Genomic DNA, 107,368 nt, shown 5'->3' on the forward strand with positions numbered 1-107,368 from the left:
GACTTGTGGTGCCCGACGTCAGGTGAAATACGGCTTTCACACCCCACCACAACTCCATGATCGACGCGGCCGGGGCGGGCGGGGAAGGGCTACGCGGGGAGAGGGCTGGGCGGGGAGGGGTCAGGTCGTTGGGGACTTGGCTAGTAGTTCGGCTAGGCGGTCTAGCTGCGCCGGGTCGGACAGGGCTGAGCCGACGGCCACCACGCGTACGCCTGCTCTTAGGAACGCTCCCGCGTTGCCCGCGTCCAGGCCGCCGGTCGCGACGAAGCGCAACTGCGGCAGCGGGCCGGCCACGGCCTTGAACCAGGCTGGTCCGAGGGAGATCGCGGGGAACGCCTTGAGCCAGGTGAGGCCGTGCCGCAGCGCCTGCTGGGCCTCGGTGGGGGTGGCCACACCGGGCAGGTGCGGCAGGCCACGCGCGGCGGCGGCGTCGGCGACCGCGAGGTCCAGGCCAGGCGCGACGGTGAACCGGGCGCCCGCGTCGGCCGCCGCGGCGACCTGCTCGACGTCGAGCACGGTGCCGGCACCGACTATCCGGTCGCGCTCGGCCCCCGCCTCAACGGCGGCCTTCAGCGATGGCACCGCGTCGGCGGTGGCCACCGGGACCTCCACCACGTCGATGCCGAGATCCCAGGCACGCCCGGCGAGCCGAACGGTCTCGGCGACCGGCAGGCCGCGCAGGATCGCCATCACCCGCGCGCCGCCGAAGATGTGGTCGAAGTCCAGTGTGGTCATGGTGCACTCCATCCGAGGTCACGGTGAAACTGTTGCCGCTGACCGGGTCGAAGCCCGATAGCTCGACTCAGGTAGTCGCCCGTAGCTCGCTCAGGTCGAGCGGCGACCAGGCCTCGGCGGGGGCGTCGATCAGCTTCTCGAACCAGGCCCACGCCGGCACCGGGGCGTTGTCGCCGCTGCTGGTCAACGCCTGCGCCGCGACGAGATGACCGAGGCGCAGCCGCCGCACGGGGTCGAGGCCGCGCAGCAGCCCGGCCAGGTAGCCGGCGGCGAAGGCGTCTCCGGCGCCGACCGGCTCCACCACCGGCACCCGGGGAGCGGGCACGAAGACCGGTTCGGCGTCGCGCAGCAGCGCGGTGGCACCCACCGCGCCGTCCTTGACCACCACCGTCTCCGGCCCGGGCAACACCCGGCGTACGGCCGTCGGGTCGGTGCAGCCCCACAGGGTTTGCGCCTCGTCCTGCCCGACGAAGACGAGGTCACAGCGGTTGGCGAGGTCGCGCAGCACCGGCGCGGCCTGCTCGGCCGACCACAGCCGGGCCCGGTGGTTGACGTCGAAGCTGACCAGCGCCTCCGCCAGCGGCCGGTCGGTCACCGCGTGCTCGACAAGCGCCCGGCAGGAGGCGGAGAGCGCCGGTGTGATCCCGGACAGGTGCAGCACGCGGGCACCGACCAGGCCCGGGTCGGCAAGCGTGGCGGGGTCCATCCGGGCGGCCGCCGACCCAGCCCGGTAGTAGTGCACGGCCGTCCCCTGCGGGGCCGGGTCCTTGACGTACAGGCCGGTGGGGGCGGTCGGGTCCACGCACACCTGGTCCACGCGGACGCCGGCGGCGGCGACGTGCCGGACGACGGCCCGGCCGAAGGGGTCGTCGCCGACCCGGCTCACCCAGGTCACCCGGTGCCCCAGGCGAGCCAGGTAGCCAGCCACGTTGGACTCCGCGCCGCCGACCGAGATGGCGACCCGTTCGGCATGCTCCAACGACTCACCTGGCACGGGGCAGAGCACCACCATCGTCTCCCCCACCGCGGCCACCTCGACCGGCCGGAAGCCGGCCGGGGCACTCGCCTGGTCAGGACGGAGATCGGTCGGCATCGGGCACACGTCCTCGCGGCGGGGGTCCTGGGCGACGCCGAGCCTAGGTGTCCCGCGCGGGAGCGGGCAACCCGTCGTACGTCACATGTTGGCGCTCAGGGCAACGTCAGCCCGTACGCGGCCAGCACCTCCGCGATCGGCTGGTAGTAGGTGGTGCCGCCGGCGGTGCAGTTGCCGGTGCCGCCGGAGAGGATGCCGAGGATGGTGCCGGTGGACGCCACGTAGAGCGGTCCGCCACTGTCTCCCGGCTCGGCGCAGATGTTGGTGCGGATCAGGCCGTAGATCACGCCGGTGGAGTAGTTGACGGTCTGGTTGAGGCCGGTGACGGTGCCGCAGCGCACCCCGGTGGTGGTGCCGCTGCGGCACACCGCCTGACCGATGTACGCGTTGCCGGGCCCGTTGATGGTCAGCAGGCCGGGGTAGGTGTAGACCGCGCTCGGATGGGCGATCCGGCCGGTGTAGCGGATCAGCCCGTAGTCGTTGGTGGGGTAACTGGTGGCGGTGCGGGTGCCGAGCACGGTGCTCTGGGCGCTGTCGGCGTACCAGGTGGCGGCGGCGATGGTGCAGTGCCCGGCGGTGACCACGTAGTAGGTGCTGCCGCTGCGCACGTTCGCGCCGAGCGAGCAGCGCGCGCCGCCGCCGTAGATGCCCTGCCCGCCCGCGATCAGGGGGCGCAGCGTGCCGGGCTCGTGCCGTAGCAGCACCCTGGCCCGGTCGGCCACCGCCCGCAGCGCCGTGAGTTCGGCGGGGGCCACGGTGTCGTCGACGGTGAGGGTCATCCGGCCGGTGGCGGGGTCGAGACCCCAGGCGGTGCCCGCGGTGCGTACCCCGGCCAGCACGGCCGCCGGGTCGGCGGAGGCCCGGTCGGGGACGGCGGCCTGCGCCGCGCCAGGCGCGACGAGCAGGAGAGCGGTCAGGACGAGGGCGATCAGCGGGAAGCGACGCATCCGAACCTCCGAAGAGATCGAGATTGATGGATGCGGTCAAGCATCGCCCGGTGTCCGGCGCGGTGGCAACCTCCAGCCGCCCTCTTCCCCACCCGGCGGGAATCACCGATCCGGGGACGGCCCGCGCCGACACCGCCGATAATTCCTCGGGAGACGCGGCGGGAGGCCGGGCATGACCACCAAAGGGAATGCGGCGCTGGTACGCCGGCTGGACGGGTCGACCCGGGCAACACTGCTGGAGTTGCTCTTCGACGTAGTCTTCGTGGCCGCCCTCGCACTGACATCGAAACTGTTGTCCGAAGAGCTCTCCTGGTCCGGCGGTGCCAAGCTGCTGCTGATGCTGACCGCCGTCTGGTGGACGTGGTCGGTCACCACGACCACGACCGAGTTCTACGATCCGCAGCAACGCCCGATCCAGGCCATCCTGATGATCGCCATGGTCGGGTCGGTGGGGATGGCGGCATCGCTACCGATGGTCAGCATCGGGCACCTGCTGCTCTTCGTGATCTCGTACGTCGGCACGCACGTGATTCGCTGCATCATCCTGGTGACCGCCTTGCACCGGCAGGGGCACCGGACGGCCAGGGAGCGGGCCACCCGGTTTCTCTTCTGGTTCACGGTGTCCGGCGTCTTCTGGGTCCTCGGTGCGCTGTCAGAGACTCCGAACTGGGGGCTCTGGACGATCGCCATAACGATCGACCTGGTCGCCGGGGCAGCCCGCTACCCCACACCCTGGCTGGGCCGGGTGCCGCTCGTGCAGTACGGACGGACCACCGAGCACCTGGGCGAGCGGTACCAACAGTTCATTATCCTGGCCCTCGGCGACATCATCCTGTTGCCGACGCTGCAGGTCAGCCGGGGCCATCTCGACCACCTCCGGCTCGCCTCCCTGCTCTGCGCCTTTGCCACCATGCTGCTGCTCTGGCAGATCTACGTCTTCCGCGCCGGCGAGTTGTTGGTGGCGGCCGGGTCCCACGGGAGCCGGGCAACGCGACTGGCCCCGTTCACCCATCTGGTCATGCTGGCCGGCGTGGCCAGTACTGCCGCCACCTTCGACCTGGTCGTCAGCAGGCCGACCGGAACGACGCCGGTGCCGTGGCTCGTCCTGATCATCACCGGCCCGACGCTGTTCGTGGTCGGCCGCGTCCTCTTCACCCTGGCGGTGTCGTGGGTCATGCCGTGGCGGCGAATTGCCTGGCAGCTCCTGCCGCTGCTGGTGCTGCCGTGGGCCGGCGGCTGGCCGCCGGTGCTGGTAGCCACGATCGTGGCGCTCGGGTTGGCCGGTCACATCTTGTTTCCCGGAGCGGCCCGGGAGACCACGCCGGGCCTGCGGCTGCGGCAACCCGACGACTGACCTGGCACGCTCAGCCGACGTGTCGACCGACCCACTCGGCGAGGTCCCGCGCGCACGCGTCCACCGACTCCTGCCAGGTCCGGGCCGCACCCTCCCCGGCCTCGTCGCTGACCTGCTTGACCAGCCGGCACGGCACGCCGGCCTGCGCGGCGGCCCAGGCCACCGCGTACCCCTCCATGTCGACCAGGTCGGCGCGCTGCGCCAACCGGTCACGCGCGGCGTCGTCGGCCACGAAGGTGTCACCGGTGGCCAGCACCGCACCCTCGGTGGCCAGCGACAGCGGCGCCCCGTAGGTCTCGCCGGTGAGCGTCCGCAGCAGGTCGGTGTCCAGGTCGTGCTGGAGCACGGTGGCGACCTCGTGGATGCCGGTCCACCCGGGGCGCAACGCGCCGGCCGTACCCAGATTGAGCAGCAGGGAGGGTCGCGGCCCGGCGGCCAGCACGGCGGCCACCGCGCTGGCGGCGTTCACCTTGCCCATGCCGGTGAGCAGGACCGGCAGGTCGGGCGGCAGGTAGCACGCCTCCTCCCCGACGGCGAGCACCACCAGCGGACGATCGGCGCGGACCGTACCCCGAAGAATCACCGGAGCATCGTACGAGTCGGCCCGTCGGCCGCTGACATCAGTCGTCGGTGAAGCGGTACAGCACGAAGTCCTTCTCCGCGCCACAGGCGATCACCTGGGTGTTCCACGAGCAGGATGAGCTGCGAACATCCTTCAACTCGCCCAACTCGTCGACCTCCCCGGACTCGGCCCACACGCCGGCCAGCACGCGGTTGTCCGCGACCACGCTGGGCGCCTTGGCGAAGACCAGCAGGTTGCCCTCGTCCAGGCGGACCCCCACCCCGTCCCGGTCCCGTAGCACCGGCTTGCCGGCGGCGTCGTACAGGGTGACGGACGGCTGCGGGGACTCCCGCTGGGCAAGCACCTGCTCACCAAACGGGACGAGGCCGGTCACGCCCGGCGTCGACCACTGGATCGAGCGCTCACCCTCGGTGGCCGCCACCACCTCGGTGCGCTCGGCGTCACTGTTTGGCACCTGCAACAGGCACGCCCGCCGCGCACCGCACGCCACCAGCTCCTTCGGGCGGTACTCGTCGTTCCCGGAGCGGTGCAGCACCACCGGCTCGGCGTCGGAACCCAGGTCGTACGCCAGCAGTTGGTAACCACCCTCGTTGGCGGCCACGTACAGGCGGTCCTCGTGCGCGACCACCAGGTCGTCGAGGTCCGCGACGCTGCCCCACTGCCGCAACACCGCACCGGATGCCATGTCGAGCAGCCGCACCGACCGGTCCGCACCGACCTGGACGAGTCGCCGCCCCTTGCCCGCCCACGGGTTGCGAGGCGTTCCGTCGAGGAAGGCTGGCCCGCCCGCCGCCTTCTCGGTGCCCACCGGTCGGACCACGGTACGGGCACCGGCGTACTGGTCGCGGGGGTTGGGCTGGGTCCACTTCGCCGAGCCGTCGGTCAGGCGCAAGCCGACCAGTTGGTCCGTGGCCCGGTCCACCAGCACCGCGGTGTCGTCGGCGAAGAAGACGTCGTCGTCGCCACGGACCGTGCGCTGCCAGCGCTGCTCGCCGGACCGACCGTCGAGGACGGCCAGCGGACGGGGAGTGCTGTCGCCCGACGCGTCGGCGAGGACCGCGACCGCTCCGGGGACGGCGATGATCGCATCCCAGTCGTCGGCCCGCACGTCGGTCTGCTTACGCCACAGCTCGCGACCGTTGACCGCGTCGACGGCCACCACCTCCAGCCGGTCGTCCGGCAGCGGAAACGCGAGGTAGGCGCGGTCGTCGAGCACCGCCGTCCACATGCCGGTCGGCCGCTCGGCGCCGGCCGACGGCCGGGACAGCTCGCGTAACGTCCCGAACTCCAGATCGGGGTAGCGGTCCCGGGTCAGGTAGAGCGTGGTCGCGGTGGCCACCCCGACCAGGGCCAGCACCGCGCCGAGCACCACCCAGCGCGCTCGCCGCCACCGCGGCACACCGGCCGCCGAGGGCGGAGTGACGGGGCTCGGCGCAGGCGGACTCACCGGACTCACCGCGCTCGGTGCGGGTAGCGGTTTGCGCAGCGGGAGGTCGGTCAGGGCGCCCTCGGCGACAGGTAACTCCGGCTGGTCCAGCACCGTCGGCGCGATCCCCAGCTCGGCGTGCAGCATGCGAGCCACCAGCGGGATCCGTGACGACCCGCCCACCAGGAACAGCCCGGCGAGCTGATCGGGGCGAAGGCCAGCGGCGGCAATCACCTCCCGGGCCCGCTGCACCGCCCGGTGCAGCAGCGGCGTAGCCACCCGCTCGACGTCCGCCCTGGTGAGTTGGACCGTCTCGGCCACTCCCGGCACCGCGACCGGCGCGACCGCAGACCGGGACAGGGTCTCCTTCGCACCTCGTACCTCGTCGGCGAGCCGCACCTGGTCGCGGCGCTGCGCCGGATCCGCCGGTCGGGTGAGCCGGGCCCACTGGGCGGCGTGCCGCGCACCGACCAACTCGCCGACCCGCTCCACAAGCGCGGCGTCGAGGTCCAGCCCGCCCAGGTCGGGCAGGCCGCCGTCGGCGACCACGCTGAAGCCGGAGTCACCCCAGGGGTCCGCACCCTCGTTGCGCAGCACCGCGACGTCGAGGGTGCCGCCACCGAAGTCGAACACCGCAATCGCGCCGCCGACCGGCACCGGACGGTGCAGCACTTGCGTGTAGTACCGGGCGGCGGCCACCGGCTCCCGTAGCAGCCGAGTGCCCAGCGGCGTCGGCCCGGACAGGGTGTGCTCCGCCGCCTGCGGCCAGCCCGCCCGCAGCAGCGCGTCGGCGAGGACCTGCCGGCGCGTCGCGTCCCAGGCGGCCGGGCAGGTGAGCACGGCCGGGGGCAGGAAGCCCACAGCGTCTACCGCGGCCCGCGCGACCGAAGCCAGCACCGCGGCGAGCAGATCCGCCGGCGGGTACGCGTGCTCGCCGAGCCGTACGGTCGGCTCGTCCACCCGACGCTTCGGGTTCGCCTCGAACCGGGCCGGGTCCGCCTGCGCCAACCGTCGGGCGTCCCAGCCGGTGTGCAGGGTGCCGTCCGGGTCGGCATAGACGGCGGAGGGACTGAGCGGTTGACCGTCCATCAGCAGCGGACGGGTCCGCCCGTCCGGCCAGCGCAGCACCGCGACCGTGTTGGAGGTGCCGAGGTCGACGCCGAGAGCGAAACCCTCGTGCTGGCCTGCCATTGCCCGATACCTCCGCCGCGACGAGGGGAACTCGACTGCGCATCGTACGCACGCCGCACCGCACCGCTGATCACACGGTCCGGGGTGGTCGGTGACGTCCGGTCAGTGAGTGGAGTGGGCGCCAACGACCTCGTCCGCGCTGGTCTCACCGGTCAGTTGGAAGCCGAGTGTCAGGTAGAACTGCTCCGGGCCGTCCGGCCCCGGCTTCCACGTCGTGTAGACGCGGTCGTGCCCACGTCGGCGGGCCTCGTCGCGGACGGCCTGCACCGCGAAGCGGCCGTACCCCCGGCCCTGGTGGTCGGCAGCGATGTTCAGCCGCCACAGGCCCGAGCGCAGATCGTCGGGCTGGGCCGGGTCCCACACGATGTCGAAGAAGCCCATCAGGAAGCCGACGATCTCGTCATCCTCGACGACCAGACGCGGCCACGCGATCTCGGGCTGCGCGTACGCCTCGGCGAGGGACCAGGCGACCGGAGTGCAGTAATTCTCCTGGTCGGGTCGCACGGCCAGCCGGCACGCGGCCTCAACGTTGTCCTGAGTGATCTTCACCAGTCGCGGCACGCCCGTCACCTTAGCTCCGTAACAGGCGTGCGGCCCGACATCGTCATGAGCGACCGTCACCGGTGAGCAGCTCTACCCGTCGATTCTCGGCGCGGTTGGCCGCGGAGGTGTCGGGGACCTTGAGCCGCGTCTCCCCGTACCCGGTGGCGGTGAGCCGGTCGGCGGCGACGCCGTGCGCGGCCAGGAAGTCCCGCACCGCCTCGGCCCGCGCGCGGCTGAGAACGAGGTTCGACTCGGCCGAACCGGTGGCGTCGGTGTGACCCTCGATCCGCAGCCGGGTGCTCGGATTGGCCTTGAGGAGCCAGCTCACCGTGACCAGGCTCGCCTTGGAGGTAGTGGTGAGTGAATCACCGCCGGAGGCGAAGGTGAGCTGCGGCAGGTCGCGCAGTTGCTGCGCAACGTCCGGAATCGCGAGCTGGTCGACGACCGGAGCGCCGGTTGCCCGAGCCGCCGTCAGCACCGTGTTCTTGTGCGCCTCGGAGGAGACCGTGCCACTCACGGTCAACGTGCCGCCGTCGAGCCGCACCGTCGCACCGGTGGCGCGGTGGCCGATCGCGCGCAGCACGTCCGCCAAGCCGGGTAGCGCGGCATCGGTCACGCCGGCGTCGACCGTGAGGCGGTCCTCGACACTCTCGGCACCGAGGGTGGCGGCTGCGCCGACCAGCGCGGTTCGCGCGCTCTCGCTGGGCACGGTGCCACTGACCGATGCCGTGCCGTGGCCCATCACCACAAGCGCCGACGGTGGTACGAGCACCGGCTTCGCTGGCGCGGGAGGCACCTGCGCTTCGGCGGCCCGTACGCCTTCCAGCGGCCGGACGATGTCGAGCGCCTGTTCCGCTTCGGCGGGCGAGCCCGCCGTGAGCCGTCCATCGCGGCCGGTGAAGGTGACCCGCACGTCGGAGAGGCCGGCCGAGTGCAACGCCTGCGTCGAGCGCTGGGTCAGATCGGCCTCCATCCGGTGCCGGTTCGGTAGCTGCTGCGCGGTCATCAGCACACCCAGACCGAGCACGGCCACGATCAGGCCGACCAGGGGCCGGAAGCGGCGCTTGTTGTTCGACTTGTTCAGCTTCCAGTTCTGCAGCATCAGGCCCGCCCGGTGTCGCGGCCGGCCACCAGCAGCTCGGTGAGCTCCAGGAAGCCCTCTTCGTCGCCGTCGGCGAGCAACTGCGCCTGGCGGCCCCAGGTCACCAGGCTGGGGGCGAAGGACAGGCCTGCCCGTTCGATGGCCGCGCGGCGGGTGGTGTCGTCGGCCTCGGCGAGCTGACGGAAGGTGCGGATACCGGCGGCACGCAGCGCGTTCGCCATCTTCGGGCCGATGCCTTCGATGCGCTCCAACTCTTCGCGGGGAGGCTCGACGGGCTCGGTTCGTGGGGGTTCGACGGGCTCGGCGAGCACGATCTCAGGGTCGGACCTACGCGGTTCGGCGTGCGGGGTTGGCGTCATCGCAGCGCTCGGGGCCGCCTTCCTGGTGGGCTGCGGCGCGGACGTCGTACCGGACGAGGGTGGTGCGGTCTTCCGGTTTCCCCAGACGAGCCAACCGACGAGCAATCCCAGCAGAAAAGCCGCCAGGATAATGAACAGCGACTGGTTGACGAACCAGGCCACGTGAAGCCTCCAGAATGGATGTGCAAAGAATGCGCGCGCTCAAACGTCCGCGCGCAGATACTTGATCATCCTAAGTGGAGGGTTGCGATTTAGGAAGCCGACAGCATCGCGAGATGATCACAATTGAATGAACGTCAGTGGGGCGAGGTTTGAACGGTTGCGAGCCCTCCACAGCCGAGGCTGAATTCGCATTCCGTAACACCCGGGCTACCCAATGAAGTGGCAGCTCAAGGTGTGCCCCCAGTCACGCTGCCGCCGCCAGAAATCAGCCGCAGTTGACCCCGAATCCCGTTCCAACAATGGGCTACTATCCCTCAACCGCAGGCGTGTTTCGGCCTGCCGGGCATGGCCGGGATAAGCGTGATGCCTGTGGGTCATCAAGATGACTCACAGGCATCACGCTCAACGGAGTAGCTGGCCCCAGACGCAATACCGCCGAGGCATCTGGGGAGCCCGGCCAGCGCCACCAAGCCGGTGGCGTCAGGCCTCGCCGAAACGGTCGGAGAGGGCATAGCGCAAGAGGACCACGTCGCCGATCTGCCGGGCCTCGGCGAGCCGGGCCCGGTGGCCGGGGTGCCAGGGGAAACGGCCCTCCCCCACGAACCGGGGCGCACGGCCGTCACCGACGAAGAACGGCGCGACCACCAGGTGCAGTTCGTCCGCGAAACCGGCGGTGAGGAACTGGGCGTGCACCGTCCCGCCGCCCTCCACCATCAACCGCCGTACGCCCCGCGCGGCGAGGTCGGTCAGCAGCCACCCCGGGTCGACGGGCTCGCCCGCGTCGATCACGGTGGCCACTCGACCAACACGTTCCTCGGCCTTCTCCAGCGCGCCGGTGGCGCAGTAGACGAGCCGGACGCCGTTGCCGGCGGTGAAGAACCGGGCGGTCGGGTCCAGGTCACCCTTTGCGGTCATGGTGACCTTGGCGGGCGAGTCGGGTCGACCACTCGCCACCCGCTCGGCGCGGCGACTCGAGGAGCGCACCAGCAGCCGAGGGTCGTCGCGGCGGACCGTGCCGGCGCCGACCAGGATCGCGTCGCAGCTTGCCCGGACCGCGTCGACCCGGTCCAGGTCGTCCTCGTTGGACAGCAGCAACCGCTGGTCGGAGGCGTCGTCGATGTACCCGTCGATCGAGGTTGCGCAGCTCAGCAGCACGTACGGCCGGGGCCGCTCCGGCAAGCAGCTCATCGGGAGACGGGCCGGTCGAGAGTACGGCCCGCAGGCGGATCGGTCGCCTCGATCTCGGCCGCCTTGGCTGCCTTGGCCGCCAGGTAGTCGGCGTTGGCCGGCGAGAGAAAGACGCTGGTGAGCACCCGTTCGGCGACGTCCACGCCCAGCCGGGTCAACTGCTCGGCCTTGTCCGGGTTGCTGCTCAGCAGTCGGACCCGCGGCACGCCCAACGTGGCCAGCATCTGCGCGGCCGCGGTGTAGTCCCGCTCGTCCTCGCCCCGGCCCAGCGCGACGTTGGCCTGGTAGGTGTCCAGCCCGGCGTCCTGCAACGCGTACGCGTCGAGCTTGGCGTACAGGCCGATGCCACGGCCCTCCTGGCGCAGGTAGAGCAGGAAACCACCGGTCTCGGCGATCCGCTGCACCGCCTCGCGCAGTTGCGGCCCACAGTCGCAGCGTTGGCTGCCGAACACGTCGCCGGTTAGGCACTCGCTGTGCGGACGGACCAGCGGGGCTTCTCCCCCGGCGGCGAGCCGATCCAGTGCGCCCGCCCAGTCGCCGAGGCCGAGGGCCAGGTGCTCCCGGCCGTCCACCAGGCCCTTGAACGTGAACACACGCACGGTCGTGGTGTAGCCGTCCGGAAACGCCAGCGGCACCGTGACCTGCGTACGGATCGTGGCAACCGGCAATGCTTCGGGCATGGGACTCCTCTGTCCAGCGCCACCGCCCTCCGGCGACGCGTACGGTCTCACAACCGACTCAACAGCCGCCGGCGGGGGCGGCTTCCCGGGCGGCGGCCGGGATCCGACGCCGGCGGGCCAGCAGCACGGCGGCGCCGGGCAGGCTGGCCACCAGCACCAGCGCACCGTAGACGGTGGCGGTGGCGACGCCCTCGGCCGCGCTGAGGCCAGCCGCGCCGAACACCCACGCCGCCACCCCCTCGCGGGGCCCGAAGCCGGCGACGTTCAGCGGCAGACCCATGGCCAGCAGGGCGAGCAACGTCAACGGCAGCAGTCGGGACAGGGAGGCGTCCGATCCGGCGGTGCGCGCCGCGACCAGGAAGGTGGCCAGGTGACCGGCGACCATCACGGTCGAGGCGACCAGCACACCACACCAGGTACGCCGGGCCAGCAGCCCTGAGCGCACGTCCGCCACGGCGGTGCGCAGTGCCGTCGCCCAGCGCGACCCGCCGGCGTTCGGGACGACCCTGGCCAGCAGCACGACGACCAGCCCGGCGGCGATGACCAGCGCGGCGGCTACCGGCAGGTACGGCCGCACCGGGGACGGGAACGCCGCGAGCACGACCAGCGCGACTCCGACCAGGACCACCTGACCGGCGGTACGCTCCCAGACCACCGCGCGGATGCCCCGGCTGACGTCACCGGCGTCGCGGCCGTGGCGTACTGCCCGGTGCACGTCGCCGAGCACCCCGCCGGGCAGGGTGGCGTTGAGGAACACGGCCCGGTAGCAGTGCGCCACCGCCGTCCCCAGGGGCAGGCGCACGCCCAGCCCGCCGGCGACCAGGCTCCACCGCCACGCCGCGCAGACCGTGGTGAGCACCCCGATGACCAGCGCCGCGGCCAACGCAGGCGCGTCGATCAGTCGTACTCCGGCGAGGAACGGGCCGCTGCCCACCTGCCACAGCAGGACGGCGAGCAGACCCACCCCGCCGACCACTCGTGCCCAGGCCCAGAACATCGGCGCCGGCCCTCCCCTTGAAGATCGTCCACTTGCCCTAGTGCACGTACCCAGGGCGTGAACGGTTCACCCACCGGCGAGAAGGTCGGTGTGTTCGACAAGCACGGTGAGTCGACCGGCCGCCGCGTCGGCCAGCCGGCGCCGGGCGTACGCCTCGGCGGGGCCGGCCAGGTCGGGACACTGCTCGCAGGCCGCCCCCAGCCAGCCCCGGAACCACTCGGCGACCAGGTCGGCCTGGTTCGGGCCGAGGCGCCACGGGCTGGGCCGTTCCCGCACGTCGACGCCGCGCCGGGCGAACGCGGCGGCGGTGGCGGCGACGGCATCCGGGCCGAGCAGCCGCCGGCCGTCGACGGTACGCCGCTGGTGGTCGTTGAACGCGGCTTCGACCGCCTCGTCCAGCGGGTCGGCCGGGCTGAGCCGGACCCGCCCGGTGACCGAGATCGCGAAGAGGGTGGGCAGGCCGACGCAGGCGTCCACCACCCGTTCGACCTCCTCGGCGGTGAGCATGTCCAGCAGCGCGGAGGCGGTGACCAGGGCACCGTCGGCGAGGTCGTCGGCGGTCAGCCGGGTGAGGTCGCCGCACCGGGTGTGGACGCTGACCGGTGCGCCGTCGGCGGCGGTCACCCCGGTCATGCCCTCGGCGGCGCGGGCCAGCAGGTCGGCGTCCCGGTCGTGCAGGACCCAGTGCTGCGGGCCGGGCAGCCGAGCCGCCAGCCAACGGCTCATCGAGCCGGTGCCGCTGCCCAGGTCATGGATCACCGTGGGGCCGGCACCGGTCAGCCGGGGGCGGACGGCGTCCAGCAGGTCCTCGGCGCGCGCCGTCGCGTCGGCCGGCTCGCGCAACCGTAACCAGTCCGCGAACGGCAGGGTCTCCTCGACGGTCATTCCGCCACCTCCTTCAGCACGCCGGCCAGCAGCGCGGTGGTCACCGGCCAGTCGGTCAGGGTGTCGCGCCGGGCCAGAGCGGCACGCCGCAGTCGGGCCCGCAGCTCGTCGTCGCCCCACCACCAGCTCAGCGCGCCGGCCAGGGCGGCCGGGTCGTCCGGTGGAACCAGCAACCCCGGCAGGTCACCATCCGGGGTGCGGCCGAGCGCCTCCGGCACACCGCCCACGGCGGTGGCCAGCACCGGCAGGCCGCGAGCCAGCGCTTCGGTGACGACCATGCCGTACGTCTCGCCTCTGGACGGCAGCACGAGCAGGTCAGCGGCGGCGTACGCGGCGTCGAGCGCCGCACCGGTCAGCGGGCCGGCCAGCCGGACCCGGTCGGCGAGGCCCGCGCTGGCTAACCGGTCGCGCAGCTGGCGCACGAGGTCGGGCTCTCGGGCCAGCGTGCCGGCGCAGACCAACGTCCACGGCGCCTCGGCCACCACGGGCAGGGCGTCGACAAGCACGTCGTGGCCCTTGTGGCGGGTGACCGCGGCCACGCAGAGCAGCCGGCCGCCGTCGGCCGAGCCGGGGGGCACCGGCGGCGCGGGCGTCACCCCCGGCGGCGCGACCCGGACCCGGTCGGCGGGCAGCGGATAGCGGGCCAGCAGACGGCGGCGGGTCCACTCGCTGGTGGTGACGACGGCCCGCGCGGTGGCCAGCGCGCGGGCCTCCGCCTCGTCGTCGCGCGGCAGGTGCACCAGGACCACCAGGCGCAACCGGCGGGCGTGCGGGGCGAGCAGGTCCGGCACGGTCGAGGCGATCAGGCCGTCGAGCAGCACCACGGCGTCGGCCGGCGTGGCGGCCAGCAGCGCGGCCAACCGTGCCCGGTCGACTGGGTCGGCGTGCGGCCACGCGCCAGGCACCGCGTGCTCGTGCACCGCCCAGCCGCGCTCGCCGAGCCCCGCGCAGATCCGCCGATCGTAGGAGTTGCCCCCGCTGGGCGTGGCGGGGTCGTCGATGTCACCGGGCAGCACGACGTGCACCGTGCGGCCCGCATCGATCACAGCGACCGCTCGTAGCTCGCCCAGGCGATGTGCGACTCGTGCAGGGTGACCGTGATGCCAGTCAGGTCGCGTGCCCCCGCGCCCAGCTCACCGGCGTGCACCCGCTCGACCAGCCGGTCCGCGACCGTACGGGCCAGCACCTCGGTGGTGGTGTTCACCCCGGCGAAGGCCTGCTCGTCGTCGAGGTTGCGGTAGGTCAGCTCGCCCAGCACGACCCGCAGCTGCTCGGTGGCCAACCCGATGTCCACCACGATCCCGTCGGCGTCCAGGTCGGGCCTGCGGAACGTCGCGTCCACCACAAACGTCGCGCCGTGCAGGCGTTGGGCGGGGCCGAACACGTCGCCTCGGAAACTGTGGGCGATCATCATGTGATCCCGAACGGTCACGCTGAACACGGTCACTCCCCGTCGTCGTAGGTGATGAGGTGGCAGAGGGCGGGCAGGTCACCCGAGCTCAGTTTGGCCAGTACGTCGGGCAGCTCCGCGAACCTCGACGCGCCGGTGATCAGCGCGTCGAAGGCCGGGTCGTCGAGCAGGTCCAGGGCGAGCGCCAGCCGGTCGGTGTAGCTGCGCCGCCCGCGCCGGGCCGGTGCGACCATGCCAACCTGACTGCTGCGTACGGTCAGCCGGCCGGAGTGGAACGCCCCGCCGAGCGACACCTGCACCGGGCGGTCGCCGTACCAGCTGAGCTCGATGACCGTGCCCTCCGGCGCGAGCAGGTCCAGCGACTGCTGCAGGCCGGCGGCGGTGGCGCTGGCGTGCACCACCAGGTCCCGGTCACCGCGGGCGTCGGCTGGGCTCGCGAAGTCGACGCCGAGCGCCCCGGCCACGCCGGCCCGCCGCGCGTCGGTGTCGACCAGCTCGACCTGCACGCCGGGGAACCGAGCGAGCAGCGCCGCGACGCAGGAGCCGACCATGCCCGCACCGATCACGGTGACCCGGTCGCCGACCAGCGGCGCCGCGTCCCACAGCGCGTTGACGGCGGTCTCCACCGTGCCGGCGAGCACCGCGCGGGCGGCCGGCACCCCCTCCGGCACCGGCACCACGGCGGTGGCGGGCACGACGTACGCGCTCTGGTGCGGGTGCAGGCAGAACACCGTCCGCCCGAGCAGGTCCGGTGGGCCCTGCTCGACCACGCCGACGCTGAGGTAGCCGTACTTCACCGGGCCGGGGAAGTCGCCCTCCTGATACGGCGCGCGCATCGCGGCGTGCTGGTCGGCGGGCACCCGGCCGGCGAAGACCAGCGTCTCGGTGCCCCGGCTGACCCCCGAGTAACGGGCCCTCACCAGCACCTCGTCGGGCCCTGGGGTGGGTAACGACACCGGCCGGATCTCGGCCGCGCCGGGCTCACGCACCCAGCAGGCGTACGCCTCGCGGATCACCGTCGCGCACCTCACCTCTTGCTCCGGGCCGAACCGAACGGCCGAGTGTCCCGTGTCCCCGGTCAGGGTCGTCGATCATAAACACGGAGCAGCGGTGCCCACAGTTCGACGTGGACACCGCTGAGGCAAACTCCCGAGCGTCAGCTATAGATCTTGAGGGCGTCGACCATGCCGAACTTGGCCGTACCCCGGTTGACGATTTTGATCGTGTGCTGGCCCGCGGCGAGCCCGGTCTTCTTGAAGACGACCTGCTGGGTCTGCCGTGGCTTGGACTCGTCCAAGGTCAGGGTGACATGGGCCTGGAGCGCGCCGTCGATGTACACGTCCACGTTTCCGATGTCCGAGTTCCGTTCGGACACGTATGCGACTCCGGTGCCGGTGAACGTGTACTGCGCGCTGGCCCCCGCCTCGAAAGTGATCCGCACGTCCCGCTGGTAGTCGTCGACGGTGCGCGTGGCGAAGTAGGTCCAGTCACCCGTGTAGGTCAGCGCGGTGTCGTTGACCCAGGTCTCGGTGACGGTTCGGCCGCTGCTCTGCGTCGGCTTCACCGAGGGGGTCGTGCTGGTCTGCACACTCGGCGTCACGTCGACGTTCGCGCTCTTCGCCGGGCGGAACCCGCTGCTGATGCGCTGCCACACCGCCTCGCTGTCCGCCCAGGCAGCCTCGGGCGTGGACCAGTCGATCGTGTAGCCCAACTGCTTCGTGACGACGACCGTACGGCGACGCGTGTGCATCGCCTCGTTCGCGGCGGTGGTGTGGGTGAACTCCCAGTCGGCGCCGCTCAGGTAGAGGTCCACGGGGGCGAGCCCCACCCGCTGGTAGCCCCGGTACTGCTTGTCGGTCGACCGAGCCTCCTCCTGTGCGTCCAGATCGTCGAGCGCATTGGCCTTGGGAGAGTCGCTCTGACTGATCACGAGCACGCGGTCACCGCCGGGCTCCCGGAACTCGACCTTGCCGTTTCGCCGGCTGACCTTCCACCCCTGCGGTACGGGCAGGGTGAACCCGCTCGGGTCACGGTGCGTGGTCCAGGTGAGCGAGGTGCGTGGCTCCGACGTCGCACCCGGACCGGCCGGCTGCTCGGCACCGGGAGAGAGACTCCCCGGGGCGGTCGGCACCGCGCCGCCCGCATCGGCCGAATCGCGGGTCGCCAACGGAATGCCCACCGCGAGACCAATCACCACGACGGCGGCGACACCGCCGAAGAGCCATTCTCGCCGGATGCCACCGATCGTCTTGGCGGCGGGCTTGGCGGCGGGCTTGGCGGCGGGTGCCGAGTCGGTGGTGGGCACCGTGTCGGCGGAGTCCGCAATTGATTCGCTGGGCGCCCCGAGCATCGTCAGGATCGGCAGCGAGTCGCCCGGTCGTGACTCACCATCCTCTGCCTCCACCCGACCGGCCTGTGGCTGACCGGCCTGCGAGAGGCCGTGGGTCGACTCGCGGATCACCTGGTGGAGCATCTGCTCGGCGGTGCTGGCATCGATTCGTTCGTCCGGATCCTTGCGGAGCAGCCCTTCCAGCACCGGGGCGAGCGGGCCGGCGTTCTTCGGCACCGGCGGAGGCTCGGTGGCGAGCGCGGCGATGCTCATCGCACTGGTCGGGCGGGCGTACGGCGACCAGCCCTCCACCGCCGTGAAGAGGGTGACGCCGAGCGACCAGAGGTCACCCTCGGGGCCTACCACGCCCAGCGTGGCCCGCTCCGGGGAGACGTAGGCGGGCGAACCGAGGACGATGCCCACCAGGGTCAGCTGCGGGTCGTCGGCGGCGGTGGCCAGACCGAAGTCGGTGAGCACGGTCCGGCCGTCGTCGGCGAGGAGCACGTTGGCCGGCTTGACGTCGCGGTGCATGATCCCGGCACGGTGGGCCGCCTGAAGAGCGGCGAGCACTCCCAACCCGATCTCGGCCGTCCGGGCCGGCGAAATCGGCCCGTCGTCGGCGATCACCTGTTGCAGTGAGCGCGACGGGACGTACTCCATGATGATCCAGATGTCACCGGCGTCGCCAGCCAGCGCGTCGAAGAGGCGCACGGCGTTCACGTTGTCGAGCTTGGCGATCGCCCGCGCCTCGCGCAGCGCGCGTACCCGTAGCTCGTCGCGAGCCTCGTCGGTCAGGCCCGGTGGGATCACCATCTCCTTGATGGCCACCTCGCGGTCGAGCATCTTGTCACGGGCTTTCCAGACTCGTCCCATTCCGCCCTGGCCGATGACCTCCACAAAGTCATATCGGCTCGTGACGACGAGTGATCGCGATTCCTGCACGGCGTAGAGTACCCGCACTTCACGTTCGGCGACCTGACCGGTTGGCGGGCTGTGATCCAGGTCGGACGCTCCGGGGTACACCCCGTCGACTCCGCTAAACGGACAAAAGCGCCATAAGCCTCTTTTCCCCCGATAAGCTCCCCTGGCACATTCGAACCAACGGGGGCGTGATGAGGATTTCGTGGTGGGGTAGCCGCAGGTCACGGGCGGCGGCGATGACCGCCGTCGCGGGCGTGCTGGCGGTCAACGGTCTGCTGGTGCCGGCACCCGCCGCGCCCACCCGGATCAACCCGGCGCTGGCCGCCGTCGACGAGGCCATCGGCCCGATCGACCCGGTTGCCGCGGCGCTGAGCTTCGGCGTGATGACCGAAGGCGACGCCACGGTCAACAACGACGAGAACGAGGGAACCCTCGCCGTCGGCGGCGATCTCACCTTTGGCACCTACCAGTTGGCCGGAGCGACCGCCGGGTCGTTCGTGGTACCCGGCGACGCCAACCCGAGCGCCCTGGTCGTGGGTGGACGCGTGAACTTCGCCGGCAGCGTCGGCGGCAGCCGCCTGCAGGTGCTCTCCAACGGCTACGCAAAGGTCGGCGACCTCACCGGCACCTTCGTTCGCGACACCGACAACAACGGCGCACAGGTCAACACCCGGATCCTGCCGGCGAACGACTACGACGCCTCGCCCCGGGTGGAGCTGGTCACCCGGCAGCCGGTCCCCAGCGTCGGACCCGCCTCGCCGATCAACTTCGCCGAGGCCTTCGCCTCCTTCCGGGACACCACGGCCGGGCTGGCCACCTGCGACAACACGGTGGTGCTCCGGACGCCGAACGGCGACGTGCTGCCCCGACCGATCCCGCCGGGCAGCAACGCCGTCGTCACGTTGACCCCGGGCGTGACAAACGTGCTCAACCTGAGCGCCACCGACCTGGCCAACATCGCGATCCTGACCTTCGCCAGCCAGCCGACCGCCGACACCCCGTTGCTGGTCAACGTGGACACCAGCGGGGTCGGCAACACGTTCGCCTGGACCGCCCCGAACTTCGCCGGGATCGGCGGACCGCAGGCGCGCTACATCCTGTTCAACTTCCCGACCGCCACCGCGCTCACCCTCACCCCGAACGCCGCCACCGTCGAGGGCACCATCTACGCCCCCAACGCCAGCCTTACCGACCTCTCCTCCAGCAACACCGAAGGCAGCGTCATCACCCGTACGCTGGACCACCGCGGCGGCGAGATCCACTACTTCCCGTTCAGCACCACGCTCGCCTGCGAGGGCGCCACCCCTGCCGACATCGCCCTGATCAAGTCGTCGACCACCACGCTGATCAGCAGCGTCGGTCAGCAGGTGCCGTACTCGTTCCACGTGGTCAACACCGGTGGCGTCCCGCTGACCAACATCTCCGTCACCGACGTGCAGACACCGCCGTCGTCGAACGCCAACCTCGGCCCGATCACCTGCGCCGCCACCACCCTCGCCCCCGGCGCGCAGACCGCCTGTACGGCCACCTACACCGTCACCCAGGCCGACCTGGACAACGGCGGCGTCACAGACGTCGCCACCGCGCAGGGCAGCCCACCCACCGGTCCACCGGTCGTCTCCGATCCGGAAACCCTGACCATCCCGGCGCAGGGCCTCACCGCCGCCATCACGGTGTTGAAGTCGTCCACCACCACGTCGATCACGTCGGTCGGGCAGCAGGTGCCGTACCGGTTCCTAGTCGCCAACACCGGCGGCCTGACCCTGAGCAACGTGGCCGTCACCGATGTGCAGACACCGCCGTCGTCGAACGCCAACCTCGGCCCGATCACCTGCCCCGTCACCACCCTCGCCCCCGGCGCGAGCACCACCTGCACGGCCACGTACACCGTCACCCAGGCCGACCTGGACAACAACGGCGTCACAAACGTCGCCACCGCGCAGGGCACCCCGCCCGGCGGCGGTACGCCGGTCACCTCACCGCCCTCCACACTGACCATCCCCGAGGCCGGCCTGATCGCGTCGATCGCGATCATCAAGACCTCGACCACCCCGTCGATCACCACAGTCGGCCAACAGGTGCCGTACTCGTTCCACGTGCTGAACACCGGCGGGTTCACCCTGACCGGCGTGAACGTGACCGACGTGCAGACACCGCCGTCGTCGAACGCCAACCTCGGCCCGATCACCTGCGCCGCCACCACCCTCGCCCCCGGCGCGCAGACCGCGTGCACCGCCACCTACACCGTCACCCAGGCCGACCTGGACAACGACGGGGTCACAAACGTCGCCACCGCGCACGGCACCCCGCCGGGCGGGGGTACGCCGGTCGACTCGACGCCCGCGACGCTGACCATTCCGGAGACCGGCCTGGTCGCCTCCATCGCGATCCTGAAGACCTCCACCACCACGTCGATCACCACGGTCGGGCAGCAGGTGCCGTACCAGTTCAACGTCGTCAACACCGGCGGGTTCACCCTGATCGGCGTGACCGTGACCGACGTACAGACACCGCCCTCGTCCAACACCAACCTCGGCCCGATCACCTGCGCCGCCACCACCCTCGCACCGGGCGCGAGCACCACCTGCACGGCCACCTACACCGTCACCCAGGCTGACCTGGACTTCGGCTCGCTCCGGGACAGCGCGACCGCGCAGGGCACGCCGCCCGGCGGCCGGCCGCCCGTTCAGTCGCCGCCGGCGACGCTGACGATTCCGAGTGACGTGGTCATCCCCGGCATCTCACTTGTGAAGTCGTCAACCACCACGTCCATCACGTCGGTCGGGCAGCAGGTGCCGTACCAGTTCCTGGTGGCCAACACCGGCGGCGTGACGCTCAACAACGTGAACGTCACCGACGTGCAGACACCACCCTCGTCGAACGCCGACCTCGGCCCGATCACCTGCGCCGCCACCACCCTCGCCCCCGGCGCGAACACCACCTGCACCGCCACCTACACCGTCACCCAGGCCGACCTCGACAACGACGAGGTCGCCGACACCGCCACCGCACACGGCACACCGGCAGGCGGTGACAACCCGATCGACTCGGCACCCTCGGCGCTGATCATTCCGGCGGCCGATCTGATCCGGTCGATCTCGCTGCTGAAGTCGTCCACCACCACGTCGATCAACACGGTCGGGCAGCAGGTGCCCTACCGGTTCCTGGTGGCTAACACCGGAACCGTGACACTGTCCTCGGTGAACGTCACCGACGTGCAGACGCCGCCGTCGTCCAACGCCAACCTCGGTCCGATCACCTGCGCCGCCACCACCGTCGCCCCGGGGGCGACCACCATCTGCACCGCCACGTACACCGTCACCCAGGCCGACCTCGACAACAACGGGGTCACCGACGTCGCCACCGCACACGGCACACCCGCCGGCAGTGACACGCCGATCGACTCGCCGCCGGCGACGCTCACCATTCCGGACGCGGGGATCGTCGCCGCCATCCAGATCGTGAAGACCTCCACGACGGTGGCGATCACGATGGTCGGACAGCAGGTTCCGTACCGGTTCCACGTGGTCAACAGCGGCGGGCTCACGCTGACCAACGTCAACGTCACCGACGTGCAGACCCCGCCCTCGTCGAACGCCAACCTCGGCCCGATCACCTGCGCCGCCACCACCCTCGCCCCCGGCGCGAGCACCACCTGCACCGCCACCTACACCGTCACCCAGGCCGACCTCGACAATGGCGGCGTCACCAACGTCGCCACCGCGCACGGCACACCGCCGGGCGGGGGTACGCCGGTCGATTCGCCGCCGTCGACCCTGACCATCCCGGAGACGGGGCTCGTCGCCGACATCGAGGTGATCAAGTCGTCGACCACCGTGGCGATCACCGCGCCGGGACAGCAGGTGCCGTACACCTTCCTGGTGGTCAACACCGGCGGCTTCACCCTCACCAACGTGACCGTCAACGACACCGTGCTGCCGCCGTCCCTGCGTGGTGTGCTCGGGCCAATCACCTGCGGTCCGCAGAACATCCCGAACGGTGCGGTCACGCTCTCGCCGGGCGCCTCCATCCAGTGCCGGACGATCTACACGGTGACTGCGGAGGACTTCGCCGGCTCGTCGCTGCGCAACGTCGCCACCGCCACCGGTACGCCGCCGTTCGGGCCACCGCCGGTCTCACCGCCGTCGCCACTGGACATCCCGATCCCGCACCCGTCGATCGCCATCACCAAGTCGGTCACGCCGACCGTGGTGTCCGCCGCCGGTGACGTGGTCACCTACCGATTCGTGGTGAGCAACACCGGCACCACCCCGCTCAGCGCGGTGACGGTCGACGAGACCGACTTCTCCGGCACCGGCACACCCGGGGCGATCACCTGCGGCACGCCGCCGGTGGCCAACGGCGCGGTCACCCTGCCCGCCGGGGGGAGCACCACCTGCACGTCGACCTACGCGGTCACCGCGGCGGACATCGAGGCCGGGCGGATCACCAACACGGCGGTCGCCGCCGGTACGCCGCCGACCATCCCCGGGCAGGACCCACCCGCGCCGGTACGCTCCGCGCCGGCCTCCGCCGAGGTCACGGCCACCCGGGGCGCAGCGATCACGGTGGTGAAGTCGAGCAGCACCGACAAGATCAGCAAGCCGGGGCAGCACGTGCCGTTCCAGTTCGTGGTCACCAACACCGGTCAGGTACCGCTGACCGGGGTAACGATCACCGACGCCCTGACCGCGCCGGCCTCGGCGGCCAACCTCGGCCCGATCACCTGCGGTCCGGAACGGGCCCCGAACGGCTCGGTCACCCTCGCGGCCGGCGCCGCCGTGACCTGCACGGCGACGTACACGGTCAGCAAGGCCGACTACCACCACGGGTCGCTGCGCAACACCGCGACGGCGACCGGCACCCCGCCGGACGGCCCCGCGCCGGTCTCGCCCGAGTCCACCATCACCATCCCGGTGAAGGGCAAGCTCCCGGTGACCGGAACGTCGTTCCCGGCCGGGCTCTGGATGGGCGCCGGAGTGCTAGCGGTGCTCCTCGGCGCGGCACTGCTGCTGGTCGTCCGGCAGCGCAGGCTCCGCGCCTAGCGCGGACCTGAACGCGAGGGTCGGACCGGAGGGGAACCGGTCCGGCCCTCGCGGCACGTCACCCCCACGGCTACGACGGTCGACGTCCCGCGTCGCCATGAGGTTTGACTCTGACCGTCGCGGTGCCATCGCGCGTGCCGTCCCTGGCGATCGGGTAGCCGATCGCGGCAATGTCCGCAGCCAGATCGGCGACGGTGAGCTGGGGATTCAAGGCCCTTGTCACGGTGTCGGTGAGCGGTCGATGGGCGACGATGTGCTCGACCGCCGCCCGATCCACCGCCATCTCGTAGTAGTCGACGGCGAACTCGACGAAGTGATCGACGATGTCGTCGAACAGGATGTCGAGCATGCCGGACCCGTCCGGGCCATTGTGGTCGTACGGCCCGAGCAGTGGTGGGAAGGTGATGCCGTCACCGGCGTGCCAGCGGTCATCCTCCACCAGCCGCCACAGCACGGTCGTCGCGACGAGTTGCCCGTTCTCGTCGCAAAAGGCGGGTTCCGTCAACTGCGGACGTAGGACCGCCGGTACACCGTCGACCAGGCCCGGCCACAGCTCGTGGTCTGGATGACCGTACGGCGACATCGCCGACTCATGATCGAAGAGTCGGATGAAGGCACCGTCAGCGCTGAACACGACGGTCCACTCGTCGCCGCTGCCATTGCTCATCGACGCCGCCTCGTCGGGCCCCAGTTCGAGGTGTAGGCGTAGTAGGGGTCCCCGCCGTCGATGATGCGCTCGATCACCGCCAAGGCCTTGCAGCGCTGCCGCAGCAGGTCGATGTCAGGAAGTTTGGCGGCGACGTCATGTGCGTTCACCGGGTCACCCTAGTCAGGATCCAGCCGGGCTAGATCACTGCTTGTCGGACGCCGCCGGGCGAGCGCGCACGTGCAGCCGCTCCCCCTGCGGCCCGAAGTTGTATGCCGTTCAGTGCGGTTAGGCGCTGTCAATGCAGTTCAGTGCTTCCGTCTGCTCCCCAAATATCGACACGACACCGCCGGCAGCCGTCAGCGAACACGGTCAAATTGATCAGCGCCTGACACCCTTGGGCCGGGCCGACCTCCCGCTTCGAGGTGCCATCGCGACGCCGCGCAGGCTGAGGTGAGCGCGTCGGCCTCGTCTCGGGCGGCGTCCTGGTTCGGCAAAGCAGCTCGGAGGACCTCTTCCTTGATCTCACCGGCCGCGCCCCCTAACGACTGACGCGCGAGACGCGACCCGTTTGTCCGGCACGGCAATGGGTACCCGCCGGTCCGGCCGACAGGACGATTGGAGAGGTAGGGCGTGACCATGGCGGGAGACGAGCAGTACGAGCGGGGTCTTGAGGCGCTACGACAGGCCGACGGCGGCGCCGCGCAGAGACTCCTGGAATCCCTCGCCGACGTCTCACCCGAGCTCAGCCGTCGCTCCGTCGCCTGGTCCTACGGGGATCTCTACGTCCGGCCCCAGCTCGCGCGCCGGGACCGGGAGCTGCTCACCCTCGGCATTCTGACCGGCCTCGGTGATGCCGGGGCCCAACTAGAGGTGCACGTCAACGGGGCACTCAACGCGGGCCTGACGCCGTCGGAGATAGTCGAGGCGCTGCTGCAGGCGGTGGTCTACTGCGGCGTGCCGCGGGCCGTCAACGCCACGCTCGTCGCCAAGAAGGTCTTCGCAGAGCGCAACCTGCTCCCTGTCCCGGCAAGCCCCACCCCGGCCGGCTGACCTCGCCGTCGTCGCGCTGCCGGACACACCTGCCGTCATCTCCACCCTCTGGGTCCGTCCCCGACGGCGCAATGAACGAAGGCCATGTTCTGCCAGTGCTCGAGCGCCATGACGAAGTTGCGCACCGTGTTCTGAACGTCCATACGACGCCCTGTCTAGTCTGCGAGAAGCCCTTACTGCCGGCGGGCCGAACAGGCGTTGGTGCCGGTGGTGGCGACGACGTATCTGCTCGGGGTGTCGAACCGCCGGGTGGAGAAGTTGGTCGAGCAACACGCCGCTGTCGGGATCTGCTCAGCGGCATAAGCAGGTGTCGCCCGACCGACATCCGGAAACATCATGGCTGACACCTTCGGATCCGCCGAAGAGGCCTCCAGCCTGAAGGGCCTGCTCAAGACGTTGCCCGTGGAATCGGTGTCTCAGATGACGGAACTGCGGCGGACTTCACTCCGCCCACCCGCAACGCTCTACATCGATCTTCAGCACACCTGCAGGCGCGGCGTTAGGCGACCCGAGACGCCCGGCCGGCGCCAGCCACCCTGGGAACAGCGCCACCTGACCACTTCGCCCTTCAACAGGACGCCGCACCGACTCTGACCTGCGGAGATGAGAAACCGCAGGCAGGGGTGGGTGCAGTTGCGGGCCGTCGGGTGCAGTTCGGTGCAGTTGAAGGCCGTTCAGTGCACCCTGTTGCTCCCCACCTGCTCCCCCGATCCCCGGCTCGTGACCATGCTGCGGCCGCCGACCGGCCGGCGGTGGATGGACCCCCAGGTCGTTCCTTGCCAGATCGCGGTCGCTGGCACGAGGTACGGTCATCGGACCAGCACCTCCTCGTAGCTTCGGCTATGGATGACGGCGGCGCCCCACCGGTATGGGGAGCAAACAGCCGGCGAGGTATACGAACTCCCCTACCAGGGGCTTGGACGCACTAACGTCGTAGACCGGCCTGCCCAGCGTGCGGCACCGGTACCGCACGTCACTGGCCCAGGGATGGCAGCACCGTTCGAGCCGGGCCAGGCTCCGGGGAGCCCGCTCATCGTGGACGAGCTCCCGAACGGCTCAACCGAGGTCCAACAGTTCAGCCGCAGTCGCGCGGATCGCGGCATGAGAGTGAGTTGATTTGACGCCAGGATGTGCATCCTCGCGGACAACCAGATATTGCTGGTCAGGACGTTGGTGACGGCGCATAGTGGTGGGCAAGGTTGGTGGCGAGGGCGCGGAGGTGAGCCCTGGCTTCGGTGGGGCCGTGCACAGTGATGGCGTTCCCGAACGGCAGCAATGCTCGTACGTCCTCAAGATGCATGAGGCGTATTGTCACCTTGTGGCCGGCGGCGGATTCCTCATGGTCCCGGACGAGTCGTAGACCAAAAATCCGTTGCGCTCGCTTGATCTGGGTCTGGTCGATGGTGGCGCTGACCTCTACCGCGTGGTTGTGTTCCCACTGATCAATGAGCGCTGCAGCGACGGTGGCCAGGGTCTGGTTCTCGCGGATCCGTCGCGGCTGGTCGACTTCTTTCCACGTCGTGATCCGTTCGAGTCGGTACATCCGTGGCACTCGGGAATAGTCGGCGACGAGATACCAGATGCCGGCCTTGGCGAACAGCCCGTAGGGATCCACGACCACGTCGCGTGGGCATGACTCGCGTGGGCTGTCGTACACAATCTGTAGCCTGCGACCTCGTCGCACCGATCCGATCAGCGAAGCCGGAGTCGTGCCGGAAGCTCGTGACTGGTGCCAGGGACGGCTGTCCACGTGCACTACGTCGGTGAGAGGCAGGAGCTCATGAACTCGACGTGGCTGTGTAGCGGCGATCTTGGACAGCGCGCGCTGGCTTTCGACCGATGCGTTGAGCTCCGCGCGTTGTTTTTCATCCAGCCCGATGAGCGAGAGATGATCACGCTCGCCCGGTGTGAGTCGCGTGAGGTCGAGTCCGGATCCGGGCAGCATGGTCACGCCACCGAGGCGGCCCCTGTGTGCGGTCACGGGCAGTCCAGCGTCGCGGAGCCAGTTCAGGTCCCGGGTGATGGTTCGGAGGGAAACCCCGAGCGCTGAAGCAAGTTCCTGTGTGGTCGCGCCATCCCTCGATTCGAGGAGCAGCATCAGGGCGAAGAAGCGGTCTGGGGTCACACACCAAGTTTTTCAGGAATTGCGACATGATGCGGCGCATATTCCGGCCAGGCTGGTGGATGCGTACCTACGAGCGGTGAGAAGGAACAACCATGACCACGTCCGTCGTGTCCATCGTCTATGTGAACGACGCTCCCGCCGCAGCTCGTTTCTACGGCGACCTCCTCGGCATGAGCCCTTCGTTCGAGACTCCGGGATACATCACCTTCGACCTCGGGCCAGGCGCTGACCTCGCTCTGTGGTCCGGCCAGTTCGAGGATCTGTCGCCGGACGTCCCGCGTACCAGTGAGGTTTGCCTGGCCATCGACGGTGGACGACCCGACGAGGTCAACGCGATCTTCGAGCAGTGGCAGTCCAAGGGCGTCACGATCCTGCACGAGCCTCATGACGTGGGGTTTGGGCTGACCTTCCTCGCAGCCGATCCTGACGGGAACCGTATCCGGGTCGCACCGCGGGGCTGAAAGGCCACAATGCGGCAGGCGCGCACGTCAGGTGTCGCGCCTGCCGTTGTCTGCCTTCGAGAGGACGACGATTGCCCGACGTCGATGGTGCACTTCTCGGAGGTGTACACCTGCGGGCTACCGCGATCTTCTCGGAGGTCATCTTGCTGGGCCAGCCACCGCGGCGCGCAACCGACATCCGGTGAGTGACTTCCGCGCTGCCAGTCAGGCGAGAAGTCTCAGCTCAACCTGCTCCAGTAACACTCGTAGGGGAACAGCAGCCCACGCGCTCACATCGAACGTGCGGACGTCGCCCTACTGCCTCCGCGGGGATGCCAACGCTGACGCCTTCGAATCCTCCGAAGAGGTCACCGTTCTGGAACCCCTGCTCAGAGGTTCGCCAGTGGGATCCGAGTCTCAGCTCGCGGGATCCGTACCGACGCAACCGCGACGACAGCCAGAGCCACGCATCGATGCGGGCTGGCCTCGTGATTGGAACCGGCAGGCCTCAGTTCAACAGCCAGCACCAGCCAGTCGGGAAGTTGGAGGCTTGACCTCTTCGCTCTTCACTGGGAGGTCACGCCGCACCGCTCGATTTCGCCAAGAGCGTCGTAGGATATTGGCGTCTTGACGGAGCGCGATCGGCCAAGGGTGCCGAATGCGACTCGCGGTCAATGAGCTCTTTTCATCGTGACGGGGCTGGTCAGGGCGGTGGGGTGGGGGCAGGGATCGACGTAGGGCGAGGCTCCCGGTCAGGCAGCAGTCGAGCAAGATCCGATGCCCCAACCGGAAGCCTCGCTGTTGTCCTACCCTGCCGCGATTCCCCTGTCCGACCGCACCCTCATTTGCCTCGCTGACCTGATCCGCAACCGCCGAACGCAGGTGGAGAATCGCGCAGCGCTTGGCTGGCGGTTCAACAAGTTTGGCCCGAGTACCAGGCGTTGGATACGGCGTTGGCGCCGCCGATGTCCCACGTTCCCGGGCCGATGCACCAGGTCCAGTCGTCGCGGGGCCACGTCGCGTCGACGTAGATGAGCACATGGGTGCTCCCGCAGTGGTTGTACCAGGCCGTCACCGCGTCTTCGTAGTAGCCGCAAACCTGCGCGGCGACGTCCTCGCTGCCGGGCTTGGCCTGCTCCGAAACCGCGGTGGTTTCGGGTTGGGACAGGCGGGAGGCGGCGCCCGGACTTGCCTGTGCCACGGTCCCGGACAGGGTGAGTGCGCCGAGGATCGCGGTCACTGCCGAGATCCGAAACGCCGATCTGTACCACATTTTCACAATGGTCTCCTGTCAGCCGCCGCTGCGGCCTAGATGATGCTGCTGGCTGCATGAAATGATCGATGTACTTCCTCGCGCTCCTTCCATCGCGAAAACACGGACCGATGTAACACGCTCAAGTGAACCTTTCTCCGTAAGCCGGAATCAGATTCAACCCTGACTGAGCGGACTTCCTAAGATAAGAGTGCAGGCCACAGCCGGGTCTGTCGTTACTGGTAAGCGCACAAGTCTTTAGTCTGCGCGTACTCTCGCGCACTGCTCGCGGAACTGGCGTGGCGAAAGGCCGTAGGCGCTGCGGAACGCCTGGCTGAAGTGTGCCGGGCTGGTGAACCCCCACTGGGCGGCGATCGTGTGGATCGGGCGGGCGCCTAGTTGGGGGTTGGCGAGGTCGCGTCGGCACTGCTCCAGGCGACGCTCGCGGACCCAGCCGGCGACCGTGCGCCCTTCCTCGTGGAACAGCTTGTGCAGGTATCGCAACGAGATGTGATGCGCTGCGGCGATCGCGTCCGGTGTCAGGCGCGGATCACCCAGATTCTCTCGGACGAAGGCGTGGATCTGAGCCATCATCGCTCGCCGTTGGGTGTGGGAGGGCACCGCGCTTTGGACGTCCAGCGCGTTGGCCAGTGCCGCTGTCAACACGTCAATGGTGAGGGTGGACAGCCGGGCGGCGTCCAACGGACTGAGTTCGTCCATGTGCCGGGCAAGGCGCAGCAGGAATTGTGAAGACAACGCGCCGATGCCTTGGGCTCCAGGGATGCGAACTGCGCTCAGGCGCCGCAACTCCCGAGGGGGCAACGGCAGTAACGAGCGCGGGAAGCGCAGGAGCAGCAGCTGACTAACTGGCGCATCCGGGGTGAATTCGGCCACGTAGGGCCGGGAGGTGTCATACAGTATCAGGTCCCCCACGCCGAAATCTGTGCGCTGGCCGTCTTGCGTGATCATGCCGCCACCGCGCACAAGGCAACCCAGCTTGAACACCTCGGGATCGGCCTGCCGAATGAGCTTGGGAGTACGGTGGACCGAGTGCGGCATCGTGGTCATTAATGTCGCCTGCACGGGACCGAACTCGCTGATTCCGACCTGAGCCCGAAATCCGGGCTCCGACTGCGATTCACAGCGTAAATCGTAGGGCACCCAGAGCTTCGAGTTTACCTCGCGCCAGAAGGCGAACCCGTCTTCAACCGGGACCTCGGTGGTACTGACTACGTCCATGACTCACCTTCGCGCTGTCGCTGCAGGGGTCAGACCACGATAGCTTGGCGTCGATATAGCGGCGTTGCGATGTTATGGTGCGGGTCAGGCATTGAGCGCTCTTCATCGTGATGGGCCTGGTCGCGATGGGTGGCAGGCAGCGTGTGTCGACATAGGACGAGGCTCCCGGTAAGACAGCCGTCGACCAAGACCCGATGCCCCAAAGGGAAGAGTCGGAGGGACTGGCATGGGCAACGCGACGTGGGGCGCCGGCCACCACACGGGCGTCGGAGAGGGGCTCGCCATCGGCGAGGAGATCGGCCGAGCGATCGGCGAAGCTGCCGGCGTTAAGAAGGACGTGGCGATCGGCATCGCTGCGAGCGCCGTCGTCGTGGCAGCTGGCGTCGGGCTCTGGCGGCGCGACCCATGGAAGCTTGTTTCGAAGCACCTCTTGGGCCGTGAGCAGGACCCTGCCGCCGTGGACTTGAACCCGGTCGCCGAGCAAAGCGTCGACGACAATCAGGACGCCCGCGAAGGCGCTCCGAGCGAATAGGTTGGCACCTCTGCCACTTCGGGACCTCCGGGTGCCTTCGCGGATGGCTATACCTGATGCGCTCTCTGATCAGCCTTGTGCGGACGCAGCTCTACCGCCTCTCCCAAGGGCCAGCGCTGACGCCTTCAGATCCGCCGAAGAGGCCATCAGCCTGAAGGGGCTGGTCAGGGCATCGCCCGTGGGATCGGTGTCCCAGATGCCGGAACCGCCACGGACTCCCGCAAGCGCACTCGCAACGCCTCACATCGATCTGCAGCACATCCCCGGACATGGCCTTAGGCGAACCAGGACACGAGCCGGCGCCAGCTATCCAGGGTGTCGCAACGACTGACCACTTCGACCTCCACTGGGAGGTCACGCCGCACCGCTCGGCCTCCATCACCGCAGGTCAAGGCCCCTCGTCTCTGTCCGCCGTTGGTGAGCACTTCGGGCGCGGACACTTCTTCGCCAACCTGCACCCAATCTGCTCCCAGTCGCAAGGCCCGCGCAACCAATGACTCCTCACCGCCTTGACCTGCGCACACTCCCTCGCCTTCTCGGATGCCGCGTCTTATCAGGTCATGGCAGGCTGTTCGGCATGGGCTCTGCCGACGATCGTCTCCGTCTGAGGCTAAGGATCAACAACGGCCTGCTCCTCGTGCGAGATGATGTCGGCACTTGGCTAATCCATGGCGCCGCCGACGGGTTGGTCTACCCGGCCGGGGACCGGCTGGTGTGGCTGTTGCCACTGCTGGAGCGCACCCCGAGCGACGTCAGTGCGGAACTGTCTGATGTGCCTGTCACCGACACACCGCTTCCCGCCCTCGTGCGGTTCGCGCTCACCGCCTGGGGAAGCTACTGGCCGACACTGGCACTCGATTGGTTGGACGCCGGCTGGCCTACCCGGGATCTGCGCGACGTACTGGCCGACATGAAGGACTCGCGCGAATTCTCCCAGCCGATTCGGGACCGAGCACTTCGCCTCTGGCACGCCTCGGCACCCGCCTGACGGCCTGACAAGCCCGAGTCTCGGAGCCTCCTCGACCAACGCCGGACCTACACCGCGCTGCATTGGCGCTGCGCACCATGGCTGGGGTCAGACCCCCTGGTCGAGTTGCGGTGACTTTGCGGTCAACCGCGCGGCGCCCGGTCCGTAGGAGCGTCGAGACGCCGAGCTGCACGGCTCGGCGGCGCGGGGATGGTGCCGTCAGCACGAGTCGTGGCCGCCGCAGCCGCAGCCTTGGATGTGCGGCGGTGGAGCGTGAGAGTCATGACCAGCACGACCAGCGCTCCGACGATCAGCCCGAGGATCGCGCTGGCCACCGTGTTGACAAGCCAGCCGACGAGCCCGCCGAGAACACCCGTGGCATCGTGGGCGGCGACCTCCACGTGGTGCACGGCCTCGTACAGGAAGTGCAGGTTCAGCTCGTTCGTGCCTAGCAGCAGGATGTGCCCGCCCACCCACAGCATCGCAGCGGTGCCGACTACCGTCAGCACGGTGAGAACCACCGGCATCGCCCTCACCAGACCGCGGCCGAACGTGGCGACGGCGCCGGAACGTTGCGACAGGCGCAGCCCAGCGTCGTCCATCTTTACGATCAGGGCCACCACGCCGTACACCAGGACGGTTATGACGACGGCGACGACAGCCAGGATCGCCAGGCGGGACCAGAACGCCTCATCGATCACCTCGTTAAGGCTGATGACCATGATCTCCGCCGAGAGGATCAGGTCGGTTCGTACCGCCCCAGACACCAGTCTCGTCTCATCCTGCACCTTCTCCTCGCCCGCGCCGGAGGCACCGTGATGGGCGATCTTGGCCCACACCTTCTCCGCGCCTTCATAACAGAGGTAGGCGCCGCCTAGCATGAGGATCGGAGTGAGCAGCCAAGGCACGAACTGACTGAGCAGCAGCACCGCCGGCAGGATGATGAAGAACTTGTTGCGCAGCGACCCCACGGCAATGCGCTTGATAATCGGCAACTCGCGCTCGGCCGCCAGGCTCCGCACGTACTGCGGCGTGACGGCAGCATCGTCGACGACGACACCCGCAGCCTTGGCGCCGGCCTTCGCGGCGGCCGCCCCGATGTCATCGATCGACGCTGCAGCGGCCCGGGCCAGCACCGCCACGTCATCCAGCAGGGCTACGAGTCCACCGGCCAAGGGAGGGTCCTTCCAGGGTTGCGCAGAATTCGAACTGGACCATTCTCGCTCAGGTCCCTGCGCGCGGCATGCCACCGCCCGGTCGCATATCGGGCGAGAGCCCGAGGTGAGCGACTATCACGCTCGGCCGGCGACCCGCCACCACCTAGCAGGCGCGCACGGTCGGCGGCAGAAGCGGACGTGGGCGGGCACGCGTCGCCGTAAGCGTTCTCCGGCATCATGATTGCCGCCGACGTATCCACCCGACCCATAGACGACAGTCATCCCTGAGCGGATGCGGCGATGCTACGGAGTGCTCTCCCTTCGCATGGGTTCCACGCCGGCGGCCGGCACCGTCGCGATCACGTAATCCTCGGCCAGGTCCGGCTGCACGTCGACCATCGCATTCCTACCGACGTAGCGGACGACGAACGTGGTCTCGCGCAGCCACATCTCATCGTAGTCGGCAAGACTCCCTGGCACCTCACCCACGAGTCGCACTTCGTCACCCGGCTTGAGCGGGGCATCTGCCGGAGCCTCATCGCGTTGGATGGCCGTGATCGCGTGGATGAGAGTCTTCAGCGGCTCGGTGTCCGCGCCGTAGTGAACCAGATGGCCAGCCTGGCCGAAGATGACATCGGCCTGGGACCTGCTCAAGTCGGCGAGCGCCTCGGCCGCACCGGCCGCTAACGCCGGACTCCCCGACGTGTCGAGTTGCGCCGCCATCGCCAGGAGCAGGCGATCGATGACAAGTTCCCTAGTCTCCTCGTCCGTCACCCGGCGAGCCTATGACCCCGCCGAGGGCACCGTTGTCGGCCAGCGCGTGCAGGGTCGACTCCGGTGTCATGCAGACAGCGAGTCCGTCGGCATCCGCACATCGGCATGAGCGGACGCCGCCCTACCGCCTCTGCGGGGACGCCAACGCTGAGGCCTTTGGATCCGCCGAAGAGGTCATCGTCGAGGAAGACCTGCACACAGATTTGCCGGTGGGATTTAAGTCGTCGCCGAGGTGCCCGGCTGGCGACCCTGACGCTGTCGAGCGGATCAGCCCTACACATCGGGACGGTACGTGGTGCTGGGTTGCGCTCGGATGTGGATGGGCGTGCGCCCGTACGACTGCGACCGATCGTCGGGGTCCCGCCCGACCCGCCGGTCAGCCGGCCGGCTGACCGCAGTCACCCGCCGCAAGCGTCCTGCAGGTTCACCTGGTACCAGCGGTCGGCCGTGATGAGGTGGAGCACCGACCCGCGGCCGACGGCCGTCACTCGAGGTGGCAGCGGGGCGCCGTCGGGCAGGACGAGCTGGTACTCGCCGATGACGCGCATCGCTTCGCCGTCCAGTGCACCCACCACGAACCGGTGACGCTCGTGCCCGTACCCGCCGAGGAGCCCGATACGGTCGCCGCTGATCGTCAGCGCTGTGGCGCCGTCGATCGGGTTGCGCCATCCGGTGACCTCGTCGCCGCTGACACGCACGATGGGAAAGTCCGTGTAATAGCAGGTCCAGACCGTGTCGTCGGTGACGTTGAGGGCGTAGCAGTCGCTGATCGCGCCCCAGCCGTTGTCAACGTGGGATGGGAATTTCCACCCTGGCTTCAGCTCGGGTGTGAAGCGGATCAGGCCTGTGGCGCCGATCGGTGGCGGGGTATCGCTGTCGCCCCAGCCGTAGTTGCCGTACACGCCTTCGTCGAAGTACCCGACCCACACCTCACCTGAGGTGGTGGTGAACATGTGCTCGATGCCGTCGCCGAGGGTTGCTTCCGCCTCGACGTTTCCGTCGCTGTCGTAGATCACGGCGTTGTGGTCCGGACCGTCGGGGCGCCACCGGCACCGCGCACCCACCACCAGCACCCGGCCCTGGGGTAGGGGCTGCAACGAGGGATGGGCGAGCGTCAGCCCAGGCAACGGGGTGATGTCGATCCTCTCCCCGGTCTGTCGGCTCGATCGCGCTACGACGGGGCGCTCGGTAGTCGGGTTAGGAAACGTCGCCCAGCCAGGTTGGGTGGTGACTGATCGCAGAGCCGCCTCATCGCCAGGGTTGGACCACAGCGCGACAAGGTCACCGTCGGGCCCGATCGACGCCGACACCAGCACGTCGCCCTCGTCCGGCTTTCGCAGCGGCACACCCGGGTTGAGCTTCCACGCCGACCCCGCCCCACCGGCCTTCCGTCGCGAGCGGCCGTTCCATCCCTTCACCCAGGTACCTAATCATCCCGCCATGCCCAGCCGCCAACCGATTCCACCGCCGGCGCCGTCGGACGACTCGTAAACCCCCTACCAGAGGACCGGCACTGGTTCGCTGCGTTCCTTGTCGTCGCCCGCGTCCGGTGGCGGCGACACCTTACTGAGCGGCCCTCGCTGCTGCCCGGGCTGCAAGTAGGCACCTCACGGAGGTTTCCAGCCACCCCAACGGGGCGTGTCCGCCACTGCCGTCTCCGCTAGAGCCGCACGTCGATGCAGGATCGTCCCGGCGACTGGCGTCGGCGGGCCCAGGGCGACAAGTCGGCACCAGGCAGGCGGGGAGCAGCCAACGATGACCACTTCGGTCTTCTCTGGGAGCTCACGCCGGACCGCTCGCCCACATCACCGCAGGTCCAACACCCGCCGCCCTGTCCAGCAGAGGCGGGCACTTCGGGCGCGCTGACCACTTCGCCAACCTGCACCCAATCTGCTCCCAACTGCAAGGCCAGGCCACCCAGCAGCTCCTTACCGCCGTGACCTGCGCGCACTCCCCCGTCAGGAAACATGGAGAACTGTCGACTGCTGCCCGAAACCGCCGAGCACTCCGCGGTGAAACAGGACGCCGCACCGACTCTGACCTGCCGCAACGTGGAGCCGCAGGCAGGGGTGGGTGCAGTTGAGCACCGTTCGGCGCCGTTGGACGCTTCAAGGCCGTTCAGGGCACCCTGTTGCTCCCAGTCTGCTCCCCCTGGTCCGGTCCCGGCACCCCCTTGTAAGTCACAGGCAGCACCAGCAATACAGATCTTCGCCCGCGTCTCGCGCGCGCTGAGCAAGGGCGGCCATCTTCTCGATGACAGGCAGCATCTCGTCGTCAGACCGTGGCCCACTCCACGCCAGTTCCTCGGTCCGCCCCCATTGCGCCGACAACTCCAGCACCTGGTCGTTACTGATGGAGGCGAGGGTGTCCCGCGCGGCCCGGTCCAGCGACATCAGCCACGGTCCGTCCAGCTCGTCCCCGCTCCACAACAACTCAAGGTCGATCAGACTCACACCCCAGTCGACCTGTCAAACGAAGCTCACCAGCTTGCCGAGGGACACGGTCGCCTCGATGCCCTTCAGACCAACCGCATCCACAGCCATGCCGCTGCGGCTGACAGCCAACGGCCGCCCTCGAAATCCTCCATCAACCTGACAGCCGCAGCGTCGCCGTTGGCCCGGAAGTAGTCGTACAGCACACCCATGGCACGCGCTCCACTACAGGGATACGACAGCGGATGCCCCCACATCCGGGAGTCCGTCAGGATGCAGGTCATGAGTTCCGCAATCCGGCTGCTGCGATACCGTTCGGCCCCCGTGACGTGCGGATACTGCCGTTTGTGACGCTAGCTCGCATCCTGGTGCGTTCTCTGACACACGGGGCGGGGCCGATCTGCAGGCTGCCGGCCCACTCTTGCCAGACCCGTCCGCCGCCGCATGCGTACCCACCATCCTGCCACCACATCGTGAGGGTACGAGGCAATCGCCGCGTCGATTGCGAGCCAGTGGCTGTGACCGACTTCGATAAAGTCCCTAGTCGGGACGCCCCTTGCCGCGATACACCTCTCCGTTGGTGAACTCGAAATGCAGCCGAGAGAACGGATTGCGCCACGACGGCTCTTCCCCCGGTTTGCGACCCCAGTAGTCGGCAGTCGCGGCCCGGGCCCAGAACCAGGTGGTGACGAGTACGAGCCAGCCGGTCTCCAGGAGCGCCCGCGGTCGATCGGCCGGATCCATCACCCACAAACCCAGGCCGAAAATGGTGGGTATGGCGACAGCGGCGCCCCAGGCGCCCCAGAACGACCGAACGATCGCCCCGATGATCAGCGGGAAAAAGAAAATCTTGACGAGTTCGCCGAGCAGAACCGGCTGAGGGTTGACCGTGACACCCGCTGTGGTCTGCATGGCGCCCAACGACCTGATCGTCACCAACGGGATGTCGGGGTGGAAGGTGAAGTAGAGGACCACCACGGAGATGAGCACCTTGACTTGGAGGAGCCGTCGGCGCCGCCGAGCACTCGGCGGCATCGGGCCGGTCTCGGGAGGCAGCCGGAGCAGGTCCAGCACGCGGCCCAACCGGCCCGGATGCACGCGCGGTGGTGGCATCGGGCCGACCAGGCCGAGGCGTCGGGCCCGGAGCACGTCGACCGACTGGAGGGTCAGCAGGAAGAGCTGGGCGTAGACGAACACCATGACGGTGATGACCGTGCTGACGATGAGCGATCGCGACGGGTTGGCGGGGGCAACTGTCGCGCCCACTACCAGCGGGGTGACGCCGCACGGCCAGACCGGCCACGGAACCCGGTCAATACCCCACACCGCCACCGTGCCCAGCAGGAGCAGCGGCAAGATGCCGAAGAACATGAAGTTCCGGACGAAGCCGTCGTAGATGTCGATGGTCAGGGCAAAGTAGGTGATGACGACGAGCGCCCAGCCGCCCGCCCCGGCAACGGTGAACTGCAGGGGCCAGCGGTGCCGGAGCCGGTCCATGGCCCGCTCCAAGGCATCCATCGCCGTATTCACCGCACCATCAAAGCAGACCCGAGTGACGGCCGAGGCTCAACTCTCATCCACAATGGATGAAGGTCGCTGATGGTCGCTGATGTCCACCGGCAAGACCCACCTGCCGGCGGCTCCGCCGTGCAGCAGACGCGGCGATGCTGCGGAATCAGATGCTGTCGCGTCGGGGAGCTGCGCGAGCACCTCTGGCGGTGCCGGTTCGATGGGCAGCGGCCGGGACTCGGTGTGTTTGTCGGGGCCGCACCTGCGGCCCGTATTCGGCGGCGAGCGCGGCGAGCTGGGGGTCGAGGTGGTCGCGCCACCAGAGGCTCATGCCGGTCTTGGGTCGCTGACCCGCAGCGTCTCCCAGGCCCGCCAGAGCGCGTACAGACGGGAGATCGCTTCGGGGTGCGCCCACCACCGCAGGCACCAGTTGTTCTCGCTGGTCGGCCCGAAGGCGAGGCGCCGCTCAACGACGTGGGCGAGGTAGTCGCCGACGAACGCCTCCACGTTGCGATAGACCGGTTCCGCGTCGGCCGGCTCGGCCGCCGAGGGCTCGACGGCCGGCGGGGTTGCGCCCGGGTCGCCGGCGAGTTGGCCCGAGTAGCGCGCTGAGGTCGGCGACGGCGTCGGCGGCCGTCCCGGCGGTGGAACGGTTACACGACAACGGAATCCTGCCCTCGATGGGCTCCGTCGGCGACAATCTGGCAGCCCGCGGTTTCGACGCTCTGGCACCGCTCTACACCTCGAAGACTGTGATCAACATCGCTTGACGTGGATGGCTGTACAGCCTGTGCTGCCGTCACCTACAGTGCGATTCCGCCAGGACCATGACCGACGAAGAGGGCTGATCGCGTGTCGGCTTACGGTCGTCATGATGACGAGTGGGACGTGCTGGTGCGCGCGGGCAGGCAGTTCCTGCGCGAGCGGGCGTTGATGGAGCGCGACACGTCCTACACCGAGATGAGTGTGACGCTGGCGCGGCGTACGGGCTACCCGGCGTTCGACTTCTCGGAGCAGGCCGACCGTGCTGCAATGGGCTTTCTGCTGGGCCGGATCGTCCGGGAGACGTATCCGGTTGTAGGGGCGATGATCTCGGCGCTGGTGATCTACCTTGATGCGAACGACGCCGGCCCAGGCTTCTATCAGCTCGCGCAGGACATGGGTTTACTCCAGAAGGGTGCTTCGAAACAGGCCCGCGAGGCTTTCTGGATCCAGCAGGTACGAGGGACATTTGACCATTTCCGTGCAGGTGGCCGGCTTTGAGTTTGAGCCTGACCGTGCCGGCTCTTGCCTGGAGCGGTTGGCTTCCGCTCGGCGAATGCGCCGCTCGCCTGCAAGTGCCACGAGGCCCGGGGCTGTACCAGGTGAGGCGGATCGGTGACAGCGCCCTCGCCTACGTGGGGCAGACCGGTGGGCTGCGACGCCGACTCGGTCAGCTATGCGTCCTTTTTCGAGAGGAGATGCCGTACAACGACCCCCATACGGCCGCTCCCTGTCTCTGGGTCATGCGCACCGCCGAAAGCGCCAGTTTTGAGTTCTCCATCGCGGAGTTCGCCGGGGACGTCAGGGATCGCAAGATGGCCGAGTGTGTGGTGCTTTCCCAGCACCGAGCGCGATTCGGCCGCTCGCCGACGGCGAACTTTGGACGCATGCCGGACGGGTGGGTCAAGTCCACGGGTAACAACGCGGCGCTTGTCAAGGCAGGCCGCCGGGCACGTGGTTACCAGGACGCTCGCGCTTCCCGGCCTGCCGACCAGGGCTCAGTCCTTGACCTTGGTCGGGCTCCGACGGCGTGTGACTGGGCCCAGCTTCCCTGGAGCTCCAGGAGTTCAGGGCCGGCGGTGGGTGTCTACCGAATCCGTCGCCCCGGTCAGGCGCGCCTCGCGTACATCGGCCAAGGGCTGGTCCAGGCCCGACTGGCCGCTCATGCCGCCAAGAGCCGACTTGAAGGCCACCGGCAACGCGCCGCGTTCAGCCAACCCCTCGAAAGTTCCTGGGCAGGCTTACCAGGCTGCTCCCTGACACAACTGCTTGAGATCGAGTGCGACCTGATCGCCAGTCACGCCCTGACAACAGGAATCGCGCCCGAGGCTCAATTTCTGGGGTGACGGAGGGTCGCCTCCAGATCAACCGTCGATGCAGCGACCTCTTCGGACCCGCCGAAGATGTCACCGCAGAGGATGCGCTGGCCACCGCGTCGCGGATGGGATCGGTGTCTCAGCTGACGGGACAAACTCCTGGCCCGGCAGGGTGGAACTGCACGACCGCCATCGATGTAAGGCAGGTCTGGCCCCGTAGTGACCGACGACCCGTGACCCCAGGGACAGAAGCTAAGCCGGGGAGCAGCGAGCCCCGACCCCTTCGGAATCCACCACGACGCCGCACCGACTCTGACCTCCGGGAACACGAAGCCGCAGGCAGGGTGGGTGCAGTAGAGCGCCGTTCGGTGCCGTTGGACGCAGTTCAGGGCCCTTCAGGGCCCTTCAGGGCACCCCACTGCTCCCAGCCTGCTCCCCTAAACCTGGCTCGCACCGGGCCGCCGACCGTCGACCGTCGACCGATCGTGAGCTACCGGCCCAGTACTTTGGTTGGCATCAGCGCTGGCTACCGCAGCCGCATCGGTCGATCGGGAAGCACGCTCAGGATTGCCCCGCCTATGTCAGCGGCATGAGCGTGCACGAGCTGCGCTGGCCGCCGTTCCTGCCGAAGCGTTTCCGTCCGCGGACGCTCGCCTGCTGCATTCGGTGCAGTCAGCCAGGAACCGAGAGTGCTCACGTCGGCGTGGTCGAGATGTCGATCGGGGTGAGGTGGCATTGGCCGATGGCGTGTACCAGGGATCGACCGTCGGGAAGTGGCCGGTCGATGCGTGCTGGCAGTCACACGCAAGCAGCGATCTCCCTTACCGACGCGGGCGCCACGGGATTCCAGTGCGTACCCGCCACCGGATCCCGTCGATGATCAGCGCAGCAGGACGGCGTACTCCGGGGCGAACCGGAGGACGCCGTCCTGACGGCCGACGAGTCAAGCGGGATCGGACACGCTTCCCGTGTCGAGGAAAGGGCGGGCCCGCGTTTCGGTCAGCGAGCTGCGACCGGCCGTTGTGGTGTTCGTCTGCTGCTGGTTAGCCCAGAGCGCAAGCAAGCGCAGGTTGTCATGCGACGGGCTGCCCGGGTCGGTGGTGTAGATGAACAGCGTCTGGTCCGGGTCGCCGGACAGCGCCAGTGCCTCGTATCGGATGGTGATCGGTCCGACGGCGGGGTGCGTCATACGCTTGGTGCCGTTCGTACGCTCGTGCACCTGGTGCCCGTTCCACCACATACGGAATTCTGGGCTCTTGATGGTCAGCTCCCCGACCAGTTCGCTGAGCTGGGGATCGTCGGGAAACCGCCCGGCATAGAGGCGTAAGGTGCCCACCACCTCGGCTGCGACTGTCGGCCAGTCGAGCAAGGCATCGCGGGCGGCCGGATCGAGGAAGACCCACCGCGTGTAGTTGCGATGGCGGGGTGGCAGGCGGGTCCAGTCGGTGAGCAGGGCGCGCGCCAGTGTGTTCGACGCGAGGATGTCCGTGCGGTTACCGACGATGAAGGCTGGGTGGTCGCCCAACGAGGCGATCATCTGGTGCATTGCCGGGCGGACCCGCTGGACGGGCGCCTGCCTGGCGCGGCGCCGGACCGGCCGGGCCAGGTCGGCGAGGTGGGCGCGGGCGGCGGCGTCTAGCTGGAAGACCCGCCCGAGGGCGTCGAGGACAGGCTCCGACGGGCTGGTGTGCCGGCCCTGCTCCAGCCGGGTGTAGTAGTCGACGCTCATCCCGGCGAGCTGGGCCACCTCCTCCCGGCGCAGACCGCGCACCCGCCGCACGGTCTGACCAACATTTCCAGGAAGGCCGGCTTCCGCCGGCGTCATGCCCGCCCGGCGCTTCCTCAAGAAGTCACCCAGATCTGCCCGTCCTGCCATGACTCCATGATTGCCCTGGTGGAGGCATGGTGGCCAGCGGTTGGGTGGGCATGACGTTCCCAGGTAGGGCTGGGCTGGGCTGACGGTGTCCGGAGCCGGGTGTCGGGCCGCAGCATGAAATGGCGTTCCCCGGCCCGGGGGACACAACCGACTGGTAAGCCGTCAAGGAGACTCCCCGTGCCGTATCCCACCACCGGACCCGCTACCTGGTTCGTCACCGGCGCCTCCCGCGGGCTCGGTCTCGAGCTGGTCAACCAGCTGCTGCAACGCGGTAACAACGTCGTCGCGACCACCCGATCGCCCGAACGGCTGATCGCAGCTGTCGGTCCCGTCGACACGTCACGCCTGTTGGCCCTGCAGGTCAACCTCGTCGATGAGAAGGCCGTCGCCACCGCCGTCAAAGCGGCCGTCGACCGATTCGGTCCCATCGACGTCGTGGTCAACAACGCCGGCTACGGCCTGCTCGCCGCCGTCGAAGAAGTCAGCGACATCGAGGCCCGGGACCTGTTCGACGTGCAGATCTTCGGGGCATGGAACGTGCTACGTGCCGCCCTGCCCGCCATGCGCGCCCGCCGAAGCGGTCACATCATCAACATCTCCTCGATCCTCGGGCTCACCGCCTTCCCCGGCTGGGGTGCGTACTGCGCCGCCAAGTACGCCCTGGAAGGCCTCACCGGATCCCTGGCCGGCGAAGTCGCCGACCTCGGTATCCGCGTCAACCTGGTCGAGCCCGGCTACCTGCGCACCGACTTCCTACGAACCCACAGCCTGCGCCTGCCCGCGCAGATCACCGACGGCTACGACGGCATCCGCGAGATGACCGCCAACCACCTCGCCATGCCCGGCACCCAGCTCGGCGACCCCGCGAAAGCCGCCACCGCGATCATCACCATCGCCGAAACCGGCACCGCTCCCCTGCACCAGATCCTCGGATCCGACTCCTACGCCCTGGCCAGGGCCCGCATCGAGGCGCTCACCAACAACATCGAGACCGGTCACACCCTCGCCAGCACCACCGACATCCCCCAAATTGCCTGAAGAGACCAGAGAGCCCTGCTTCAACGGGGTCGGCAAGTTGACCTGCCCAGCATCAGCCCGGAGCCGGCCTGATGCTGGGCACGATGACACAAGGTGATGCAGGGCGTGAGGTGGCGACACCGACGCGTGGCCGCGCGGATCGCTGTCTCAATCTCGCGATCGGGCAGGAAGCACTTACTGCGCGATTGCGGTCGCCTCCAGTTCGACGAGCACGTCGGGCTCGAAGAGGTAGTCCACCCCGATCAGCGACGCCGGCGGAAGGGGCCAGGGCAGAACGAGCTCCTCGACGACCGATTCGATCCCGGCCATGAACGGCCCGATCTTCTCGGGTGTCCAGTCGGTCACGTAGAAGGTCAACCGGACCACGTCCTCAAATGATGCGTCGGCTCCGGCGAGGGCCCGGCCGGTGTTGCGGAGCGCCTGCGCGACCTGCCCAGTCAGGTCGCCCGGCGCAACCGGTGTGCCGTCGCCCAGGCGTGCGATCTGACCGCTGACGTGGATGTGACGTGACCCGGTTGCCACCGCCACATGATCGTAGGGCGTGTGCGGCTGGAGGCCGTCAGGGCTGAAGCGGGTGACGGGCATCGTCTCTCCTCTACTGGAACCAACTCGGTATATCATTGATACCTAGTTGACGGAGGACACTTCAAGGAGACCTGGTGTCATGCGCGATACCACCACCGCCCGTGCCAAGGAACTGCAGATCGACGCGCCGCACCGCGAGTTGCTCGACCAGGTGTTGGACAAGTGGTCGCTCAGCGTTCTCAACGAACTGTGTGACCAGCCGTGCCGGTTCAACGAGCTGCGCCGGGCGGTCCCGGCGGTGACGCAGAAGTCGCTCACGGCGACGCTGCGACGACTCGAGCGCAACGGGATCGTCGAACGCCATGTCGTGGCGACCCGCCCAGTCGCGGTGGAGTACCGAATCACCCGGTTGGGAAAAACCCTGCGTGCCCCGGTCGACGCCCTCCTGGAGTGGGCCGATACCTACATGCCGCAGATCGAACACGCCCGCAAGGCGTTTGACGCGGAGATCGAGTAACGAATGCGGGCCACGGCATCTTCGCTCCGCCTCTCGGCCTGCTGTCGTATCCGGAAATCGCGAAGTTCGTAGCCGGTAGGCAAACGGACCATGGCGAACACAGCGATCCTGACCGAGGCCATGCTGGACGGGGCCGCCGTCACCTACACACGCGGCGCTGCACGACACCGGCTACCGGCTCGACATGGAATTCTGGGGTGACGAGGCTGAGCCTGCTGTCCGCTTGCCGCCACCGAACTGGGCCGACTGACCAACCTCACCTCTCGCTGACCCGGCAGCCCACAGTCAGCGATCCGCTGGCGAGACCGTTGTGGACGTTCCCGCGAGGCTGTCCGCCCGGGCCTGGGTGTTCGCCGCCGGTCAGGGCCGCAAGACCGGCCCGGTCGACGACCGCAGCATCGCTGTGGTCACCCCGCGCACCGACGGTCTGCGGCTGCCATTGGTGCGGCACGGGTGTCGGGCACACTGATCGCATGGACCTCCCGCACCCGTGTGTCTGTTGCGGCTACCGCACGTTGGGGGATCCGCCGGGCTCACACGAAATCTGCCAGGTGTGCCGCTGGCAGGACGATGTTTACCAGCTACGTTGGCCCTACCGGGCAGACGGTGCGAACAAATCCTCATTGATTGACGCGCAACGCAACTTCGGCAGGTACGGCGCCTGTGACGAGGACAGCCTCGTCGAGAACCGAGCCGACCCGGCCGACTACGACCGAGAACCGCACTGGCGGACGATCGACCTTCAAGGAAACCGCGTCGAGCCACGCGGTGGCGCCCTGGCGGCTTGGCCGGATGATCGGACCGTCCTGTATTGGTGGCGCCGACGCACGGGCCGGACTTGGTGGGACGACATGCAGACCATCGGTCTCCCCGAGCCGCCAGTGGACGACGCCGATCCGACCGGCTTCGCCGAGGCAGTCCGCGCAGTCGTGTCTGTGGCAACCCCGGCCGATCCAGTCTCAGGCATGTCGAGAACCGTTGAAGTCCGTCCAATGGCGTTGATTACTCTGGTGTGAAACAGGACGCCGCACCAACTCTGGCCTGGGAGAACGTGGAGTTGCAGGCAGGGGTGGCCGTGTTGGATCGAGACTGTCAGTCGTCGCTCCTATGATCACGGGCATGTCGACCGCGTTCACCGCCTTGTGGACCCATGACGTCTGCCGGGAGCTACGCCGGCACCGAGTCGGCGAGCGGCCCTCGGTGGCGTTCAGCGGGGTGCACCAATCTCTTCCCAGTTGGACCAGCGTCGGTGTCGGCGACGATGTCTTCGCGCTGCATGTCAACCGATGCGTGGTCTACCTGGTAAGCCGCCTGCGCGTCGTCGACAAGCAGCGGCGAGATTGTTGCGGCGCCGCTCCAACAACATGGCGTGACCCGTCCTATCCGGGTCACTACGCCTGGGCGATGCTCGGCGCCAACGGATGTGGGGCGAGCCCGGTGCACGTCGAAGCGACACCGATCCGCTTCGACGTCGCAGTCCCTGGCGACCTGCTCAGCGCGCTAACCTGGCGCAACCGACGCGGAGAACAGCGCACCTTGAAGTACGTCGTCAACGGCCGTCTCGAACGCTCCGTCAGCCTCCAGGGCGTCTATCGTCTGACCGACGAATCCGCCGCTCAATTGGGTGCCCTGCTCGATGGGTCGCCACCCCCGAGCCCGAGGGCAGAGGCCGATCACGCGCATCATGGTCGGCAGCCATCTGTGACGGTCGACCTGCGTTGACGGCGGCAGAAGCGTGCGACGACCATCGCTACGTCACTGCCAGCTGAGGCTGACACACTTTGCGCGGCCGGCGCCGCACTGCAAGAATCGGACCATGATAATCGACCGAAAGGGTCATGCCGCGTAAGCGGCCGGGCGCGATCCGCGCTACACAACAAGCCGCCGGTCGTACCGTCCGCCAGTGGACCTGCGAAGCCGGTGGCCCTATCGACCGGCTGTCTCCTGCTGCAACCGCCGTCGTCCGAGCAGTCGAACACGGTGGTTCCTTCGATAGGTACCTACATCGCGGGGAGTGCTACGACCCCGACCCGTTCAATGAACACATTCGGCCCGGACTGACTGCTCATCTCCTTCGGGAGTATCGAAAATTCCTACGCCAACCCGGACGGAAGCTTCGTCTTGAAGCCTCGCCCTGTCCCTCCTGTCCCGGCTGCAAATACGAAGACCTGGCGCTCGTGCGAGACGCGTTGGAAGCCGTGACCCGCCCCCTGCCGTCAACGACACGCGCTGAGATGCGCCGACTACTGAGCCGCCTCGACAGAGAATTTCGACTCCGTACTCTTCCCGACTCCAGCCCCAGAGCAAGCTGGAACGGTGAACCGTTGCCATGGTGGCATCGACGTATCTACAAGAACTGACTCCCCTCCGCACGGCAGAAGAGTGAGTGTCTGCGGTGAATCGGCTGCATGCTCCCTGTAATCACACCGGCCGGATCCGGCGCGGCCGTGGTGCGACCCCTTCGGCCTGGACGAACCCGCCGGCCACCGGATCCCTTGCGGACAAGTCGAGTTCGGCGACCCGACATGGCGCCAGGTTCGCCGTCCAGGGTCGAGCACGGCTTCGGCGCCACAGTCGGTTATGATCTCGACACCCCGGCGGCGGAATGAGGGTGCGCCTGCAGGTGGAGATACGGCCAAGGACCCTACCTGACTTGGCTTCGCGGAGCGGTGTCGTAGCCCACGCCACCCAACGTTGGTGCATCATTTTTGCCATGTTCGTGGACCAGCAGCAGTTCCCCTTCCTGGCCGACCTTCGGGCACGGTGGGATGCCATTCGAGACGAATGTCTTGCTCTCCCGCTAGAGACCTACCAGCCGTGGGTCCAACGCGAGATGTACGGCCAGGGCTGGAGTGTCTATGGACTTGTCGCCTTCGGAGAGCGGATCGAAGAGGCGCTCAAGGCATGCCCGAACACTGCCTCCGCGTTGACGAAGGTCCCTCACCTGACGACCGCTGGGTTTTCTCGGATGGCTCCTGGCACCCACATCAAGCCACATCAGGGATGGGTTACCACCGTTTACCGCGCCCATCTCGGACTCGTCGTGCCGCAGGACTGCGCGCTGCGAGTAGGCGACGAGACTCGACAGTGGTGTGAGGGTGAAACCTCCGTCTTCGACGACACCGTCACGCATGAGGCGTGGAACTACGGCACCAGTGACCGCGTTGTGCTCCTGTTCGACTTCGTCCGTCCCGGCTGCGAGGACAGGCCGCAGGATGAACTACCGGCCTCGGTGGCCGGCTTCGTACGACGCGGCGGATGAGCCAGACACATTAGGGCACTCCACGGCCCCGTCGCATCCTCCCGGCCCGAGAACCCCGCCCGACCGCCGGGCGTGCGCCGCAGCACCCCCTTGGCATCACGCTCGATGCAGAGCGGTACGCGGTAGAAGAGTGCATCTGATCATGGCCGAAGTGCGACCAGGGACGAAGTCGAAGCCGGGCACGGGTCGGCAGGGGATTCTCTGCAGTCGCTAGGGTCGTCATCGTGAGCGATCATCACGGCGGCACGTGGACGCTGCACCGGCGCGGCGACGGCCGGGTACTTGCTGGTCTCGTGGTGACCGGTGGTGACTTCCCCTGGCATCAGAGTCGGGCTGCGCCCTCGATGGTGGTGCTTTCCTGCGGACGGAGTGCAGTCAAAAGGCCGTCGAGTTGACCCCAAGCCCGCGCGCTGGCGACGTGGTCAATGTAGTCCCGGGACTCGATGATGAGCCCGTTGCGGATACGCATCACGAAGACGCATGGCACCGTGAATGCCTCGCCTGTCTCGAGGACCTGCCCCTCATAGGCAAACTCGGCGACAATCACCTCCGGGTCCGCGGTTTCATGAATCGTCACGTCGACCGGCTTACGGTTCAGCGTCCGGGCGGCCGGAGGCGGCGCGGTGAAGTGCTCGTGCAGTTCGCTGCGGCTACGCAGCGGCGGCGGGCTGAGCGGGTGAAACGGATGAGTGACATGGGTTTGTTCGGCGTACAGGTCGGCCAAGTCTTCGTACGGACCGTCGCAGACACCGTTCACCAGTCGCAGGAAAGTTTCGCGTGGGCTACTCATCCGGGCATCCTTCGAGTCGGCAGATGTCACTTGGGGCATACCGAGACTACGAGATTTCAGCAAGAAGCCCTGACCCGAAGGTTTCTGGTGGAATTTGAGTCTCAGCTCCCGGGATCCACACCGACAGCGGCTCGTTTCGCCGCCCGGGAGGGCCCTGGCATCGAGATGGGCTCTACGAGTGGGCGTCAGACCGGTTCGGCGAGTCGGGCGATGACGCGACGTAGCTGCTCGGCGTAGGCGTGGAGGAACTCCGGTGGGTAGGCGGCGAGACCGGTCATCGACGGGCAACCTGGGGCAGCACCGTCGGCGCCAGTGTCGCCGCGAAGAGCAGCACCTGGACACACGCGGAGTCCACATCGACGGCGAGCTCACCGGCCTGCTGCCGGCGGCGCATGGCGGGTATGCGTTGGTGCTGGATTCGCTAGTCGGGTAAGAGAACGTACTGGTCGTGTCCTACGGACAAGCTCCGGGTGGCCGAAGGCCCTCGGCTCACCAGGGAGATACCGGTGCCCGTAGACCGGCACTATTTTCGGGACCTGCGCCAGTATGCGCATCGCTGTCGCCAATGCCGATGCGGTGCCGCTTGGGCATGAGCCCCAGCCTTCGTACCAGAAGCCGTTGTTCTCGACGTCGCACAGCACACCTTCGCTGGGCCAGTCCAGCAGACCGCGCCAACGTACTCCCGGCCATCTCGGAGTCGTTGCGCCCCCGCGAGAGGCGCGGCAACCGCAACCCAGCGGCGATACCGGCTCAGGCCATTAAGCGGTCAGGACCCGGCTGAAGAACGCCAGGCTGTCGCGGATCAGCGGCACCAGCGGCACTCCGGCGAAGCAGTGATCGGCGCCCGGCACCACCAACAGCTCGACCTCGGCACCCGCTGCGGTCAATGCTGCGGCAAGCTCCTCGCTCTGCCCCACCGGTACGACCACGTCCTGGTCGCCGTGGATCAGCAGCATGGGCGGGGCCTGGTCGGTGACGTAGGTGATCGGACTCGCCACCCGGCCCAGCTCCGGGTTCTCGGCCAACGGGGCGCCGATCAGAAGTGACTCGGGCGAGTCCGCCGCGTCGTGGTCGATCGTTCCGGACGGGTGTGCCTGCGACTGCATGGTCAACAGGTTCGATGGCGCGTACCAGCAGACCGCCGCCCGGACGCCACTGTCGTCCTGGTCGTTGCCCGTCAGCGCGACCATCGAGGCCAGGTGTCCACCGGCCGACTCGCCCCACACCCCGATCCGCTCGCGGTCCACGCCTACCTTGTCGCCGTGTCGGCGCAGCCAGCGGACCGCCGCCTTGACGTCGTCGAGTTGAGCGGGGAAGCGCGCCTCGGCGCAGAGCCGGTACTGCGCGGAGGCGACCGCGAATCCGGCACGGATGGCGGCGGTGAACGGATCCGCCTCCATGAGCCAGTCCGCCGGTTGCTTGGGCGAGCCGAACAGCCACGCACCGCCGTGGATCCACACCAGAACCGGGACGGGTTGGGGTGCCTCCACCGGCACGACCAGATCCAACGTCAGTGGGCGGAAGCCCGGCACCTCGTTGACGATGATGTCACGGTGCTCGATCCGGTCGCTCCAGCGCTGGGGTGCCGCATCGGTCATCGGGCCATCCTCGCATCGACGTCGACCGCGCGGACCGGACGCGGACGGGCCTATTTGATCACCCCTGGTCCGGCACTGCGGCGGGGCGGGCCCGGACGTGCAGCCGCTCCCCCTGCGGCCCGAAGAGACTGAGGGCCTCCGCGGTGCCGGGGCCGGGGTTGAAGAAGCGGCGGACCGTCCCTGGGATGCTCCGGGCGGGCATCCGTCGGATAGCTACCTCATTGATACCTTGGGTCACGAAGGGCGGGCCGCTGCGGCTGCCCGTCGATGAGCTTCGGCTTGCGCCGTGCCGGCGTCCGGAGGGTCGCTCCCCCGGTGACCGGCTTCGTTGACCGGCCGGTCAGGGGTGTCCGAGCTGGTGTGAGCCTTGACGTCGTCGGCCACGGAATTCGGGGGCCAGGACCGGGCCGAGATGAGAAGGATGGAGCAGTACATGATCGTTCCGCAGGGGTTCCGCGCAGTGGTCACGAACGCCGGGCTCAAGGAGGACGAGGACGACTTTACCGCCCTGGTCTCCGAGGTTCCTGCGGTCAGCGCCGCGGTGTTCACCCGCTCTCGGTTCGCCGGCCCCAGCGTCGTGCTCAGCCGTTCGGCGGCGTCGACATCGTCCGCCCGCGGCGTCGTGGTGCTCTCCCGCAACGCGAACGTGGCCACCGGCAAGGAGGGGCTGGAGAACGCCCGCGAGGTGCGGTCCACCGTGGCTCGCGCCGCCGGGCTGGACGACGACGAACTGCTCATCGCGTCCACCGGGGTGATCGGGAAGCAGTATCCGATGCCGAAGGTGCGACAGTGCCTGGCCGAGCTTCGGTGGCCCTTTCCGCCTGCCGATTTCGACCGGGTCGCCCGGGCGATCATGACCACCGATACCACGCCCAAGGTAGTGCGGGTCAGCTGCGGAGCGGCGAGCATCGTCGGTGTCGCAAAGGGCGTCGGCATGATCGAACCGAACATGGCGACCCTGTTGACGTTCTTCTGTACAGACGCCCGCATCGAGCCGGTCGACCTGGACCGAGTGTTCCGGTCGGTTATTGCTCGCACCTTCAACGCGGTCAGCATTGACACCGACACCTCCACCAGCGACACCGCGGCCGTCTTCGCCAACGGCCTCGCCGGGCCGGTCGCTCTGGACGAGTTCGAGCAGGCGTTGTACACCGTCGCACTGGACCTGGTGCGGATGGTCGCCCGCGACGGCGAGGGTGCCAGCAAGCTCATCGAGGTCCGGGTCAGCGGTGCCCGGGACGGCGAGCAGGCCAAGCGGGTGGGCAAGGCCATCGTCAACTCGCCGCTGGTGAAGACAGCCGTGCACGGCGCGGACCCGAACTGGGGCCGGGTAGCCATGGCGGTCGGCAAGTGCGAGGACGACGAAGACATCCACCAGCAACGGGTACGGATCGGCTTCGGCGGTATCGAGGTCTATCCGACACAGGCCACTGAGGAGACCCTGGTTCGGCTGCGGCGCCACCTCGAAGGCGACGACGTGGTGATCGAGGTCGACCTGGGGATCGGCGCCGGTGCCTTCACCGTGTACGGGTGCGACCTCACCGACGGATACATCCGGATCAACGCTGACTACACCACGTGAGCGACGATACGTACGGGTGGTCGACGAGCTTCTGCACACCCCGGCCGGAAAGCTCGACAAGCCCGCGATCCTGCGCAGGTGGGGGCTGAGCGGTGACTGGCACCCCCTCGGTCGAAGATTCCGGGTGAATCACCGCTTCTCGTCGGGCGCGGCGGCGGGGCGGGCCCGGACGTGCAGCCGCTCCCCCTGCGGCCCGAAGAGACTGAGGGCCTCGGCGGTGCCCGGGCCGGGGTTGAAGAAGAGGTGCGGGATGCGGGTGTCGAACTCGGCCACCTCGCCCGGGGTCAGCGTGAGATCACTGTCGCCGAGCAGCAGACGTATTCGGCCGGAGAGCACGTAGAGCCACTCGTACCCCTCGTGGGCCTGCGGGATCCGGCCCCCGGCGGACGGATCCGGCGGGAAGATCTGCTTGAACGCCTGCACACCGCCCGGTCGGCGGGTCAGCGGCAGGTACGTCACGCCGTGGATGACTATCGGTTTGGGGCGTACCCGGGGGTCGCCGGTGGCGGGGGCGTCGACCAGTTCGTCCAGCGCGACCTGGTAGGCCCTCGCCAGCGGGAGCAGCAGCTCCAGGGTGGGCCGGCGGGTGCCGGATTCCAGCCGGGACAGGGTGCTCACCGAGATGCCGGTCAGGTCGGCGAGCTGGGTCAGCGTGGTCCCGCGTTGGTGACGCAGGGCACGCAGCCGGGGGCCGACGGCCGCCAGCGCGGCGCTGTCCTCGTTTGCCATAACGGCAAGGATAGTTGCCACCTTGTCGGTAGCGACGGATGGTGGGAGCAGCCGACAGCGCAAGAGGGAGATACCGGTGAACGAGACATATGACGTGGTGGTGGTGGGTGGCGGTGCCGCAGGGCTCAGCGGAGCCCTGGCGCTGAGCCGGGCCCGCCGGTCGGTGCTGGTGATCGACTCCGGTGAGCCGCGCAACGCGCCGGCCGACCAGGTGCACAACTACCTGGGCCGGGAGGGGACGCCCCCGGGCGAGCTGCTCGCGGTCGGGCGGGCCGAGGTGTCCGAGTACGGCGGGCAGTTCCACACCGGGCGGGTGGAGGCCGCCACCCGGGACGACGACGGGTTCCGGCTGAGCCTCGACGGCGGCGAGTCGGTGCGGGCTCGGCGGCTGCTGGTGACCACCGGGCTGACCGACGAGCTGCCCGACGTTCCCGGCCTGGCCCAGCGGTGGGGTCGCGACGTGCTGCACTGCCCGTACTGCCATGGCTGGGAGGTTCGGGACCGGCGGATCGGCGTCCTGGCGACCGGGCCGCTGGCCGTGCACCAGGCCGAGATGTGGCGACAGTGGAGCCCCGACGTCCTACTCCTGCTGCACGACGCCCCAGCGCCGGACGCGGAGACCGCCGAGCGGCTCGCCGCCCGGGGCATCGCGGTGGTGCCGGGCCCGGTCGCGGAGGTGGAGGTGACCGACGACACGCTGACCGGCGTACGGCTCGCCGACGGCCGGGTGGTGGCGCTCGACGCGATCGTGGTGGCGACGCGGCTGACCCCCCGCGCCGGTCTGCTGGTGGGGCTGGGTCTGGCCCCGGAGGAGGTGACGATGGGTGAGCACGTCATCGGTGCGCAGATCCCGGCCGACGCCACCGGCGCGACCACCGTCGAGGGTGTCTGGGTGGCGGGCAACCTGGCCGACCTGCGCGCTCAGGTGATCACGTCCGCCGGGGCCGGTTTGAACGCCGCGGCGGCGATCAACGCGGATCTCATCGCCGCGGACACCCGCGACGCGGTGGCCGCGTACCGGCAGTTGGTGGCCACGACGTTCGAGGAGCCGGCCTGGGAGGAGCGTTACCAGGCCCGACCCTCGGTGTGGAGTGGTCGGCCGAACCCGCAGCTGGTCGCCGAGGTCGCGGACCTGACCCCAGGGCGCGCGCTGGACGTGGGCAGCGGCGAGGGCGCCGACGCGGTGTGGCTCGCCGAGCGCGGCTGGCGGGTGACGGCGGTGGACATCTCCACCACCGCGCTGGACCGGGCCGCCGCGCACGCCGAGAGCGCGGGCGTCGCCGACCGGATCGAGTTCCTGCACGCCGACCTGCGCGACAAGCCGCCCACCGACGAGGCGTACGACCTGGTGTCGGCGCAGTTCATGCACCTGCCCCCGGTGCAGCGGCGGGAGTTGTTCGCCCGGCTGGCCGCGGCGGTGGCACCGGGCGGCGTCCTGCTGATCGTCGGGCACGACCCGTCGGATCTGTGGACGTCGGCGCGACGGATGCACATGCCGGACATGATGTACACCGCGCAGGACGTGGCTGCCGATCTGGACCCGGCCCACTGGGAGGTGCTGGCAGCCCAGGCCCGCCCTCGCCAAGCCACCGATGTGAACGGCCAGGAGACCACAATCCACGACGCCGTCCTGGTAGCCCGTCGCCGCTAGCGAACGACAAGAGTCGATCATGGAGTTGTGCGGGATGACAAAGGTGGTGGATCCCCCGCTTTCCGGCACCACGACTCCATGATCGGCGCGGGAGTGGGGGGACACGGGACGACAACGTGAGAGGTGGTGGGGCAGGACTTCGCATGCGATCGGGTCGGCGGTAGCGTAGCGCCACACTGACGTCCCGTGGGGCAGGCGACCGCCGACCCGGACGCCCCTATCGTACGGAGGATGGTGCATGTCCATCGGCGCTGAGCCGCACGCAGCACGCGACGATGCGGCCTCCCGGCCGAGCTTCGAGCTCGCCCTGCGCGGCTACGACAAACGCCAGGTGGACCGGCACCTGGAACAACTCGACGGTCAGATCGCGATGCTGAGCGGGGAACATGGGCGTTCCGCCGTCCGCGTCCGTGAGCTGACCGCGGAGGTGCAGCGGCTGCGAGCCGAACTGGCCGAGCTTCAGGAGCAACCCGTGCAGGTAGACCGCGCCTCGTTCCACGATCTGGGCCCGATGGTCGGTGAGATCATGGCGCTCGCCGAGAAGCAGGCCAGCATGATCACCGAGTCGGCCACCGACCGGGCGAACGAGCTGCGCAGCGAGTCCGAGCGGATCATCGCCGACACCCGTGAGCGGGCCGCCCAGGCACGCCAGGACCTCTCGGAGGAGTTGGCGGCCCGACGGGCCGAGCAGGAGCAGGCACACGAGGAGCGGCGCACCCTGGCCGAGGCCGAGCTGACCGCGATCCGCGAGCACGCCGAGCAGTTGCGCGCCGACGGTGAGGCCGCGCACGAGCGCGCCCAGCACGAGGCCAAGCGGATCACCGAGCAGAGCGCACAGCAGCTCAACCAGACCCGGGTCGCCGCCGACGCGCTGATGAAGTCGGCCCGTACCCAGATCCAGCAGGAACTCCAGTCGGCCCGCTCCAAGAACCAGCAGGAGATGGCCCAGTGGCAGGCCAACGTGGAGCGAGAGGTCAACGAACGGCGCACCGCCGCCGAACAGGACATCGCCGAGCAGCAGGCCGCCGCCGAGCAGGAGCTGGCCGAGCAGCGCAACGCGACCGAGCAGCAGATCGCCGCGCTGCTGGCCGAGGCGCAGCAGCACGTCACCGAGCTGCGCAACCGGGCCGACGAGCAGGCCGCCAGCCACCAGCAGCAGCTCACCGCCCTGCAGAAGGAGCTGGAGGAGCGCCGGCAGGAGGCCGCCGAGCTGCACGCCGAGTTGGAGACCGCCACCCAGCAGCTCGCCGAGGTCCGCCAGGAGGGCGAGACGCTGGAGAACGAGCTGACCCGGCTGCAGCAGCGGCTCACCGAGGTCCGCCGCGACCTGACCGCCGAGAACGCCCGGCTGGACGAGGCCCGCCGGGCCGGGGACTCCGCCGAGCGGCACGCCAAGGATGTCCGCGCCCGGGTGCAGCGGGAAGCGAAGCGGGTGGCCGACCTCGCCGCCGCCGCGGTCATGGCCGCGGCAGCCGGCGGTACGGAGACCGCTGAGTACCCGATGGTGGGTTCCCGTTCCAACGCCGACCGGCCCGCCCCAGAGCGGGTGGGCGTCGAGCGGCTCACCCTCGACCGGCCCACCGTGGAGCGACCCAGCGTGGACGAGGCGGACGCCGATCGCGCCACCCACGACCGGACCCCGCTCGACTCCGCGCCGGTCGACCGGGCAGCGGTGGAGAGCGGCCCCGACGACCGCGTCCCGGCCGACCAGACGAATGGCGAGCACGATGGCGCACCGGCGATGGCGGACGAGTCGGTGACGTCCGACCGTCCGGCAGCCCGAGAGCTGAGCTCCGACGACGCCGAGCCGATCTTCCCCCGGCACATCGGCACGGACGCGCCGACGCCCGTTCCGTTCCTGGCCTTCGGGCAGCCGGTCAGCGAGAACGGCGCCGCCCGGCACTGACCTCGGCCGCGATCGAACCCGGGCCCGGAGCGAATCCGCACGGGCCCGGGGACGGCGTACCGATCAGTGTGAACCGGTGCACCTTCTCTTGCTCGCTCCCCGGCCGCCGGGTTGGGTCGGTCTATGGCTCTGATTGCGTACGACGGCGTGGACGCGGCGGCGTTTCAGACGACTCGGCACCTGCGGGACGACGACCTTGCGACCTGGCGTCAGGCGATCGGCCGGTACTTCGAGCCCCGGCCGGGGATGCGCCTGCTCGACCTCGGGTGCGGTACCGGCAGCTGGGCACAGGCGTTCCGTGCGTGGTGGCCCGAGCTCGATGTCGTGGCGGTGGACCCCTCGGCGGCAATGCGCGAGCGGGCGGTGTTCCAGTCGGTCATCCCGGGGGCCGCCGACGACATTCCGTGCGAGGACGGGAGTCTCGACGGGGTGTGGCTCTCCACCGTGATTCACCATGTTCCCGACCTCGCCGCGGCAGCCCGAGAAATCCGGCGGGTGCTGAAACCTGGTGCTCCGGTGCTGATCCGGTCCGCGTTCGCCGGCCGGCACGAGGCGATCAGCCTGTTCCGCTGGTTCCCGGAGGCCGTTGCCGTGCTCGACCGCTACCCGAGCATCGCCGACGTCGAGGCGGCGTTCGCCACCGCCGCGCTCAGGACCGTCGGCTGCGAGCCGGTTTCGCAGGTGACCGCCCCGTCAGTCGCCGAGGCCGCCGCCGGACTTCGCCGCGAAGCACACACCCCGCTACAGCTGATCAGCGACGAGGAGTACGCGGCGGGCGTCGCCCGCTTGAACGATGCCGCACGAACGCAGTCCGGACCGGTCATCGACGCCCTCGACCTGCTGGTGCTCCGGTGAGCCCTGCCCGGCCGGCCAGGTCGCCATCCAAGGCCCTCAGTCACTCAAGATGGAGGCTCGACTGACCGACCGAGATACCTCCGCAGCTCAGTGACCTCCTCGTCGGTAAGGACGGGGGCGAAGTCGAGGTGCTCGCTGGGGTAGACGGCGGTGCCGGAGCCGGCCACCGTGACGAACCAGGCACCCTCGTGGCTGAACCAGTGCGCCTGCCCGGCCACACCGAGGTCGACGACATCCGCTCCGGTGGACTCACCGGCCGAGACGATTCGCACCCACTGCCCGTCGCGTCCATACGGCGGCTGAGGGATCGTCACGTCCAGGCGCTCCCCGGCGATCCGATCCGTCGGCACGCCGAACAGTCGGGCCGCACCCTCGGTTGCCACCGTTCTCAGCGCTCTCAGACTGCGGGTGGTGCCGACCAGCACCTCCCCGTCAGGTCCTTCGACCAGCACTGCGTACGAGCGGTCCGGCTCATGGCGGACCCGTGCGCGGAACTGCAGCGGAATGTCAGACACCCAACGATGATCCCCTATCTCATCACCCCAGGAACGCCCCCACCCGCGTCGATCTTGCAGTTTCGGTTGTCGATACGCGCGGAAAGCCCGCTATGCCGCGACAGAAAGTGCAAGATCGCGGGTTGGGATAGGCGGTGTGGGTTGAGCAGTACCTACTCTCGGTGGGGGTGGTGAGCTGGGCGGATTCTGTGCTGAATCGGGTCGCCGCGCTGGGCGGAGCTGGCAGGCTGGGCTGGCCGCCGCGCACCAAGCGGCGGACGCCGGCCTGGCCGGTGACGAGAGGAGCGCCCGGTGACCGACCGACCGGAGGAGTTCGACCTGCTCGTCGTGGGCGGCGGCAAGGCCGGAAAGACGTTGAGTATGGACGTCGCCCGGTCTGGGCAGCGGGTCGCCATGGTCGAGCGCGCCATGATCGGCGGCAGCTGCATCAACGTCGCGTGCATCCCGACGAAGGCGCTGGTGACCAGCGCGCGGGCCGTCCGCCAGCTACGTGACGCGTCGGCGCTCGGCGTGGTGGTGGAGGGCGGCCGGGTCGACGTGGACCTGTTGCGCGCGCACAAGCAGGACGTGGTCGAGGGGATGGTGGCCGCCAATCGGCAGCAGTTCCTCGACTCCGGCCTGCACCTGGTGATCGGCCAGGCCCGGTTCGTCGGCCCACGGACCGTACGGGTGGCGCTCGCCGACGGCGGTGAGCGGCTGCTCCGCGGCGCCGACGTGGTGATCAACACAGGCACCCGCCCCCATCTGCCGTCGGTGCCCGGGATGGCCGAGGCCGGCGTGCTCACCAGCGACGAGCTGCTGCGCCTGGATCGGCTGCCGGCCCGGCTGGTGGTGCTCGGCGGCGGCACCGTCGGGGTGGAGTTCGCGCAGCTGTTCGCGTCGTTCGGCTGCGCGGTAACGCTGGTCGAGGGCGGTCCACGGCTACTCACCCGGGAGGATCCCGACGTCAGTGACGCGGTGATGCGCGTCTTCCTCGACGACGGCATCGACGTACGGGTGGGTGTCGCGGTCGCGCGGGTCGACCGCGACGTCGACGGCACGCTCCGGGTGACGCTTGACGACGGCAGCGCGGTGCTCGGGGAGGAAGTGCTGGTGGCCGCCGGCCGGGAACCGGTCACCGACGGCCTGGGCCTGGACGTGGCCGGCGTACGGCTCGACGACCGCGGGTTCGTGGCGGTCGACGAGCACCTGCGGACCAGCGCCGCACGGACCTGGGCGGCTGGGGATGTCGCCGGCAGCCCGCAGTTCACCCACGTCTCGTTGGACGACTACCGAATCATCCGGGCGAACCTCGCGGGTGGCCAGCGCAGCACCGCCGACCGGCTGATCCCGTACACCGTCTTCACCACCCCGGAGCTGGCCCGGATCGGGCTCACCGAGACCGAGGCGCGTCGCGCCGGGTACGACGTCCAGGTCGCCCACCTGCCGGTCGCCGCCATCCCCCGGGCGCGCACCCTGCGCCAGACCCAGGGCATGTGGAAGGCGGTCGTCGACACCAGCACCGACCGGATCCTCGGTGCGGCGCTGCTCGGCGCCGAAGCCGGTGAGGTAATCACTTCGATGCAGCTGGCCATGCTCGCCGGAATGCCGTGGACCGCTCTGCGCGACGCGGGCATCACCCACCCGACCATGACGGAGGGCCTCAACCTGCTCTTCGCCTCGCTGGAGTCCCGTTCGGTCCGTTGAGCGCCGTGCGGGCCGCCCGCCCCAGGCAACCAAGCGGTTGTACAACTCGCTCGGGCTGGGTCCGTCGTGCGAGTTGAGGTGGCAGAGATCCTGGATGGCCTCGTAGAACATGCCCGCCAGGTAGATGGTCAGTCCCGACAGGTTGTCATCGAACTCGGCCCTGAGCAGCAGCCTCGCGTCGGGGCAGGGCCACTGCTGGCCGTCCGCCCGGCAACACCACATCGGGCGCAGCGGGGTGTGCCTCTCGCCGTCGCGCACCGGGTGGGCCGGGTGTCTGTGCCGGTCCGTATAGACCTGTTGAGTCGCGCTCACCGCTGACCGGCCAGGTTCAGTCGGATCGCCGAGGCGAGCACCTGGTGCTCGAAGCAGGACCCGGTGCCGCAGTCTGGGGGGTCCTGACGCCGGCACACGTGCCCTTTCACCCACACCCGGCCGTTGATCGCCCCCGGATAGGTGGCCACTACAGTCACCAACTCGTCCCGTCGGGCGAGCACGGTGGGCTCGCGAAACCACTCCCCGGCCAGCAGGAACAGCTTGGTTCCGACGGGGACCTCCACGGTCGCCGCTCTCCCAATCCAGCTCATTACATCACCCCCAAGGGTTGCGCGTGGTGGCCGACACACGCGTGATTCCGGTCGGCCACCACAACCAACGGCTACGACAGACCACGCCCGGTCCGGCAGCGATCCGCCGCGCCTATTCCTGCCGCTCGAAGATCGACCGACATGGGTAGCGTGGCCGCTACGCTGGGGGTTGTGGCAGCCGTGAGCAGTGGGCCCACATGGGAACCCACACGCCGGAGGGCGAGATGGACGGTTTCGGGGACACACTCAGGCAGCACCGCAAGGCCGCCGGCTGGTCGCTGCGGAAGTTCGCCGAGCTGACGGCGTACGACTTCGGCTACCTCGGGCAGATCGAACGCGGCGACCGCCCCACCAACGCAGTGGTGGTGGCCGCCTACGACCGCGCGTTGTCGGCTGATGGCGCATTGGTGTCGGCGTACGAGAGCAGGCAGACAGGCGACAAGGACGTGCGCAGACGGTCGGTACTCCAGGCGATGGGCGCACTCGCCGCGGTGCCCACGGTGGATCGGCTCGTGGGATGGGAGGCCCTGCGGCAAGGGCTCAGCGCCGCCGTCGATGTCGACTTCGATGAGTGGACCGAGATTGTCGCGGACTACGGACGCGGCTACTACCGCCAACCGCACGATCAACTCGTGGCCCAACTTGGGCGGGACCTGACCGTGTTGCAGCACCAGATCGCCGCCGACGGCGGGCACCACCGCCCATTGCTGCTACGCGCCGCTGGCCGCCTGTCGGTCATCGTGGCGCTCAGCCTGAACGCGTGCGGGCAGACCGTGCTGGCCGGCAGGTGGCGGGCCAGCGCGCAGCGGGTCGCTGACGAGTCCGGCGACGCAGACATGCGGGTGCTCACCCGGGCGTGGGACGTGGTGAACGGTTGCTACGACGGTCGGACGCCGACCACGGTGGTAGCGCTGGCCGACCAGGTGCTGCCGCTGATTGACGGCAGATCTTCGGCGGCCACGTGCGGGCTGCTCGCGGGCCGGGCGCAGGCACTCTCGCTCGCCGGCCGACACACGGAGGCGGTGACCTCCGTGCAGGCCCTCGCCGACCAGGTGGAGGCTCTGCCCGCCACGGTGACCGCCGACGTGGAATCGCTGTGGGGGTGGCCAGAGCACCGGCTTCGGCACACCGAGTCGTGGGTGTATGCCCACGCCGGTGATCAGCACGCCGCCGAGGCCGCACAGCAACGCGCTCTAGAGCTGTACCCGCCGTCGCAGCAGCGGCTACGCACGCAGGTTCAGCTGCACCAGGCGGCTGCGTTGTGCCGCAACGGGCACATCCCCGACGGGTTGCGCCTCGCTGCCGACCTGCTCGATCAACTACCCGCCGAGCAGCACAACGAGCTCGTGCGGGCGGTTGCCCGGCAGGTTGCCGCCGCCGTTCCCGATGCCGAGCGGCAGCGCCCGGTTTACGGCGAGTTGATGGAGCGGGTACGCGTCTAACATCCGGACATGGGCTTGAGCTACACCACCAGCCACAGCGACGACGCGGCCCGCTTCTTTGGACCGCTGGTCGACCTGTATGAGTGTGTATACGCCGAGCCGCCGTACAAGGAGGGCCCCGAGCAGGTGGCCCGTTTCCGCGATCGCCTACCCGGCGAGGCCGACCGGCTCGGCTTCACCCTCGTCACCGCCGCCGTGGACTCGTCCCTGGTCGGTGCCGCGTACGGGTGGACCATGTCCGCCGGTGATTGGTGGTCCCGGGCCGACTCCGACCCACCCGCCGGGATCCGTGCAGCGGCGAAACTGGCCGTGATGGAGTGGATCGTCCAGCCCCATCGTCGCGGCGAAGGCGTTGGCGCGCAGCTGATTCGCCGGCTGCTCGCCGACCGGTCGGAGCGGTACGCCACTCTTGCCTCCGACCCTCGCTCCCGGGCCCGGGAGGTGTACGCGCGCAACGGGTGGAAGCAGGTCGGCACGTCAGTCCTGCCGTGGGGCCCGCCCATGGACCTCCTCGTCCTCGACCTTGACCCGAAGCCGGTCGGCTGAGCGCCACGAGGCCCGTCCGGCAACTGCGCAACAGCTACGCGGCGATCTCGTCGCGTACCCGGTGTTGGAAAGCGCGGGCCTGTGCCCCGGTGGGTGGCGGCCCGCCGTGTCGCGCGGCGACCGCCTGGTGGATCACCTCGGCCCGGTCGCCCGCGTCGATCAGCCGCTGACCGGCCGCCACCTTCGCGAGCCAGACGCCGTCGCGGTGGCGCACCAGCGATCGGCAGGCGCCGAGTACGGCGTCCTCGGTGCCGGGGGCGGGCTGGTCCTCCGGCGGTGTGGGCAGAGCCAGCCACCAGGACAGCGCCTCGATGAGCAGCCGGCGCAGGTCGGCCGGGGCGAGGTCGGTGAAGACCTCCCCTGCCGGTGGCCCGAGCAGCGGCAGTCCACTCTGGTGCAGGATGCTGCGGTCGAGGCCGTACCAGAAGCGGCCGTCGGCGGCCGGGCGGTCGGCGGGGTCGAGGGTGCTTCGAAACGGCATGCCGGCCCCGGTGTTCAGTTCGACCTCGAAGCCGGGCTCCGGGGTGCCGGAGGCGGCCACCGCCCGGGTGTAGGCGACCAACTCCAGCCCGCGCGCCGGGCAGGGCAGGGTCTCGTGCCGTAGCCGCGCCACCAACGTCCGCTTGGCGGCGTCGGTGAGCGGCCCGGTGCTGACCAGCGCCACGTCCACGTCGCTGCGGCCGGGCTGGTATGCCCCGAGCCCCACCGAGCCGGCCGCGTACGCGCCGACCAGGTCGGCTCCGAGCACGTCCCGGGCGGCGGTGACCAGGTCGTCGAGGTAGCGCTGCAGATCGGAGTCCACGGGCCATCATGACGCACGAGTCGTTACCGGACGGGACTACCCCGCGTAGAGCAGCAGCAGACCGGCGACGGTGTACGCGACCATCAGTGCCAGCAACGGGAGTTGGCCGGCCACCGCCCGAGCCCGGGGGAACAGGTAGAGGGCACGGTCGTGGGCGAGCAGCGTGCCGAGCAGGTGCCCGAGGACGATGACGGTGATCTGGAGGGTGGCCACCCCGGAGGGCGTCACCAGGGTGGTGTTCGGCTCCCAGTCGGCGGTGCCGAGCCAGTTGGCGCCGGTGCCCAGGGGGTCGGAGAGCAACGCGACGGTGCGCTGGCCTTCCAGGATGAGCAGCGAGTAGTAGTGCGCCACCACGTACCCCACCGCGATCGGCACGATGGAGTGGGCGATCTCGCCGGGCACCCGCCGGGTGTCGGCCGCGTCGGCGCGGCCGATGCGCGCGGCGGCGCCGGTGGCGGCGAGGTACGCCACCGCGACGGCGGCGATGACGAGGCTCAGACCGGCGCTGCCGGTGACCGCCGGGTGCAGGCCGTTCTCCTGGCTGAAGCGCAACCAGCCCGGCGCGTTGGAGAGGCTGTCGTACATGGTCGAGCCGAGCAGCACGATCACCACGGCGACCAGACCGGGGCGGGGGCGCAGGCCGGCGATCCCGTCGAGCGGGTTGCGCCACACCAGGACGCCGTCCGCGGCGCGGCCGAGCGGGGCGAGCTGACCGATCAGGGTGCTGTACGCCTCGAACGGGTCGGCGCGGTCGAACCAGCTAGCGCCGAACAACACCGCCCCGGCCAGTAGGACCACCACGTACGCGGCCAGCCAGGCGGTGATGACCGGCAGGGTGGCCCGGTCGGGGGCGACCAACTCCAGCCAGACGAACCCGAACAGGGTGGCGGCGGCCGGCCACCACCCGACGCCGTCGGGCAGCTCACGCAGGCCCCGGTTCGGGTCACGCCGCGCTGCCAGCGCCGCGAGCAGGTGCACCGTACGCAGCGGGTTGACCGCCCGCCAGACCGGGCCGAGCAGCAGCGACAGCGGTGCCAGGCCAACCCAGAGCAGCACGTAGAGCGCACCGGCGGTCGGGTTGTCGGCGGTGTCCGGCCCGCCCAGCAGAGCGAGGCAGAACAAGGCGGCGGCGAGCAGGCCGAGCCCGCGCAGCGCCCACCGGAACGCGGACGCGTCGACGAGTCGGGCAAGCCAGCGCGGCGTCGGGCGACCACCGGCGGCGTCCCGGTCGAGCCGGGGTTCGCGCCAGAGCAGGCCCAGCGCGACGAACGTGACGACGAGGGTCAGCGCGGCGGCGATGACGAGCTGCGGCAACGTGATCGGCAGGTCCTGGCGGCCACCGACGCCGTGTGCCAGCAGGGTGGGAGTGGCCGTCATGTCGCTCAGCGGACGACGAGCTGGAAGAGCACCAGTTCGGTTTCGTGCGTCTCCACCTCGAACAGCCCGGTCTTGTCGGCCCGGAACTCCACCGAGGCGGGCGTGCCGGCCGGCAGTCGGGCACCCAGGTCGTAGCCGTGTACGTGCAACTCGTCGGGCACGTCGGAGGTGACCGTGATCCGCACCAGCTGGCCCTTACTGACGGTGACCCGGCCGGTCGGCGGATCGACCCGCCGCTTGGCGATCGTGACGGTGATCTGCTGGTCCACCGCGGCGGTGCTGGCGGAGGCGCTGGGTGCGCTGGTGGCCGTCGGGGTCGGCGCGGTGGCGGTGGCGCTGGGCGGGGCCGCGGACGTCGGCGCCGTCGAGGGGGTGGCCACGGAGGGGTCGTCGTCCTGCCCGCAACCGGCGAGGACCAGGGCGGCGAGGGCGGCGGCGGCGAGAGCGGCGGAGGTACGAGCGGCGGGGGTACGGACGAACACGGGCGGACTCCGAACGACGCGAGGGGGACGGGTGTGGAGTTGATCGTCAGGGATGAGAACTCTACGTCTTGTTCGGCGGCGGGGAAATGACCATGATGAACGAATGCGATCGAGGCAGGTCACTGTGCGTAAGGTCCTGAGTCGTGCCGTGGCGGTGCTGGCGGCGACCCTGATGGTCTCGCTGCTGCTGCCGGTCGCCCCGGCGTCCGCGCACGGCCAACTGGCGACCTCCACCCCGCTGACCGGCACCGTCGTGCGTGAGCCGCTGACTCAGCTGGCGTTGTACTTCACCGAGAAGCCGGCCGCCAACGCGCACTTCACCATCAGCGGGCCGAATGGGTCGCGAGTGGACAATGGCTGGTCCTTCGGTGAGCCGAAGCGGCTGGACAAGCCGGTCACGGAGTACTTCATGGTCAACGGTGTGTTCGAGCCACGGCTCTACCACACGGGTTTCCCGGCCATGGTTACCGTCGCGCACTGGCCGACGAAGGGCCGCTACACCGCCAGCTACCTCTCGGTGGCCTCGGACGGGGAGGCGGTGCGGGGCAACGTCACCTTCGACTACCAGGGGCCGGGCACGGCAGCGCCGGCCGGCTGGTCGGCGCCCACGGCGGGACCGGATCCGGCGCTTGTCGCCCAGGCCGAGAGCGAGGGCTCGACGAACCCCGCAGCCAGCGGCAGCCCGGTCGCCCCCACCGGCGCTCCGGCGAGCGAGCCGGCCGGCGCCACCGAGGAACAGAGCGACGGCGGGTTCCCGGCCTGGCTGATCCCGGCCCTGATCGTCGTCGTGGTCTCCGCGATCGTGCTGCTGGCGGCCCGCCGTCGACCCGCGGCGCGCGGAGCCTCCCCGGCGGGTCGCCGGCCCGCCGGCTCAGCGGGAAAGAACGGTGCCGCAGCCCGCAAGTCCACGAATCCGGCGCGGAAGACCGGCAATCGGGCCGGTGGTCCGGCGCGGCGCGGACGGCGCTAGGCGGCCGCAGTATCCGGCATTTCGCGCGTACCGCCTCGAACTTTCGCACGGACATCGGAAACTTTTGATGTATCGAGGCGAAGCCATGGACAGTTCAATCGAAACCCCTTAATGTTCCGACCCATCCACCCGGTGTTTCCGCAACGTCACTCGTCGGCGTCGAGGACGTTACGGAGCCGGGCCGACGGTCATCCTCACCGCTGATCCACGCCGACCGTCGGACACTCCACTGCCTCCTGGAGGAACGATGGGCACACGCCTGCTACGCCGACTCCACCATCCCGTCCTGGGTGCGCTGGCACTCGTCCTCGCCACCGGCCTCTGGGCCGTCCCCGCCACCGCCGCCCCCGCGCAGGAACCGGGCGTCACGCTGCGCGTCTTCGACGTGCAGGTGCCGCTCTCCGAGCTGTGCACCCTCAAGCCCGCCCAGACCCCGAACGTGGACAAGCTGATGTCCACAATCAACTGGACCTCGGCAGCCGACTTCGGCTTCGAGGACAACTTCGTCTCGCAGGTGCTCGGCAACATCACCACCACCCAGGCCGGCAGCTATACGTTCCGGCTCAGCAGCGACGACGGATCCAAGCTCACGATCGACAACGCCGTGGTGATCAACCACGACGGGCTGCACGGCGCGACCCCGCCCAAGGAGGGCACTGTCACCCTCACCGCCGGCCTGCACGCGCTGCGCATCGACCACTTCGAGCGCGGGGGTGGGCAGCAGATCACCCTGGAGTGGAAGACGCCCGGCTCGTCGACCTTCGCGGTCGTACCGAACTCGGCGCTGAGCACCGACGCCGGCGTGGTCCGGGTGACCGCACCCGGGCGCAAGGAGTGCGAGGGGGTCTCCGACTCCCCCGGCGACGGCCTGCCGTTGACCGGTGTGCACCCCGGCTACAGCTTGACCAACCTGCGGCCCAGCGGCTTCCAGCCGAAGGTCACCGGCATGGACTGGCTGCCCGACGGCCGGCTCGTGATCTGCACCTGGGGCGGCAGCGACCAGTCCGGCACCTCCCAGGACGGCGAGGTCTGGATCCTCGGCAACACCGGCGGATCGACAAGCCCCGGCGCCGTGACCACCAAGAAGATCGCCGGTGGCCTGAAGGAGCCGATGGGGCTCAAGGTCGTCGACGGGGTGGTCTACGTGACGGAGAAGCAGCGGTTGACCCGGCTGGTGAACACCGGCGGTGACGAGGTGGCCGAGCGCCTGGACACCGTCGCCACCTGGCCGTACGGCGGCAACTTCCACGAGTTCGCGTTCGGCCTGCTCTACCAGGACGGGTTCTTCTACCTGAACCTGTCGGTGTCGATCAACTCCGGCGGCGCCACCACCAACCCGCAGCCCGCCACCAACCGGGGCACCACCCTGAAGGTCAACAAGGACACCGGCGCGGTCAGCTACGTCGCCGGCGGCCTGCGTACGCCGCACGGCATCGGCTGGGGCCCGGAGGGCGGCATCTTCGTCACCGACAACCAGGGCGGCTGGCTGCCCTCGTCGAAGCTGGTGCACGTCAAGCAGGGCCGGTTCTTCAACCACTACACGAACCCGGCCGGCCCGTTCGACACCGCACTGGTCACGCCGCCGGTGCTCTGGATGCCGCAGAACGAGATCGCCAACTCGCCCAGCACGCCGATGTACCTGACCAGCGGTCGGTACGCCGGCCAGTTCGTCATCGGTGACGTGACCTACGGCGGGCTGCAACGGGCAAACGTGGAGAAGGTCAACGGCGAGTACCAGGGCGCCCTGTTCCGGCTCACCCAGGGCCTGGAGGCGGGCGTCTCCGAGGTCAACGTCGGCCCGGACGGCGCGATCTACGTCGGCGGGCTCGGCGCGGGCGGCAACTGGGGCCAGACCGGCAAGCTCTCGTACGGCCTGCAGAAGCTCACCCCGAACACCGCCACCACGTTCGAGATGCTCGCCATGCGCGCCACCACGACCGGCTTCGAGGTGGAGTACACGCAGCCCGTCTCGGCGGAGACCGCCGCCGAGCTGGCCGCTCGCTACAAGATCAAGCAATGGCGGTACGTGGCGACGTCGAGCTACGGCGGGCCGAAGATCGACGAAGAGACGCTTACCGTCACCTCGGCCACCCTCTCGTCGGACGGAAAGAAGGTCAACCTCGCGGTGGCCGGTCGCAAGGCCGGCCGGGTGGTGCACTTGCGCTCGCCGCGTCCGTTCACCTCCACCAGCGGCCAGTCACTGTGGAGCACCGAGGCGTGGTACACGCTCAACTCCATCCCGGGTAGCCCTCCGCCGCCGCCCGGCGGCACCATCACCGGCGTCGGTGGCAAGTGCCTGGACGTCGACAACTCCGGCCTGGCCGACGGCACGAAGATCCAGCTCTGGACCTGCAACGGCACCGCCGCGCAGTCGTGGACGCGGGTCGGCGACACGTACCGGGTGCTCGGCAAGTGCCTGGACGTGGACAACGCCGGCACCGCGAACGGTACGAAGATCCAGCTCTGGACCTGCAACGGCACCGGCGCGCAGGTATGGCAGCCGCAGAGCGACGGATCGATCCGCAACCCGCAGTCCGGCAAGATCATGGAGGCCGCCGGCGGTAACACCGGCGACGGCACCCAGATACAGCTCGGCACGTACTCCGGCGGCGCGCACCAGAAGTGGGTGGTCAGCAGCGGGGTAACCGGCTGACCTCGGGCGAGGGGCGGGGGCCGGCCCGCGGGGGGGGGGGTCTCCAGCAGGCCCCGGGTGGTCAGGTCGGTCATCACCCCGTTGCGCCAGAGGAACGGGCGCCACTGCACGGTGGTGGCACTCTGGCCCACCACATCGCCCCGGTCGTTGATCGCGGTGGCGCGGCTCCAGCCGCCGCCGAGCGTACCCAGGTCGGTCAGTGTCCCGTTCTGCCAGCGGAACGCCCGCCCGTTCGCCGCGCCCACCACCTGGCCCCGGTTGTTGACCCCGAGGGCTTCGCTGCCGATCTGGGTGAACACGCCATTGCGCAGGAGACCGCCGACGCAGGTGCACGGGTAGTCCTGCGGCGGCACGTTGAACCCGCCCACCACGTCGCCGGCGTTGTTGAAGTCGCTTGTGAACTCGTAGAAGTACTCCCGTCCCAGGTCGGTGAAGACGCCGTTGCGCCACACGAATCGGTGCGGCATGTCGCCGGCCGGTTCGCTGCTGCCGAGCACCTGCCGCCGGTCGTTGATGCCGATCGCCACGCTGTTCTCCCCGCCCAGGGTGCCCAGGTCGCGCAGCTGGCCGTCGCGCCAGAGCACCGCGCGGGTCAGGTAGTCCGAGCCGAAGGAGGTGATCGCCACGTCGCCGAACTCGTTGACGTCCACGGCGGTGGAATCCGTGTCGCCCGGCAGCACGCCCAGGTCGGTGATGACGCCGTGGCGCCAGCGCACGGCATGGCGCGCGCCGCTGGCGACGGTGCTCCACCCGACGATGTCGCCCCGATCGTTCATCGCGGTCGCGGCACCGTCGCCTCCACTGAGGGTGCCCAGGTCGACGACCCGGTAGCTGTGCGGGGACGCGGCGGCGGGAACGGGGGCAAGGGTGATCAGCGCGACGACTGTCGTCGCTGCGGTCAGCAGGGGACGCGGGGACACCATGGACGGCACGGGACGCTCCTCGGATCGGAGCGGCGACGACCCGGCGGACAGGCGCGGGGCCACCACCACTGCGCGTTCGATTGGTAACGCACAGTAGATCCGGTGTCGTAGTGGCGCACCAGGGACCGAACGGTCATCGACACCCGAGGCGTCCGGCGGTGCGGGCGTCGGTCAGGGGCCGTGCGGCAGCGGCTGCGCCAGTGCCCGCAGGTCCGCCGGGAGTTGCGCCAGGGCGTCCTCGAACTCTCGGTGCCCGACCACCCGATGCATCGTCTGAAGCACCGCACGGGCACCCCGCTCGGCGGCGGGACGGTCGATCCCGGCGCGGTCGGCCACCCGCCGCAGGAACTCGTCGTAGCCGAACGCCTCCGGCGGCTCGGCGGCCTTGACCAGCAGCGGGCTCAGCTCGTCGGCCAGGTGGGGGGCCAACGCGCCCGCCTCACCGCCGGAGAGCCGCTCGGTGAGGGTCCGCAGCACCGCCTCGGTCAGCGAGCGTGCCTGCTCCGGTAGGACACCCGCCCGTGCCGCGACCTTGTCGACGAACCTCAGCTCGGCCATGACCCCGCCCTTCGCAGTCGGAGACGCGTGGCTACCCGGGCCCACCGGCGGCAAACCCGACAGCCGGGGCGGGACGGTTCTGCCTGTTGCTGCGCGCGCTGCCGCCCGCTTCTCGTACGGTGAGGTCGAACCGGGAACCCGACGGCTGCCCGACGGCGGCCCGCGCCGCAGGAGGAGCAGATGGCCCTCGACCTGCCCGACGTGATCGACAGGTACTTCCGGGCCGTCAACGACCGGGACCTGGACGCCTTCGTGGCCTGCTTCGCGGACACCGCGAGCGTCGCCGACGAGGACCGGCTGTACGACGGGCGGGCATCGATCCGCGCCTGGCGACAGAAGACGATGGACGCCTACTCGTACACCGCCGAGCCGGTCCGCGTCACACCGCAGGCGGGCGACTCGTACCTGGTTCTCACCCGGGTGGCGGGCGACTTCCCCGGCAGCCCGATCGAGCTGCGGTACCGGTTCACGCTGCGCGACGGGCTGATCGGGGCCCTGGACATCCGTCCCTAGTCGCGGGCCGCCGAGCCCTCGACCGGACCGGCGAGGGTCGAGCCGGCCCGTAGGTGATCAACCGCCGAACGGACGAGACGGCCAGGGGGCCAGTGGGTGACATGATGTGGTCGTGATGACGCTGACCGGCCCCCCGCACACGGCGGGCTGATGCCGGGCGAGCGATGGGAGACCGTGGCCGAGCAGAGTGTCCCCACCTACACCGCGGACACCATGGCGTACCAGGTCGCGACCGACGTACGGGCGCTGCGCGCGTTCGTCAGCGCCGAAGCGCTGGCCCGCGGCCTGTCGGCCGAGCGGGTGGAGCTGTTGACGCTGGCGGTCAGCGAGCTTGCCACCAACACGCTGCAGCACACCACCGGCGGCGGCTGGGTGCGGCTCTGGGCCGAGCCCGGCCAGCTGTTCTGCGACGTGGTCGACCACGGGCCGACGCGGGCACTCGGCCGGAGCATGCCGGCCGCCGACGCGATACGGGGTCGCGGGCTGGCGATCGTGGAGCAGATCTGTGACGAGGTCGCCGTGCTCACCAGCCCCGGGGAGACCGTCGTACGGATTCGCCTGACTCTGTGAACTCGGCGGCGATCCCCGCCCGCCCAGGCCCCGTTGGCTGCCACAATGCGGACAGCCCGGACCGACGGTGGCACCGGGTCGGCCCCGAACGGGAGGACGACGCGATGCCAGACAGCGCACGCGAGGCAGAGCTGCTCGACGCCGAGCGCACCCTGCAGGCCGCCCAGCGGGCCGGCGATGTCCCCGCCCTCGATCAACTGCTGGTCGACCAGCTGATCGCCATCGGCCCGGACGGGCGTACGCACACCAAGCAGGATGACCTGGCCGCCCACCGGGACCGCCGCTCGGTCGTGGAGGAGCTGGTGGAGGAGGAGCTGGACCTGCTCGTCGTCGGCGCGACGGGAGTGACGTTCTTCCTGGGCCGGGTGTCCGGTGTGTTCGAGGGGGCGCCGTTCGCGGCACGCCTGCGCTACACCCGGACCTGGGTCCACGACGACCAGCACGGCTGGCGGGTCCTGGCCGCACACATCAGCCCGGTCTGACTCAGCTCCCGTCCTCGTCGTCCTCGTCGAGCAGGCCCTGCTCGTCGAGGAACGCGAACCACCTGTCGTCCGCGGGGGTCAGGTCGGCGTAGCCCGGCCCGAGCAGGTAGTAGTCCACGAAGGATTCCACGTCGGGGGCGAGCTCCTCGAACGCGTCGGACATGAACCACTCGGTGCCGGTCGGCGGGAAGTACCAGATCGCTCCCGTGCCACGGTCCATGAAGATCGGCTCGTCGCTGCGGACGCCGACCACCAGCCAGCCTGCCCGGTCCTGCGGGATGGCCGAGAAGTCCGGTGCGTAGTCCAGGTGGTACTGGATCCCGGCGAGGACCGACGAGGAGGCCAACTCGACCCGACCGGCGCGCAGCCCGTCGGCCACCAGCAGGAGATCCCGCAAGTCGGCCGGGAGCCCCGCCGGTACGGCGTCGATGGCCGCCCCCTCGCCGAACTCCGCGTACGCCAGGCTCTCTGGCAGCTCGGCCAGATCAGCCCGCAGCTCCTCGATGAGCTGCCGTAGCTCGAGGTTCACCGCACCACCTCTGTTCGGATCAGGTCCCGTCCGGCCCCGGAGATCGGCGAGCCGATGCGCGGTTTGGTTCTACCACGCACCGGCGCGCCGCAGCGTCACCTCGCCGAATCCGCCAGCACCAGCTCGCCCAGCGCTCGACTGCGCTGGCGTCGAGCGCTTTCCTCAGCTCACGACGGCGTCGATCGGGCCGACGCGCAGGGTGCCGTCGGTGAGGGGCGTGCAGCGGATGCCGCCGGTGGTGCGCAGCGCCTTCCACGCCCCCGGGCCGACGGTGACGTCCATCCAGGCGCACGGCCGGGCCGCCCGGTTGACTCGCAGGCTGACCGGGCCGTCGCCGGAGTCCAGCACCAGCACTCTGCCGATCAACTCGTCCACGGCGATCCCGGTGGTGAGGATGTTGCGCCGCACCTCGGCCAGGCCGATGCCGACCGGCAGCGACTCCTGGGCGATGACGGTGACGCTGGCGTCGCGGTGTGCCTGCTGGCCGAAGTACCGGTCGCCGACGATGCCGAGGCCGGCTCGGATCCGAACCACGTCGACCAGCTCACCGGGCGGGGCCGGGGCCGGACCGTCGGCGGGTCGGCCCAGGAAGCGGTGCACGGGCGAGGCCAGCAACTCGACGATCTCCGGCATGGCAGGAAGTCTACGAACCCGACGGGTTCCTCCGGGGCAGGTCGCCGGATGACCCGGTGGGGGCGGCGGCACGACCGCCGCCGCCCCACTTCGGCACGGTTCAGGCCGGCGTGCCGGTGATGGTCAGGTTGCGCGCTCGGCCCACGTTGTCGAACGAGCCGAAGCCGACCCGTCCCGAGCCGAACGTGGTGTCCTTCGCGGTCAGCAGCGGGTCCTTGTGCCCGTCGACGTAGACGGCGATCTCGCCGGTGGCCGGCAGGTGCACCACCCGCACGCGGTGCCACTTGGCATCGGTGATCGCCGGGTTGGCGCCCCGGGACCGACCATTCCACTGGTGATCGATGCGCTCCCGGTCGGCGTTGTCGACCTTGAAGATGCCGTTGTGCGGGTAGATGGTGTTGTCGGTGGAGAGGTGGGCGTAGTAGAACTGGCTGTCCGAGCGCCAGCCGAAGACGATGATCACGTCCCGGTTGGTGACCTCCACCGGCGTGTCGAGGCGTACCTCGGCGTCGACCCGCACCGACGACCACGCCGGGCCGGCCGTCAGCACGGCGTACTCGAAGGGTCGGCGCGGGCCGGGCCGGCTCTCCCCGGCCTCGGCCAGGATGACCTGGTCGTGGGTGAACTGCCACTTGGTCGGCGTCACCGGCGCCCAGTTCGCGGCCCCGGCGGTGCGGCGCAGGGTGACGTCCCCGACGTCCCCGCTGGCGAATTCCCTGGTGCCGGTCACCTTCCAGACCTTCCCGTTGGCCTTCGCGACGATATACAGCTCACCGGCGGCGTCGGTGCCGAAGCGCAGGTCCACCCGGTTGGGGTCGCCGGGTGCGCCCGGGGCGGACAGGTCGCGCATCCGGACCGGGGTGCCCGCCGCGTCGAAGAGCGCGAGCTGGTGGATCGTAGCCAGGTCCCGACCCCGGCGCATCTCGTTCGCCTCGGTGTAGAGCACCCGGCCGTCGACCAGGTCACCGAAGACGTACTTGCCGCGCAGCGCGGGCAGCGCCCGCCCCCGGTAGACGAAGCCGCCGGCCACCGCGACACCGACGTCGTCGGTGCAGTTCCAGCCGGCGGCCGGGTCGTGATCGTACGCGGCGACCGGGTAGGTGTAGCCGTATTTGTCGTCGTCGGCGGGCAGCGGGAGCAGCCGGTCGCACGGGCTCGTGGCCGTCTTGTCGAAGACGAAGGAGCCCTCGCGCTCGCTCCAACCGAAGTTGTCCCCGGCGCGGACCTCGTAGATCGCCTCGACGGCGTGTTCACCGATGTGCCCGAGGTACATCCGGCCGGTCGCCCGGTCCCAGCTGAACCGGTGTGGGTCCCGGAAGCCGACGGCGTAGATCTCGCCGAGCGCGCCGGCCCGGCCGACGAACGGGTTCCCCGGTGGGATGCCGTAGCGCCCGTTGGCGGAGTTGCTGCCGCGCGGGTCGATCCGCAGCAGCTTGCCGTGCGGCAGGGCCAGGTTCTGCGGGTCGGTGTTGCGGGCGCCCTGGCCACCGTCGCCGACAGCGAGGTACAGCAGGCCGTAGTCGCGGTCGTGGCGCTTGGCCGTGGGGTTGAAGTTGATCTCCTGGATGCCGTGCACCTGGCCGCCGAAGCCGATGCGCAGCACCTCGCGGTGCGTACCGGCGAAGGTGGCGGCGGCCGGATCGGTCGCCGTCCACTCGGTGATGACACCGTGAAAGAGCGCGTTGGGCTGGGCGTAGTCCGGTGTGACGGTCGTCGTCGACGCCAGCTCGGTGTGGATGGTGTAGAACCGCCCGTTCGCCCCGAACTCCGGGTGGAAAGCGACGTACCCGAAGCCCTGGCCGAGCCCACGACCGGAGAAGAACCGCGGCGCGAAGGTCGCCGCCACGTCCAGGTAGACGTGCGGCACTCCCCCTTCGACCAGGTAGAGGCTGCCGTTGAGGTCGGGCACCGCCCGCCGGCCGGAGCCGTCGGGCAGCTCCATGATGGTGTTGATCCGCGCGGTACGCATGAGCCGCGCATCGGTCGGCGCCGGCGTGGGGTACGACTGCGGAAAGTTGGCGTACTCGCTCAGGACCAGCCCCAGTCGGGACTGGACCGGCATCTCGGGGATCGGGTCGGTGACCGCGTCGGCGGCCCGTGCGGGCGTGGCGACCAGGGTGGACAGGACCAGTATGAGGGCGGTGAGGCCAGCCCTCAGGGCGGGCCGGCGGGCTGCGCCGGCGCGGCGGTGCAGGGTGCGCACGCGTGTCTCCTTCTCGGTGGGACGGTGCCGAGGGTGGTCAGCGGGCAAGGTGGCGGTACTGCCTCCGCACGTCGTTCGCGGAGACCACACTGTCGAGGAACATCAGGCCGTCCATCCGGCAGTCGCACGGGTTGCGTTCCAGGGTGTCCTGCGGGAAGCTGCCGCCGATCTTGATGCCCCGGGGGTCGGACGCGGTGGTCACGTGCGGGCCAGGCCCGGACACCAGCCACGGGTCGTCGGTGCGGGTGTAGAAGCCCTCCACCGGGTCGCCGTTGCGGTAGAGGGCGAGCGTGCCGGTGGTGAAGTCGAAGGTGGCGGCCAGGTGCACCCACTGCCCCACCGGCAGCAGTTCGCGCCAGTTCCGGGTGGCGGCGAAGGTCTGCGAGTTGCCGCCGTCGAGTCGCCGGCCGAGCGCGACCAGGCGCAGCTCCCCGTCGACGTCGATCAGCTCCAGCAGGGCGCGCACGCCGTGGCCGTCGGAGTCGCCGGTCAACACCCCCGCCAGGCCGATCGCGTTGTACCTGTCGTCCGGGTCGGCGGTGGTGGAGTTGGGCAGCGGGCTGTCCATGTTCAGCTTGAACCAGCCCATGACGGTGGTGCCCGCGGTGGCGCTGAACGCGCGCAGCGTCCGCACCCCGCTCGCCGACCAGGTGCCGGCCTTCCAGTCGTCGTTGCTGGCGACGGCGGGTTCCACCTGCCGGGTCTGCACCGCGTTGCGGCTGCCCCGGTAGGCACGGTCGGGCACCCGCATGGCGGCACCGCCGTTGATCAGCTCGATCTCGGTGCCGGAACGCCCCTGGTCGCGTTCCAGCGCGGGGTCGCCGGGCACCGGGTGGTCGAAGTCGTACGCGGCGACCAGGTGCGCGCGCAGAGCCGGATGGATGAGGCTGGAGTCCGCCTGCGCCGGTGGCACGCCGGCACCGGTCAGTGCGCCGACCGCCAGGAGGGAGACGGCGACTCGTCGAGCCCTGGACATGACTGTCACCTCGTTTCGCGGCCTGCCGGCACCGGCAACGTAAGCGCTTACGTACCCTAGGCTTCGATGAATGTCACTCGCAATAGATCGGGTGACATGAATGTTTCCGGAGGGTTGCCGATGCCCAGGGCCAGCCAACGGCCGCGCCTCGTGGACGTCGCCGAACACGCCGCCGTCTCGCTGGCGACCGCCTCCCGAGCCCTCGCTGGCCGCGCAGGGGTCAGCGCCGAGGTCGCCGACCGGATCCGGCAGATCGCCCGCGAGCTGGGCTACGTGGCCAACCCGTACGCCCGCACCCTGGCCAGTGGGGCCACCTCCACGGTGGGGTTGATCGTCCACCAGGTCGACGACCCGTACTTCGCCGAGATCGCCGCCGGGGTCATCCAACTCGCCGCCGAGCGGGGGCTGCTCGTGCAGATCTGCCAGTCCGGCCGCGACCCCGGCTACGAGCTGCAACAGCTGCGCCACCTGATCGCCCAGCGGGTCGGCATCGTCCTGATCAGCGGTTCCGGCTACGACGACCCACGGATGGAGAGCGCGGCCCGCGCCGAGCTGGCCGCGTTCCAGGACCACGGCGGCCGGGCCGCCGCCATCGGACGGCACGCGCTCGGCATCGACGCCGTCCTACCGGACAACGAGGCCGGCGGGTTCGCGCTCGCCCAGCATCTGATGGATCTCGGCCACCGACGGATCGCCGTCGCCGCGGGCAGCGCCGGCCTGACCACTGTCGCCGATCGGCTGGCCGGAGTGTCGTCGGCCCTGCGGCAGCGCGGGCGGTCCCCCGCCGACCTCGCCGTGGTGCACGGCGACTTCACCCGCGGTGGCGGACGCGCCGCCGCCGAACAGATCCTCAACGAGCGCCCCGAGACGACGGCGATCATCGCGCTCAACGACGCGATGGCCATGGGTGTGCTGTCGACGCTGCGGTCGCGCCGCGTGCCGGTGCCCGCGCGGATGTCCGTGGTCGGCTTCGACGACGTCTCCGTGGCGGCCGACCTCGCACCCAGCCTCACCACCGTCCGCCTGCCGATGACCGAGATGGGCCGCACGGCGCTCACCCTCGCGCTCAAGCCGCGTACGAACCGTCCCCGCCGCCGCCCCACCGGGCACCTGCTGGTCGTCCGCGACTCGACCGGGCCCGCGCCGAGGAGCTGACCGACGCCGCGCCGATCAGACCGCCAGCGCCGCCCGGACGTCCCGCTCCGCCGTGACACCCCCATCGCCCTGCGAGGTGACCCGGCCGGATTCCAACACGTGGTAGCGCTCCGCCACCCGCAGCGCGAAGCCCAGGTGCTGCTCGACGAGCAGCACACTGAACCCGGACTGCCGGGTCAGCTCGACGATCCGCTCCTGGATCTCCGCGACCACCGACGGCTGGATGCCCTCGGTCGGCTCGTCGAGCATCAGCAGCCTCGGTCGGGTGATCAGGGCACGGGCGATGGCCAACTGCTGGCGCTGGCCGCCGGAGAGCAGCCCGGCCCGACGCCGCAGCAGCGGGCGCAGCGCCGGAAACAGGTCCAGCACCTCTGCCGTGGCCACCGCCCTGTCGCGCCGGCCGTCGGCGACCAGCCGCAGGTTCTCCGCCGCGGTCAGGTGCGGGAAGCACTGCTGACCCTGCGGGACGTACGCCATTCCCCGCGCCACCCGCTCGTGCGGCCCGGCACGGGTGACGTCCTCGCCGTCCAGCTCGACCGTGCCGGCGCTCGGCCGCAGCAGCCCGGCCGCGACCCGCAGCAGGGTGCTCTTGCCGGCGCCGTTGTGCCCGAGCACGGCGGCCACCCCGTCGGGCGGGACCGCGAGGTCGACCCCGTGCAGCACCCGAGAACGCCCGTAACCGGCGTGCACCCCGCGCAGCGTAAGCATCATGCCTCCAGAGGGGTACGGGTCGACCCGGCGTCGACCGGGTGGCCAAGGTAGACCTCCTGCACGCGGGGGTCCGCCTGCACCTGCGCCACCGTGCCCTCGCTGAGCACCCGGCCGGCGTGCAGCACGGTGACGCTGCGCGCGAACCGGCGCAGGAAGTCCATGTCGTGCTCGATCACGACGACCGTGCGGTCCCGGCTCACCAACTCCAGCAGGGCACCGGTGGCGTCGCGTTCCTCGTGACTCATCCCGGCGACCGGCTCGTCCAACAGCAGCAACCGCGCGTCCTGCACCAGCAGCATGCCGATCTCCAGCCACTGCTTCTGGCCGTGCGCGAGCGTCCCGGCGAGGTGCTCGGCCCGCTCGGCCAACCCGATGGTCTCCAGCGCGGCGGCCACCTCGTCGGGGACACCCCGGCGGCGGCGGGCCAGGGTCGCCCAGCCGCGCCGGGCACCCGCCGCGATGTCGAGGTTCTGCAACACCGACAGCTCCTCGAAGACCGTCGAGGTCTGGAAGGTCCGCCCGATGCCCAACCGGCTGATCCGGTGCACCGGCCGGCCGAGCAACTCGTCGTCGCCGAACCGGATCGAGCCGGTGGCTCGGACCAGCCCGGTGATCGCGTCGACGAGTGTGGTCTTGCCGGCGCCGTTCGGCCCGATCAGGAACCGGATGTCACCGGCGGGCACCTCCAGCGAGACGCCGTCGACAGCGGTGAAACCGTCGAAGCTGACCCGCACGTCCCGGACGGACAACCCGTCCAACCGCTCGCCGCTCATGCCGTGCTGGCTGGGCATGCGCTCACGGCCCTCGCTGTGCTCGGTGCGTTCGCTCATGCCGCCGGCACCTCCGTCCGCTCGGCGCGTCGCCGGCCCAGGGACAACCAGCCGCGACGAGGCGGTGGCTCGCCGCCGTCGCGGCGACGGGCCAGCGCCCACAACGACGCCAGACCGCCGGGCAGGAACGCCACCACGACCACGAAGAGCAACCCCTGCAGGTACGTCCAGGTGCCCGGGAAACGCTCGGAGAGGGCGGTACGCGCCCAGGCCACCGCCACCGCGCCGAGCACCGGGCCGAGCAGGGTCGCCCGCCCACCCACCGCGACGCCGATGACGAACTCGATCGACGGGACGATGCCGATCAGCGCCGGCGAGATGATGCCCACCGCCGGCACGAACAGCGCACCGGCCAGCCCGGCCATGCCCGCCGCGACCACGTACGCCACGAGCTTGACCGACGCCGGGTCGTAGCCCAGGAAACGGACCCGTTCCTCGCCGTCGCGGACCGCCACCAGCAGCTCGCCGTAGCGGCTGTGGATGAGCTGACGGGTCAGCGCGAGCAACGCCAGCAGCGTTCCGGCGATGATGAAGTACACCATCCGCTGGTTGACCGGGTCGTCCAGGTCGTAGCCGAAGAAGCCCTTGATGTCGGTGAGCCCGTTGGTGCCGCCCGTGGTGCCCTGCTGCCCGATCAGCAGGATCACCATCGCGGCGGCGAGCGCCTGACTGAGGATGGCGAAGTACGCCCCACGCACCCGGCGGCGAAAGACCAGTGAGCCGAGCCCGAAGGCGACCGCCATCGGCAGCAGCACCGTGGCGGGCAACGCGAACCATGGGCTGGCGAACGGTCGCCACCACAGGGGCAGCTCGTCGAGTTGCCCGTACAGCTGCATGAAGTCGGGCATCCCACCCGGGCCCGCGTCGGCGAGCTTGAGGTGCATGGCCATCGCGTAGCCGCCGAGGCCGAAGAAGACGCCCTGGCCGAGGGTGAGCATCCCACCCCGACCCCAGGCGATTCCGATGCCGACCGCGACCATGGCGACGCAGAGGTACTTGGCGAGCAGGGCCAGCCGGAAGTCCGACAGCACCAGCGGCGCGACGGCGAACAGCAGCGCCGCGCCGAAGGCGAAGCCGGCCACCGTTCGCAGCCGTGAGCGGCCCCCGGGGCGACCCGGTGGCACGGTGCCGGCGGGTGCCGGGCGGACGGCGGTGCTGGGCGGCGCGGGAGTGACGGCGGTCATGCGAGGCTCCTGGTCCGCAAAGTGAACAGGCCCTGTGGCCGCCATTGGAGGAACGCGACGATCGCCACGAACACGATCACCTTGGCGACGCTGAGGGTGGTCAGGTACTCCCCGGTGGCCTGGAGCACGCCGAGGGCGAAGGCGACGATCACGCTGCCCTTGAGCTGGCCGATCCCGCCGACCACGACGACCAGGAAGGCGTCGATGATCAGGTTGGTGCCCATGGTCGGGCCGATCGGGCCGAGCAGGGTGAGGGCCACCCCGGCGAGCCCGGCCAGGCCAGAGCCGACGAAGAAGGTCGTCCGGTCGACGCGGGCGGTGGCGATGCCGGACACCGCGGCGAGGTCGCGGTTCTGCACCACCGCGCGGATGCGACGCCCGAGCGGGGTGAGTCGCAGCGCCAGGGTGAGCGCCGCGACGGCGGCCAGCGCCAGGGCCAGGATGAACAGCCGGTTGTTGGCGATGGTCAGCCCGCCGGGCAGCGCCACGTTGCCGGTGAGCAGCTCGGGCGCACGGGTCTGCACGTTCGGGCTGCCGAAGACGTCCCGGGCCAGCTGTTGCAACATCAGCGACACACCCCAGGTGACCAGCAGGGTGTCCAGCGGCCGGGCGTAGAGCCGGCGGATGAGCAGCACCTCCAGCAGGACTCCCATCGTGCCGGCGACCACGAACGCCACCGGCAGCGCGACCGCCAGTGACAGGCCCGCGCCGGTGATGCTCTGCTGCAGGACATAGGTGGTGTACGCGCCGGCCATGATGAACTCACCGTGCGCCATGTTGATCACGTTCATCTGGCCGAAGGTCAGCGCGAGGCCGAGCGCGATGAGCAGCAGCACCGCGCCAATGCTGATGCCGGTGAAGAGTTGACCGAAGAGGACTGTCACGGTGGGTACTCCGAACTGCTGGTCGGGTGGCCCGGACGGGCCGCGCGGCAACGCGATCCGTCCGGGCCGGCGTCGTCAGCTCAGGCCGCTCGCCCACGGGTAGGTCTTGAGGTACGGGTCTGGCGCGACCGGCTTGCCGGAGTTCCACACCTCGGTGATCAGACCGTCCGCGCCGATCTTGCCGATCCGGGCGGTCTTGGCGATGTGCTGGGTCTTGCCGTCGACGGTGACCAGCCCTTCCGGCGCGTCGAAGGTGATCCCGTCCGAGGCGGCGCGGACCTTCTCCACGTCGAATGCACCGGCCTTCTCGACCATCGCCTTCCACAGGTGGACGCCGACGTACGCGGCCTCCATCGGATCACTTGTCGGCTTGTCCGCGCCGTACTTCGCCTTGTACGCGGCCACGAACTTCGAGTTCGCCGCACCCGGGGTGGTCTGGTAGTAGTTCCAGGCGGTCAGTTGGCCCTCCAGGTACTGGGTGCCGATGCCCTTGACCTCCTCCTCGGCGATCGACACCGACACCACCGGCATCCCGGCAGCGGTCAGGCCTGCCGACTTGTACTCCTTGAAGAAGGCCACGTTGCTGTCGCCGTTGAGCGTGTTGAACACCGCGTCCGCGCCGGACGATTTGACCTTGTTGACGATCGTGCCGAACTCGGTGGAGCCCAGCGGCGCGTAATCCTCGCCCAGCACGGTCATCCCGTTCGCGGCCGCGTACGCCTTGATGATTTTGTTGGCGGTCCGGGGAAAGACGTAGTCGCTACCGACCAGATAGACCGACTTCGCGCCCTGTGACTTGAGGTAGTCGAGCCCGGGAACGATCTGCTGGTTGGTCGTCGCTCCGGTGTAGAAGATGTAGGGCGACTGTTCCAGACCCTCGTACTGCACCGGGTAGAACAGCAACGCCTTGTTCTTCTCGAACACCGGCTTGACCGCCTTGCGGCTGGCCGATGTCCAACAGCCGAAGACGGCGGCCACCCGGTCCTCGGAGATGAGCTTCTCGGCCTTCTCCGCGAAGGTGGGCCAGTCGGATGCGCCATCCTCACCGACCGGCTGGATCTTCTTGCCGAGGACGCCGCCGGCCGCGTTGATCTCCTCGACGGCGAGCATGATGGAGTCGCGGACGGTCACCTCGCTGATCGCCATGGTCCCTGAGAGCGAGTTGAGCAGGCCCACCTTGACGGTGTCGCCGGAGACGTCGGCGGTGACGCCGGTCGCGCCGCCCTCGTCGGTGGTCTTGCTGCCGCACGCGGTCATCGCGGCCGCGGCGACCAGGGTCATGGCACCCGCCAGGATGCGGCGGCCCCGGAATAGTGACATCTACTCTCCCTGCGGTGCACTCAAGTGGCGAAAGGACGGTCGGTGCGGTCCGGTGGAGCTGACGTGGACGATGCCGAGGTCGACGGGTGGACGCCGCCCGGGGCACCGGTTCGGATATGGGCACCGAAAGCGTCGACCGACATGATTGCGCGGGTGTTTCCCGGCCCTTAATTGACTGTTTCCGAGCGGCCGTCGAGGTGCGCACAAAAATCGGCCGACACCGTTGGGAGGAAACGGTGCCAGCCGTTAGGAAAGACGCAGGATATGTGCCACCACAATGGCCGGCGAAGGATTCCGCCGACAGTGGGCACACAATGGTGACATCTGACCCCGAGGTCAGATACTTCACACAGGAAGCATCTTAGAGCGGGATCGGGTAGCGCTGTCAAGGGCCGGTGGGCCGGCTGCCGGCGCCCGGTTCAGAGCTGGGCGAGCACAGTGAAGTCGAGCCCGTCGGCCTCGGCCAGGTAGATGCGCTGACGCACGTGCCGCTGACGCAGCCGCAACCGCCCACGCGGCCCCTGGTAGGCCACCATGTCGGCGGCCGACTCGATGGCCCGTACATCGAGGGTGCGGGCCTGGCCGATCAGCGCGGCGAGCAGCATGACGCCCTCGTAGCAGGACTCCCCCAGGCTGCCCAGCGGCGGTGCCTCCACCCCGAAACGCCGGGCGAAATCACCATGGAAGTCAAGATTCTCCTGCGTGACCACCCCGGCGAAGAAGCCCGCCGTGCTGTACAGCCTCCGGGTCGCGCCGACACCGCTGGCCAGCAACATGTTCTCGTCCATCAGTGTGCTCAGCCGCAGACAGCGTTGATCCAGGCCGGATCGGGCGAACGCGCGGTTGAACCGCACCGCGTCGGCCCCGACCAACAGCATCAACACCGCGTCCGCGTCGCTGTGCTCGATGCGGCGCAACACCTCGGTGAAGTCGTGCGCGTCCAACGGCAGGAAGTGCCGGCCCACCACCTGCCCACCGCCGCGCAGCGCGTACCGCTGGGCCATCCGCGACGTACGGCGCGGCCACACGTAGTCGTTGCCGACCACGAACCAACGACGCACCCCCTGCTCCCCGGCGAGCAGACGCATCGCGGGCCACAGTTGGGCATCCGGCGTCTCGCTGGTCAGGAAGACCCCTTCGGTACGCTCACCGCCCTCGTAGAGTGCGGTGTAGACGTACGGCACCCGGTGCGCGACGCGCGGCGCCAGCGCCTGGCGCACCGAGGAGATGTGCCACCCCGTCACCCCCTGCACGGCCCCCACCGACACCAACGCCTCGACCTCGGCGGCCACCTCAGCCGGCGGTGCGCCGCCGTCGACCGGCACCAGCCGCACCTCCCGGCCCAACACGCCACCGCACCGATTGATCTCCTCCACCGCGAGTTGCGCGCAGAGTTCGCAGGTGGGGCCGAACATGCCGGCCGGCCCGCGCATCGGGTAGACCAGCGCGATGCTGACGACGGCACGGTCGACGGTCAGCCACGGCGGTGCCGGCGCGGACATGAGCACATGATTGCCCGACCCACGACGGAAGACCAGCGCTCACCACTGACCGGGACGACTCGCTACCATGACAGGGCCACCGGACCAGGGAGTTTCATGTCAGACGTGCCCGGGGCGCCAGCCGACCTGCTGCGCTCGCTCACCCGCGCCGAACGGCTGCTCTCCCGCCGGTTGGGCGCCGTTCTGGCCGACGACTCGATCAGCATCGAGGCGTGGCGGGTGCTCTGCCTGCTCGCCGACGGCCAGGGTCACCCGATGAGCGAGGTGTCCGCCGAGGCGTCGCTGCCGCCGGGCACCCTCACCAAGCTTGTTGACCAGCTCGTCGACCGCAACCTCGTCTTCCGCCGGATCGATCCGATCGACCGCCGGCGCATCCGGGCGTACCTGACCGCTCGCGGCCGCCGCGAGCACGCCCGCCTGGACGAACGGGTCCGCGCCAGCCTCGCCGAACTGGGCATCCCCGAGCTGGGCACCCCTGAGCTGGGCGTCGCGGAGTGGGGCATCGCCCAGACCAGCGAGCCGGGCGTGCCACCGACCGCCAACCTCCTACGCCAGCTCGACGACCTGATCGGCCGCCTCGACCCGGCCCGCCGCCAGGAACCCGCCCGCCGTGACGATCGCGTCGATGCCGGCGTTGCCGCTGGCCCCCACCGCTGACCGCTTCCCCCGCTTCCCCCGTTTACCCGTTCCCCGGCTTCCGGGCGTTCGGCGTTCGGCGCGGCCTTGAGCGCGGCCCGACCTTCCACCCCACACGGCAGAGAGCGTGATGTCTGTGAGTCATCGTGATGACTCACAGACATCACGCTCTCCAGAGTTTCCGCCGGGCCGGCCTAGGACGTGTCCTGCCGATCTTGGTGGGGCGAGACGAAACTCAGAGGGTTAGGGTGTCGATGTGACGACTGTGCGGCGACTAACGTGCCTCCTTGCTGATCTCGAAGCCAGATGACCGCGGCGATGAGGACCAGGCTGGACCGGCAGTGCAGCACACGGCCCGACTCGGCTCCCTAGACGGTTAGGTGGGCGCGCAGGGTGTGCGCGTCGGGAGCCGTCGCGGTCCACAGTGTTGCCGGGCCGCCGGCCAGCGGCAGCCGGGCGACACTGCCCTCGGCCGTCGGAGGTGCGGTGGGTCGCGACGGGTCGACCACCAGCAGGGACCCGGTGGCCGGGGCACCGCCGAGCACTGCGGGGCCGGCCCAGCCGGGTGCCTGTGGTCCCACCGCCAGAGACTGGCGCAGCAGTGGTCGGCCCGCATAGTCGACCTGGGTGTGCACGACCGCGCCGCCGGGCACCTCGCCGTACCGGCCGCAGATCAGCTCGTCTCGCCACCGCAGGCTCGCGCCGGCTGCCAAGTCGATCCGGGACTCGGCAAGGTGCGCGCAGCCGGCCGCGGCGACCAGCTGTTCCGGAAGCCAGTGCAGCGTGGCACCGGCGTGCACCACCGCCCGCACCGCCACCCGGGAGACGGCACCCGGGCGACCCGGCAGGGCGATCGACGCGGCGACGCTGCGCACCCGGACCGCCGCGCCGGGCCCCACCTCGATTTCCAGACGCAGGTCGTCCCCGGCGAGCGGGCCGGCCGCCCCGCCGACGATGTGCACCGTGGCGACGCCACCGTCGGCCGGGGTCTGGCGCAGCAGCAACGGCGTTTCGCCGCGCAGCTCGACCAGGGCCGTGCCGCCTCGACCGTCGGCCCGGGCGACCAGCCGGGCGAATGCTCGCATCAGGTTGGGCCGACCGGCACGGCGAGCGGGTGCAAGGCTGCGTGGTGGGCCAACTCGTGCCGGATCCAGTCCGCGACCCGGGTCGCCGTGGGGTCTCCCACGATGGACAGGAAGAGGGTCGGGAGGTCGCCACGGCGGGCTCGCGCGTCACGATCCATGACGGCGAGGTCGGCGCCCACCATCGGTGCCAGGTCGGTCTTGTTGATCACGAGCAGGTCGGCGGCGGTGACCCCTGGGCCGCCCTTGCGGGGCACCTTGTCCCCTCCCGCCACGTCGACCACGAAGATCTGCCGGTCGACCAGCCCCCGGCTGAAGGTCGCCGTTAGGTTGTCCCCGCCGCTCTCCACGAGGACCAGATCCAACGGGCCGACCGCCTCGGCCAGCTCGTCGACGGCGTCCAGATTGGCGCCGATGTCGTCGCGGATCGCGGTGTGCGGGCAGCAACCGGTCTCCACCGCGCGGATCCGGGCCGGATCCAGCACACCGGCCCGCCGGAGGAAGTCGGCGTCCTCGGTCGTGTAGATGTCGTTGGTGACCACGCCGAGCCGCAACTCGTCGGCGAAGGCCCGACAGAGCGCGGCCACCAGGGCCGTCTTGCCGGACCCCACCGGGCCGCCGATGCCGACCCGCAGGGCACGGCCCGCGCGCGCCAGCGGCGGATGGGGATCCACCCCCGGCTCCGGATGGGTGTGCGGAACGGTCTCGTCGTGGGGTGGGGTGGCCGGCGGCGTGATCGGCTCGACGGCGGGCACAGCGCTCGGCACAACGGTGTCAGGACGCAAAGAGACGCACCTCCCAGGTGGCATGGATTTCGGCATGGATGTCGGCGAGCGGAGCGGCGGCGGCCGGCAGCCGCTCCGGTGGATCATCGGCGGCTCGCGCCGCGTCGGCGGCCGTGCCGTCGCAGGCATCGGCCAGGCCGACCAGCAGAGCCTGGACCCGGTACGGGTCGAGGCCGAGCAGACGTACGCCGGCGCTGGCCGCACCGGTCAACGTCCCGTACGCGGCGATCGTGGCGGTCTCGAGGCGGGACAGCCCGGCCGCGGCGCAGAGCAGCCCGAGCACCAGCGGTTGGTGCGCCCCGGTGGGCGTCGCGGGTAGGTCTGCGAACGCAGCGTCGGGCCAGATGGCCCGACCGGCGCGCAGCAGCGCCCGGCCCTGCCGGCGGGAGACCGCCCGCAACGCGGGTGCTGCGGTACGCGCGTCCAGCTCCGCGTCGAGCCGTGCCAGCGCGTCCGCCCGCCCGACGGTTTCGGGCACCGCCGCCCGGTGTGCGGCCGCCGCGAAGGCCGCGCCGACCAGACCGGCGGTGGCCAGTCGTCCGGCCAGGAACGCCTCCAACGTGGCCAGGTCGGTGACCCGGCCGGCGGCGACGGCCGCCTCCAGACCGCCGGAGTGCGCGTGCGCCCCGGCGGGGAAGCGTCCGTCGGCCAACAGCAACAGCAGGCTCGGAGTCGCCATCAGAACAGGAAGTACCGCTGGGCCATCGGCAGCCGGGTCACCGGGTCCGGCTCCACCACCTGACCGTCGATCCGCACGGTGAAGGTGTCCGGGTCCACCTCGATACGCGGCATCGCGTTGTTCTCCGGCAGGTCGGCCTTGCCCCGCGACCGCACGTCGCTCACCGGCACCACCCGACGTCGCACGTCCAGTCGGAGCCCGGCGTCCAGGGCCGCCGGGGCCACGAAGGCCAGGCTGGTGGCCGCCGCTGCCGCGCCGTACGCCCCGAACATCGGCCGCGGCAGCATCGGCTGCGGCGTCGGGATCGAGGCGTTGGCGTCACCCATCTGGGCGTACGCGATCATGCCCCCCTTGATGACCAGGAGCGGTCGTACGCCGAAGAACGCCGGATCCCACAGCACCAGGTCGGCCAGCTTGCCCGGCTCGACCGAGCCGATCTCCCGTTCCAGCCCGTTGGCCATCGCCGCGCAGATGGTGTACTTCGCCACGTACCGTCGGGCCCGGTGATTGTCCGCGGCCCCGTCACCCGGCAACGCGCCGACCCGGTCCTTCATCACGTGGGCGCTCTGCCAGGTCCGTGTGATCACCTCGCCGACCCGGCCCATCGCCTGCGCGTCGGAGCCGATGATGGAGATCGCGCCGAGGTCGTGCAGTAGGTCCTCGGCGGCCATGGTGGAGGGTCGGATCCGGCTCTCGGCGAAGGCCAGGTCCTCCGGTACGGACGGGTTGAGGTGGTGGCAGACCATCAACATGTCCAGATGCTCGGCGAGGGTGTTGGCGGTGTACGGCCGGGTCGGGTTGGTCGACGACGGCAACACGTTCGGTTCGCTGGCCACCGTGATGATGTCCGGCGCGTGCCCGCCGCCGGCCCCCTCGGTGTGGTACGAGTGGATGGCCCGCCCGCCGATCGCCCGCAGGGTGTCGGCGACGAAACCGGCCTCGTTGAGCGTGTCGGTGTGGATCGACACCTGGACCCCGGACGCGTCCGCCACCCGCAGGCAGGCGTCGATCGCCGCCGGTGTGGTGCCCCAGTCCTCGTGCAGCTTGAAACCGCCCGCACCGGCCCGCAACTGCTCCCAGAGCGCCTCGCTGGAGACGGTGTTGCCCTTGCCGAGCAGCAGCACGTTGACCGGCATCGTGTCCAGCGCCTCGTGCATCCGGGCCAGGTGCCAGGCGTTCGGGGTGACGGTGGTGGCGCGGGTCCCCTCGGCCGGCCCGGTGCCGCCGCCGACCAGCGTGGTGATGCCACTGGCCAGCGCCTCGGTGACGATCTGCGGGCAGATGAAGTGCACGTGGGTGTCGACCGCGCCGGCGGTGAGGATCCGCCCGTTGCCCGCGATCACCTCGGTCGACGGGCCGATGACCAGGTCGGGGTGGACGCCGGGCATGGTGTCCGGGTTGCCGGCCCGGCCGAGCGCCACGATGCGCCCGTCGCGCAGCCCCACGTCGGCCTTGACCACGCCCCAGTGGTCGAGCACCACGGCACCGGTGATGACGGTGTCCAGCGCCCCCTCGGCGCGGGTGGCCCGGGACTGCCCCATCGACTCGCGGATCACCTTCCCGCCGCCGAAGACCGCCTCGTCACCGCCCACGCAGTGGTCGATCTCCACCTCGATCAGCAGGTTGGTGTCGGCCAGCCGGATCCGGTCACCGGTCGTCGGCCCGTACAGGTCGATGTAGCGGTCCCGCCGCACGGCGCTCACCGCGGCGACCCGTCGGCGGTGGCCGCGTGCGGCGACCGGTCCAACGGTCCCGCGCACTCTCCGCGCAGACCCGGCACGATCCGTGCCCCGCCCAGCGGTACGAGGTCGACCTCGCGGCTGATGCCCGGCTCGAACCGGACCGAGGTGCCCGCCGGGACGGCGAGCCGCTGCCCCCAGGCCACGTTCCGGTCGAACGACAGCGCCGGGTTGGCTTCGGCGAAGTGGTAGTGCGAGCCGACCTGTACCGGACGGTCGGCGGTGTTGACCACGAGCAGGGTGGTTACCGGACGACCCACGTTGATCTCGACCGGGTCGGCCGCCGGCAGGATCTCCCCGGGGATCACGGGATCGGGTGGTGCACCGTCACGAGCTTGGTGCCATCCGGGAACGTAGCCTCCACCTGCACCTCCCTCAGCAGCTCGGGGATGCCGTCCTGGACGTCGTCGCGACCGAGCACCGCCCGGCCGGCGGACATGAGGTCGACCACCGACCGGCCGTCGCGGGCACCTTCGAGGAGGAACGCGGTGAGCACCGCCACGGCTTCGGGGTAGTTGAGGCGCAGGCCGCGCTCGCGGCGAGCGCGGGCGACATCGGCCGCGACGTGGATGAGCAGGCGGTCCTGCTCGTGCGGGCTGAGGAACACGGGCTCTCCCGGTGGGGTCGGCGTGCCCGGCTCGCCGTCGGCTCCGCACGGAGCCGCACCGGGCATCAGCGCCCGGGGACGAGCTGGGAGTCACACGACCGCCGGGTCACCGCCGACGGGGCGCTCCGGGACTCCACCATCCCGGCCCGCGCGACGGGCAACCGGCGGTGTCGGGTCGGATGCGGACCGCACCGCCCACCGCTGAGCAGACCGTAGAGGATCGCCACCGGCCGGGGCAACAGTCCGGCGCGGATCGTCGTCGTACCCGCGTGTCTGCGGCGTCGGCGACGTGCGGGTCGGTGAGAGCATGACCGGGGCGGGGTTCTGCGCCGTCCCGGTCGGGCTTCGGCGTGACCGATACCGTCCATACGGGAGGCACCGCCATGCAGGAGTCAGCGCCCGCGGCGACCGGCGACGCCGAGCGTCGGATCCGAATGCTCGCCGTGGTGGGCGTGGCGGCAAACGTCCTCGGCGTGGTCACGGCGGTGCAGAGCGTGCTGCGCCGGGACGCGTTGCTGATCGTCCTCACTCTCACCGCTGTGCTGCTACTCGGCGGGTTCTGGTTCTGGTATCAACGGACCCGGCTGGCGGTCGCGCTGCTCGCGCTGGGCTGCCTGCTACTCGGCGGTGTGGTGGCGACCCAACTCGGTCACCGGTCGACGCCGCCACCCGCGGCCGGAGCCACCACGACATCGACCCCTTCGGCAGCGGGCGGCACGTCCGCACCAAGCGCGACCGCCGGGGCGTCCCCCCCGACGCAGGACCCGAACTCGCCCCGCACTCTCGTGGACCGGCGCGTCGTGCTGCCGCGTGGCGCGGCTGTCGACGTGGACCGACCGGATCAGCGGGTCGTCGCGAACCACACCGCCGGGGCCACCGACGGGTTCGACCTGTACCACGACTGGGGGCAGGTACGGTCGGACAACATCCAGGTGGCGAACCCGCCCAACGTCTACCAGTACTCCGGCGGACCTCCCGGTCAGGCGTACGCGACCTGCGCCGTCGACGGCCCCGGGTCGGCCCAGCCGCACTTCACGCCCGGCGCGGACTTCTGTTTCCGCACCTCCGAAGGCCGCGTCGGTTTCGCGACCATTACCTCGCCCGGCAGCGACCCGACGTTCGTCGTGCACGTCGTGGTCTGGGACGCCACTGGCACCTGAGCGCCGCCGGTGGCCGGGTATCGGTACGGCGGCACGCAGGGGATGATCGCCGGATGACGGCGACGAGGGGTACGCGCGCACTGCTCGGTGTTCTGTTCCTGGCGGCGGCCACGGTCGGGGCGTGGATCCTCTGGCTGGGCTGGGACACCCGCTACACGGTCGACGCGCAGACCGGCGCGAGCAGCGGCCCGTACGAGCCGTGGCAGGTGGTCGGCTGCGTGCTGACGCTCGTGCTGCTGGCCGCGCTCGCCGGGACGCGGCTCAGCCCGTGGCTGGTGGCGCCGGTGATGACCGTGGCGTTCACGGCGGTCTGGTCGTGGCGGGCAGCGGGCACCGACGACAGCGGCCTGTGGGCGGTCGGCGGGATTCTGGTGCTGGTCGGGATGGCGGTCGGCAGCACCCTGGTAAGCCTCGCCGCGCGGCGGGTCGGCCAGCGTTTCACCAGCCGACCCGGCTAGTGCTCTGACCGGAGTGGTTTTGTCGCGACAGAAAACGCAAGATCGCCGAGGAGGGACGGCCCGCCCTCGTCGATCATGGAGTTGTGGTGCCTGGTTTGGCGCAGTACGGGCACTTTGCCACCCACCACAACTCCATGATCGACGGGACAGTGCGGGGGTTGCGAGCAGCTACTCCGCCTGACGCACCGGTGTTGATCTGTTAGCGGCCGTGGCGTCGGGTCGGCCGGTCAGCGGGGCACGGCCGGCTGCGGCGTGGGCACACCGGCGAACGGGACGTCGACGTGGCCCGCCGTGCCCTGCGGGCCATCGGGGTGCTGCCACAGCCCTCGGTCGCGCAGGATCGGCAGCACGCCCTCACCGAACCAGTACGCCTCCTCCAGGTGCGGATAGCCGGAGAGGATGAACTCGTCGATGCCGAGCGCGTGGTATTCGGCGCTCCGGTCGGCCACCTCGGCGTGGCTGCCCACCAGCGCGGTGCCGGCCCCGCCGCGGACCAGCCCGACCCCGGCCCACAGGTTGGGGGCGATCTCCAGGCCGTCGCGGGAGCCACCGTGCAGGTCGAGCATCCGGCGCTGCCCCTCGGACTCGCTGCGGCGCAACCCCTCCTGCACGGCCCGGATGTCGGCCTCGGAGATCCCGTCGAGGAGGCGCTGGGCCTGCGCCCAGGCCTGCTCGGCGGTATCCCGGACGATGACGTGCAGCCGAATGCCGAAGCGCAGCTCCCGCCCGGCGTCGGCGGCCAGCGCCCGGACCCGCTCCAGTTTGTCGGCGACCAGGGCCGGCGGCTCGCCCCAGGTGAGGTAGACGTCGCTGTGCCGCACCGCCACCGGGAGGGCGGCGGCGGAGGACCCACCGAAGTAGACCGGCGGAACCGGGTCGGGCAGCCGGTGCAGCCGCGCCTGTTCGACGCGGACGTGGGTGCCGGTGTGTTCGACCGTCTCACCACGCCACAGCGCGCGCACCACGTGCAGGAACTCGTCGGCGCGCGCGTACCGGGCGTCCTTGTCCAGGAAGTCGCCGTAGGCCCGCTGTTCCTGTGACTCGCCGCCGGTGACCACGTTGAGCAGCAGCCGGCCTCGGGACAGTCGTTGGAAGGTCGAGGCCATCTGGGCGGCCAGCGTGGGGGCCAGCAGCCCGGGCCGGAAGGCGACCAGGAACTTGAGCCGCTCGGTCACCTCGGTGAGCATCGCGGTGCTGAGCCAGGCGTCCTCGCACCAGGCGCCGGTGGGGGTGAGCGCGCCGACGAAGCCGAGTTGCTCGGCGGTGCGGGCGATCTGCCCCAGGTAGGCGACGCTGGCCGGTCGGGCGCCTCCGGCGGCGCCGGTCGGTACGCCGTGTCCCCCGCCGACGATGTCGCGGCTGTCGCCGTTGGTGGGCAGGAACCAGTGGAAGGTGAGGGTCATCGCGGCTCTTTCCTCCAACGGGAGCGGTCGGCGCACGCGGCGAGGCGGGCACCTCCTGAGGGGTGGGACGATCCCGCCGATAGCCTACCCATAAAACCTATCGGGTTAGTAGGCTACTGCGCACTGCGCCGACACCTGTCGATGCGCCGCCGCCCGCATGCCCGACCCGAGGAGCCGCCATGCCCACCCCGTCGACGAGCCGACCTCCGCAGCGCCGCCTCCTGACGGCCGTGCTCACCACCGTGGCGCTGCTCGCCACGGCAGCGGTGAGCGCGTGCGGCGGGTCCGCCGATGCGGGCGGTAGCAAGGGCAAGCTCCGGATCGGCTACCAGCGCTTCGGCGGGCTGAGCCTGGTCAAGGCGCGCGGTGCCGCACCGGATGTGGAATGGTCGCTGTTCGAGAGCGGCCCGGCGCTCACCGAAGCGCTCAAGGCCGGCTCGATCGACATCGGACAGGTCGGCGAGGCCCCGCCGGTCTTCGCCGCCGCCGGGAAGATCCCGTTCTCCATCATCGGCACGTCGGTGCCGATTCCGCAGGGTGAGGCCGTGCTGGTCAAGGCCGGCCGCGGCTACCGCAGCTTCGCCGACCTCAAGGGCAAGACGGTGGCCCTCAACAAGGGGTCAAACGTGCACTGGCTGCTGGTCCGGCTGCTGGAGGCGAACAACATGACCCTGGAGGACATCCAGGTCAAGTACCTCAAGCCCGCCGAGGGACGGCCCGCCTTCGACGGCGACCAGATCGACGCCTGGGTGATCTGGGACCCGTACTTCGCCCTGGCCGAGCAGCCGGGGGTCGAGGTGCTCGCCGACGCGACCGGCCTGGCCAGCAACCGCGAGTACGTTCTGGCGGCACCCGACGCGGTCGACGAGCGCTCAGACGACATCCGGGCGTTCCTCCAGCGCTACCGCGAGGTGACCGACTGGGGCATCGCCCACCCCGACGAGCGGGCCAGCACGCTCGCGCCGGAGCTGAAGATCCCGCAGGACGTCACCAGCCGCGCGTTGGCCCGCAGCGCCAAGCCACTGGCCCCGGTCACCCCGGCGATCGGCGACGAGCTTCAGGCGATCACCGACAGCTTCATCGCCTTGAAGCTCATCCCCGGGCCGGTCGACCTCCGATCCCGGATCGACGACCGGTTCAGCGCGGTGTTCCAGTGAGTCGTACGACGCTGGCCGAGGTCCCCAGCGAGGTGACGGCGGCGGCGCCTGTCGTACCCCGTCGTCAGCCCTCGGCCCGGCGGTGGCGACGGCTGGTGAGCCCGGTGGTGCTGGTCCTGGGTTGGGAGTTGGCCGCGCGGACCGGGCTGCTGGCGGCCGAGAAGCTGCCGGCGCCCAGTGACGTGCTGGCCACTGGTTGGCGGCTGAGCCGGGACGGGACGCTCGGCATCCACCTGCTGGACTCCCTCACCCGGGCCGGGGCGGGTCTGCTGATCGGCGGTCTCCTGGCCCTGGTCCTGGGCACGGTGGCCGGGCTGCTGCGCCTCGGTGACGATCTGGTCGACCCGCCGGTGCAGATGGCCCGGATGCTGCCGCACCTCGGCCTGGTGCCGTTGCTGATCATCTGGGTCGGCATCGGCGAATCACTCAAGATCAGCCTGGTGGCGCTCGGGGCGTTCTTCCCCATCTACTTCAACACCTACGCCGGCATCCGGGACATCGACGAGCGGCTGGTCGAGGCCGCCCGTACCTGTGGTCTGGGCCAGGCCGCCCGACTGCGGCACGTGGTGCTGCCCGGCGCGCTGCCGTCGCTCTTCCTCGGCCTGCGGCTGGCGATCGGGGCGGCCTGGCTCAGCCTGGTCGTCGGCGAGCAGGTCAACGCCCAGACCGGGATCGGCTTTCTGATGATGGAGGCGCGGGAGTTCAGTCAGACCGACGTGGTGGTGCTCGGCCTGCTTGTCTACGCGCTGCTCGGGCTGATATCCGACCTTGCGCTGCGCGTGCTGGAGAGGAGGATGTTGACATGGCGTCGCGGACTGCGGGCCACCTGAGCAGCACCGCCCCGGTGCTGAGCGCTCAGGCGGTGCGCCGGGCATTCGGGCCGACGGTCGTGCTGGCCGGGGTCGACCTGACCATCGCCCGTGGCGAGGTGGTGGCCCTACTGGGCGGCAGCGGTTCCGGCAAGAGCACGCTCCTGCGGATTCTCGCCGGGTTGGACCGCGAAGCCAGCGGGATGAGCGTGGTGCACGGCACCGCCGCCGTGGTCTTCCAGGAACACCGGCTGCTGCCGTGGAAACGGGTGGCGGAGAACGTCGGGCTCGGGCTGACCGGCGCGGACGGCCCAGGGCGGATCCGCCGGGCGCTGGCCGAGGTCGGTCTCGCCGAGCGGCACCGCGCCTGGCCGGCCGAGTTGTCCGGCGGGCAGGCGCAGCGGGTGGCCGTGGCACGGGCCCTGGTCCGCGAACCGGACCTGCTGCTGCTCGACGAGCCGTTCGGCGCCCTAGACGCGCTGACCCGACTGCGGATGCAGATCCTGCTGCGCCGACTGCGCGCCGAGCACGGCTTCGCCGCCCTGCTGGTCACCCACGACGTGGAGGAGGCGCTGCTGCTCGCCGACCGGATCCTGCTCCTCGACGAGGGCCGCATAGCCGCGGAGCTGCCCGTCGACCTCGGCCCCACCCGTACGCCGGACGACCCGGCCTTCGGCGCGCTGCGCCGCCACCTGCTCGACCGACTCGGCGTTCCCACCACCTGACGAGCGGAGCTGTGATGACCCGCTGGACCCCCGATCCCACGTTCTACCCCTCCCCGCGCGGGGCGGTGACCGCACCGGCGGAGAAGCTCGCCTACGTGGCGGCCTTCGACCGCACAGCCACCCGTCCGGACGCCATCGTGGTGCTGGACACCGACCCCGACTCCCCCGACTACGGCCGGGTGGTGGGCTGGACCGACCTGCCGTACGTCGGTGACGAGCTGCACCACTTCGGCTGGAACGCGTGCAGCAGCGCGCTCTGCCCGACCGCCCCGCACCCGCACGTCGAGCGGCGCTACCTGATCGTGCCTGGCCTGCGCTCGTCGCGCATCCACGTGCTCGACACCCAGCCCGATCCGCGCCAGCCGCAGATCGTCAAGGTGATCGGGCCGGAGGAGCTGGCGAAACGGGCCGGCTACTCGCGGCCGCACACCGTGCACTGTGGGCCGGACGGCATCTACCTCTCGGCTCTCGGCGGCGCGGACGGCGAGGAGGGCCCGGGTGGCATCGCCATCCTCGACCACACCACCTTCGAGGTACGCGGGGCGTGGGAGGCCGACCGGGGCCCGCAGTTCCTGGCGTACGACGTGTGGTGGCACCTGACCCAGGACGTGCTGGTCACCAGCGAGTGGGGCACCCCGTCGATGATCGAGGACGGCATCATCGGTGAGTTGCTGCTGGGCCGCCGCTACGGGCACGCCATCCACTTCTGGGACCTGGCGAAACGCCGGCACGTGCAGCGGGTCGATCTCGGCGACCAGTATCAGATGCCGCTGGAGCTGCGCCCGGCGCACGACCCGACGAAGTCGTACGGCTTCGTCGGGGTGGTGATCAGCGTCGAGGACCTGTCCGCCTCGATCTGGCTGTGGCACCGCGACGGGGACGCCTGGGCGGTCACCAAGGTGATCGACATCCCGGCCGAGCCGGCCGACCCGGCGGCCCTGCCCGACCTGCTCAAGCCGTTCGGTGCGGTGCCGCCGCTGGTGACCGACATCGACCTGTCGGTGGACGACCGGTTCCTCTACGTCTCCTGCTGGGGCACCGGGGAGCTACGCCAGTACGACGTCAGCGACCCGCTGCACCCGGTGCAGACCGGCTCGGTGCACCTCGGCGGAATCGTCCGCCGCACCGCGCACCCGTCCGCGCCGGACGAGGCGCTGGCCGGTGGCCCGCAGATGGTGGAGGTCAGCCGGGACGGCCGGCGGGTCTATGTCAGCAACTCGCTCTACGGCGCGTGGGACGACCAGTTCTACCCCGACGGGGTGGGCGCCTGGCTGGCCAAGCTCGACGTCGACGTGGACGCCGGCGGGCTCACCCCGGACGAGCGGTTCTTTCCGCACGGGGAGGAGTTCCGGGGCCTGCGGGTGCACCAGACCCGGTTGCAGGGCGGGGACGCGTCCTCCGACTCGTACTGCTTCCCGTGACCGTTGCCACCCTGGCGACGCTCGCCGCGCTCGGCGCGTTCCATGGTCTGAACCCAGCGATGGGTTGGCTGTTCGCGGTGGCCCGGGGCCTGCAGGAGCGCAGCCGGGCGGCCTTGCTGCGCGCCTTGCCGCCGATCGCGGCGGGGCATCTCGCCTCGGTGGCGATCGTCGCCGCGTTGGTCAGCGCGACCCGCTCGGTGACGGCGAGCACCGCCCTCGCGGTCGGCGGCGGGGTGCTGCTCGTCGCCTTCGGGCTGTGGCGGCTGCTCTCCGAGCGACACTTCCGCTGGGCGGGGATGCGGCTCTCCGCAGCACAGCTCGCCGGCTGGTCGTTTCTCATGTCGTCGGCGCACGGCGCGGGGTTGATGCTGTTGCCGGTGCTGGTGGCCGAGCCGGTGCCCGGGGGTCACTCCGGGCACTTGGCCGCCGCGCCGGTGGGTGCGCTGTCCGGCCTCGCGGCGGCCGGGGTGCACACCGTGGCGATGCTCGGCGTTGCCCTGGCCCTGGCGGTGCTTGTCTACCAGGTGCTCGGGGTGGGTGTGCTGCGTCGGGCCTGGTTCAACGTCGATCGGCTCTGGGCCGGGGTGCTGGTGGCCGCGGGGTTGGTGACGCTGATCCGGGCGTGACCGTCCATCGTAGAAACGTCTGATCTGTGATCTCATGTCCTCATGATCACTCCGACTCCCCTCATGCGCCTGGTGGCCGGTGTGTGGGGGTTCAAGACCCTCGCGGCGGGCGTTGAACTCGGCCTGTTCACCCGGCTCGCCGGTGGGCGGACGATGACCGTCGAGCAGGCCGCCGCCGAGTTCGGGCTGCCCGACCGCCCGGCGGACCTGCTGCTGGCCGCGTCCGCCTCGCTCGGCCTGTTGGAGAAGGCCGGCGATGGCTACCGCAACTCCGAGTTGGCCGAGCAGTTCCTGGTCGAGGGTCGCCCGTACTACTCCGGCGCGCAGATTCGCTACTCGGACCTGCGCACCTACCTACCCTGGCACCGCATCGGCGAGGCGCTGCGCACGGATCGGCCATTGACCTGGGACCCGGAGGCCCAACAGTCGATGTTCGACACCGCCGACCCGGAGATGCTGGCGCAGTTCTGGGACGCGATGTTCTCCACGTCCAGCTTCACCGCCAGCGCGCTGGCCGACGCGTACGACTTCTCCGCGCACCGCCGGCTGCTCGACGTCGGCGGCGGGGCCGGTGCGTTCCCGATCGAGTTCTGCCGCCGCCTGCCCGAGCTGCGGGCGACCGTCCTGGATCTGCCGCACGTCTGCGTCCGGACGCGGGAACGCGTCGCGCAGGCCGGTCTGACCGACCGGATCGACGCGGTGGGCGGTGACTTCCTCGCCGACCCGGAGCTGCCGGGCGAGCACGACGTCATCCTGCTCAGCATGATCCTGCACGACTGGGACGAACCGACGAACCGGGCTCTGCTGGCCCGGTGCCACGCGGCGCTGCCGCCCGGCGGGGCGATCGTCGTCTGTGAACTGCTGCTCAACGACGAACGCACCGGGCCACCGGAGGCGGCCCTGATGGGGATGAACATGCTCGTCGAGACCGAGGGCGGCCGGAACTACTCCGGTGCCGAGTACGCGGCCTGGCTCACCGACGCCGGCTTCGTCGACGTGCGGACCGTGCCGTTCGACGCCCCCGGCGCCAACGGCGCGGTGGTGGCCCGACGGGCCTGAACACGGACGACACCCGGCCCCGGGTGCGAAACCGTGGGCCGGGTGTCGCAGCGCCGTGGTGGCGCTGGTGTCCGATCGGCTACCGGGTCAGATCAGGCGCGAGCCTTCGCCGGCTGCTTCATGAAGTCCAGGACCGCCTTGTTGATGTCGTCGGCGTTGGTCCACGGGAGACCGTGCGGCGCACCCTTGAGCGTGATGAGCTTGGCGGTCGGCATCATCGGCCCGAGCCGCTGGCCGGTCACCGGGTAGGGCAACACGTTGTCCTTGTCACCCTGGATAATCAGCACCGGTATGTCGATCTTCGGCAGGTCCGGGCGGAAGTCCTCCTGCCAAGCGGTCACGCTGTCGTGAGTGGCCTTGGCGGAGGCCATCGCGCCAATCTGCCAGTGCGCCCGGTACGCCTCCTCGCTGACCAGCTTGCCCTTGTTCTCGCTGTAGTTGAAGAACGCGTCGCAGAACTGGGTCAGGTAGGCGAACCGGTCCTTGATGATGGCGTCCTGGAAGCCCTTGAACAGGCTCGTGTCGACGCCCTCCGGGTTGTCCTTGGCCTTGGCCAGCATCGGTTGCAGCGGGCTGAGCACCACGGCCCGGCTGACCCGCTGCGAGCCGTAGTTGCCCAGGTACCGGATCACCTCGCCGGTGCCCATCGAGTGACCGATCAGGGTCACCTCGTTCAGGTCCAGCTCGGTCATCAGCACGTCCAGGTCCGCCGCGAACGTGTTGTAGTCGTACCCGAACGCCGGCTGCGCGGAGTTGCCATTACCGCGTCGATCGTAGGTGATCGTCCGATATCCGGCGTTGAGCAGCTGGGTGGTCACCTTCTCCCAGGTCGCGCCGTTGAACGGGAAGCCGTGGATCAGCACCACCGGCTTACCGGAACCGTGATCCTCGTAGTACAGGTCGATGGGCGCGGAGTTTTCCGTCCCCACGGTGATGAAAGGCATGTTTTACTCCTGCTCCGGTTTGGGCTGTCGGACGTCACGCGCTTTCCCGTCGGGTCGCCAGATATGCCGGCCACCGAGAGCCCTCACCGACCGCCCCCCATCGACATTTATCGACCCCATCGGTACGCTCGCCGGTAGAAAAGTTTCGGCGTACGGGAGGTGGGCATGCCCCGACGAAGGCGCGCGAGCGCCGCCGCGTTGGCCATCGGAGCGACCGCGGTCGCGTTGGGCGCCGCGCCAGCGCAGGCCGACCCGGTGGTGCCACGGCACGCAATCGTGGTCTGCCAGAGCGCCAGCCTCTACGCCAACTACGACTCGGCTGGCGGGCCCACCGGCCTCAAGCGCACCCTGGAATACGGCAACAAGATCGGCCACACGCCGGGGGCCCACCCGGTCTACAACGGGTGGGCGGCGTCGTTCGACTTCGGCCCCAACGACTGGGGCTACGTTCGCATCGAGTGCATCGGCGGGTACGACTCATGGTGACCCGACGCCGCGCCACGGCGACCGCCGCCCTGCTGGCCGGGGTCATCGCCGCGACAGTCGCCCTGCCGGCCCCTGCCCAGGCCGCCAACGGCACGATCGGTCAACGCGAGACGGTCTGCGCGAGCGACCTGTTCGTCCGCACCCAGCCCGTCGGCGCCTGGATGGGCACCCTCTACCAGGGTCAGACGTTCCTGGTAGAGGGCCCACGCAGCGGCGGCTACGTCTACGGCTTCGCCTACGGGCACATCAACCGGCGCGGCTGGGTGCAGGACGGCTGGTTCTGCTGAACGGCCCGCCGGCAAGACAGGGGTTTCGTGGCCCACCCGCGACGGCCTAGCCTCGGATCATGAGCCTTCCGCCCCGACTGAGGGCTGTCAGCGACCTGCACGTCGGGCACCCGCAGAACCGCGCGTTCGTCCAGGAGCTACACCCGGACAACGTTGGCGACTGGCTGCTCGTCGCCGGTGACGTCGCCGACCAGTACGCCGACATCGAGTGGGCGCTCGGGCTGCTGAGCAGCCGGTTCGCCCGCGTCGTCTGGGCCCCGGGCAACCACGAGCTGTGGACACCGCCGCGTGACCCGGTCACGTTGCGCGGCGAGGAGCGCTACCAGGAGCTGGTGCGGATGTGCCGGCGGTTGGGGGTCGTCACCCCGGAGGACCCGTACCCGGTGTGGGACGGCGACGGCGGCCCGGCCACGATCGCCCCGCTCTTCGTGCTCTACGACTACACGTTCCGGGTGCCGGAGGCGCGCACGCAGGAGGAGTCGCTGGAGCTGGCGTACGCGGCCGGGGTGGTGTGCACCGACGAGGCGCTGCTGCACCCCGACCCGTACCCGAGCCGGGAGGCCTGGTGCGCGGCCCGGATCACCGAGACCGAACGCCGGCTGGCCGAACGCGACCCAGCGCTGCCGACGGTGCTTGTCAACCACTACCCGCTGGTGCGCGAACCCACCGATATCCTGCGGTACCCGCTCTTCGCCCAGTGGTGCGGCACCGTGCGCACCAGCGACTGGCACCTGCGCTTCGACGCGGCCACCGTGGTCTACGGGCACCTGCACATCCCCCGCACCACCTTCCACGACGGGGTGCGTTTCCAGGAGGTCTCCCTCGGCTACCCCCGCGAGTGGCAGCGGCGGGGGCCGGTGCCCGACCCGGTGCGCACCATCCACCCTGCCGACGACGTACGCCGGCGCTCGTCCGTCAGCGGGTGAGGCCGACCAACGTGGCCAGTCGCGCCACGCCGGCCGGCGCCGGCTGAGCGCGAGCGACATCGGCGATCACGGTACGCGCCAACGGCCGGCACCGAACCTCAGCCGGCGCGACACTGTCCGCGTCGACCAGCGCGCGAGCCGCGCCGCGCAGGTCACCCACCTGGAGGTACGCCCGCGCGACGTCCACCAGGTAAGCGCCCCGATACTCGGCCGGCAACCGCCGCCACGCCTCCCGCCGCACCACGGCCGAGTGCCGCTGTAGTGCCTCGACGGCGTCACCGCGTTGCGCCGCCACCAGCACCCGTGCGAGGTCGACGGGGATCGGCCCGAAGCTGGTGCGGTGCGGGTCGTCGTACCCCCTCAGGCTGGCGGCGATTCCCGCGGCCTGCTCGGTCAGCTCGTCGGCCCGGCGGTGTCAACACTCACCTCTACGGCACCCCGGCCGCGTACGCGCCGGTGTTGCACCTGCGTCGGCTCGGCGGCGGGAACTTGTTCGACAGCTACGTTGCGAGCTTCAACCGAGTCCTCGGGAAGAAGCGGGCCGTCTGGCCTGAGCACTGAGCCGCAAGCAGCGGAAGGCTGGACGCATGGCCCGGATCGACCACTTCAACAACCCGAACGCCCCGAAGCCGAACAGCATCGTCGTGGCCGTGACCGTCTTCGTTCAGGACGAGCAGGGACGGGTCCTGCTCATTCGGCGGACCGACAACGGCCTCTGGGCGCTGCCCGGTGGCGCCCAGGACTTTGGCGAGTACATCGCCGAGACGGCGGTGCGCGAGACGTGTGAGGAGACCGGAGTCGAAGTCAAGGTAACTGGTGTGATCGGGATCTACACCAACCCGAACCACCTGGTCGAGTACAGCGACGGCGAAGTTCGGCAGCAGTTCTCGATCTGCTTCCGGGGCCAGTACGTAGGCGGCGAACCGACGACCAGCGACGAATCGTCGGCGGCGCGATGGGTAGCGGAGGACGAGTTGGACAAACTCTCGACCCATCCGTCGATGCGGTTACGCATCGACCATGGCATCGGGGAAAGAAGCAAGCCCTACATCGGCTGAGTTCGCATGCGGCCTCTGGCCCGCCGGACGGCATCCGTCAGCGCAGGCTCTGCCCTCGCCCAGAATCTGCTGACAAGGTCTTCGGGGCCGTACCGCTCGCGGATTTCGGCAAGTCGTTCCTTCACCGTCAGATCTTGACCGTCTGGGCCGGTCGTCATGTCGGCGAACCACAGCACATCGGACGTGGGCGACTCCTCACGCATGAACTCGCTTGATAGCACCTCGGCCAAGCCGCGTTCGTCCGCCTCGTAGGAGGCGCATGAGTGGTGTGCAACCAAGCCAGCAACTCGGCTGGAGAAGCCCTCCCGCAGTAGCCATCGCGCCCCATCTAAGGCGTGCATGCCCGTGTTCACTATGTCGGGGGCGTACCCGATGTCGTGAAGCCACGCAGCAGCAACTGCGACTTCAACATCCGCCTCCGCTAGCGGAGCGATTCGTCCAGCCTTCGCGGCCACTGCCTGCACATGCCGCCATCGGCGAGGCAAGGCATTAGCAAGTTGATGTTCGGCAACCCGGGGCGCCCGGTCGAGATGAGCTTCACCCACCAGCCGATCTTACGGCCTACCAACACGGTGTTGCCGGTGACGAGAATCCGCACGTAGCGCATCCGGGCGGCAGTGAGGATGAGCGTCACCCGGTTACCGGTGGCGGGCCGAAGGTCCGCCCCGCCGCCGCGACCAGCGTGCCGAAGCTACCTCCGTCGGCCCTGCCATGCATCGCCAGGGTCTGCGTGCGAGTGGCCCAGGCCCGCCGACGGAACAGCTTCAGCATCACCCGCACCGACCGGTCGTGGAATGCCCCCCACGCCGGGACAGAAAGCGCAAGATCGCGGACAGGCCCTGTCGATCATGGAGTTGTGGTGCCGGTTTTGCCATATAAAAGAGCACTTTGTTGCCCACCATAACTCCATGATCGACGAAGCAGTGCGGGGGTGCACGCGGGTGGCACGCCGGCTCGCTCAGCCCAGCCGGCAACGTGGACCTGGGCAGGGCGCGGCTTGCGCCCGTTCGACGAGCTCAGCGGCCGCCGCTCCCCCGACGGCCGCCCCACCCCTAGTCAGCTGGCGTACACCTCCAGCGCCGACAGTTGGCCTGCGGGCCAGCCGGTGTTGCCGGTGACTGAGATTCGCACGTAGCGCGCCTGGGCGGCGCTGAAGGTCAGCGTCACCTGGTTACCAGTAGCCGGGTCGAAGGTGCGCCCCGCCGATCCGACAAGCGTGCTGAAGCTCCCCCCATCGGCGCTGCCCTGCACCGAGAGGGTCTGCGTACGAGCACCCCACGCCGACGACGGCGGCAGCTTCAGCACCACCCGCCCGACCGTGCGCGAGGAACCCAGATCGACCTGCACCCACTGCGGGAACGCACTGTTGGCACTCTCCCAGTAGCTGTTGGCGTCACCGTCCACCACGTTGCCCGACCCGTAGCTCTGAACGTGACTGCTCTCGCTGGTGGGTCGGCCCCGGGCGAGGTCCGAGTTGGCCGCAGCGTCCGTGGTGACGGTGACCGCCGAGGACGCGCCAGACGTGTTGCCGGCGGCGTCGCGCGCGACGACAGTGAAGGTGTACGCGGTGGACGCGCTCAGCCCGCTGACAGTCGCCGTGGTGCCAGTGACGGTGGCGACGACGTTGCCGCCCTGGCGTACCTGGTAGCCGGTGACCCCGGTGTCGTCGGTGGACGCCGTCCAGGAAAGGGACACGCTCGTCGACGTCTTCCCAGTCACCGTGAGCCCGCTCGGTGCGGTCGGCGGGTTGTCCGGGACGGTGCTGCCGGCGTACACCTCGACCTGGGCGAGCTGGCCCGCCGGCCAGCCGGTGTTGCCGGCGATGCTCAGCCGGACGTAGCGGGCCGTGCTGGTCGTCAGCGTGCGCGTCACGGTGTTGCCGGTCGCCGGGTCGAAGGTGAACGCGGAGGCCGCGGCGATGGTGGCGAAGGAGCTGCCGTCGACGCTGCCCTGCACGGTGATGGTCTGGGTACGCGCACCCCAGCCGGTGGGCAGCCGCAGCACGAGCTTGTTGACCTGGTGACTGGCGCCGAGGTCGACCTGCCACCAGTGCGGGAAAGAGCCGCCGCTGCTCTCCCAGTAGCTGCCGGCGTCGGAGTCCACCGCGTTGCTCGCCGGGAATCCGCCGCCCTGGCTGCTGGCCGAGGTGGGTCGGCCGGCGGCGAGGTTTCCGCCGGTCGGGGGCGGGGTGCCGACCATCGGCTGGGTGGGGCGGACGGCGGTGAGGGCGAGCTGCCCCTTGAGCATCCGGCCACCATCGGCGGTGATGCGCAGGTAGTAGTCGGCGGAGCAGGCGACGCCGTCCTCGTCGAGGGCCCGGATGTTCACGCCGGCCGGGGTGGTGGCCTGCGTTTCGGACGTCTTGGCGATCTGGTTGCCCTCGTTGTACTCGTCGAACATGGACACGTAGAGGCCCTGGGAGCCGAGCCGGACCATGTTGTAGATGTGCCGCCAGTAGAAGTCGCCGTGCTTGCGGTGGCCCCCGGCGAGGTCGCCGGGCATCACGCAGGGCAGGTAGTCGATGCCGCGCGCCGCACAGTCGGCCATGTCGCCGACGTTGACGTTGTTGTAGTACGAGTCGAGTTCCTCCACCGTCCTGGCCCGGTAGACCATCCAGGGCGAGATCGCGTGGAACGCGTGGTAGACGTCGAGGAAGCCGGGGCGGGAGTCCTCGATGCCCTGCCGCCACCAGGTCGGGACGCCACCGATGACGTAGCAGCCCTGCGCCTTGAACCAGTTGATGACCTCCAGGCAGGGGCCCGGGGTGAAGGGTCGGCTGGGCTCGCTGAAGCCGAAGCCCCAGATGCAGACGACCGGCTTGCCGTTCTGCCGGGCGTACGCCGACGACGCGGTGTGCGCAGCCATCTTCGTCGTCCAGTCGGTCTTGATCTCCGATTGGAAGGTCAGCCAGTCGGTGACGTCGTACATGATGTAGAACTTGCGGTTGTACCGCTCGGCGGCGGAGCGGACCTTCTGGGTCATCGCGTCGCGGGTGGGGCCCTCGTCGCCCATCGGGTTGAACCGTTGCAGGGCGGCGGTGTCGCAGCCATACTCCTGCATCCAGCGGAAGTGGGTGTCGACTGTCTGCTGGTCGTACGAGGAGAAGAGGGTGGCCGGCTGGCCGTTGCCCAGGTTGGGGTACGCGGTGGGGTAGGTGCGGGTGTACTCGCGGGTGTCCGGCCAGGACACGATCGTGGTGTTGGCGGGCGAGGGCGGTTGGAACCGGTCGCGGCCCCAGTGCCACCATCCGCCGATCGGCGCCCCGTCGCCGGGGGCGCTGAACCAGCCCTGGTAGCCGACCGTCACCTTGCCGACCACGTCTCCGGGGGGACTGGCGGCGTGCGCGGGGCTGGACAGGCTGGTGAGCAGTTCGGTGGTGGAGGCGGTGGCGAGGGCGGACCCAGCTAGCACCGACGTGACGAACCTGCGGCGGGAGACCGCCATGACGACCACTCCTTCGGGACGGAAGGCATTGACGGCCATCGTGGCAGCAGTGGATGCCGACCCGCAAGAGTTAGACTGATCGATGAAATTCCCGATCAGATGACAGGAATTACATGCTGGAGCGTCACTGGCTCATGGCCCGCTCCAACGCCCGCGCCGGGGACAGGAGCTGGCCGCCGGCCTGGCGACGGCGGGCGTCGCGCACCGTCATCCGTACGCCCTCGGTGAAGCCCACCTTGGGGAACCAGCCGAGCAGCTCGCGGGCCTTCCTGGTGTCCAGCGCCATGTTGCGCACCTCGCCCGGCCACGGCAGCGGCTCGTAGCGGGCCGCGTTACCGACACCGGACGCCTCCCGGACGGTGTCGTAGACCTCGTTGACGCTGGTCTGCCGACCTGAGGCGATGTTGACCATCCCCACCCCGTGGTTGTGGCAGGCCGTGGCGACCGCCTCGGCGACGTCGCTGACGTGGATGAAGTCCCGGGTCTGCGTGCCGTCGTCGTAGATCACCACCTGCCGGCCAGCGAGCAGCGCATCGGCCATCAGGGACACGACGCCACAGTCACTGCCCTCCTGTCGCGGCCCGTAGACATTGCCGAACACCATCGAGGTGTACGCCAGGCCGTGCTGACGCCCGAACCAGTCGAGGTAGTGCACACCAGCGGCCTTGCTGATGCCGTACGGGCTCACCGGGGCGATCGGATAGTCCTCGCGGACCGGCAACTCGTGGGCGGCGACGCTGCCGAAGATGGCGCTGCTGGCCGCGTTGACCACCAGTCGTACGCCGCTGCGGGCGCAGGCGTCCAGCACGTTGACGGTGCCGAACACGTTCACGTCGGCGTCGTACAGGGGTGAGCGGCGGGCGGCGGGAACGCTCGGCTGCGCGGCGAGGTGCACCACCACGTCCGGCTGCCACTGGTGGATGACCTCGACACCTTCCGGCGTACGGATGTCACCGGAGATGACGTCCGCCTCGGTCAGACCGCCGTACGCGGCGTCGGCCAGATTGTCGATTCGGCCGGTGGAGAAGTTGTCGAGCACCCGGACCTGGGTGCCCATCAGCATCAGCCGGGCGACCACGTGGCTGCCGATGAAGCCGGCGCCTCCGGTCACCAGAACGCGCCGGGGCATCAGGTCCGTCGGCGGGTCGACAGCGACGGCGGTAACGGGCAGATCCATGCGGAACTCCTTGGAACGACGGGGCCGTCGGCCCGCACGGCGGCAACCGGACGGCCGGGCACGACCGTAACCCACCAAACACCCACCAAACGGACTTTTCACCCAATGCCCGAGGTGGATATGGGAGGTTCGGCGCAAGAAGTCCCCTTTTTACCTATCCGGGACTATTGGGGCATTTGTGACTAGTAGCTTACTCCCGGGGTGCTCACCCCGATGCCCTACAAGCACCTGGCGGCGAAGGAGGTCGACGCGTTGAGAGAGACCCCTGGTCCCGTCACGGCGGACACATCTCCGCTGCGGGGCGACGACAGCGCGACCCCGCATGGCGTCCCCATGACAGCGATGCCACAAGCGCAACAGCGCCCGGAGATCCCGGTGCAACTTCAGGAGTTGTTCGATCGCCAGGAGCGGGGCACCCGGTCGGATCAGCACGGACGGCGGGCCCGCGTGGTGGTGCTCGAACCGACCGACACGGCCACCACGCCCGACCGCCTCGACGAGGAGTTCGACGTGGCCGTCCGGCTCCCGGTGCCGGCCTGCGCCGAGGAGCTCGCCCGGGTCCTGGCCCGCGTCCGACCTCGACTTCTGCTGCTCAAGCACTCCCTGGAGAGCATCGACGACCGCATCATCACCAGCTGCATGGGCGCCGGCGTCGAGATCATGGTGCTGGCCCGACCCGTCTACGGCCTGCTGCGAGCGCCCGCCATGGCGCGCTTCGGTGGCCTGCCGTGGATCCGGCTGGGATCCGGGGCCGGCCGGCCCCGTGGTGAGCGGCTCAAACGGTTCTTCGACCTCAGCATGATCCTGCTCAGTGCCGTAGTGGTGGTCCCGCTGATCGCGGTGCTCGCCGCCGTCGTCTCGTTCACCGGCCCACCGTTCTATTTTCAGCAACGCGTCGGCGCGGGTGGACAGCTGTTCCGGGTGGTCAAGTTCCGCACCATGCAAGTCGGCGCCGAGCAGGCCACCGGCCCGGTCCTGGCCCTGCCGGACGACGTCCGGATCACCCGCCTGGGACGTGTGCTGCGACGGTCCCGGCTGGACGAGTTGCCCCAGCTCTGGAACGTACTGCGCGGCGACATGAGTCTCGTCGGGCCCCGCCCGGAACGCCCGGAGTTCATCGCCGGCTTCGCCCGGCTGCCCCACTACGACCTGCGGCACCTGATCCGACCGGGGCTGACCGGCATCGCCCAGCTCACCGGCGGGTACGCGGCCACCGTCGAGGACAAGCTCCGCTGCGACCTGCTCTACCTCAACTGCCGCTCCATGCGGGTCGACCTGACCCTGCTCCTGCTGACCGTCGTCGAACTGTTCCGGGGGTTCCCCCGTGGCTAGTGCGGCCCACACGGTCGAGACCCGGGTCACCCGCAACACGGCCAGCATGCTGGCCGCACGGGTGATCATGGCGGTGTCCGGGCTGATCTCCGTGCCGGTCATCTACCAGCAGCTCGGGCCGCGCGAGTTCGGGATCTGGGTCGTGCTCGCCGGCCTGCTCGCGATGGCCGCCCTGATCGATCTCGGACTCGGTTCCGCCCTGGTGCGCGAGGTGGCGCGGGCCGAGAGCCCGGCTGACCGGGACCTGGTGCGCCGGCTGCTCGGGCTGGGGCTGGGTTGGGCCGTGCTGCTGGGCCTGCTCACCCTGGGCGCGCTCGGTGCCGTGTGGCCGTGGCTCGCCGGGCTGCTGCGCCTCGGGGACCTGGCCGACGAGGCGTGGCACGCCACCCTCTGGCTGATCGTCGGCCTGGTGGCCGGTGCCGTGGAGCTGCCCTGGCGGGCCGTGCTCGAAGGCGGCCAGCGCTACGGGTCACTCGCCGCGATCAGCGCCGGCACCGCGATCCTCACCGCCGCACTCTCGATCCTGGTGGTACGCCTCGGCGGTGGCCTGGCGGCGTTGGCCGCCTCGGCCGCCGCGACCGGCGCGATCCGTACCCTCCTGCTCGCCGCCACCACCCACCGGCAGTGCCCGCAGCTGTCCCCCCGGTGGGGGCGCACGGACCTGGGCGACATCCGCCGGATCGGCGGCTACGGCCTGCGGGTGCAGGTCTCCAGCGGCGCCGGCATGGTCAACGTGGAACTCGACCGGCTCGTCCTCGGTGGAGCCTTCGGTCCCGCCGTGGCCGGCGGCTTCGACCTGGGCAGTCGTCTGCTCAACCTGCTCCGCCTGCCCCCGGGTTTCGCCCTCATCGTGCTGTTCCCCGCCGCTGTCGCCCGCACGGTCACAAGGGGCACCGGCTGGCTGGACCGGTTCTACCTGACCGCCACCCGGTACCTCGCGCTGTTCCTCGCCCCGGCCACCGCGGCTCTGATGGTGAGCGCCGACCCGCTGGTCCGGCTCTGGCTGGGCCACCAGGTCCCCTGGGCAGCGGCGAACATCGTGATCCTCGCCCCCGCGTACGCCCTCAACCTGATCACCGGGGCGGCGACGATCGCCGCCCGCGCCGAGGGCCGCCCCGGGTTGGAGACGCGGTACGTGCTGCTCTCCGTCGTGCTCAACCTGATCCTCACCGTGCCGATGCTGCTGCTGTGCGGGCCGCTCGGCGTACCCCTGTCGACCGCGCTGGCGGTGGTGCTCAGCACCGGGTACTTCCTGGTCTACTTCCACACCGCCACGGCCCGGCCGCTGGCCCCGCTGGCCCGGGCGATCTGGCCGCCGCTCGCCGCGGCGGTCGCGGCCGGGGTGGTCACCGCGGCGGCCAGCCCGTTCCTGCCCGACGGCCCGGGACGACTCGACGCCGCCCTCGCCGTCTCCACCCGGGCGGCGCTGACCTTGTTCGTCGCCGGCACGCTGCTGGCCGTCGGCGGGCACGTGAGCGCGAGCGACCGGCTGCGGCTGCATCGGCTGCTGCGCGCGCCGGCCGCCGTGCTGTCCCCGAGCAGCGGAGGCACGCGATGAGCGTCGACCGTCGCACCGCGCGCTGCGTGGTGTGCGGGCCACGGCAGGCCCACCGGCCCGAACTCGGCGGGCTGCTGCGCCGCTGCGAGGGCTGCGGCTTCAGTTGGACGGCGCAGGAGCAGTCCGAGAAGGACGGTCGCTACGACGAGGACTACTTCGCCGAGGGTGGTTACGACGACTACTTCCGGTCCGCGCCGCGCCGGTTCGAGGCGGGCCGGCGGCTGCGCTGGCTGCTGTCCACCGTCCGCCCCACCGTCCTGCTCGAAGCCGGCTGCGCCGGCGGCTACTTCCTCGAA

General features: G+C 70.0%; 104 protein-coding genes and 5 pseudogenes. 44 read left to right on the plus strand and 65 right to left on the minus strand.

Annotation, left to right across the window (positions count from 1 at the left end; all coding sequences use genetic code 11):
* Window positions 1-120 precede the first annotated feature (120 nt).
* The 3 genes from IF46_RS0128210 to IF46_RS0128220 form a co-directional block, all read right to left on the minus strand.
* Entirely contained in the window at window positions 121-735 is a 615-nt protein-coding gene (locus tag IF46_RS0128210; RefSeq protein ID WP_030491429.1) for a bifunctional 4-hydroxy-2-oxoglutarate aldolase/2-dehydro-3-deoxy-phosphogluconate aldolase, read from the minus strand.
* 67 nt (window positions 736-802) lie between these two features.
* Window positions 803-1,828 carry a sugar kinase gene (locus tag IF46_RS0128215; RefSeq protein ID WP_030491430.1) on the minus strand — a complete coding sequence of 342 codons (1,026 nt, stop codon included), beginning with the start codon at window positions 1,826-1,828 and terminating at the stop codon, window positions 803-805.
* 95 nt (window positions 1,829-1,923) lie between these two features.
* Complete coding sequence (locus tag IF46_RS0128220; RefSeq protein ID WP_030491431.1) at window positions 1,924-2,775, minus strand: S1 family peptidase; 852 nt, start codon at window positions 2,773-2,775, stop codon at window positions 1,924-1,926.
* A 172-nt stretch (window positions 2,776-2,947) separates the two neighbouring features.
* On the opposite strand from IF46_RS0128220, the gene IF46_RS0128225 reads away from it, so the two are divergent.
* Window positions 2,948-4,129: a low temperature requirement protein A gene (locus IF46_RS0128225; RefSeq protein WP_051724231.1), complete on the plus strand. Its 1,182-nt coding sequence runs from the start codon at window positions 2,948-2,950 to the stop codon at window positions 4,127-4,129.
* A gap of 10 nt (window positions 4,130-4,139) precedes the next feature.
* Here IF46_RS0128225 and IF46_RS0128230 read toward each other — a convergent pair whose 3' ends face one another.
* The 13 genes from IF46_RS0128230 to IF46_RS0128290 all read right to left on the minus strand — a co-directional run bounded on the left by IF46_RS0128230 (window position 4,140) and on the right by IF46_RS0128290 (window position 17,858).
* On the minus strand, window positions 4,140-4,712 hold the full coding sequence (locus tag IF46_RS0128230) for a nucleosidase (RefSeq protein WP_030491433.1): 573 nt from the start codon (window positions 4,710-4,712) through the stop codon (window positions 4,140-4,142).
* 37 nt (window positions 4,713-4,749) lie between these two features.
* Window positions 4,750-7,329, minus strand: coding sequence for a hsp70 family protein (locus tag IF46_RS0128235; protein WP_030491434.1), 2,580 nt, complete (start codon window positions 7,327-7,329; stop codon window positions 4,750-4,752).
* 102 nt (window positions 7,330-7,431) lie between these two features.
* Window positions 7,432-7,890, minus strand: coding sequence for a GNAT family N-acetyltransferase (locus IF46_RS0128240; RefSeq protein WP_198041560.1), 459 nt, complete (start codon window positions 7,888-7,890; stop codon window positions 7,432-7,434).
* A gap of 43 nt (window positions 7,891-7,933) precedes the next feature.
* Window positions 7,934-8,974 carry an OmpA family protein gene (locus IF46_RS33465; protein WP_051724232.1) on the minus strand — a complete coding sequence of 347 codons (1,041 nt, stop codon included), beginning with the start codon at window positions 8,972-8,974 and terminating at the stop codon, window positions 7,934-7,936.
* Window positions 8,974-9,495, minus strand: coding sequence for a helix-hairpin-helix domain-containing protein (locus IF46_RS34070; RefSeq protein WP_084598087.1), 522 nt, complete (start codon window positions 9,493-9,495; stop codon window positions 8,974-8,976). Before IF46_RS34070 ends, IF46_RS33465 begins: the two co-directional genes overlap by 1 nt.
* A 480-nt stretch (window positions 9,496-9,975) precedes the next feature.
* Window positions 9,976-10,683, minus strand: a complete 708-nt coding sequence (locus IF46_RS0128255) for a RibD family protein (RefSeq protein ID WP_030491438.1) — start codon at window positions 10,681-10,683, stop codon at window positions 9,976-9,978.
* Window positions 10,680-11,363, minus strand: a complete 684-nt coding sequence (locus IF46_RS0128260; RefSeq protein ID WP_030491439.1) for a GTP cyclohydrolase II — start codon at window positions 11,361-11,363, stop codon at window positions 10,680-10,682. The genes IF46_RS0128255 and IF46_RS0128260 overlap by 4 nt, the downstream gene beginning before the upstream one ends.
* A 58-nt stretch (window positions 11,364-11,421) precedes the next feature.
* Entirely contained in the window at window positions 11,422-12,360 is a 939-nt protein-coding gene (locus IF46_RS0128265; RefSeq protein ID WP_051724233.1) for a lysylphosphatidylglycerol synthase transmembrane domain-containing protein, read from the minus strand.
* Between the two features lie 66 nt (window positions 12,361-12,426).
* The gene (locus IF46_RS0128270) at window positions 12,427-13,245 is read right to left on the minus strand and encodes a class I SAM-dependent methyltransferase (protein ID WP_030491441.1); all 819 of its coding nucleotides are present in this window, start codon (window positions 13,243-13,245) and stop codon (window positions 12,427-12,429) included.
* A complete protein-coding gene (locus tag IF46_RS0128275; RefSeq protein WP_030491442.1) occupies window positions 13,242-14,288 on the minus strand; it encodes a glycosyltransferase family 4 protein in 1,047 nt (348 codons plus the stop codon). Before IF46_RS0128275 ends, IF46_RS0128270 begins: the two co-directional genes overlap by 4 nt.
* Window positions 14,288-14,686: a 6-pyruvoyl trahydropterin synthase family protein gene (locus IF46_RS0128280; protein ID WP_030491443.1), complete on the minus strand. Its 399-nt coding sequence runs from the start codon at window positions 14,684-14,686 to the stop codon at window positions 14,288-14,290. The genes IF46_RS0128275 and IF46_RS0128280 overlap by 1 nt, the downstream gene beginning before the upstream one ends.
* Before the next feature lie 2 nt (window positions 14,687-14,688).
* The gene (locus tag IF46_RS0128285) at window positions 14,689-15,672 is read right to left on the minus strand and encodes a zinc-dependent alcohol dehydrogenase (protein WP_030491444.1); all 984 of its coding nucleotides are present in this window, start codon (window positions 15,670-15,672) and stop codon (window positions 14,689-14,691) included.
* Between the two features lie 140 nt (window positions 15,673-15,812).
* The gene (locus IF46_RS0128290) at window positions 15,813-17,858 is read right to left on the minus strand and encodes a protein kinase domain-containing protein (RefSeq protein WP_084598095.1); all 2,046 of its coding nucleotides are present in this window, start codon (window positions 17,856-17,858) and stop codon (window positions 15,813-15,815) included.
* A gap of 284 nt (window positions 17,859-18,142) precedes the next feature.
* Here IF46_RS0128290 and IF46_RS35335 point away from each other — a divergent pair.
* Together IF46_RS35335 and IF46_RS35555 are read left to right on the plus strand one after the other, a co-directional pair.
* Window positions 18,143-19,468: pseudogene (locus IF46_RS35335) on the plus strand (collagen-binding domain-containing protein); the annotation flags it as partial.
* Between the two features lie 111 nt (window positions 19,469-19,579).
* Complete coding sequence (locus IF46_RS35555) at window positions 19,580-22,951, plus strand: DUF7507 domain-containing protein (RefSeq protein ID WP_420063599.1); 3,372 nt, start codon at window positions 19,580-19,582, stop codon at window positions 22,949-22,951.
* A 70-nt stretch (window positions 22,952-23,021) separates the two neighbouring features.
* On the opposite strand, the gene IF46_RS32920 is transcribed toward IF46_RS35555, so the two are convergent.
* Both IF46_RS32920 and IF46_RS35680 read right to left on the minus strand, forming a co-directional pair.
* On the minus strand, window positions 23,022-23,618 hold the full coding sequence (locus IF46_RS32920) for a hypothetical protein (RefSeq protein ID WP_332261507.1): 597 nt from the start codon (window positions 23,616-23,618) through the stop codon (window positions 23,022-23,024).
* Window positions 23,615-23,767, minus strand: coding sequence for a hypothetical protein (locus IF46_RS35680; protein ID WP_332261508.1), 153 nt, complete (start codon window positions 23,765-23,767; stop codon window positions 23,615-23,617). The genes IF46_RS32920 and IF46_RS35680 overlap by 4 nt, the downstream gene beginning before the upstream one ends.
* A gap of 469 nt (window positions 23,768-24,236) precedes the next feature.
* On the opposite strand from IF46_RS35680, the gene IF46_RS0128310 reads away from it, so the two are divergent.
* Together IF46_RS0128310 and IF46_RS35795 are read left to right on the plus strand one after the other, a co-directional pair.
* Window positions 24,237-24,650, plus strand: a complete 414-nt coding sequence (locus IF46_RS0128310; protein WP_030491446.1) for a carboxymuconolactone decarboxylase family protein — start codon at window positions 24,237-24,239, stop codon at window positions 24,648-24,650.
* Window positions 24,651-24,830: 180 nt separating this feature from the next.
* A pseudogene (locus IF46_RS35795) lies at window positions 24,831-24,917 on the plus strand (hypothetical protein); the annotation flags it as partial.
* Between the two features lie 895 nt (window positions 24,918-25,812).
* Here the strand turns inward: IF46_RS35795 and IF46_RS0128325 are convergent.
* Entirely contained in the window at window positions 25,813-26,775 is a 963-nt protein-coding gene (locus IF46_RS0128325; RefSeq protein ID WP_030491448.1) for a helix-turn-helix transcriptional regulator, read from the minus strand.
* 92 nt (window positions 26,776-26,867) lie between these two features.
* Here IF46_RS0128325 and IF46_RS0128330 point away from each other — a divergent pair, with 92 nt between their 5' ends.
* Window positions 26,868-27,236 (plus strand): VOC family protein, encoded by a 369-nt coding sequence (locus tag IF46_RS0128330; RefSeq protein WP_030491449.1) that lies wholly within the window; start codon window positions 26,868-26,870, stop codon window positions 27,234-27,236.
* An 892-nt stretch (window positions 27,237-28,128) separates the two neighbouring features.
* On the opposite strand, the gene IF46_RS33470 is transcribed toward IF46_RS0128330, so the two are convergent.
* Window positions 28,129-28,488 (minus strand): DUF6355 family natural product biosynthesis protein, encoded by a 360-nt coding sequence (locus IF46_RS33470; protein WP_051724236.1) that lies wholly within the window; start codon window positions 28,486-28,488, stop codon window positions 28,129-28,131.
* Between the two features lie 237 nt (window positions 28,489-28,725).
* Window positions 28,726-29,706, minus strand: a complete 981-nt coding sequence (locus IF46_RS0128340; RefSeq protein ID WP_030491451.1) for a helix-turn-helix domain-containing protein — start codon at window positions 29,704-29,706, stop codon at window positions 28,726-28,728.
* A gap of 226 nt (window positions 29,707-29,932) precedes the next feature.
* On the opposite strand from IF46_RS0128340, the gene IF46_RS0128345 reads away from it, so the two are divergent.
* Window positions 29,933-30,238, plus strand: a complete 306-nt coding sequence (locus IF46_RS0128345) for a hypothetical protein (protein WP_030491452.1) — start codon at window positions 29,933-29,935, stop codon at window positions 30,236-30,238.
* Window positions 30,239-30,815: 577 nt separating this feature from the next.
* A complete protein-coding gene (locus IF46_RS0128350; protein ID WP_157563593.1) occupies window positions 30,816-31,226 on the plus strand; it encodes a hypothetical protein in 411 nt (136 codons plus the stop codon).
* A 122-nt stretch (window positions 31,227-31,348) separates the two neighbouring features.
* Here IF46_RS0128350 and IF46_RS0128355 read toward each other — a convergent pair whose 3' ends face one another.
* From IF46_RS0128355 to IF46_RS35800, 7 genes and pseudogenes are all read right to left on the minus strand, one after another.
* Window positions 31,349-32,380, minus strand: a complete 1,032-nt coding sequence (locus IF46_RS0128355) for a DUF808 domain-containing protein (protein WP_030491454.1) — start codon at window positions 32,378-32,380, stop codon at window positions 31,349-31,351.
* A 285-nt stretch (window positions 32,381-32,665) separates the two neighbouring features.
* Window positions 32,666-33,136 carry a hypothetical protein gene (locus IF46_RS0128360; RefSeq protein ID WP_084598088.1) on the minus strand — a complete coding sequence of 157 codons (471 nt, stop codon included), beginning with the start codon at window positions 33,134-33,136 and terminating at the stop codon, window positions 32,666-32,668.
* Window positions 33,137-33,534: 398 nt separating this feature from the next.
* Window positions 33,535-34,152 (minus strand): hypothetical protein, encoded by a 618-nt coding sequence (locus IF46_RS34585; protein ID WP_157563596.1) that lies wholly within the window; start codon window positions 34,150-34,152, stop codon window positions 33,535-33,537.
* 1,164 nt (window positions 34,153-35,316) lie between these two features.
* Window positions 35,317-35,589: a hypothetical protein gene (locus tag IF46_RS0128370; RefSeq protein WP_030491457.1), complete on the minus strand. Its 273-nt coding sequence runs from the start codon at window positions 35,587-35,589 to the stop codon at window positions 35,317-35,319.
* Window positions 35,590-35,654: 65 nt separating this feature from the next.
* On the minus strand, window positions 35,655-35,780 hold the full coding sequence (locus tag IF46_RS35565) for a hypothetical protein (RefSeq protein WP_269640217.1): 126 nt from the start codon (window positions 35,778-35,780) through the stop codon (window positions 35,655-35,657).
* 328 nt (window positions 35,781-36,108) lie between these two features.
* Entirely contained in the window at window positions 36,109-37,086 is a 978-nt protein-coding gene (locus tag IF46_RS0128380) for a hypothetical protein (RefSeq protein ID WP_030491459.1), read from the minus strand.
* 157 nt (window positions 37,087-37,243) lie between these two features.
* Window positions 37,244-37,809, minus strand: a pseudogene (locus tag IF46_RS35800) (DUF4913 domain-containing protein).
* 120 nt (window positions 37,810-37,929) lie between these two features.
* Between IF46_RS35800 and IF46_RS0128390 the strand changes: the two are divergent.
* A complete protein-coding gene (locus tag IF46_RS0128390; protein WP_030491460.1) occupies window positions 37,930-38,340 on the plus strand; it encodes a hypothetical protein in 411 nt (136 codons plus the stop codon).
* 1,758 nt (window positions 38,341-40,098) lie between these two features.
* Here IF46_RS0128390 and IF46_RS0128395 read toward each other — a convergent pair.
* The gene (locus IF46_RS0128395) at window positions 40,099-41,031 is read right to left on the minus strand and encodes a helix-turn-helix transcriptional regulator (protein WP_084598089.1); all 933 of its coding nucleotides are present in this window, start codon (window positions 41,029-41,031) and stop codon (window positions 40,099-40,101) included.
* Window positions 41,032-41,208: 177 nt separating this feature from the next.
* On the opposite strand from IF46_RS0128395, the gene IF46_RS0128400 reads away from it, so the two are divergent.
* The gene (locus tag IF46_RS0128400; protein WP_030491462.1) at window positions 41,209-42,069 is read left to right on the plus strand and encodes an SDR family NAD(P)-dependent oxidoreductase; all 861 of its coding nucleotides are present in this window, start codon (window positions 41,209-41,211) and stop codon (window positions 42,067-42,069) included.
* A gap of 174 nt (window positions 42,070-42,243) precedes the next feature.
* Here IF46_RS0128400 and IF46_RS0128405 read toward each other — a convergent pair whose 3' ends face one another.
* Entirely contained in the window at window positions 42,244-42,654 is a 411-nt protein-coding gene (locus IF46_RS0128405; protein ID WP_030491463.1) for a RidA family protein, read from the minus strand.
* 79 nt (window positions 42,655-42,733) lie between these two features.
* Between IF46_RS0128405 and IF46_RS0128410 the strand changes: the two genes are divergently transcribed.
* The 5 genes from IF46_RS0128410 to IF46_RS0128425 all read left to right on the plus strand — a co-directional run bounded on the left by IF46_RS0128410 (window position 42,734) and on the right by IF46_RS0128425 (window position 46,373).
* Window positions 42,734-43,111 carry a winged helix-turn-helix transcriptional regulator gene (locus tag IF46_RS0128410; RefSeq protein ID WP_030491464.1) on the plus strand — a complete coding sequence of 126 codons (378 nt, stop codon included), beginning with the start codon at window positions 42,734-42,736 and terminating at the stop codon, window positions 43,109-43,111.
* A gap of 310 nt (window positions 43,112-43,421) precedes the next feature.
* Entirely contained in the window at window positions 43,422-43,580 is a 159-nt protein-coding gene (locus tag IF46_RS34590) for a hypothetical protein (RefSeq protein WP_157563599.1), read from the plus strand.
* A 4-nt stretch (window positions 43,581-43,584) separates the two neighbouring features.
* Window positions 43,585-44,127: a CPCC family cysteine-rich protein gene (locus tag IF46_RS34075; protein WP_084598090.1), complete on the plus strand. Its 543-nt coding sequence runs from the start codon at window positions 43,585-43,587 to the stop codon at window positions 44,125-44,127.
* Window positions 44,128-44,230: 103 nt separating this feature from the next.
* Window positions 44,231-44,833, plus strand: a complete 603-nt coding sequence (locus tag IF46_RS34080; RefSeq protein WP_084598096.1) for a hypothetical protein — start codon at window positions 44,231-44,233, stop codon at window positions 44,831-44,833.
* A 991-nt stretch (window positions 44,834-45,824) separates the two neighbouring features.
* On the plus strand, window positions 45,825-46,373 hold the full coding sequence (locus IF46_RS0128425) for an aspartyl/asparaginyl beta-hydroxylase domain-containing protein (protein ID WP_030491466.1): 549 nt from the start codon (window positions 45,825-45,827) through the stop codon (window positions 46,371-46,373).
* 322 nt (window positions 46,374-46,695) lie between these two features.
* On the opposite strand, the gene IF46_RS0128430 is transcribed toward IF46_RS0128425, so the two are convergent.
* The 3 genes from IF46_RS0128430 to IF46_RS34595 form a co-directional block, all read right to left on the minus strand.
* A complete protein-coding gene (locus IF46_RS0128430) occupies window positions 46,696-47,163 on the minus strand; it encodes a nuclear transport factor 2 family protein (protein WP_030491467.1) in 468 nt (155 codons plus the stop codon).
* A gap of 758 nt (window positions 47,164-47,921) precedes the next feature.
* The gene (locus tag IF46_RS0128445) at window positions 47,922-48,761 is read right to left on the minus strand and encodes an alpha/beta hydrolase (RefSeq protein WP_036393550.1); all 840 of its coding nucleotides are present in this window, start codon (window positions 48,759-48,761) and stop codon (window positions 47,922-47,924) included.
* Between the two features lie 58 nt (window positions 48,762-48,819).
* A complete protein-coding gene (locus tag IF46_RS34595; protein ID WP_232234198.1) occupies window positions 48,820-48,963 on the minus strand; it encodes a hypothetical protein in 144 nt (47 codons plus the stop codon).
* A 231-nt stretch (window positions 48,964-49,194) separates the two neighbouring features.
* Here IF46_RS34595 and argJ point away from each other — a divergent pair, with 231 nt between their 5' ends.
* Window positions 49,195-50,343: a bifunctional glutamate N-acetyltransferase/amino-acid acetyltransferase ArgJ gene (argJ, locus tag IF46_RS0128455; protein WP_232234199.1), complete on the plus strand. Its 1,149-nt coding sequence runs from the start codon at window positions 49,195-49,197 to the stop codon at window positions 50,341-50,343.
* 129 nt (window positions 50,344-50,472) lie between these two features.
* Here the strand turns inward: argJ and IF46_RS0128460 are convergent, their stop codons facing one another.
* Window positions 50,473-51,072 carry a helix-turn-helix domain-containing protein gene (locus IF46_RS0128460; protein WP_030491470.1) on the minus strand — a complete coding sequence of 200 codons (600 nt, stop codon included), beginning with the start codon at window positions 51,070-51,072 and terminating at the stop codon, window positions 50,473-50,475.
* A gap of 70 nt (window positions 51,073-51,142) precedes the next feature.
* Between IF46_RS0128460 and IF46_RS0128465 the strand changes: the two genes are divergently transcribed.
* The 3 genes from IF46_RS0128465 (at window position 51,143) to IF46_RS0128475 (ending at window position 55,484) form a co-directional block, all read left to right on the plus strand.
* A complete protein-coding gene (locus IF46_RS0128465; protein WP_420063600.1) occupies window positions 51,143-52,723 on the plus strand; it encodes an FAD-dependent oxidoreductase in 1,581 nt (526 codons plus the stop codon).
* Between the two features lie 238 nt (window positions 52,724-52,961).
* Window positions 52,962-54,629, plus strand: a complete 1,668-nt coding sequence (locus tag IF46_RS0128470; RefSeq protein WP_030491472.1) for a hypothetical protein — start codon at window positions 52,962-52,964, stop codon at window positions 54,627-54,629.
* A 123-nt stretch (window positions 54,630-54,752) separates the two neighbouring features.
* Window positions 54,753-55,484 carry a class I SAM-dependent methyltransferase gene (locus IF46_RS0128475; protein WP_030491473.1) on the plus strand — a complete coding sequence of 244 codons (732 nt, stop codon included), beginning with the start codon at window positions 54,753-54,755 and terminating at the stop codon, window positions 55,482-55,484.
* Between the two features lie 44 nt (window positions 55,485-55,528).
* Here the strand turns inward: IF46_RS0128475 and IF46_RS0128480 are convergent, their stop codons facing one another.
* Window positions 55,529-55,999 carry a hypothetical protein gene (locus tag IF46_RS0128480; protein ID WP_030491474.1) on the minus strand — a complete coding sequence of 157 codons (471 nt, stop codon included), beginning with the start codon at window positions 55,997-55,999 and terminating at the stop codon, window positions 55,529-55,531.
* Between the two features lie 291 nt (window positions 56,000-56,290).
* On the opposite strand from IF46_RS0128480, the gene IF46_RS0128485 reads away from it, so the two are divergent.
* Window positions 56,291-57,685, plus strand: coding sequence for a dihydrolipoyl dehydrogenase family protein (locus IF46_RS0128485; protein WP_030491475.1), 1,395 nt, complete (start codon window positions 56,291-56,293; stop codon window positions 57,683-57,685).
* On the opposite strand, the pseudogene IF46_RS35360 reads toward IF46_RS0128485, so the two are convergent.
* Window positions 57,683-57,997, minus strand: a pseudogene (locus IF46_RS35360) (hypothetical protein); the annotation flags it as partial. The gene IF46_RS0128485 and the pseudogene IF46_RS35360 sit on opposite strands and share 3 nt — an antisense overlap.
* The gene (locus IF46_RS0128490; protein ID WP_030491476.1) at window positions 57,994-58,242 is read right to left on the minus strand and encodes a hypothetical protein; all 249 of its coding nucleotides are present in this window, start codon (window positions 58,240-58,242) and stop codon (window positions 57,994-57,996) included. The gene IF46_RS0128490 and the pseudogene IF46_RS35360, both read right to left, overlap by 4 nt.
* 224 nt (window positions 58,243-58,466) lie before the next feature.
* On the opposite strand from IF46_RS0128490, the gene IF46_RS0128495 reads away from it, so the two are divergent.
* On the plus strand, window positions 58,467-59,711 hold the full coding sequence (locus tag IF46_RS0128495) for a helix-turn-helix domain-containing protein (RefSeq protein WP_232234200.1): 1,245 nt from the start codon (window positions 58,467-58,469) through the stop codon (window positions 59,709-59,711).
* Between the two features lie 9 nt (window positions 59,712-59,720).
* Entirely contained in the window at window positions 59,721-60,257 is a 537-nt protein-coding gene (locus tag IF46_RS0128500) for a GNAT family N-acetyltransferase (RefSeq protein ID WP_030491478.1), read from the plus strand.
* Between the two features lie 34 nt (window positions 60,258-60,291).
* Here IF46_RS0128500 and IF46_RS0128505 read toward each other — a convergent pair whose 3' ends face one another.
* Genes IF46_RS0128505 through IF46_RS35365 form a run of 3 tightly spaced genes read right to left on the minus strand, consistent with a single transcriptional unit; the run spans window position 60,292 to window position 62,918 of the window.
* Window positions 60,292-61,059, minus strand: a complete 768-nt coding sequence (locus IF46_RS0128505; protein WP_036393553.1) for a hypothetical protein — start codon at window positions 61,057-61,059, stop codon at window positions 60,292-60,294.
* A gap of 36 nt (window positions 61,060-61,095) precedes the next feature.
* Window positions 61,096-62,436 carry a hypothetical protein gene (locus IF46_RS0128510; protein WP_030491480.1) on the minus strand — a complete coding sequence of 447 codons (1,341 nt, stop codon included), beginning with the start codon at window positions 62,434-62,436 and terminating at the stop codon, window positions 61,096-61,098.
* 5 nt (window positions 62,437-62,441) lie between these two features.
* Window positions 62,442-62,918: a hypothetical protein gene (locus IF46_RS35365; RefSeq protein ID WP_030491481.1), complete on the minus strand. Its 477-nt coding sequence runs from the start codon at window positions 62,916-62,918 to the stop codon at window positions 62,442-62,444.
* Between the two features lie 124 nt (window positions 62,919-63,042).
* Between IF46_RS35365 and IF46_RS0128520 the strand changes: the two genes are divergently transcribed.
* Window positions 63,043-63,888 (plus strand): copper resistance protein CopC, encoded by an 846-nt coding sequence (locus tag IF46_RS0128520; protein ID WP_232234201.1) that lies wholly within the window; start codon window positions 63,043-63,045, stop codon window positions 63,886-63,888.
* Window positions 63,889-64,135: 247 nt separating this feature from the next.
* Window positions 64,136-66,541 (plus strand): ricin-type beta-trefoil lectin domain protein, encoded by a 2,406-nt coding sequence (locus tag IF46_RS35570; protein WP_084598092.1) that lies wholly within the window; start codon window positions 64,136-64,138, stop codon window positions 66,539-66,541.
* A 68-nt stretch (window positions 66,542-66,609) separates the two neighbouring features.
* Here the strand turns inward: IF46_RS35570 and IF46_RS35805 are convergent.
* Together IF46_RS35805 and IF46_RS0128530 are read right to left on the minus strand one after the other, a co-directional pair.
* Window positions 66,610-67,464: pseudogene (locus tag IF46_RS35805) on the minus strand (hypothetical protein); the annotation flags it as partial.
* A gap of 171 nt (window positions 67,465-67,635) precedes the next feature.
* Window positions 67,636-68,022 (minus strand): DUF2267 domain-containing protein, encoded by a 387-nt coding sequence (locus IF46_RS0128530; protein WP_030491484.1) that lies wholly within the window; start codon window positions 68,020-68,022, stop codon window positions 67,636-67,638.
* A 180-nt stretch (window positions 68,023-68,202) separates the two neighbouring features.
* Here IF46_RS0128530 and IF46_RS0128535 point away from each other — a divergent pair, with 180 nt between their 5' ends.
* The 3 genes from IF46_RS0128535 to IF46_RS0128545 all read left to right on the plus strand — a co-directional run bounded on the left by IF46_RS0128535 (window position 68,203) and on the right by IF46_RS0128545 (window position 69,587).
* On the plus strand, window positions 68,203-68,535 hold the full coding sequence (locus IF46_RS0128535; RefSeq protein ID WP_030491485.1) for a nuclear transport factor 2 family protein: 333 nt from the start codon (window positions 68,203-68,205) through the stop codon (window positions 68,533-68,535).
* Window positions 68,536-68,685: 150 nt separating this feature from the next.
* Window positions 68,686-69,105, plus strand: a complete 420-nt coding sequence (locus IF46_RS0128540; protein ID WP_030491486.1) for an ATP-binding protein — start codon at window positions 68,686-68,688, stop codon at window positions 69,103-69,105.
* 104 nt (window positions 69,106-69,209) lie between these two features.
* Window positions 69,210-69,587, plus strand: a complete 378-nt coding sequence (locus IF46_RS0128545) for a nuclear transport factor 2 family protein (protein WP_030491487.1) — start codon at window positions 69,210-69,212, stop codon at window positions 69,585-69,587.
* A 1-nt stretch (window position 69,588) separates the two neighbouring features.
* Here the strand turns inward: IF46_RS0128545 and IF46_RS0128550 are convergent, their stop codons facing one another.
* From IF46_RS0128550 to IF46_RS0128565, 4 genes are all read right to left on the minus strand, one after another.
* Window positions 69,589-70,116, minus strand: coding sequence for an SUKH-4 family immunity protein (locus IF46_RS0128550; protein WP_030491488.1), 528 nt, complete (start codon window positions 70,114-70,116; stop codon window positions 69,589-69,591).
* Window positions 70,117-70,278: 162 nt separating this feature from the next.
* Complete coding sequence (locus IF46_RS0128555; RefSeq protein ID WP_030491489.1) at window positions 70,279-70,749, minus strand: hypothetical protein; 471 nt, start codon at window positions 70,747-70,749, stop codon at window positions 70,279-70,281.
* A 100-nt stretch (window positions 70,750-70,849) separates the two neighbouring features.
* Entirely contained in the window at window positions 70,850-72,952 is a 2,103-nt protein-coding gene (locus IF46_RS0128560; protein WP_030491490.1) for a PQQ-dependent sugar dehydrogenase, read from the minus strand.
* A gap of 37 nt (window positions 72,953-72,989) precedes the next feature.
* Window positions 72,990-73,928 (minus strand): LamG-like jellyroll fold domain-containing protein, encoded by a 939-nt coding sequence (locus IF46_RS0128565; protein WP_030491491.1) that lies wholly within the window; start codon window positions 73,926-73,928, stop codon window positions 72,990-72,992.
* A gap of 120 nt (window positions 73,929-74,048) precedes the next feature.
* Here IF46_RS0128565 and IF46_RS0128570 point away from each other — a divergent pair, with 120 nt between their 5' ends.
* Window positions 74,049-75,083 (plus strand): LacI family DNA-binding transcriptional regulator, encoded by a 1,035-nt coding sequence (locus tag IF46_RS0128570; protein WP_030491492.1) that lies wholly within the window; start codon window positions 74,049-74,051, stop codon window positions 75,081-75,083.
* Window positions 75,084-75,098: 15 nt separating this feature from the next.
* Here IF46_RS0128570 and urtE read toward each other — a convergent pair whose 3' ends face one another.
* From urtE to IF46_RS0128600, 6 genes are all read right to left on the minus strand, one after another.
* Window positions 75,099-75,791, minus strand: a complete 693-nt coding sequence (gene urtE / locus IF46_RS0128575; protein WP_030491493.1) for an urea ABC transporter ATP-binding subunit UrtE — start codon at window positions 75,789-75,791, stop codon at window positions 75,099-75,101.
* Window positions 75,791-76,624 carry an urea ABC transporter ATP-binding protein UrtD gene (gene urtD / locus IF46_RS0128580; protein ID WP_232234202.1) on the minus strand — a complete coding sequence of 278 codons (834 nt, stop codon included), beginning with the start codon at window positions 76,622-76,624 and terminating at the stop codon, window positions 75,791-75,793. The genes urtE and urtD overlap by 1 nt, the downstream gene beginning before the upstream one ends.
* Window positions 76,621-77,808, minus strand: a complete 1,188-nt coding sequence (urtC, locus tag IF46_RS0128585; RefSeq protein ID WP_030491495.1) for an urea ABC transporter permease subunit UrtC — start codon at window positions 77,806-77,808, stop codon at window positions 76,621-76,623. The genes urtD and urtC overlap by 4 nt, the downstream gene beginning before the upstream one ends.
* Complete coding sequence (gene urtB / locus IF46_RS0128590) at window positions 77,805-78,692, minus strand: urea ABC transporter permease subunit UrtB (RefSeq protein WP_030491496.1); 888 nt, start codon at window positions 78,690-78,692, stop codon at window positions 77,805-77,807. The genes urtC and urtB overlap by 4 nt, the downstream gene beginning before the upstream one ends.
* Before the next feature lie 75 nt (window positions 78,693-78,767).
* Window positions 78,768-80,012, minus strand: a complete 1,245-nt coding sequence (urtA, locus tag IF46_RS0128595; RefSeq protein WP_030491497.1) for an urea ABC transporter substrate-binding protein — start codon at window positions 80,010-80,012, stop codon at window positions 78,768-78,770.
* Between the two features lie 419 nt (window positions 80,013-80,431).
* Window positions 80,432-81,514, minus strand: a complete 1,083-nt coding sequence (locus tag IF46_RS0128600; RefSeq protein WP_030491498.1) for a substrate-binding domain-containing protein — start codon at window positions 81,512-81,514, stop codon at window positions 80,432-80,434.
* 96 nt (window positions 81,515-81,610) lie between these two features.
* Between IF46_RS0128600 and IF46_RS34095 the strand changes: the two genes are divergently transcribed.
* Entirely contained in the window at window positions 81,611-82,171 is a 561-nt protein-coding gene (locus IF46_RS34095) for a MarR family winged helix-turn-helix transcriptional regulator (RefSeq protein ID WP_084598094.1), read from the plus strand.
* Window positions 82,172-82,518: 347 nt separating this feature from the next.
* Here the strand turns inward: IF46_RS34095 and IF46_RS0128610 are convergent, their stop codons facing one another.
* The 6 genes from IF46_RS0128610 to IF46_RS0128635 are packed head-to-tail and all read right to left on the minus strand — an operon-like array spanning window position 82,519 to window position 87,042.
* Window positions 82,519-83,235, minus strand: coding sequence for an urease accessory protein UreD (locus IF46_RS0128610; protein ID WP_030491500.1), 717 nt, complete (start codon window positions 83,233-83,235; stop codon window positions 82,519-82,521).
* On the minus strand, window positions 83,235-83,969 hold the full coding sequence (gene ureG / locus IF46_RS0128615) for an urease accessory protein UreG (RefSeq protein ID WP_157563611.1): 735 nt from the start codon (window positions 83,967-83,969) through the stop codon (window positions 83,235-83,237). The genes IF46_RS0128610 and ureG overlap by 1 nt, the downstream gene beginning before the upstream one ends.
* 37 nt (window positions 83,970-84,006) lie before the next feature.
* Window positions 84,007-84,696: an urease accessory protein UreF gene (locus IF46_RS0128620; RefSeq protein ID WP_030491502.1), complete on the minus strand. Its 690-nt coding sequence runs from the start codon at window positions 84,694-84,696 to the stop codon at window positions 84,007-84,009.
* Window positions 84,696-86,399 (minus strand): urease subunit alpha, encoded by a 1,704-nt coding sequence (locus tag IF46_RS0128625; protein WP_030491503.1) that lies wholly within the window; start codon window positions 86,397-86,399, stop codon window positions 84,696-84,698. Before IF46_RS0128625 ends, IF46_RS0128620 begins: the two co-directional genes overlap by 1 nt.
* Window positions 86,396-86,743, minus strand: coding sequence for an urease subunit beta (locus IF46_RS0128630; RefSeq protein WP_030491504.1), 348 nt, complete (start codon window positions 86,741-86,743; stop codon window positions 86,396-86,398). Before IF46_RS0128630 ends, IF46_RS0128625 begins: the two co-directional genes overlap by 4 nt.
* Window positions 86,740-87,042, minus strand: a complete 303-nt coding sequence (locus tag IF46_RS0128635) for an urease subunit gamma (RefSeq protein WP_030491505.1) — start codon at window positions 87,040-87,042, stop codon at window positions 86,740-86,742. The genes IF46_RS0128630 and IF46_RS0128635 overlap by 4 nt, the downstream gene beginning before the upstream one ends.
* Window positions 87,043-87,425: 383 nt before the next feature.
* Between IF46_RS0128635 and IF46_RS0128640 the strand changes: the two genes are divergently transcribed.
* Together IF46_RS0128640 and IF46_RS0128645 are read left to right on the plus strand one after the other, a co-directional pair.
* On the plus strand, window positions 87,426-88,202 hold the full coding sequence (locus IF46_RS0128640) for a hypothetical protein (RefSeq protein WP_030491506.1): 777 nt from the start codon (window positions 87,426-87,428) through the stop codon (window positions 88,200-88,202).
* Window positions 88,203-88,255: 53 nt separating this feature from the next.
* Window positions 88,256-88,660 (plus strand): hypothetical protein, encoded by a 405-nt coding sequence (locus tag IF46_RS0128645; protein ID WP_030491507.1) that lies wholly within the window; start codon window positions 88,256-88,258, stop codon window positions 88,658-88,660.
* Between the two features lie 227 nt (window positions 88,661-88,887).
* Here the strand turns inward: IF46_RS0128645 and IF46_RS0128650 are convergent, their stop codons facing one another.
* Window positions 88,888-90,063, minus strand: coding sequence for an LLM class flavin-dependent oxidoreductase (locus IF46_RS0128650; RefSeq protein ID WP_030491508.1), 1,176 nt, complete (start codon window positions 90,061-90,063; stop codon window positions 88,888-88,890).
* A 179-nt stretch (window positions 90,064-90,242) separates the two neighbouring features.
* Here IF46_RS0128650 and IF46_RS0128655 point away from each other — a divergent pair, with 179 nt between their 5' ends.
* Genes IF46_RS0128655 through IF46_RS0128680 form a run of 6 tightly spaced genes read left to right on the plus strand, consistent with a single transcriptional unit; the run spans window position 90,243 to window position 95,860 of the window.
* The gene (locus IF46_RS0128655; RefSeq protein WP_030491509.1) at window positions 90,243-91,220 is read left to right on the plus strand and encodes an aliphatic sulfonate ABC transporter substrate-binding protein; all 978 of its coding nucleotides are present in this window, start codon (window positions 90,243-90,245) and stop codon (window positions 91,218-91,220) included.
* The gene (locus tag IF46_RS0128660; RefSeq protein WP_030491510.1) at window positions 91,217-92,050 is read left to right on the plus strand and encodes an ABC transporter permease; all 834 of its coding nucleotides are present in this window, start codon (window positions 91,217-91,219) and stop codon (window positions 92,048-92,050) included. The genes IF46_RS0128655 and IF46_RS0128660 overlap by 4 nt, the downstream gene beginning before the upstream one ends.
* Entirely contained in the window at window positions 92,023-92,754 is a 732-nt protein-coding gene (locus tag IF46_RS0128665; RefSeq protein ID WP_030491511.1) for an ABC transporter ATP-binding protein, read from the plus strand. The genes IF46_RS0128660 and IF46_RS0128665 overlap by 28 nt, the downstream gene beginning before the upstream one ends.
* Before the next feature lie 14 nt (window positions 92,755-92,768).
* Window positions 92,769-94,175: a selenium-binding family protein gene (locus IF46_RS0128670; RefSeq protein ID WP_030491512.1), complete on the plus strand. Its 1,407-nt coding sequence runs from the start codon at window positions 92,769-92,771 to the stop codon at window positions 94,173-94,175.
* A complete protein-coding gene (locus tag IF46_RS0128675) occupies window positions 94,172-94,801 on the plus strand; it encodes a hypothetical protein (protein WP_030491513.1) in 630 nt (209 codons plus the stop codon). Before IF46_RS0128670 ends, IF46_RS0128675 begins: the two co-directional genes overlap by 4 nt.
* A 42-nt stretch (window positions 94,802-94,843) precedes the next feature.
* Window positions 94,844-95,860: a methyltransferase gene (locus IF46_RS0128680; RefSeq protein WP_030491514.1), complete on the plus strand. Its 1,017-nt coding sequence runs from the start codon at window positions 94,844-94,846 to the stop codon at window positions 95,858-95,860.
* Window positions 95,861-95,952: 92 nt separating this feature from the next.
* Here the strand turns inward: IF46_RS0128680 and IF46_RS0128685 are convergent, their stop codons facing one another.
* A complete protein-coding gene (locus IF46_RS0128685; protein WP_030491515.1) occupies window positions 95,953-96,804 on the minus strand; it encodes an alpha/beta fold hydrolase in 852 nt (283 codons plus the stop codon).
* A gap of 165 nt (window positions 96,805-96,969) precedes the next feature.
* Here IF46_RS0128685 and IF46_RS0128690 point away from each other — a divergent pair, with 165 nt between their 5' ends.
* Genes IF46_RS0128690 through IF46_RS0128700 form a run of 3 tightly spaced genes read left to right on the plus strand, consistent with a single transcriptional unit; the run spans window position 96,970 to window position 98,503 of the window.
* Window positions 96,970-97,290 (plus strand): hypothetical protein, encoded by a 321-nt coding sequence (locus IF46_RS0128690; protein WP_030491516.1) that lies wholly within the window; start codon window positions 96,970-96,972, stop codon window positions 97,288-97,290.
* A complete protein-coding gene (locus IF46_RS0128695; RefSeq protein WP_030491517.1) occupies window positions 97,284-97,577 on the plus strand; it encodes a hypothetical protein in 294 nt (97 codons plus the stop codon). The genes IF46_RS0128690 and IF46_RS0128695 overlap by 7 nt, the downstream gene beginning before the upstream one ends.
* Window positions 97,578-97,636: 59 nt before the next feature.
* Window positions 97,637-98,503 carry a metallophosphoesterase family protein gene (locus tag IF46_RS0128700; protein ID WP_030491518.1) on the plus strand — a complete coding sequence of 289 codons (867 nt, stop codon included), beginning with the start codon at window positions 97,637-97,639 and terminating at the stop codon, window positions 98,501-98,503.
* Here the strand turns inward: IF46_RS0128700 and IF46_RS32930 are convergent.
* Window positions 98,493-98,804, minus strand: coding sequence for a hypothetical protein (locus IF46_RS32930; protein WP_030491519.1), 312 nt, complete (start codon window positions 98,802-98,804; stop codon window positions 98,493-98,495). The two genes, IF46_RS0128700 and IF46_RS32930, sit on opposite strands and share 11 nt — an antisense overlap.
* Window positions 98,805-99,090: 286 nt before the next feature.
* Between IF46_RS32930 and IF46_RS0128710 the strand changes: the two genes are divergently transcribed.
* Window positions 99,091-99,561: an NUDIX hydrolase gene (locus tag IF46_RS0128710; RefSeq protein WP_030491520.1), complete on the plus strand. Its 471-nt coding sequence runs from the start codon at window positions 99,091-99,093 to the stop codon at window positions 99,559-99,561.
* Here IF46_RS0128710 and IF46_RS0128715 read toward each other — a convergent pair.
* The 4 genes from IF46_RS0128715 to IF46_RS0128730 form a co-directional block, all read right to left on the minus strand.
* Window positions 99,549-100,025 (minus strand): HD domain-containing protein, encoded by a 477-nt coding sequence (locus IF46_RS0128715; RefSeq protein WP_332261510.1) that lies wholly within the window; start codon window positions 100,023-100,025, stop codon window positions 99,549-99,551. The two genes, IF46_RS0128710 and IF46_RS0128715, sit on opposite strands and share 13 nt — an antisense overlap.
* Window positions 99,983-100,195 (minus strand): hypothetical protein, encoded by a 213-nt coding sequence (locus tag IF46_RS34930; RefSeq protein WP_198041562.1) that lies wholly within the window; start codon window positions 100,193-100,195, stop codon window positions 99,983-99,985. The genes IF46_RS0128715 and IF46_RS34930 overlap by 43 nt, the downstream gene beginning before the upstream one ends.
* Before the next feature lie 422 nt (window positions 100,196-100,617).
* Window positions 100,618-103,005: a discoidin domain-containing protein gene (locus IF46_RS0128725; protein WP_030491522.1), complete on the minus strand. Its 2,388-nt coding sequence runs from the start codon at window positions 103,003-103,005 to the stop codon at window positions 100,618-100,620.
* A 124-nt stretch (window positions 103,006-103,129) separates the two neighbouring features.
* A complete protein-coding gene (locus tag IF46_RS0128730) occupies window positions 103,130-104,182 on the minus strand; it encodes an NAD-dependent epimerase/dehydratase family protein (RefSeq protein ID WP_051724238.1) in 1,053 nt (350 codons plus the stop codon).
* Window positions 104,183-104,524: 342 nt separating this feature from the next.
* On the opposite strand from IF46_RS0128730, the gene IF46_RS33475 reads away from it, so the two are divergent.
* The 3 genes from IF46_RS33475 to IF46_RS0128745 form a co-directional block, all read left to right on the plus strand.
* Window positions 104,525-105,514, plus strand: a complete 990-nt coding sequence (locus IF46_RS33475; protein ID WP_051724239.1) for a sugar transferase — start codon at window positions 104,525-104,527, stop codon at window positions 105,512-105,514.
* Window positions 105,507-107,072, plus strand: a complete 1,566-nt coding sequence (locus tag IF46_RS0128740) for a lipopolysaccharide biosynthesis protein (RefSeq protein WP_030491525.1) — start codon at window positions 105,507-105,509, stop codon at window positions 107,070-107,072. Before IF46_RS33475 ends, IF46_RS0128740 begins: the two co-directional genes overlap by 8 nt.
* Window positions 107,069-107,368: hypothetical protein (locus tag IF46_RS0128745; protein ID WP_030491526.1), on the plus strand; the 300-nt coding region annotated here is incomplete at its 3' end. The genes IF46_RS0128740 and IF46_RS0128745, both read left to right, overlap by 4 nt.

Origin of the sequence: Micromonospora chokoriensis, assembly GCF_000718555.1 — a bacterium.
GTDB lineage: Bacteria > Actinomycetota > Actinomycetes > Mycobacteriales > Micromonosporaceae > Micromonospora > Micromonospora chokoriensis_B.

Excerpts from the sequence above, each read along its gene's own strand:
- IF46_RS0128210 (WP_030491429.1), bottom strand. The coding sequence starts at position 735 with ATGACCACACTGGACTTCGACCACATCTTCGGCGGCGCGCGGGTGATG.
- IF46_RS33465 (WP_051724232.1), bottom strand. The coding sequence starts at position 8,974 with ATGCTGCAGAACTGGAAGCTGAACAAGTCGAACAACAAGCGCCGCTTC.
- IF46_RS0128670 (WP_030491512.1), top strand. The coding sequence starts at position 92,769 with ATGACCCGCTGGACCCCCGATCCCACGTTCTACCCCTCCCCGCGCGGG.
- IF46_RS0128650 (WP_030491508.1), bottom strand. The coding sequence starts at position 90,063 with ATGACCCTCACCTTCCACTGGTTCCTGCCCACCAACGGCGACAGCCGC.
- IF46_RS0128565 (WP_030491491.1), bottom strand. The coding sequence starts at position 73,928 with ATGTCCAGGGCTCGACGAGTCGCCGTCTCCCTCCTGGCGGTCGGCGCA.
- IF46_RS0128500 (WP_030491478.1), top strand. The coding sequence starts at position 59,721 with ATGGGCTTGAGCTACACCACCAGCCACAGCGACGACGCGGCCCGCTTC.
- IF46_RS0128475 (WP_030491473.1), top strand. The coding sequence starts at position 54,753 with ATGGCTCTGATTGCGTACGACGGCGTGGACGCGGCGGCGTTTCAGACG.
- IF46_RS0128695 (WP_030491517.1), top strand. The coding sequence starts at position 97,284 with ATGGTGACCCGACGCCGCGCCACGGCGACCGCCGCCCTGCTGGCCGGG.
- IF46_RS34095 (WP_084598094.1), top strand. The coding sequence starts at position 81,611 with ATGTCAGACGTGCCCGGGGCGCCAGCCGACCTGCTGCGCTCGCTCACC.
- urtD (WP_232234202.1), bottom strand. The coding sequence starts at position 76,624 with ATGAGCGAACGCACCGAGCACAGCGAGGGCCGTGAGCGCATGCCCAGC.
- IF46_RS33475 (WP_051724239.1), top strand. The coding sequence starts at position 104,525 with ATGCCACAAGCGCAACAGCGCCCGGAGATCCCGGTGCAACTTCAGGAG.
- IF46_RS0128710 (WP_030491520.1), top strand. The coding sequence starts at position 99,091 with ATGGCCCGGATCGACCACTTCAACAACCCGAACGCCCCGAAGCCGAAC.
- IF46_RS0128270 (WP_030491441.1), bottom strand. The coding sequence starts at position 13,245 with ATGACCGTCGAGGAGACCCTGCCGTTCGCGGACTGGTTACGGTTGCGC.
- IF46_RS0128290 (WP_084598095.1), bottom strand. The coding sequence starts at position 17,858 with ATGGGACGAGTCTGGAAAGCCCGTGACAAGATGCTCGACCGCGAGGTG.
- IF46_RS0128380 (WP_030491459.1), bottom strand. The coding sequence starts at position 37,086 with ATGGATGCCTTGGAGCGGGCCATGGACCGGCTCCGGCACCGCTGGCCC.
- IF46_RS0128680 (WP_030491514.1), top strand. The coding sequence starts at position 94,844 with ATGATCACTCCGACTCCCCTCATGCGCCTGGTGGCCGGTGTGTGGGGG.
- IF46_RS0128690 (WP_030491516.1), top strand. The coding sequence starts at position 96,970 with ATGCCCCGACGAAGGCGCGCGAGCGCCGCCGCGTTGGCCATCGGAGCG.
- IF46_RS0128685 (WP_030491515.1), bottom strand. The coding sequence starts at position 96,804 with ATGCCTTTCATCACCGTGGGGACGGAAAACTCCGCGCCCATCGACCTG.
- IF46_RS0128255 (WP_030491438.1), bottom strand. The coding sequence starts at position 10,683 with ATGAGCTGCTTGCCGGAGCGGCCCCGGCCGTACGTGCTGCTGAGCTGC.
- IF46_RS0128540 (WP_030491486.1), top strand. The coding sequence starts at position 68,686 with ATGCCGGGCGAGCGATGGGAGACCGTGGCCGAGCAGAGTGTCCCCACC.
- IF46_RS0128610 (WP_030491500.1), bottom strand. The coding sequence starts at position 83,235 with ATGCGAGCATTCGCCCGGCTGGTCGCCCGGGCCGACGGTCGAGGCGGC.
- IF46_RS0128510 (WP_030491480.1), bottom strand. The coding sequence starts at position 62,436 with ATGACGGCCACTCCCACCCTGCTGGCACACGGCGTCGGTGGCCGCCAG.
- IF46_RS0128700 (WP_030491518.1), top strand. The coding sequence starts at position 97,637 with ATGAGCCTTCCGCCCCGACTGAGGGCTGTCAGCGACCTGCACGTCGGG.
- argJ (WP_232234199.1), top strand. The coding sequence starts at position 49,195 with ATGATCGTTCCGCAGGGGTTCCGCGCAGTGGTCACGAACGCCGGGCTC.
- IF46_RS0128600 (WP_030491498.1), bottom strand. The coding sequence starts at position 81,514 with ATGTCCGCGCCGGCACCGCCGTGGCTGACCGTCGACCGTGCCGTCGTC.
- IF46_RS0128265 (WP_051724233.1), bottom strand. The coding sequence starts at position 12,360 with ATGTTCTGGGCCTGGGCACGAGTGGTCGGCGGGGTGGGTCTGCTCGCC.
- urtA (WP_030491497.1), bottom strand. The coding sequence starts at position 80,012 with ATGTCACTATTCCGGGGCCGCCGCATCCTGGCGGGTGCCATGACCCTG.
- IF46_RS0128345 (WP_030491452.1), top strand. The coding sequence starts at position 29,933 with ATGGGCAACGCGACGTGGGGCGCCGGCCACCACACGGGCGTCGGAGAG.
- IF46_RS0128655 (WP_030491509.1), top strand. The coding sequence starts at position 90,243 with ATGCCCACCCCGTCGACGAGCCGACCTCCGCAGCGCCGCCTCCTGACG.
- IF46_RS0128395 (WP_084598089.1), bottom strand. The coding sequence starts at position 41,031 with ATGGCAGGACGGGCAGATCTGGGTGACTTCTTGAGGAAGCGCCGGGCG.
- IF46_RS0128405 (WP_030491463.1), bottom strand. The coding sequence starts at position 42,654 with ATGCCCGTCACCCGCTTCAGCCCTGACGGCCTCCAGCCGCACACGCCC.
- IF46_RS0128725 (WP_030491522.1), bottom strand. The coding sequence starts at position 103,005 with ATGGCGGTCTCCCGCCGCAGGTTCGTCACGTCGGTGCTAGCTGGGTCC.
- IF46_RS0128470 (WP_030491472.1), top strand. The coding sequence starts at position 52,962 with ATGTCCATCGGCGCTGAGCCGCACGCAGCACGCGACGATGCGGCCTCC.
- IF46_RS0128330 (WP_030491449.1), top strand. The coding sequence starts at position 26,868 with ATGACCACGTCCGTCGTGTCCATCGTCTATGTGAACGACGCTCCCGCC.
- IF46_RS33470 (WP_051724236.1), bottom strand. The coding sequence starts at position 28,488 with ATGTGGTACAGATCGGCGTTTCGGATCTCGGCAGTGACCGCGATCCTC.
- IF46_RS0128310 (WP_030491446.1), top strand. The coding sequence starts at position 24,237 with ATGGCGGGAGACGAGCAGTACGAGCGGGGTCTTGAGGCGCTACGACAG.
- IF46_RS0128535 (WP_030491485.1), top strand. The coding sequence starts at position 68,203 with ATGGCCCTCGACCTGCCCGACGTGATCGACAGGTACTTCCGGGCCGTC.
- urtC (WP_030491495.1), bottom strand. The coding sequence starts at position 77,808 with ATGACCGCCGTCACTCCCGCGCCGCCCAGCACCGCCGTCCGCCCGGCA.
- IF46_RS32920 (WP_332261507.1), bottom strand. The coding sequence starts at position 23,618 with ATGAGCAATGGCAGCGGCGACGAGTGGACCGTCGTGTTCAGCGCTGAC.
- IF46_RS0128410 (WP_030491464.1), top strand. The coding sequence starts at position 42,734 with ATGCGCGATACCACCACCGCCCGTGCCAAGGAACTGCAGATCGACGCG.
- IF46_RS0128665 (WP_030491511.1), top strand. The coding sequence starts at position 92,023 with ATGGCGTCGCGGACTGCGGGCCACCTGAGCAGCACCGCCCCGGTGCTG.
- IF46_RS0128645 (WP_030491507.1), top strand. The coding sequence starts at position 88,256 with ATGACGGCGACGAGGGGTACGCGCGCACTGCTCGGTGTTCTGTTCCTG.
- IF46_RS0128430 (WP_030491467.1), bottom strand. The coding sequence starts at position 47,163 with ATGAGTAGCCCACGCGAAACTTTCCTGCGACTGGTGAACGGTGTCTGC.
- IF46_RS0128545 (WP_030491487.1), top strand. The coding sequence starts at position 69,210 with ATGCCAGACAGCGCACGCGAGGCAGAGCTGCTCGACGCCGAGCGCACC.
- IF46_RS0128215 (WP_030491430.1), bottom strand. The coding sequence starts at position 1,828 with ATGCCGACCGATCTCCGTCCTGACCAGGCGAGTGCCCCGGCCGGCTTC.
- IF46_RS0128570 (WP_030491492.1), top strand. The coding sequence starts at position 74,049 with ATGCCCAGGGCCAGCCAACGGCCGCGCCTCGTGGACGTCGCCGAACAC.
- IF46_RS0128640 (WP_030491506.1), top strand. The coding sequence starts at position 87,426 with ATGCAGGAGTCAGCGCCCGCGGCGACCGGCGACGCCGAGCGTCGGATC.
- IF46_RS0128460 (WP_030491470.1), bottom strand. The coding sequence starts at position 51,072 with ATGGCAAACGAGGACAGCGCCGCGCTGGCGGCCGTCGGCCCCCGGCTG.
- IF46_RS35570 (WP_084598092.1), top strand. The coding sequence starts at position 64,136 with ATGGGCACACGCCTGCTACGCCGACTCCACCATCCCGTCCTGGGTGCG.
- IF46_RS0128495 (WP_232234200.1), top strand. The coding sequence starts at position 58,467 with ATGGGAACCCACACGCCGGAGGGCGAGATGGACGGTTTCGGGGACACA.
- IF46_RS34075 (WP_084598090.1), top strand. The coding sequence starts at position 43,585 with ATGGACCTCCCGCACCCGTGTGTCTGTTGCGGCTACCGCACGTTGGGG.
- urtE (WP_030491493.1), bottom strand. The coding sequence starts at position 75,791 with ATGCTTACGCTGCGCGGGGTGCACGCCGGTTACGGGCGTTCTCGGGTG.
- IF46_RS0128425 (WP_030491466.1), top strand. The coding sequence starts at position 45,825 with ATGTTCGTGGACCAGCAGCAGTTCCCCTTCCTGGCCGACCTTCGGGCA.
- IF46_RS0128225 (WP_051724231.1), top strand. The coding sequence starts at position 2,948 with ATGACCACCAAAGGGAATGCGGCGCTGGTACGCCGGCTGGACGGGTCG.
- IF46_RS34080 (WP_084598096.1), top strand. The coding sequence starts at position 44,231 with ATGTCGACCGCGTTCACCGCCTTGTGGACCCATGACGTCTGCCGGGAG.
- IF46_RS34595 (WP_232234198.1), bottom strand. The coding sequence starts at position 48,963 with ATGCCCGCCCGGAGCATCCCAGGGACGGTCCGCCGCTTCTTCAACCCC.
- IF46_RS0128220 (WP_030491431.1), bottom strand. The coding sequence starts at position 2,775 with ATGCGTCGCTTCCCGCTGATCGCCCTCGTCCTGACCGCTCTCCTGCTC.
- IF46_RS35565 (WP_269640217.1), bottom strand. The coding sequence starts at position 35,780 with ATGGGTGTGCTGTACGACTACTTCCGGGCCAACGGCGACGCTGCGGCT.
- IF46_RS0128555 (WP_030491489.1), bottom strand. The coding sequence starts at position 70,749 with ATGCCGGAGATCGTCGAGTTGCTGGCCTCGCCCGTGCACCGCTTCCTG.
- IF46_RS0128530 (WP_030491484.1), bottom strand. The coding sequence starts at position 68,022 with ATGGCCGAGCTGAGGTTCGTCGACAAGGTCGCGGCACGGGCGGGTGTC.
- IF46_RS0128350 (WP_157563593.1), top strand. The coding sequence starts at position 30,816 with ATGGGCTCTGCCGACGATCGTCTCCGTCTGAGGCTAAGGATCAACAAC.
- IF46_RS0128620 (WP_030491502.1), bottom strand. The coding sequence starts at position 84,696 with ATGGCGACTCCGAGCCTGCTGTTGCTGTTGGCCGACGGACGCTTCCCC.
- IF46_RS0128340 (WP_030491451.1), bottom strand. The coding sequence starts at position 29,706 with ATGGACGTAGTCAGTACCACCGAGGTCCCGGTTGAAGACGGGTTCGCC.
- IF46_RS0128260 (WP_030491439.1), bottom strand. The coding sequence starts at position 11,363 with ATGCCCGAAGCATTGCCGGTTGCCACGATCCGTACGCAGGTCACGGTG.
- IF46_RS0128445 (WP_036393550.1), bottom strand. The coding sequence starts at position 48,761 with ATGACCGATGCGGCACCCCAGCGCTGGAGCGACCGGATCGAGCACCGT.
- IF46_RS0128235 (WP_030491434.1), bottom strand. The coding sequence starts at position 7,329 with ATGGCAGGCCAGCACGAGGGTTTCGCTCTCGGCGTCGACCTCGGCACC.
- IF46_RS0128730 (WP_051724238.1), bottom strand. The coding sequence starts at position 104,182 with ATGGATCTGCCCGTTACCGCCGTCGCTGTCGACCCGCCGACGGACCTG.